The sequence below is a fragment of the Pseudoalteromonas sp. NZS100_1 genome (assembly GCF_015864285.1).
GTDB lineage: Bacteria > Pseudomonadota > Gammaproteobacteria > Enterobacterales > Alteromonadaceae > Pseudoalteromonas > Pseudoalteromonas arctica.
Genome location: NZ_JADYXN010000002.1, coordinates 115,343 through 230,685 on the forward strand (window position 1 = coordinate 115,343; position 115,343 = coordinate 230,685).

Annotated in this window: 85 protein-coding genes, 1 tRNA gene and 2 pseudogenes (2 of these 88 running past the window's edge); 67 read left to right on the plus strand and 21 right to left on the minus strand. The window is 38.5% G+C overall.

Features of this window, described 5'->3' with window-relative positions; genetic code table 11:
• The 9 genes from infC to I6F66_RS01915 form a co-directional block, all read left to right on the plus strand.
• A protein-coding gene (gene infC, locus I6F66_RS01875) for a translation initiation factor IF-3 (RefSeq protein WP_197208582.1) crosses the window boundary here: on the plus strand, nucleotides 1–416 show its 3' portion. It extends 145 nt beyond the left edge of the window; the window shows 416 of its 561 coding nt (coding positions 146–561); its start codon lies off the left edge, out of view; its stop codon occupies nucleotides 414–416.
• A gap of 212 nt (nucleotides 417–628) precedes the next feature.
• Nucleotides 629–829: a 50S ribosomal protein L35 gene (rpmI, locus tag I6F66_RS01880; protein WP_002960713.1), complete on the plus strand. Its 201-nt coding sequence runs from the start codon at nucleotides 629–631 to the stop codon at nucleotides 827–829.
• Nucleotides 830–844: 15 nt separating this feature from the next.
• On the plus strand, nucleotides 845–1,204 hold the full coding sequence (gene rplT / locus I6F66_RS01885) for a 50S ribosomal protein L20 (protein ID WP_002960711.1): 360 nt from the start codon (nucleotides 845–847) through the stop codon (nucleotides 1,202–1,204).
• A 487-nt stretch (nucleotides 1,205–1,691) separates the two neighbouring features.
• A complete protein-coding gene (locus I6F66_RS01890) occupies nucleotides 1,692–3,509 on the plus strand; it encodes a M14 family metallopeptidase (RefSeq protein WP_165727445.1) in 1,818 nt (605 codons plus the stop codon).
• A 1-nt stretch (nucleotide 3,510) separates the two neighbouring features.
• Complete coding sequence (locus I6F66_RS01895; protein ID WP_024592375.1) at nucleotides 3,511–4,152, plus strand: MBL fold metallo-hydrolase; 642 nt, start codon at nucleotides 3,511–3,513, stop codon at nucleotides 4,150–4,152.
• Nucleotides 4,153–4,259: 107 nt separating this feature from the next.
• Nucleotides 4,260–4,718 carry an Lrp/AsnC family transcriptional regulator gene (locus tag I6F66_RS01900; protein WP_007375323.1) on the plus strand — a complete coding sequence of 153 codons (459 nt, stop codon included), beginning with the start codon at nucleotides 4,260–4,262 and terminating at the stop codon, nucleotides 4,716–4,718.
• A gap of 128 nt (nucleotides 4,719–4,846) precedes the next feature.
• The gene (locus tag I6F66_RS01905) at nucleotides 4,847–6,403 is read left to right on the plus strand and encodes a SulP family inorganic anion transporter (protein ID WP_010554472.1); all 1,557 of its coding nucleotides are present in this window, start codon (nucleotides 4,847–4,849) and stop codon (nucleotides 6,401–6,403) included.
• Nucleotides 6,404–6,654: 251 nt separating this feature from the next.
• Nucleotides 6,655–7,731 carry a sensor histidine kinase gene (locus I6F66_RS01910; RefSeq protein WP_007582687.1) on the plus strand — a complete coding sequence of 359 codons (1,077 nt, stop codon included), beginning with the start codon at nucleotides 6,655–6,657 and terminating at the stop codon, nucleotides 7,729–7,731.
• On the plus strand, nucleotides 7,724–8,548 hold the full coding sequence (locus tag I6F66_RS01915) for a LytTR family DNA-binding domain-containing protein (RefSeq protein ID WP_007582688.1): 825 nt from the start codon (nucleotides 7,724–7,726) through the stop codon (nucleotides 8,546–8,548). The genes I6F66_RS01910 and I6F66_RS01915 overlap by 8 nt, the downstream gene beginning before the upstream one ends.
• Nucleotides 8,549–8,616: 68 nt before the next feature.
• Here I6F66_RS01915 and pyk read toward each other — a convergent pair whose 3' ends face one another.
• Nucleotides 8,617–10,053, minus strand: a complete 1,437-nt coding sequence (gene pyk / locus I6F66_RS01920) for a pyruvate kinase (RefSeq protein ID WP_007582689.1) — start codon at nucleotides 10,051–10,053, stop codon at nucleotides 8,617–8,619.
• 377 nt (nucleotides 10,054–10,430) lie between these two features.
• Here pyk and gndA point away from each other — a divergent pair, with 377 nt between their 5' ends.
• Entirely contained in the window at nucleotides 10,431–11,804 is a 1,374-nt protein-coding gene (gene gndA / locus I6F66_RS01925; protein WP_165740831.1) for an NADP-dependent phosphogluconate dehydrogenase, read from the plus strand.
• Between the two features lie 69 nt (nucleotides 11,805–11,873).
• Here the strand turns inward: gndA and ansA are convergent, their stop codons facing one another.
• Both ansA and sppA read right to left on the minus strand, forming a co-directional pair.
• A complete protein-coding gene (gene ansA, locus I6F66_RS01930) occupies nucleotides 11,874–12,884 on the minus strand; it encodes an asparaginase (protein ID WP_007582693.1) in 1,011 nt (336 codons plus the stop codon).
• A gap of 82 nt (nucleotides 12,885–12,966) precedes the next feature.
• Nucleotides 12,967–14,832 carry a signal peptide peptidase SppA gene (sppA, locus tag I6F66_RS01935; RefSeq protein WP_024590136.1) on the minus strand — a complete coding sequence of 622 codons (1,866 nt, stop codon included), beginning with the start codon at nucleotides 14,830–14,832 and terminating at the stop codon, nucleotides 12,967–12,969.
• Between the two features lie 219 nt (nucleotides 14,833–15,051).
• Between sppA and I6F66_RS01940 the strand changes: the two genes are divergently transcribed.
• From I6F66_RS01940 to I6F66_RS01970, 7 genes are all read left to right on the plus strand, one after another.
• Nucleotides 15,052–17,013: an FAD-dependent oxidoreductase gene (locus tag I6F66_RS01940; protein ID WP_197119180.1), complete on the plus strand. Its 1,962-nt coding sequence runs from the start codon at nucleotides 15,052–15,054 to the stop codon at nucleotides 17,011–17,013.
• A 93-nt stretch (nucleotides 17,014–17,106) separates the two neighbouring features.
• The gene (locus I6F66_RS01945; protein WP_007582701.1) at nucleotides 17,107–17,790 is read left to right on the plus strand and encodes a DoxX family protein; all 684 of its coding nucleotides are present in this window, start codon (nucleotides 17,107–17,109) and stop codon (nucleotides 17,788–17,790) included.
• 130 nt (nucleotides 17,791–17,920) lie between these two features.
• The gene (locus I6F66_RS01950) at nucleotides 17,921–18,469 is read left to right on the plus strand and encodes an NAD(P)H nitroreductase (RefSeq protein WP_007582703.1); all 549 of its coding nucleotides are present in this window, start codon (nucleotides 17,921–17,923) and stop codon (nucleotides 18,467–18,469) included.
• A 203-nt stretch (nucleotides 18,470–18,672) separates the two neighbouring features.
• Nucleotides 18,673–19,050 carry a hypothetical protein gene (locus I6F66_RS01955; protein ID WP_007582705.1) on the plus strand — a complete coding sequence of 126 codons (378 nt, stop codon included), beginning with the start codon at nucleotides 18,673–18,675 and terminating at the stop codon, nucleotides 19,048–19,050.
• 158 nt (nucleotides 19,051–19,208) lie between these two features.
• Nucleotides 19,209–19,299: transfer RNA gene (locus I6F66_RS01960), tRNA-Ser, on the plus strand.
• Between the two features lie 53 nt (nucleotides 19,300–19,352).
• Nucleotides 19,353–19,739, plus strand: a complete 387-nt coding sequence (locus tag I6F66_RS01965) for a hypothetical protein (protein WP_024590139.1) — start codon at nucleotides 19,353–19,355, stop codon at nucleotides 19,737–19,739.
• A gap of 69 nt (nucleotides 19,740–19,808) precedes the next feature.
• Nucleotides 19,809–20,429, plus strand: coding sequence for an FKBP-type peptidyl-prolyl cis-trans isomerase (locus I6F66_RS01970; protein ID WP_165727452.1), 621 nt, complete (start codon nucleotides 19,809–19,811; stop codon nucleotides 20,427–20,429).
• A gap of 368 nt (nucleotides 20,430–20,797) precedes the next feature.
• On the opposite strand, the gene I6F66_RS01975 is transcribed toward I6F66_RS01970, so the two are convergent.
• Nucleotides 20,798–23,167 (minus strand): TonB-dependent receptor, encoded by a 2,370-nt coding sequence (locus I6F66_RS01975; RefSeq protein ID WP_165727453.1) that lies wholly within the window; start codon nucleotides 23,165–23,167, stop codon nucleotides 20,798–20,800.
• Between the two features lie 439 nt (nucleotides 23,168–23,606).
• Between I6F66_RS01975 and I6F66_RS01980 the strand changes: the two genes are divergently transcribed.
• The 6 genes from I6F66_RS01980 to I6F66_RS02005 all read left to right on the plus strand — a co-directional run bounded on the left by I6F66_RS01980 (nucleotide 23,607) and on the right by I6F66_RS02005 (nucleotide 31,608).
• Nucleotides 23,607–25,934 (plus strand): beta-galactosidase, encoded by a 2,328-nt coding sequence (locus tag I6F66_RS01980; protein ID WP_166113094.1) that lies wholly within the window; start codon nucleotides 23,607–23,609, stop codon nucleotides 25,932–25,934.
• The gene (locus I6F66_RS01985) at nucleotides 25,921–26,898 is read left to right on the plus strand and encodes an SMP-30/gluconolactonase/LRE family protein (RefSeq protein ID WP_165741465.1); all 978 of its coding nucleotides are present in this window, start codon (nucleotides 25,921–25,923) and stop codon (nucleotides 26,896–26,898) included. Before I6F66_RS01980 ends, I6F66_RS01985 begins: the two co-directional genes overlap by 14 nt.
• 316 nt (nucleotides 26,899–27,214) lie before the next feature.
• Entirely contained in the window at nucleotides 27,215–28,324 is a 1,110-nt protein-coding gene (locus tag I6F66_RS01990; protein ID WP_165741463.1) for a mandelate racemase/muconate lactonizing enzyme family protein, read from the plus strand.
• Nucleotides 28,325–28,772: 448 nt separating this feature from the next.
• Nucleotides 28,773–29,945 (plus strand): cytochrome P450, encoded by a 1,173-nt coding sequence (locus tag I6F66_RS01995; RefSeq protein ID WP_197208584.1) that lies wholly within the window; start codon nucleotides 28,773–28,775, stop codon nucleotides 29,943–29,945.
• Between the two features lie 60 nt (nucleotides 29,946–30,005).
• Entirely contained in the window at nucleotides 30,006–30,314 is a 309-nt protein-coding gene (locus tag I6F66_RS02000; RefSeq protein ID WP_165741151.1) for a 2Fe-2S iron-sulfur cluster-binding protein, read from the plus strand.
• A gap of 16 nt (nucleotides 30,315–30,330) precedes the next feature.
• Nucleotides 30,331–31,608, plus strand: a complete 1,278-nt coding sequence (locus I6F66_RS02005) for an NAD(P)/FAD-dependent oxidoreductase (protein ID WP_197208586.1) — start codon at nucleotides 30,331–30,333, stop codon at nucleotides 31,606–31,608.
• Here the strand turns inward: I6F66_RS02005 and I6F66_RS02010 are convergent.
• Nucleotides 31,594–32,448 carry a helix-turn-helix transcriptional regulator gene (locus tag I6F66_RS02010; RefSeq protein ID WP_231611814.1) on the minus strand — a complete coding sequence of 285 codons (855 nt, stop codon included), beginning with the start codon at nucleotides 32,446–32,448 and terminating at the stop codon, nucleotides 31,594–31,596. The genes I6F66_RS02005 and I6F66_RS02010 overlap by 15 nt on opposite strands.
• A gap of 36 nt (nucleotides 32,449–32,484) precedes the next feature.
• On the opposite strand from I6F66_RS02010, the gene I6F66_RS02015 reads away from it, so the two are divergent.
• From I6F66_RS02015 to I6F66_RS02030, 4 genes are all read left to right on the plus strand, one after another.
• Complete coding sequence (locus tag I6F66_RS02015; protein WP_197119176.1) at nucleotides 32,485–33,594, plus strand: Zn-dependent alcohol dehydrogenase; 1,110 nt, start codon at nucleotides 32,485–32,487, stop codon at nucleotides 33,592–33,594.
• An 11-nt stretch (nucleotides 33,595–33,605) separates the two neighbouring features.
• On the plus strand, nucleotides 33,606–34,424 hold the full coding sequence (locus I6F66_RS02020) for an alpha/beta hydrolase family protein (RefSeq protein WP_197119175.1): 819 nt from the start codon (nucleotides 33,606–33,608) through the stop codon (nucleotides 34,422–34,424).
• An 11-nt stretch (nucleotides 34,425–34,435) separates the two neighbouring features.
• Nucleotides 34,436–36,358 carry a beta-agarase gene (locus tag I6F66_RS02025; RefSeq protein WP_166113100.1) on the plus strand — a complete coding sequence of 641 codons (1,923 nt, stop codon included), beginning with the start codon at nucleotides 34,436–34,438 and terminating at the stop codon, nucleotides 36,356–36,358.
• A gap of 225 nt (nucleotides 36,359–36,583) precedes the next feature.
• Entirely contained in the window at nucleotides 36,584–36,898 is a 315-nt protein-coding gene (locus tag I6F66_RS02030) for a hypothetical protein (RefSeq protein ID WP_165727321.1), read from the plus strand.
• Here I6F66_RS02030 and I6F66_RS02035 read toward each other — a convergent pair.
• Nucleotides 36,869–37,255, minus strand: a complete 387-nt coding sequence (locus tag I6F66_RS02035; protein WP_197119174.1) for a YkgJ family cysteine cluster protein — start codon at nucleotides 37,253–37,255, stop codon at nucleotides 36,869–36,871. The genes I6F66_RS02030 and I6F66_RS02035 overlap by 30 nt on opposite strands.
• Nucleotides 37,256–37,465: 210 nt before the next feature.
• Between I6F66_RS02035 and I6F66_RS02040 the strand changes: the two genes are divergently transcribed.
• Complete coding sequence (locus tag I6F66_RS02040; protein ID WP_197119173.1) at nucleotides 37,466–37,639, plus strand: hypothetical protein; 174 nt, start codon at nucleotides 37,466–37,468, stop codon at nucleotides 37,637–37,639.
• A gap of 225 nt (nucleotides 37,640–37,864) precedes the next feature.
• A complete protein-coding gene (locus I6F66_RS02045; RefSeq protein WP_149592459.1) occupies nucleotides 37,865–38,293 on the plus strand; it encodes a tetratricopeptide repeat protein in 429 nt (142 codons plus the stop codon).
• A gap of 107 nt (nucleotides 38,294–38,400) precedes the next feature.
• On the opposite strand, the gene I6F66_RS02050 is transcribed toward I6F66_RS02045, so the two are convergent.
• Nucleotides 38,401–39,411, minus strand: coding sequence for an alpha/beta fold hydrolase (locus tag I6F66_RS02050; protein ID WP_166376295.1), 1,011 nt, complete (start codon nucleotides 39,409–39,411; stop codon nucleotides 38,401–38,403).
• A 500-nt stretch (nucleotides 39,412–39,911) separates the two neighbouring features.
• Between I6F66_RS02050 and I6F66_RS02055 the strand changes: the two genes are divergently transcribed.
• Nucleotides 39,912–42,377, plus strand: coding sequence for an agarase (locus tag I6F66_RS02055; RefSeq protein WP_197119172.1), 2,466 nt, complete (start codon nucleotides 39,912–39,914; stop codon nucleotides 42,375–42,377).
• A 240-nt stretch (nucleotides 42,378–42,617) separates the two neighbouring features.
• Here I6F66_RS02055 and I6F66_RS02060 read toward each other — a convergent pair whose 3' ends face one another.
• Complete coding sequence (locus I6F66_RS02060; RefSeq protein WP_197208588.1) at nucleotides 42,618–43,721, minus strand: 6-bladed beta-propeller; 1,104 nt, start codon at nucleotides 43,719–43,721, stop codon at nucleotides 42,618–42,620.
• Nucleotides 43,722–43,798: 77 nt separating this feature from the next.
• Entirely contained in the window at nucleotides 43,799–44,572 is a 774-nt protein-coding gene (locus I6F66_RS02065; protein WP_007378079.1) for a phytanoyl-CoA dioxygenase family protein, read from the minus strand.
• 235 nt (nucleotides 44,573–44,807) lie between these two features.
• Here I6F66_RS02065 and I6F66_RS02070 point away from each other — a divergent pair, with 235 nt between their 5' ends.
• The 8 genes from I6F66_RS02070 (at nucleotide 44,808) to pbpC (ending at nucleotide 60,660) form a co-directional block, all read left to right on the plus strand.
• Complete coding sequence (locus I6F66_RS02070) at nucleotides 44,808–45,575, plus strand: IclR family transcriptional regulator (RefSeq protein ID WP_165727465.1); 768 nt, start codon at nucleotides 44,808–44,810, stop codon at nucleotides 45,573–45,575.
• A 251-nt stretch (nucleotides 45,576–45,826) separates the two neighbouring features.
• Nucleotides 45,827–48,598: a TonB-dependent receptor gene (locus I6F66_RS02075; protein WP_197208590.1), complete on the plus strand. Its 2,772-nt coding sequence runs from the start codon at nucleotides 45,827–45,829 to the stop codon at nucleotides 48,596–48,598.
• Between the two features lie 80 nt (nucleotides 48,599–48,678).
• Complete coding sequence (locus I6F66_RS02080; protein ID WP_197208592.1) at nucleotides 48,679–50,232, plus strand: tryptophan halogenase family protein; 1,554 nt, start codon at nucleotides 48,679–48,681, stop codon at nucleotides 50,230–50,232.
• A gap of 23 nt (nucleotides 50,233–50,255) precedes the next feature.
• On the plus strand, nucleotides 50,256–50,978 hold the full coding sequence (locus tag I6F66_RS02085; protein WP_197208594.1) for a SapC family protein: 723 nt from the start codon (nucleotides 50,256–50,258) through the stop codon (nucleotides 50,976–50,978).
• Nucleotides 50,979–51,199: 221 nt separating this feature from the next.
• Complete coding sequence (locus I6F66_RS02090; protein WP_197208664.1) at nucleotides 51,200–51,679, plus strand: hypothetical protein; 480 nt, start codon at nucleotides 51,200–51,202, stop codon at nucleotides 51,677–51,679.
• Between the two features lie 27 nt (nucleotides 51,680–51,706).
• Entirely contained in the window at nucleotides 51,707–52,300 is a 594-nt protein-coding gene (locus I6F66_RS02095) for a DUF1287 domain-containing protein (RefSeq protein WP_007586160.1), read from the plus strand.
• Between the two features lie 64 nt (nucleotides 52,301–52,364).
• Nucleotides 52,365–58,289 (plus strand): alpha-2-macroglobulin, encoded by a 5,925-nt coding sequence (locus I6F66_RS02100; RefSeq protein WP_197208595.1) that lies wholly within the window; start codon nucleotides 52,365–52,367, stop codon nucleotides 58,287–58,289.
• On the plus strand, nucleotides 58,270–60,660 hold the full coding sequence (gene pbpC / locus I6F66_RS02105; RefSeq protein WP_197208597.1) for a penicillin-binding protein 1C: 2,391 nt from the start codon (nucleotides 58,270–58,272) through the stop codon (nucleotides 60,658–60,660). The genes I6F66_RS02100 and pbpC overlap by 20 nt, the downstream gene beginning before the upstream one ends.
• Before the next feature lie 291 nt (nucleotides 60,661–60,951).
• Here pbpC and I6F66_RS02110 read toward each other — a convergent pair whose 3' ends face one another.
• Nucleotides 60,952–61,566, minus strand: a complete 615-nt coding sequence (locus tag I6F66_RS02110; protein WP_149605600.1) for a GntR family transcriptional regulator — start codon at nucleotides 61,564–61,566, stop codon at nucleotides 60,952–60,954.
• 171 nt (nucleotides 61,567–61,737) lie between these two features.
• A complete protein-coding gene (locus tag I6F66_RS02115) occupies nucleotides 61,738–64,077 on the minus strand; it encodes an agarase (RefSeq protein WP_197208599.1) in 2,340 nt (779 codons plus the stop codon).
• 326 nt (nucleotides 64,078–64,403) lie between these two features.
• Here I6F66_RS02115 and I6F66_RS02120 point away from each other — a divergent pair, with 326 nt between their 5' ends.
• The 11 genes and pseudogenes from I6F66_RS02120 to I6F66_RS02170 all read left to right on the plus strand — a co-directional run bounded on the left by I6F66_RS02120 (nucleotide 64,404) and on the right by I6F66_RS02170 (nucleotide 81,176).
• Entirely contained in the window at nucleotides 64,404–65,999 is a 1,596-nt protein-coding gene (locus tag I6F66_RS02120) for an MFS transporter (protein WP_197112174.1), read from the plus strand.
• Complete coding sequence (locus I6F66_RS02125; protein WP_197208601.1) at nucleotides 65,996–66,934, plus strand: sugar kinase; 939 nt, start codon at nucleotides 65,996–65,998, stop codon at nucleotides 66,932–66,934. The genes I6F66_RS02120 and I6F66_RS02125 overlap by 4 nt, the downstream gene beginning before the upstream one ends.
• A gap of 9 nt (nucleotides 66,935–66,943) precedes the next feature.
• Nucleotides 66,944–68,026, plus strand: coding sequence for a glycosyl hydrolase (locus I6F66_RS02130; protein ID WP_165727475.1), 1,083 nt, complete (start codon nucleotides 66,944–66,946; stop codon nucleotides 68,024–68,026).
• A gap of 12 nt (nucleotides 68,027–68,038) precedes the next feature.
• Nucleotides 68,039–69,094 carry a UDP-glucose--hexose-1-phosphate uridylyltransferase gene (locus I6F66_RS02135; protein WP_165740989.1) on the plus strand — a complete coding sequence of 352 codons (1,056 nt, stop codon included), beginning with the start codon at nucleotides 68,039–68,041 and terminating at the stop codon, nucleotides 69,092–69,094.
• On the plus strand, nucleotides 69,091–70,245 hold the full coding sequence (gene galK / locus I6F66_RS02140; RefSeq protein ID WP_165727477.1) for a galactokinase: 1,155 nt from the start codon (nucleotides 69,091–69,093) through the stop codon (nucleotides 70,243–70,245). The genes I6F66_RS02135 and galK overlap by 4 nt, the downstream gene beginning before the upstream one ends.
• Nucleotides 70,246–70,255: 10 nt before the next feature.
• Nucleotides 70,256–71,284 carry a UDP-glucose 4-epimerase GalE gene (galE, locus tag I6F66_RS02145; protein WP_197208603.1) on the plus strand — a complete coding sequence of 343 codons (1,029 nt, stop codon included), beginning with the start codon at nucleotides 70,256–70,258 and terminating at the stop codon, nucleotides 71,282–71,284.
• Nucleotides 71,285–71,351: 67 nt separating this feature from the next.
• A complete protein-coding gene (locus I6F66_RS02150; protein ID WP_197208605.1) occupies nucleotides 71,352–73,691 on the plus strand; it encodes an alkaline phosphatase D family protein in 2,340 nt (779 codons plus the stop codon).
• 512 nt (nucleotides 73,692–74,203) lie between these two features.
• The gene (locus I6F66_RS02155) at nucleotides 74,204–77,671 is read left to right on the plus strand and encodes a TonB-dependent receptor (RefSeq protein ID WP_166376309.1); all 3,468 of its coding nucleotides are present in this window, start codon (nucleotides 74,204–74,206) and stop codon (nucleotides 77,669–77,671) included.
• Nucleotides 77,672–77,769: 98 nt separating this feature from the next.
• A pseudogene (locus I6F66_RS02160) lies at nucleotides 77,770–77,895 on the plus strand (IS3 family transposase); the annotation flags it as partial.
• 305 nt (nucleotides 77,896–78,200) lie between these two features.
• Nucleotides 78,201–80,564 (plus strand): alkaline phosphatase D family protein, encoded by a 2,364-nt coding sequence (locus I6F66_RS02165; RefSeq protein ID WP_197208607.1) that lies wholly within the window; start codon nucleotides 78,201–78,203, stop codon nucleotides 80,562–80,564.
• 115 nt (nucleotides 80,565–80,679) lie between these two features.
• A pseudogene (locus I6F66_RS02170) lies at nucleotides 80,680–81,176 on the plus strand (helix-turn-helix domain-containing protein).
• 70 nt (nucleotides 81,177–81,246) lie between these two features.
• Here I6F66_RS02170 and I6F66_RS02175 read toward each other — a convergent pair.
• Nucleotides 81,247–83,202 (minus strand): CRTAC1 family protein, encoded by a 1,956-nt coding sequence (locus I6F66_RS02175; protein WP_197178679.1) that lies wholly within the window; start codon nucleotides 83,200–83,202, stop codon nucleotides 81,247–81,249.
• Between the two features lie 290 nt (nucleotides 83,203–83,492).
• Here I6F66_RS02175 and I6F66_RS02180 point away from each other — a divergent pair, with 290 nt between their 5' ends.
• From I6F66_RS02180 to aldA, 3 genes are read left to right on the plus strand one after another with little or no spacing between them, the layout of a single operon-like run.
• The gene (locus I6F66_RS02180; RefSeq protein WP_197208609.1) at nucleotides 83,493–84,515 is read left to right on the plus strand and encodes a zinc-binding dehydrogenase; all 1,023 of its coding nucleotides are present in this window, start codon (nucleotides 83,493–83,495) and stop codon (nucleotides 84,513–84,515) included.
• A 31-nt stretch (nucleotides 84,516–84,546) separates the two neighbouring features.
• Entirely contained in the window at nucleotides 84,547–85,311 is a 765-nt protein-coding gene (locus I6F66_RS02185; RefSeq protein ID WP_033016439.1) for a 2,5-didehydro-3-deoxy-L-galactonate 5-reductase, read from the plus strand.
• Between the two features lie 4 nt (nucleotides 85,312–85,315).
• Nucleotides 85,316–86,764 (plus strand): aldehyde dehydrogenase, encoded by a 1,449-nt coding sequence (aldA, locus tag I6F66_RS02190; RefSeq protein ID WP_197208611.1) that lies wholly within the window; start codon nucleotides 85,316–85,318, stop codon nucleotides 86,762–86,764.
• Nucleotides 86,765–86,852: 88 nt separating this feature from the next.
• On the opposite strand, the gene yfaE is transcribed toward aldA, so the two are convergent.
• The 5 genes from yfaE to ubiG form a co-directional block, all read right to left on the minus strand.
• Nucleotides 86,853–87,125 carry a class I ribonucleotide reductase maintenance protein YfaE gene (yfaE, locus tag I6F66_RS02195; RefSeq protein WP_197208613.1) on the minus strand — a complete coding sequence of 91 codons (273 nt, stop codon included), beginning with the start codon at nucleotides 87,123–87,125 and terminating at the stop codon, nucleotides 86,853–86,855.
• Complete coding sequence (gene nrdB / locus I6F66_RS02200; protein ID WP_165727486.1) at nucleotides 87,125–88,255, minus strand: class Ia ribonucleoside-diphosphate reductase subunit beta; 1,131 nt, start codon at nucleotides 88,253–88,255, stop codon at nucleotides 87,125–87,127. The genes yfaE and nrdB overlap by 1 nt, the downstream gene beginning before the upstream one ends.
• Before the next feature lie 65 nt (nucleotides 88,256–88,320).
• The gene (gene nrdA, locus I6F66_RS02205) at nucleotides 88,321–90,603 is read right to left on the minus strand and encodes a class 1a ribonucleoside-diphosphate reductase subunit alpha (RefSeq protein ID WP_165739716.1); all 2,283 of its coding nucleotides are present in this window, start codon (nucleotides 90,601–90,603) and stop codon (nucleotides 88,321–88,323) included.
• A gap of 1,065 nt (nucleotides 90,604–91,668) precedes the next feature.
• On the minus strand, nucleotides 91,669–92,349 hold the full coding sequence (locus I6F66_RS02210) for an HAD family hydrolase (protein WP_197181116.1): 681 nt from the start codon (nucleotides 92,347–92,349) through the stop codon (nucleotides 91,669–91,671).
• Complete coding sequence (gene ubiG / locus I6F66_RS02215; protein ID WP_197208614.1) at nucleotides 92,349–93,059, minus strand: bifunctional 2-polyprenyl-6-hydroxyphenol methylase/3-demethylubiquinol 3-O-methyltransferase UbiG; 711 nt, start codon at nucleotides 93,057–93,059, stop codon at nucleotides 92,349–92,351. The genes I6F66_RS02210 and ubiG overlap by 1 nt, the downstream gene beginning before the upstream one ends.
• Nucleotides 93,060–93,236: 177 nt before the next feature.
• Here ubiG and gyrA point away from each other — a divergent pair, with 177 nt between their 5' ends.
• The 10 genes from gyrA to I6F66_RS02265 all read left to right on the plus strand — a co-directional run bounded on the left by gyrA (nucleotide 93,237) and on the right by I6F66_RS02265 (nucleotide 104,041).
• The gene (gyrA, locus tag I6F66_RS02220; protein ID WP_197175224.1) at nucleotides 93,237–95,936 is read left to right on the plus strand and encodes a DNA topoisomerase (ATP-hydrolyzing) subunit A; all 2,700 of its coding nucleotides are present in this window, start codon (nucleotides 93,237–93,239) and stop codon (nucleotides 95,934–95,936) included.
• A 151-nt stretch (nucleotides 95,937–96,087) separates the two neighbouring features.
• Complete coding sequence (gene serC / locus I6F66_RS02225) at nucleotides 96,088–97,170, plus strand: 3-phosphoserine/phosphohydroxythreonine transaminase (RefSeq protein ID WP_197208616.1); 1,083 nt, start codon at nucleotides 96,088–96,090, stop codon at nucleotides 97,168–97,170.
• On the plus strand, nucleotides 97,170–98,447 hold the full coding sequence (gene aroA, locus I6F66_RS02230; RefSeq protein ID WP_197208617.1) for a 3-phosphoshikimate 1-carboxyvinyltransferase: 1,278 nt from the start codon (nucleotides 97,170–97,172) through the stop codon (nucleotides 98,445–98,447). The genes serC and aroA overlap by 1 nt, the downstream gene beginning before the upstream one ends.
• A gap of 106 nt (nucleotides 98,448–98,553) precedes the next feature.
• On the plus strand, nucleotides 98,554–99,264 hold the full coding sequence (cmk, locus tag I6F66_RS02235; protein ID WP_197208619.1) for a (d)CMP kinase: 711 nt from the start codon (nucleotides 98,554–98,556) through the stop codon (nucleotides 99,262–99,264).
• 96 nt (nucleotides 99,265–99,360) lie between these two features.
• A complete protein-coding gene (rpsA, locus tag I6F66_RS02240) occupies nucleotides 99,361–101,028 on the plus strand; it encodes a 30S ribosomal protein S1 (RefSeq protein ID WP_002961176.1) in 1,668 nt (555 codons plus the stop codon).
• A gap of 67 nt (nucleotides 101,029–101,095) precedes the next feature.
• Nucleotides 101,096–101,383, plus strand: coding sequence for an integration host factor subunit beta (ihfB, locus tag I6F66_RS02245; RefSeq protein ID WP_007583054.1), 288 nt, complete (start codon nucleotides 101,096–101,098; stop codon nucleotides 101,381–101,383).
• A gap of 21 nt (nucleotides 101,384–101,404) precedes the next feature.
• The gene (locus I6F66_RS02250; RefSeq protein ID WP_197208621.1) at nucleotides 101,405–101,686 is read left to right on the plus strand and encodes a lipopolysaccharide assembly protein LapA domain-containing protein; all 282 of its coding nucleotides are present in this window, start codon (nucleotides 101,405–101,407) and stop codon (nucleotides 101,684–101,686) included.
• 2 nt (nucleotides 101,687–101,688) lie between these two features.
• A complete protein-coding gene (gene lapB, locus I6F66_RS02255) occupies nucleotides 101,689–102,825 on the plus strand; it encodes a lipopolysaccharide assembly protein LapB (RefSeq protein ID WP_197208623.1) in 1,137 nt (378 codons plus the stop codon).
• Between the two features lie 43 nt (nucleotides 102,826–102,868).
• Entirely contained in the window at nucleotides 102,869–103,573 is a 705-nt protein-coding gene (gene pyrF, locus I6F66_RS02260) for an orotidine-5'-phosphate decarboxylase (RefSeq protein WP_010552857.1), read from the plus strand.
• 93 nt (nucleotides 103,574–103,666) lie between these two features.
• A complete protein-coding gene (locus I6F66_RS02265; RefSeq protein ID WP_007583062.1) occupies nucleotides 103,667–104,041 on the plus strand; it encodes a hypothetical protein in 375 nt (124 codons plus the stop codon).
• A 43-nt stretch (nucleotides 104,042–104,084) separates the two neighbouring features.
• Here the strand turns inward: I6F66_RS02265 and I6F66_RS02270 are convergent, their stop codons facing one another.
• Both I6F66_RS02270 and I6F66_RS02275 read right to left on the minus strand, forming a co-directional pair.
• Nucleotides 104,085–104,918, minus strand: a complete 834-nt coding sequence (locus I6F66_RS02270) for a S1 RNA-binding domain-containing protein (RefSeq protein WP_024590152.1) — start codon at nucleotides 104,916–104,918, stop codon at nucleotides 104,085–104,087.
• Nucleotides 104,919–104,920: 2 nt separating this feature from the next.
• On the minus strand, nucleotides 104,921–106,249 hold the full coding sequence (locus tag I6F66_RS02275; protein ID WP_197208625.1) for a DEAD/DEAH box helicase: 1,329 nt from the start codon (nucleotides 106,247–106,249) through the stop codon (nucleotides 104,921–104,923).
• Between the two features lie 208 nt (nucleotides 106,250–106,457).
• On the opposite strand from I6F66_RS02275, the gene I6F66_RS02280 reads away from it, so the two are divergent.
• The 3 genes from I6F66_RS02280 (at nucleotide 106,458) to I6F66_RS02290 (ending at nucleotide 110,222) form a co-directional block, all read left to right on the plus strand.
• Nucleotides 106,458–107,465 (plus strand): rhodanese-related sulfurtransferase, encoded by a 1,008-nt coding sequence (locus I6F66_RS02280; RefSeq protein WP_197208627.1) that lies wholly within the window; start codon nucleotides 106,458–106,460, stop codon nucleotides 107,463–107,465.
• Between the two features lie 147 nt (nucleotides 107,466–107,612).
• Complete coding sequence (locus I6F66_RS02285) at nucleotides 107,613–109,508, plus strand: DUF294 nucleotidyltransferase-like domain-containing protein (RefSeq protein WP_197208629.1); 1,896 nt, start codon at nucleotides 107,613–107,615, stop codon at nucleotides 109,506–109,508.
• Nucleotides 109,509–109,511: 3 nt separating this feature from the next.
• Nucleotides 109,512–110,222 carry a 3'-5' exonuclease gene (locus I6F66_RS02290; RefSeq protein WP_197208631.1) on the plus strand — a complete coding sequence of 237 codons (711 nt, stop codon included), beginning with the start codon at nucleotides 109,512–109,514 and terminating at the stop codon, nucleotides 110,220–110,222.
• Nucleotides 110,223–110,321: 99 nt separating this feature from the next.
• Here the strand turns inward: I6F66_RS02290 and I6F66_RS02295 are convergent, their stop codons facing one another.
• Nucleotides 110,322–111,917, minus strand: coding sequence for a BCCT family transporter (locus tag I6F66_RS02295; protein WP_197208633.1), 1,596 nt, complete (start codon nucleotides 111,915–111,917; stop codon nucleotides 110,322–110,324).
• A 462-nt stretch (nucleotides 111,918–112,379) separates the two neighbouring features.
• Between I6F66_RS02295 and egtB the strand changes: the two genes are divergently transcribed.
• On the plus strand, nucleotides 112,380–113,651 hold the full coding sequence (gene egtB / locus I6F66_RS02300) for an ergothioneine biosynthesis protein EgtB (protein WP_197208635.1): 1,272 nt from the start codon (nucleotides 112,380–112,382) through the stop codon (nucleotides 113,649–113,651).
• Nucleotides 113,648–114,622, plus strand: a complete 975-nt coding sequence (egtD, locus tag I6F66_RS02305) for an L-histidine N(alpha)-methyltransferase (protein WP_197208637.1) — start codon at nucleotides 113,648–113,650, stop codon at nucleotides 114,620–114,622. Before egtB ends, egtD begins: the two co-directional genes overlap by 4 nt.
• 20 nt (nucleotides 114,623–114,642) lie before the next feature.
• On the opposite strand, the gene I6F66_RS02310 is transcribed toward egtD, so the two are convergent.
• A protein-coding gene (locus I6F66_RS02310) for a PhzF family phenazine biosynthesis protein (protein ID WP_197208639.1) crosses the window boundary here: on the minus strand, nucleotides 114,643–115,343 show its 3' portion. It continues 190 nt past the right edge of the window; 701 of the gene's 891 nt are visible here — the last part of the coding sequence; its start codon lies off the right edge, out of view; it ends in the stop codon at nucleotides 114,643–114,645.

Genomic DNA, 115,343 nt, shown 5'->3' on the forward strand with positions numbered 1-115,343 from the left:
AAACTATGGCCGATGCAGCGGGTGTTGATCTTGTTGAGATCAGTCCAAACGCTGAGCCGCCTGTTTGTAGAATCATGGATTACGGTAAGTTCATCTTTGAAAAAAGCAAAGAACTAAAAGAGCAGAAGAAGAAGCAAAAGCAGATCCAGATAAAAGAAATCAAATTCCGTCCTGGTACGGATGAAGGTGATTATCAGGTTAAGCTTCGCAACTTACGTAAGTTCTTAGAAGCTGGCGATAAAGCTAAGATTACTATCCGCTTCCGTGGTCGTGAAATGGCTCACCAAGAAATTGGTATAGAATTATTAAACCGTATCAAAACCGATTTAGAAGAACTTACAGTAGTTGAGTCTTTCCCAAATCGTGTTGAAGGTCGCCAAATGGTTATGATGATGGCGCCTGTTGCTAAAAAATAATTTTTAAGCGATAATACGCACCGAAATTAGCTCAGGTCTGCAAGTAATATGCGAATATTCACCTGAGTTAACCGGTTTTAAAGTAAGATTGCGGCATTTATGCTGGGTCTTCACCGGAACATGGCAGTAAGTTAGGCCTAAAAGTGGAGCTATAGAAATATATCTCACGCCTGCTTACTAATTTAAAAGCAATACAATTTGGAGTTATTGCAATGGCTTATAAGCTAAAAAGTCACAGTGGCGCTGCTAAGCGTTTCAAAAAGACTGCTTCTGGCGGTTTCAAGCGTAAACAAGCGCATCTTCGTCATATTCTGACTAAGAAAACTTCTAAGCGTAAGTTACACCTACGTCCTAAGATGATGGTTCATAAAAATGACCATGGTCTAGTTTCACGTATGTTACCGTTCGCTTAATAGGGGTTTTTAGAAATGGCAAGAGTTAAACGCGGCGTTGTCGCACGTGCACGTCACAAAAAAGTTTTAAAACAAGCAAAAGGTTACTACGGAGCACGTTCACGTGTTTACCGCGTAGCTTTCCAGGCTGTTACTAAAGCGGGTCAATACGCTTACCGTGACCGTCGTGCGAAGAAACGTACTTTCCGTCAATTATGGATTGCACGTATCAATGCTGCTTCACGTCAAAATGGTCTGTCTTACAGCCGTTTTATCAATGGTCTTAAAAAGACATCTGTAGAAATCGATCGTAAGATCCTTGCAGATATCGCTGTTTACGACCAAGTTGCATTCGCAGCGCTTGTAGAAAAAGCAAAAGAAGGCCTAGCCGCTTAAGCTTTTTCATATAAGTATTAAAAAAGGAGCCTATGGCTCCTTTTTTTGTGCCTGTAATTTAATAACTTATACTTTTTTATAGCTGAGCTAAATTGGCTTTTTCAAATTAATACCCATCTACTTATATGAGCTCTATTTACCGATAAAAAATTACGTTAGAGCAGGGCGAAATTCACTATTTAGTTGTTCTTGGCAATTGCTCCATCATTACTCACTCTCCTGGATCCATGCAGACGTATATCAGACATTTTTGACGCTGTTAGCGTCAGATGTAATCCCTTAAATTGATTAAGTATTTTTACGAGTTGGTATAAATAGTTATGTAATGAATTACTGTACATTAATAATGTTATATAGCCTTAAAAGACAGGTGTGAATGAGTGAGATGTAGTTGGCTGCATTTTTTTGTTGAATCACCGCAGTTTCCTCATTATAAAAAATTTAGTTGATATAATTTATATAATTAAGGCGTTTGTTAGAGAATTTTATGTTTGCAAGTTTACTATTTTTATCTGCAAGTGTGGCGTATGACGCACACTTACCTCCATTAATTGAGTGGCAGGGGAAAAGCGTAGAGCTTTTACAAAAACAAGGGCCGCTAACTACTGATTTTGAGCTGTCAGCAGGTGAAGCGTCGCCAGATTATGCAAATACAATGGCATTTGTTGATAGGTTAGTTGCTGCAAACCCTACTCAGTTTCAATCTCAAACCATTGGCTATAGTAATAGCAAGCGTGCAATAAAAATGTTGATTGCCAGTGAGCAAGGCTTTTTTGAAGCAAGGCAAATGGCTAATAGCACTAAGCCAACTATTTTTATCCAGGCAGGAATACATTCTGGTGAAATAGACGGTAAAGATGCCATGTTTATGTTACTCAGAGATATAGCGACGGGTAAGCGCCGTGACATTTTAAAAAAGGTAAACATATTATTTATTCCTATTTTAAATGTAGATGGACACGAACGTAGCAGTGCATTCAATCGCATCAATCAACGGGGCCCTACAAAAATGGGCTTTAGAACAAATGCTAATAACCTTAATTTAAATCGTGATTTTACTAAATTAGATACCCCAGAAGTTAGAAGTGTTCTAAAGGTTATTAACGACTACAACCCAAATTTATACATTGATGTACACGTAACCGATGGCGCAGATTACCAATACGATGTGACTTATGGCTACAATCCGGTATTTTCAAGCGAGTCGCCTGCGGTATCTGATGCACTAAACCAGTTTTTTAAACCTCTGATTGACGATACGCTAGCTAAGCAAGGGCACATGCCAGGGCCACTTGTTTTTGTTATGGACAAGCGCGACTTTAAAAAAGGATTAGCGGGATGGGTTGCTACGCCGCGCTTTTCAAATGGTTGGGGTGATTTAAAGTCATTACCGACTATTTTAGTTGAAAATCATTCATTGAAGCCTTACAAGCAACGTGTATTAGGAACTTACGTATTTTTAGATGGTGCTATTACTGCGCTATCAAAGCACAGTCATGAATTAGCTAATGCAGTAAAAAAAGAACAGGAATTTGTTCCTAAACAGTTAATAGTAAAGCGTGGCTATTCCAAGCAAGCTGATACGATTGCGCAGTTTAAAGGTATTGAGTATTCATCAAGCATGAATGCGCTCTCAGGCCAAAATGAAGTGAAGTATTTGGGTAAAGCACATACATATACCGACTTACCTATTTATTGGCAAAAAGATGTACAACATACAGTTGAAGTACCTAAAGCTTTTTTTATTCCGCCTGTATATCGCAATATTATTAAGAAACTAAAGTTACATGGTGTCTCTATTAATAAACTTGAAGGGGCAAACACACAGCCTTTAAAAGTAGCAAAGGTGGCAGACTACACGTTTGATAAAGCACCATTTGAAGGCCGTTTTAGAGTGTCAGCAAGTTTTGATTATGTCCCTGCTATAAATGTAGATTTAGATGGTTGGTATCAAGTCAATACTCAACAAAAAGCAGGTGAGCTTGCTGTGCATTTATTGCATCCTGAAGCACCAGATTCGTTTTTTGCATGGGGGGAATTTAATACTATTTTTCAGCGTACTGAGTATATGGAAAACTATGCACTAATTCCGTTTGCACGCCAAATGCTAAAAGACAATCCAAAGCTAGCGCTTAAGTTTGATGAAAAGCTTAAAGATAAATCGTTCGCAAGCGACGCTGATGCGAGACTAAACTGGTTATATGAGCAAAGTCCATTTTATGATCAAGCGTACTTAAAGTACCCAATATTGATGTCATTTGAAGAAGAAGTTGTTATTCCAGATCAAAAAAGTAAAGAAATCTAATATGCAAATTATAACCATACCCGTCACTGCATTTGCACAAAATAGTCGTATTATTTGGTGTAGTGAAACTAAACAAGCCGTAGTCATAGACCCAGGTGGCGACCCTGATAAAATAGTAGCTGCCCTTAATGAGCATAAACTAGAATTAAGTGCTATTTGGTTAACGCACGGGCATTTAGATCATGTGGGTGGGGCTGATATTTTACGTAATCAATTTAACGTACAAATTATTGGCCCACAAAAAGATGAGTACTTCTGGTTTGAAAACTTACCTATGCAAGCACAAATGTTCGGGTTTAAACCCATTGAGCCTTTTTACCCGGATATTTGGCTAAACCATAACGACACCGTTAGCGTAGGTAAACTTAGCTTTTTAGTGAAGCATTGCCCAGGGCATACACCTGGTCATATTGTGTTTTATCAACAAGACAATGAATGCGTTATTGTAGGTGATGTTATTTTTAAAGGCTCAGTAGGGCGAACTGATTTCCCTAAGGGGAATAGCGAACAACTTATAGAGTCGATTAAGACGCATATTCTAACCTTACCTGATAATACTAAAATATTGGCAGGGCATGGGAGCGACACTACGGTTGGATTTGAAAAACAAACAAATCCTTTTGTGAGTGGTAAGTTTGGTTAAGTTACTTATTTGAAGTTTGGTAAACTGCATAAAAATTAAAAATAAGCAGACTGAGTTTTAAAATGGTTGTATAATTTAACCAGTTTATTTGATAAATAAGAAATAAAATGTCTCTAAATCACGTAGATCGCCAAATATTGGCACTTTTACAACAAGATGCTAGTTTATCAACCGCAGAAATTGCTGATAAAGTAGGCTTGTCTCAATCTCCATGCTGGCGTCGAATTGCCAAGCTAGAGCAAGATGGTTATATAAAAAGCAAAGTGGCTCTTTTAGATGAGAAAAAACTTGGCTTTGATATGCTTGTATATGCACATGTGCGTTTATCAAATCACGGTAAAAAGAACCTTGCTGAATTTGAAAAACTTATAATGAGTTATGATCAAGTAACAGAGTGTTACACCATGGCTGGAACAATGGACTTTATGCTACGCATAATTTCACAAGGCATAGAAGGTTATGAGCACTTTGTACGCGATAATTTACTAAGCTTAGAATATGTACAAGAAGTACATTCTAATGTAACAATGACATGTGTAAAACGTAGTACTTCCCTCCCTTTATAAAAGCACTTCTTTTAAAAGCTAAACCTCTTTTAGTTTAGTTTAACCACATAATGACAATTGTTAACTGAGCGCTAATTTGGTAGAATTTAGCGCTTTTTTGATACCCATTACACCATTTGAGGAACTCAATGTTTAACTTACTCAGTAGGGCGCCTAGCTCTGCTAAAAACGATATTTTATCTGGATTAACTGTGGCGCTAGCCTTAGTTCCAGAAGCTGTTGCGTTTGCCTTTGTTGCAAATGTAGAACCTTTAGTTGGTCTATATGCCGCGTTTATCGTTGGTTTAATTACGGCTATATTTGGTGGCCGCCCTGGTATGATTTCAGGTGCAACCGGTGCACTAGCTGTTGTTATGGTAAGTTTAGTGCTTGATCATGGTGTTGAGTATTTATTTGCGACCGTATTGCTCATGGGCATACTGCAGATACTCGCGGGTGTATTTAAACTCGGTAAGTTTATCCGCATGGTTCCTCATCCGGTAATGCTTGGTTTTGTAAACGGCTTAGCTATTGTTATTTTTCTCGCTCAGTTAGGACAATTTAAAGTGCCTGATGGTATGGGCGGACAAGAATGGATGACGGGTAACCCGTTATATATTATGCTTGGTTTAGTGGCTTTAACGATGGCTATTATTCAGTTTTTACCTAAACTAACAACGGCTGTACCCTCTACATTAGTCGCTATTATTACAGTGACCGCTTTAGTTATTGGTTTGGATTTAGAAGCGCATACTGTAGTTGATTTCTTAAAAGGAATGACAGGCGACGAAGCTGCAACAATTGCAGGCGGTTTACCTCAGTTTCATATTCCTATGGTGCCGTTTACTTTCGAAACGCTACAAATTATTTTTCCTTATGCACTTATTTTAGCGGCTATTGGTTTAATTGAATCATTATTAACGCTTAGCTTAATTGACGAGATTACAGAAACTCGCGGTCATAGTAATAAAGAGTGTATAGGCCAAGGCGCTGCAAATATTACTTGTGGTATGTTTGGTGCTATGGGTGGTTGTGCAATGATTGGTCAATCAATGATCAACATTAACTCAGGTGGTCGTTCTCGCTTATCGGGTATAAGTGCTGCATTGATGTTGCTTGCGTTCATCATATTCGCTTCAAGCTTAATTGAGATGATCCCACTAGCTGCACTTGTTGGTGTTATGTTTATGGTTGTATTAGGTACGTTTGAATGGGCCAGCTTTAAAATGATGAAGCGTGTGCCTCTATCAGACGCTTTCGTAATAGTACTTGTATCGGGTGTGACTGTTATTACCGATTTAGCGATTGCAGTATGTGTAGGTGTTATTGTATCTGCATTAGTATTTGCTTGGCAGCATGCTAAGCACATATACACAACTAACTATATTGATGAAGAAGGCGCTAAAGTATATGAGTTACATGGCCCGCTTTTCTTTGGTTCAGTTAAAAACTTTGCAGAGTTATTTGATGTTAAAAATGACCCTAAAAATGTAATTGTTGAATTTAAGCATAGCCGCGTATCTGATCACAGTGCAATAGAAGCAATTGACACACTTGCTGATAAGTACACAAAAGCAGGTAAACAACTTCACTTACGTCACTTAAGTAAAGACTGTACGCAGTTGTTGCATAAAGCACGCGATTTGGTTGAAGTGAATGTGATTGAAGATCCAACATACAAAGTAGCATCAGACAAACTAGCTTAATTTACACAAAGCTATTTATATTTAAAAAGCGAAAGGTGAATAACCTTTCGCTTTTTTAGTGTATCTACTATTTGTTTGCGGTAAGACTATTAAAAAGCAAGGTAGGCTGTAGTGCTATGCAAACTCATAAATCTATATAATAAGACTATCTAATTTTATTAAAATTAGCCCTACATAGGTAAAAATAATAAAGAATAACAAGCGCCTATTTTATGGAATTAGTCTTTAACTATACGGAGTAAACATCTATTTTGAACTGGCAATCTTTAGTCGATAACAGACAGCGCTTTTTTTGGCTTTTGCAAATTGCAGGCTGGATTGGTTATGCGTTAGTAAATTATATTGGCTCTAAAGTATTTGAAATGCGTGATATATACGTATTTGTTATTTTATTAAATGCTTACGCTGGTTGCTTAATGACAGTACCGCTTAGGTATATTTACCGTAAAATTTGGAATGCCTCGCCTTGGGTATTAATGATTGTGGTATTTGGTGCCTCTTATGTAACAGGTACTTTATGGGCTGTCGTTCAAAAATTTAATTTGTGGGAAATATACCGCCATGGTTATAGACCAGAGGAGTGGTTTTATTACCTGCAGCAAGGTTTAGATTCGGTTTATATTATTTTATGTTGGAGTGGTCTGTACTTTGGCGTTAAATATTATCAGTTATTACAAAGTGAGCGACAAAAAGCACTAAAAGCCACAACTATGGCACACGAAGCGCAATTAAAAATGCTTAGGTATCAGCTTAATCCCCATTTTTTATTCAATACACTTAACGCTATTTCTACTTTAATTTTGGTTAAAGAAAACAAAGATGCTAACTTAATGGTAGCAAGGCTAAGTGACTTTCTACGTTATACATTAAATACCGATCCAATAAAGAAAGTACCGCTAGAGCAAGAGTTACATGCGCTCATGCTTTACTTAGAAATAGAACGTGTACGTTTTGATGAGCGATTAAAGGTAAATGTAGATATAAGCGAGCAAGCTAAAGAGGCTTTAGTACCGAGCTTAATTTTGCAACCTATTATAGAAAACGCGATTAAATATGCTATTGCCCATCTAACAGAAGGTGGAGTAATTGATATAAAAGCACAGGTATTTGCGAATGAGTTATTACTAGAAGTGGGCGACAACGGCCCAGGTACTGACATACTCGATGGCCAATTAGTTAACGCTCAAGGCGTAGGTGTCGCTAATACCAAAGATAGATTAAAAACGTTGTATGAAAATAATTATTCGTTTGTATTATCACATAATACGCCAAGTGGATTAAAAGTTAATCTGCGAGTACCTTTTGAGAAGGCTGTGAAAAATGACTAAAATAAAAACACTCATTGTTGATGATGAACCGTTAGCACGAAAAGGTTTAGCGGTAAGGCTCGAAGAATACTCTGATATTGAAGTAATTAAATTGTGTAGTTCAGGCGCTGATGCAATTGAAATGTGTCAAAGCGAGAAAATTGATTTGGTTTTTTTAGATATTCAAATGCCAGGTATGAATGGCTTTGAAGTAGCAAGAGCCCTTAGCGAAAGCTCAAAAGCATTACCAGCGATCGTATTTGTAACGGCCTTTGACCAGTTTGCTGTAAAAGCGTTTGAAATTCATGCTCTCGATTACATTTTAAAACCCGTTGATGATAACAGACTAAAACAGGCGGTAGAAAAAGTGCATACTTACTTAAAAACGCAGCAAGACAACGCCCATAAGAAAAAGCTAGCGAGTTTTGTAGCCGGTATTACTGGTAACAATTGCGAAGAAATACTTAAAAAATTAGCCACTGGCGATATGCTAACAGACAGACGTTACCCAGAATCGCTTGCTGTAAAAGAGCAGGGTGAAATTATACGGGTACCTGTAGCGACTATCCAATGGGTTGATGCAGCAGGTGACTATATGTGTTTACACTGTGAAGACGGACAAACGCATATTCTACGTAAAACAATGAAAGAGCTTGAGCAAGAGCTCGACCCTCAGTTATTTGTGCGTGTGCACCGCAGCGCAATAGTAAATACAAAACAAATTAGTAAACTGGTTACACAAGTAAGTGGTGAGTATTTATTAGTACTTGAAAATGGCCAAGAATTAAAAGTGAGCCGTAGCTACCGAGATAAGGTTAAAGCGGCATTAGCAAGTTAAAGCCAACGCTTTTATTACAGACACAAAAAATGCGAGCTAAGCTCGCATTTTTTATATTCGGCGTTTAATTACGCAACAGTTACAATTTTCATTGTGTTAGTTGCGCCCACAGTTTCCATTGAGTCACCGTGAGTAATGATTACTGTATCGCCAGACTGTAAAGACCCTTGAGAAACTAAAGTATCAAGCGCGGCTTTTACCATACCGTCTTTTTCAGTTTTTGTAGAATCAAAAAATACTGGGTAAACACCACGATAAAGTGCTGTTTGACCTAATGTACTGGCATGACGTGAAAGCGAGTAGATTGGTAAGCCTGAGCTGATACGCGACATTAATTTAGCCGTACTACCAGATTCAGTAAGTGTGATAATTGCTTTAACAGAATCTAAGTGATTAGCTGCATACATAGCAGAAAGCGCAATTGATTCAGCATTGTTAGAAAAGCGACTATCTAAACGGTGTTTAGAAACGTGCGTTTCTTTTTGCGATTCAGCGCCTAAACAAACGCGTGCCATAGTCGCAACTGTTTCTTCAGGATAATCACCTGCAGCTGTTTCAGCTGAAAGCATTACAGCATCTGTTCCATCAAGAACAGCATTTGCAACATCCATAACTTCTGCACGTGTAGGCATAGGGTTATCGATCATCGATTCCATCATTTGCGTTGCTGTAACTACAGTACGGTTTAATGAACGAGCACGACGAATAATTAGTTTTTGCTTGCCCATAAGAGCAGCATCACCAATTTCAACACCTAAATCACCACGAGCAACCATTACTGCGTCAGACGCTAAAATGATGTCATCAACAGCTTCTTGGGTTTCAACGGCTTCAGCACGTTCAATTTTAGCAAGTAACTGTGCTTTTGAACCAGCAGCTTCAGCAAGTGAGCGTACGTAGCGCATATCGTCGCCACTACGTGGGAATGATACGGCAATGTAATCTACGTCAATTTCAGCGGCAGTTATTAAATCTTCTTTGTCTTTTTCAGTAAATGCTGGAGCAGTTAAGCCACCACCTAAACGGTTAATACCTTTATTGTTAGATAAAACACCGCCAACAGTGACTGTACAATGCACTAAATGCCCAGCTACTTCATCAACACTTAATTGAATAAGGCCGTCATTTAGAAGTAGTAAATCGTTAGGGCTTACATCGTTAGGTAATTCTTTATAATCAATACCTACAGAGTTTATGTCGCCTTCGCCTTTTTCCATTTTTGCATCAAGGGTAAATTTTGCACCCACAGCAAGCGTTACTTTACCTTCTTTAAAAGTAGAAACGCGGATTTTAGGGCCTTGAAGGTCAGCAAGGATAGCAATATGCTTGCCTAATCTTTTTGCAATATCGCGTACAGCTTGTGCACGGTCTTTATGATCTTGGGCAACACCATGTGAGAAGTTTAAACGTACTACATTAGCCCCAGCGATAATAATTTTTTCTAAGTTGTTATCTCTATCGGTAGCAGGTCCAAGGGTAGCGACTATTTTTGTGCGTCTTAGCATCAATTTCTCCTGTTTGCTTGGTGAAAGCATGTTGACGTTATTTTGTTGACTTAAAATATCTATATTAGAATAAAATATTTTAGTTATGTGCAAACTTCAAAGGTTTGCCACTATTTTATACAAAACTATTGTGTCATCATTATGACACCGGTGTCAGAATGCGTCAATGATCTTAATTTCAATTAGCTTTGCTTTTAGTCACCCCGAGACCATTGATGTTTGATATAATTACGTAGCTTATTTATCTGTAATAAAAAAGCATGTTGTATTGACTCATAATTAGTATTTTATGACTGCATGAGTATAATGCACGCGGTATTATTTAATTTATACACTGAATTTTCTAACCAAATAGTTGTTACCGAGGAGGACACTAGATGCAAGTTGCATTAGTAGGGTTAGGCGTTATGGGAAAAAATCTTGCCCTAAACTTGATTGAAAAAGGGATAACGCTAGTCGCTTATGACAAAAACCCACATGCGGGTGAAGAGTTACTAAGTTGTGCTAAATCTCAAGGCATGGCTGATAGGCTTCACATTGTCTCTGATTTAAGAGACATGGTAAGGCGTTTAGAGGCACCTCGTTCTATTTTATTACTTGTTCCTGCTGGTGAGTTAGTTGATACAGTTTGTAATGAACTTGTAGAGGCCGGCGTTAACTGTGACGATATGATTGTCGATTGCGGTAATAGTAATTATAAAGACGGTATAACGCGTAAACTTAAATACCAAAATAAATTTGAATTTGCCACTATGGGAATTTCTGGCGGTGCAGAAGGCGCTCGCCATGGTCCTGCAATGATGGCAAGTGGTTCTGAGGGTGGTTGGGAACGTATTGAGCCATGGTTTGAAAAAGTAGCTGCTAGCTATAATGGCGACTCGTGTTTTGCACGTGTTGGTCAATCAGCAAGTGGTCATTTTGTAAAAATGGTTCACAACGGTATTGAATACGCACTTATGCAACTTATTGCAGAAGTGTACCAATTACTTCGTTTAGGCACTAATCGTTCTCCAAAAGAAGTGGCTGAGATATTTAATGACTGGTCAGAAGGTCAATTAAATAGCTATTTACTGTCTATTTCTAGCCACATATTGTCACTTGAAAATCATAATAATGTACCGCTTGCGGACTTAATTGATAATAAAGTTGGCGCTAAAGGTACTGGTCTTTGGACTGCGCAAAATGCACTAGAACTTGGTATCGCAGTTCCTTCACTTGTTGCTGCTGTACAAGCTCGTCATTTAACTAATGCATGTAATACAACGGCTGCACAAGAGATGACGTATGCATCTAAATCAACTAACAATGTTGAAATTGATTTAGAAGAGCTAAAAGAAGCGTTCTTACTTGCAAGCTTACTAGCGTATCGCCAAGGTTTAGCGTTAATTAAAGGTGCATCACGTACTCATCAGTGGAAAGTTGATTTATCTAAAACGCTTCAAACGTGGCGTTCTGGTTGTATTATTCGTGCTGACTACCTTGATAGCGTTGCACAAGGTGTTGAATTTATTGATACCCTTGAGAAAGAGTCTAACTCTTTGCGCAAAATTACCGGACAAGCAATAATGACTGGTTTAGCATTCCCTGTATTGGGTGCTACACAAACGTATTTAGCAACATTAACCACACCGAGTAATGGGCATTTAGTTCAAGCCCAGCGTGATTACTTTGGTGAGCACGGCGTTAAAACCCATAGCGGTGAAACATGCCATTTAACTGACTTAGTAGATATCGACGCTAAAGTTAGGTAATAAACAGTTGTTTAAAACGATAAAGGCACGCTATTTAGCGTGCCTTTTGTATTTTAGGCGCGGTGAGATTTAACGGCTTAATTCACCACGTAAATTGTCTTGCATTAAATGACGAATCGTCTCTACTTCTAGCTTTTGGCTAAATAAATAATGTAATTTAGTTAAACACGCTTCAAGGGTCATATCGTATCCACTAATAACACCAATATTTAACAGTGCATTACCCGTTGCATAGCCGCCCATATTTACATGGCCTTTTAAGCACTGGGTTAAATTAACAATAACGACGCCACGTTTACTTGCTTCTTCAAGTATTGATAAAAAGTTAGGATCTTGCGGTGCATTACCTACACCAAAACTAAGCAACACCAAGGCTTTAATATTGCCATTAACTAAGCTTTTAACCACTTCTTGACTAATACCAGGGTATAAATAAAGCACACCAATGGGTTGAGGTGTAATAGGAGTAACTTGCAGCTCATTTTCAACATAAGGACTAAGTTGGCCTTTAATAAGTTGAATACTAATACCCGATAACGCTAAGGGATCAAGATTAGGCGACGCAAATGCATTAAATCCATCGGCGTGGGCTTTAGTTGCTCTGTTACCTCTAAACAGTTGGTTATTAAAAAATAGACTTACTTCTGCAATTGGATAATTTGCCGCTAAATACATTGCATTCAGAAGGTTTACTTGACCATCTGAGCGTAATTGAGAAAGCGGAATTTGTGAGCCAGTTACAATCACAGGTTTAGTTAGGTTTTCGAACATAAACGATAGTGCTGAGGCTGTATACGCCATTGTATCGGTGCCATGAAGCACAACAAAACCATCATAATCTTGGTATTTATCTTTAATGTCATCAGCAATAAGTTGCCAATGCTCAGGAGACATATCTGAAGAATCTATAAGAGGGCAGTATTCGTGAATATCAAACAAAGGCATTTCATCACGGTTAAACTCTGCGTTGTTCACTACGGTTTCTGTTAAAAAACCTTCAGCAGGAATATAACCTCGACTCGATTTTTTCATACCTATAGTACCGCCAGTATAAGCGATATAAATGCGTTTACGTTTCATAAAAAAAGCCCAGTAAAAAAACTGGGCTTAGTATAACGTTAAGTAACTTTAAATACAGCTGATTAGGTAAAGCTATGCACTTTTATTGTGCAACATTACACACTAAACAACGTGCATATACACCTTGTGGATCGTTGTAATCTTTAAGGTTTTCAACTTCAGTACTTAATTGGTTAATAACGCTTTGCAAGTTAGCTTGCGTTGCTAACACAGATGTTTTTTGTGTTTGTAAACCAAGCATCGATTTAATAGACGCGTTACCAAAAATATTTTGAATCATTTTTTCTTGCGAGCTTAAATCTTGTTTAATGGTTTTAACTTCATAGTGATTAAGTTTTGCAAGTGCTGCAGCTGCTTTTATAGCATCTTGTTTATCACCAAGTTTGTCTACTAAACCTAGTTCAAGTGCTTGAGATGCAATCCATACGCGGCCTTGGGCAATTTTATCAACTTGCTCAGGCGTCATATTACGGGCATCAGCGACAACGTTTAAAAAGCGACCGTATGCTTCTTCAACGCTCATCTGAATTACTTGACCCATTTTTTCGTTTAGGGGACGAGTGATAGAAAAACCAGCCATTTCGGTTGTTGCAACGCCATCTGAATAAACACCAATTTTAGATAAGGTTTTTTCAAATGTCATAAACGTACCAAACACACCAATCGACCCTGTAATAGTACTCGGTGCTGCCCAGATTTCGTTTGCAGCAGAGGCAATCCAATAACCACCTGATGCAGCTACAGAGCTCATAGAGGCAATAACAGGCTTACCAGCAGCTTTAAGCGCTAATACTTCTGCACGAATAACTTCAGAGGCAAACATACTACCGCCACCTGAATCAATGCGCAGTACAACCGCTTTAACTTTGTCATCAAGGCGTGCTTTACGAAGTAGGGCTGCTGTAGAGTCGCCACCAATTTCGCCAGCTTTACGCTCACCATCCACAATTGTACCTTTAGCAACTACAACGGCGACTTTTTCGGTAATAGGGTTATCAAATTCAATCGGTGGTTTAACCAAGCTTAAGTATTCACGAAATGAAACTTGCTTAAATGTTTTGCCATCTTCTTGTGCGCCAACTAAATCAATTAATTGTTTGCGAACTTGTTGATTTGTTTTTAAAGAATCAACCCACTGGTGGTCAAGTGCATATTTACCTGCATCGCCATCTGCAGCTTTCATTTTTTCAAGATATACGTCCATTGTCTCGTCGAAATTTGACTCATCAAATGGGCGAACCGCAGCAACATCTTGTTTGTATTCACTCCAAAGAGCGCCCAACCAAACACGGTTAGCTTCTTTGGCTGCTTCAGACATGTCGTTCCGAATGAAAGGTTCTACTGCTGACTTAAATGTACCAACACGGAAAATATGCTGCGTTACTTCAAGCTTTTCAAGTGCATCTTTAAAGTAAAGCGGATACATGCCGTAACCTTCAATACCTACGCTACCGTATGGGTGCATAGCTATTTCATCAGCATGTGATGCAATATAGTATTGTGCTTGGGTATAGTAATAACCCGATGCAATCACTTTTTTGCCAGCTTGTTTAAATGCATCAATAGCATTGGTAATTTGCTTAAGTTTGTTTAAATGTGCTTTAGGCATTTCTTGTAAATCAAGCAGCATCACCGTAATGCGATCGTCTTTAGTCGCTTCGTTTATTACTTCAACAATATCGTCGAGTAATATTTCGCTTGGCGCTTCAGAACCAGAAGTTGCATCACTAATTGCAGCTTCGACCGGATCTATGTATGTTTTTTCTTCAACAATAGGGCCATTTAGGTTAAGCCTAAGCACAGAGCCATTTTCAACTATTATTTTATCGTCGTCACTTGAGAGTGACACTAAGAAAACAATTACCAGTAATAAAAACAGAATGTTGAGTATTAAACGACGAGAAAAGTTAATTCCAGCCCAAATACCTTTAAATACCTTTGCTATCAAAATAGCTCCTTAATTTGGTACAGTTAATACATTAGTTCCATCTTAGCCTAGAATAAAAATAAATTTAACTGCTAAATCGTAACGAAGTGTTTATGAGGTGCTATTAATACATGTTTTTATGGCTTTTTTTAATTAAATGAAGGCACATATTGCTTATTACTTGCCATTAAAGCAGAATTAGCTAATGTATACAGGTTAGACCAGTTGACGGGGCACAAGATGTTAGAACAACAATTACAACTAAAACACACACAATTACGTAACCGCTTAGTGATGGGCTCAATGCATACAGGCCTTGAAGAGGGATGGCATAACCGCAAACGCTTACGTGCATTTTACGAAGCACGTGCAAAAGGCGGCACTGCAATGTTAATTACGGGCGGATACAGCCCAAATTTACGTGGCAAATTAACACCTATTTCATCTTCATTTAATAGTTATTACGATGTATTTAAGCACCGCGCTTACACAGATGCTGTGCATAAACACGGCGGAAAAATTTGTTTGCAATTATTACATGCTGGACGTTATGCGTACCATCCATTCAATCAGGCACCAAGTGCAATAAAAGCACCTATTAATCCTTATAAACCTAAAGCTATGACGCTTGGCTCGATTAAAAAAACAATTAAAGACTTTGCGCACTCTGCCTATATGGCTGAAAAAGCCGGCTACGATGGCGTTGAAGTTATGGGTTCTGAAGGGTATTTGATTAATGAGTTTATGGCGCCACACACCAATAAACGTGAAGATGAATTTGGTGGCAGCCTAGAAAATAGAATGCGACTTGCGCTTGAAATAGTTAAAGCTGTAAGAGCAAAAGTATCTGAGCAATTCTTAATTATTTTTAGATTGTCGGTCATTGATTTAATCCCAAACGGTTCAACACCAGAGGAAGTTGTCATACAAGCTACCGAGCTTGAAAAAGCGGGTGTTGATATATTTAACACAGGTATTGGTTGGCACGAAGCGCGTGTACCAACTATTGCGAGTATGGTGCCGCCAGGTGCATTTAAAGAAGCATCAAAACGTTTAAAAGACGTGGTGAGCGTGCCAGTGATTGCTGTTAACCGAATTAATACTCCAGAAATTGCTAACGATATTTTAAATGCAGGCGAGGCTGATTTAATTTCGATGGCAAGGCCGCTACTTGCCGATCCAGAGTTTTTTAATAAATACGCAAATAATCAATCTAAGCAAATTAATATTTGTATAGGGTGTAACCAAGGTTGTCTAGATCACGTATTTAAAAATAAACGTGCTACGTGTTTAGTTAATCCACAAGCTGCATTTGAGCTAGATTACCCGTTAGAGCAAGCAACCAAAGCTAAAAACGTATTAGTAGTCGGTGCAGGCCCCGCTGGTTTATCGGCAAGTTGTTACTTGGCTCAAAAAGGGCATAACGTCACGTTAATTGATCAAAAACCGCAAATGGGTGGCCAATTTAATTTAGCTATGCAAATACCAGGTAAAGAAGACTTTAACCATACTCTTACTTACTTCACTAATGAGCTTGAGCGATTAAAAGTAACTGTAGAGCTTGGTAAAGCTTATGACGATTCAATGCTTAAAAACTATGATGACATCGTATTTGCAACTGGCGTTAGGCCGCGTGAAGCCTCTATTAAGTGTAGCGATGATAAGCGTGTATTTGCTTATGACGAAGTTATACGCGGCGAAGTAGAGCTGGGTAAATCAATTGCTATTTTAGGTGCCGGTGGTATAGGTTTTGATATGGTTGCGTTTTTAAGCGAACATAAATCGCAAACTATTAGCGAGTTTAAAACGCAATGGGGGATTGAGTGTGAAGCCCAACCTCATAAAGACGAACGTCAATTGTATATGTTAAAACGCAGTACGGGTCGTTTTGGTAGCGAGCTTGGTAAAACAACGGGTTGGATACATCGCCAAGTTGCTAAGCAGCATGGCGTTAAGCAAATTGCTGATTGCCAATACCAAAGCTTTGATAAAAGCGGACTAACTATTAATGTTGCTGGTGAAACTCTAGTACTGCCAGTAGACACTGTTATTGCCTGTATTGGCCAGGTTTCTAATAACGAAGTGCTAGAAAATTACACAGATAACGCAAAGGTACATGTTATAGGCGGAGCTAAACTAGCTGCAGCTATTGATGCTAAACGCGCTATTTTTGAAGCACTTCAGGTCGCTAGAAGTATTTAACCTTTGTAAATAAATTGAAATAGTTTATCAATTCATGCGGTCTTTGCTGTTTATAGTCTATAACTTAATAAACAGTGAACACACAGGATACGCATGAATAAACTAACCAATCTTTATGATGCAATATTGGGTAAACTATCATTTTTAGATGGTTTACCTGCATTGCTATTTCGCTTGATTTTAGCCCCTGTTATGATCATTGCAGGTTATAACAAACTTGCTATAAGCGGTGAGACAGAAGGTTTCTTTGATAACTTTTTAGCATCTCCAGATGTAGTTCAATGGTTTGGTAATAATGAATGGGGTTTAGGATTACCGTTTCCTGACTTACTAGCTTTTTTAGCTGGCTGGAGTGAATTTTTAGGAGGTTGGTTTTTATTACTTGGCCTTTTAACTCGCTTGGTCAGTATCCCACTTATGTTCACAATGGTTGTCGCTGCAACCTCAGTGCATTGGCATAATGGTTGGTTTGCAATAGCACCAACTAATCCAGAAACAAGTGCTGCGCAAGTGCTCGATTGGTTATCAATTCCGGGCGCTAAAGAAAGCCTTGAAAACTCACTAGAAGTACAAGACCGAATAGGTAAAATTCGTGGCTTAGTTGAAGAACACGGGTTTCCTGATTATCTATACGAAAAGGGCAAGCCGTCTATTTTAAACAACGGTATAGAATTTTCGGCAATTTATTTTGCTATGCTTCTTAGCTTGTTTTTTATGGGCGGTGGGCGTTTTGTTAGTATAGATTACTGGTTAAGGCGAAATATTGTAAAAGAATAACGTATTTAATCTACTTTACTAACGGCCGCATAGCTTAACCCTTTGCGGCCGTTTTGCATTTTAATTTCTCGGTATTTATTTTTTAAGGGTTTAAATGTTACTCTAGCGTTTTGAATTTTGAGGAATCGTTATGAACGCTATCGAGCTTTTACTTACCCGCCAATCAGACTCTAAACTAACAGAGCCGGGCCCTACGCCTGAGCAGCTCGACATAATTAAGCAAGCAGCATTACGTGTTCCTGATCATGGCTGTATAGCACCGTGGCAGTTCATTGTTGCTCAAGGTGATGCACGCAATAAACTGGGTGAAATTTACCATCAAAGTGCAGTGGCAGAGCAACAAGAAGAAAAAGTAATTAACCGTGCTAAAGAGCTTCCCCTTCGTGCGCCTATGATTGTAATAGCAATTGCTAAATATCAAGAACACCCAAAAGTTCCTCGAATAGAACAAGTACAAAGCGCAGGCTGTAGTGTATTAGCGATGCAACAAGCTGCATTTGCCCAAGGGTTAGGCGGTGTTTGGCGCACAGGCTACTTTGCACAAAGTAGCGCGGTTAAAAAAGCGCTTAACTTACATGAGCAAGATGAAATAGTAGGGTATTTATATATAGGTACACCCGAAGTCGATTGTAAAAAGTCGCCTCGCCATAAGCCAGAAAACTATTTTAGTAATTTGTGAAATAGTATGAACTTTGCGCAACTTACATAGTCATAATTCATTAAGGTTACAAAGAGTATTATTTAAAAGTTAATGACTTGGCTGTAAGAAGCGCTTGGAAGCACTAAATTTACTAAATCTTCTTCAGTTTGTTTTTTAATCGGTTGTTTTTTGATACATTATGGAAAGTCTTAATAAAAATAACGATAAAGAAGACGAAAACTATGGGAAATTTATTTTTACGTGAAAAAGAGAATTGGCTAGCATGGTCAATTTGGGGAATCATTGGTGCTTTTGTAACACTGTATGTTGCAATGAGCACAAATGCATCACACTTTATAGCCGGTTCAGCGATGGGTATGCTTGTGTTGTTAACATGGTGGATGCACCAGTCCAAACGTTTCGACTTTGGGCGTGCATTTAAAGTATGTTGCTACGTTTTATCGCTTAGTGTGCTACCTGCTTTTATGTTTGTTGTAGTACCAAGTGATGATTTAAATCGATTCGATTTAATTTTTCAAGGCGTTACCTTTACCGCACTGAGTATATTGGCTTGTTTAATCTGCTCTTGGATTGCACGTAGACCTAAACAGTATTATTAATGTGTTTAACTTTAGTCCATTAACTACACTTTTATTAAAGTGAAGAGCTTAACAAAAGAACAAAGTGGGTCTATTTTATCCAATATGTTAATATTTTATATTAATTTCTATTTAGCTCTTTACAAGTTATGTATTTAGCCATATTATTCGCGCCGTGCGGAGAGATGGCAGAGTGGTCGAATGCACCGGTCTTGAAAACCGGCATGGGTTTATAGCCCATCTAGGGTTCAAATCCCTATCTCTCCACCATTATTTAAAAAAAACCGCCTTATGGGCGGTTTTTTGCTTTGTGGAGTTTCTAAATGACTAAAGCAACAAACCTACCAACCTCGCAGAAATTAATAAAACATCTTTTATTATGGACGGTATTTGGTTACTGCTATCAAAGTGCTATTAGCTTATTAGTAAAAATGGCTATAGACGCTCAACCAGAGTATCCATTAATTACCGGTTTAATTTATGGTGTTGGTTTTAATGTTTTAGCTGCCCATCTTATTACCAAATACGATAAGCATTGGCCAGTTATTGGCTCTGTTTTTATTGGTTGTATAGGGCTGCTTGTAGTGCCATTTTTACTGTTTGGCGAATCAGGATTACTAACAATGCCTCTACTTGTTGGAATTTTATTCAGTTTGCCGCTTTGTAGTTATATTGTTGGCCTAATTAAGCTAAAACTCAGCAAAAACTAGCCCCAAACGCGGTTTATTTTGTGATAGCATAGTCGCGTCTTTTAACTAACAAAACGTGAAAAACACATTATGTCAGATAATTTTACTACAGATGCTGAAAAAGCAAGTTACGGTATTGGCTTACAAATGGGTGAGCAACTTAAGTCTAATCCTTTTGAAGGCTTAAACCTAAATTCAGTATTTGAAGGCATGAAAGATGCGTACGCTGGTAGCGCATTTCAAGTTGAGATCCCTGAGATCCAAGCTGCATTTGAAAAAATAAACGAAGAGATTCAAGCTCGTCGTGAAGAAGAGTCACAAGTACTTTCTGCAGAAGGTATTTCATTCTTAGAAGAAAACGCAAAACGTCCTGAAATCACAGTAACTGAGTCTGGTCTTCAATACGAAGTACTAGCAACTGGCGAAGGCGAAAAGCCAACAGCTGAGTCTACAGTACGTGTTGATTACCACGGTACACTTATTAACGGTACTGTGTTTGATAGCTCATACGAGCGCGGTCAACCAGCTGAATTTCCAGTTGGTGGCGTGATCAAAGGCTGGACTGAAGCATTACAAATGATGCCTGTAGGTACTAAATGGCGTATCTACGTTCCTCATGAGCTTGCTTATGGTGAACGTGGCGCAGGTGCTGCAATCGCACCTTTCTCAACGCTTGTATTTGATGTTGAGCTACACGAAATCATTTCTTAAATTAAATACATTTTAATTTAAAAGTGTAAAAAGCCGTATTCAATTTGAATACGGCTTTTTTGTGTTTGTAATTTAAGAGTTTTATACCAATTAGCTTAATTAAGTGATCTATTTTTCGCTAAGAAAATTGTGTCGATAACAAGGCAAAAATTTCGTTGTTTAGTTGTTACCACTAATTGCTTTTGCATTGCTCTACCTCCTGCATCCATGCAGTCGTATATCAGAAATTCTTAACGCAGTTAGCGTCAGGTTTAATCCTTCAAATCGATTAAGTATTACTGCGTGTTGATATTATATATTCTAAAAATAAAAAACCGCCTTAATAAAATGCGGTTTTTAAATATATAAACTAAAGAGCTTGTCAGCTATTAAAAGTAGCCACGGATACCAAAGCGGAAGTTTCTGCCAGGTAGTGGGGCTTTATCTTTAATAAATGAGCTATGCACAAAGCCTAACTCATCAGTAATGTTATCCACGTTTATATAAAGCTGTGCATCTACACTGCCTAAACCTAATTGGTAATTAGCTTGTGCATCAAATAACGTATAGCCGTCCGTTTTTGTTTCAAATGCAGTTACATCGTTTTGATCAAAGTAATGAGTACCTGTAAGCGTTAGTTGTAAGTCACCTAAATCGTACTGTAACTCAGAGCCTAATTTATTGGCAGGGATACGCGGTAAGTTGCCTTCGTCGTCTTTTAGTTTTGCACGAGTTGAGTCACCAAATACTTTAACCATAGCGCTTGGGGTTACTTGGTAATGTGCGTCAAACTCAATTCCATAAAGCTCTGCGTCTTTACTTGTAAACTGATAAACCGCAACAGCATCGTCATGTGCACCAATAGCTGATTCTAAACCATCTTCTTCATCGTAAACTAAACCTGTATTTTCTTGGAAATAAAAGTTCTTAATATCGTTATAGAAAAAGTTAACGGTGTAACCAAAATCACCGCTAAAACGTCTAAAGCTTAAATCTAGGTTTGTTGAGGTTTCTTGCTTGATATTCTCTGGCTCAAAATGTGCTTCATTACCCTCAATGTTATAACCAAGGCCAAGCTCATACGTACCTGTTGCAATGTGTAAACCATTTGATAAAAGCTCTGCAGAAAGCGGAGCTCTTTCTGAGTGAGAAATACTTGTCGCAATACTATGACCCGGCTTGTACTGCCAAATGGCACCGGCAGAGGCGCTTAAATTGGTAAAGCTTTTATTGTATCCAATAGCTTCTTCGTCGCTATGATCTATTTCTACTTCATCGTGGCTATGTTCGTGTGCCGTGATTTGGCTTTCAATTTTGTAATCTTCTACACGTGCACCAAGCTCTATTGTCACGTCGCCAAATTCACGCTCTTCTAGTAAATATAATGCGTTAGTTGTAGTTACACTCGCGGGTGTAAATGCTTCTTCACCAATTGCATCGTAGTCAGAATCGCTGTAGTGATAGCCCATCATTCCGTGCCAATCAGCAAACTTATGCTCTACATTTAAACGTGCTTCAGTCGTTTTATTTTTAAAAGTAGTACCAATTTCGCCATCTTCAATTTCGCTGTGTGAATAATCTGTATAGCCAACACGTAGGTTGATGGTTTCAATCCAGTTATTATGAAGAGCGTAACTTACAAGCCCTTGCCAGCGGTCTTGCTCTAAATGTGCGTAAACTGGCTCTTCAGCAGCTTCATCTTCATGTTCTGCATGCTCTTCTTCAGTTTCACCTTCGTGATCGTGATGATGCTCATGCCCAGGAATACCGTAATCAGTATCAATGCTACCGTAAGAAAAACCAATCGTTAAGTGATCGCCAACATAGCTGGTACCAAAGTTGAGTGTTTCGCTATCAATAAAAGTATTTTCTACCGAGCTTTCGGTTTCAACATCGCCATCATCGTCGGCAATAGTAAAGGTCGGTGTTTGGTAATCATCGCCGCTGCGCTTAGTACCATCAAAATGAAAGTTAAAGCCTTCATTACCTGTTTCAAGTTTTGCAGCTACGGTGTTTGAATTTGACACCGTATCGTGGCTGTATTCAGCAGCGCCTGTAAGCTCGTCGATATTGCTAGTAGGAATACGGTTATCAACCACGTTTACAACGCCACCAATTGCACCAGAGCCATAAAGTAGGGTACTTGGACCGCGCAACACTTCAATTTGCTCTGCCGCTAGGCTGTCGCTTGATGTCGCGTGGTCTGGGCCAATTCGCGACGCATCGCTGGCATCTAATCCATTTTGTGTGATTTTAACGCGAGGGCCATCTAAACCACGAATAATTGGGCTTGATGATACAGGGCCAAAGTAACTTGCATTTACGCCTGGTAAACCTTTAAGAGTTTCGCCAAGTGTTGGTTTAGATTTATTTCTTAATTCATCACCAGATAGCACACTTACAGGAGAAATCATTTCTAGGCTGTTCTTATGAAGTGCAGAGGCATAAACAACCACTGTTTCAACCGATGTTGGTTTAAGTGACACAGACAGATTATTTGAAGATTCGGTAACAGTAATACGAGAGTCTATGTAGTTGTCTTTACTAATATGTAATTGGCTGTTTGCATCTATATCGATAGCAAACTCGCCTAAATCATTACTTTTAACGCTTTGGTTTTTGCCATGGACATGGATAGAGGCATTTTTAATTGGTTGATTTTTATCATCCATTACTTTACCGGTAACGGTTGCAGCCAAAGCTGATTGAGAACATAAAACAGAAAAAATAGCAGAGGAGATTAATGTTAACTTTGTCATGGATATATTGGTTCGTGGTTATTATGTTGTGATATAATATAACACCACAAAATTAACGAATCAACAATGTTATAGTATAACCTTGTGTTTTGCGTTCAAACCACTAAAAGTGCCGATAAACTGTTTGCTTTACAATAGAAGTTAATCTGGCATTAACTCTACTTTACTGTAACAAATCTACTCGTAGTACCCTCAAAGAATATCTGCTAATGATTATGGAGAGTAGTGTTTAAAGTATTGAATTTTATGTTTTTTACCTATAATTTATATTTTTTAATAGCTCCCTCTATTATAAAACACTTCTAAAATCCATTGCATTGTTAACAGTTAATTGTTTTATATCGTCGTTTGTGTAATTATCTTGTGTAGTTTTAACGCTTTTTAGCTATCAATTATTGCTCAAAAGTACACATTTAAACACGCACAATAGTAGGCCAACATGTTTCTCAATCCTTATAGTGTAAAATTAGCATCCTCGTTTTTTTGTTTATCGGTACTTGCAGGGTGTCACAATGCGAAAGCTTCAGATCAAAATTCAACTAAAGGAGCCACTCCATTAAAAAAAGAGCATATAATTTTTGATTTTGAACAGGATAATTACAGCCAATATATAAATACAATTAATGGCTTTAGTACATTAATAAAGGAAGGTGGAAACCATAAACTAGCGGTTACATTAAAATCTAAATCTAATGTAGAAAGTGACTTTGAATTTATAAACCCAAAAGGATGGGATTGGCAAGCAACAGGAAACTTTGCCCTTGCACTTGATATACAAAACCCTGATGAGGCTTCTACTCACCTATACATAAAGACAATAGACAAGTCGGGACAATTTCAAACTCGAAGTGTTGTTGTGCCAGCAAAGTCTCAAAATACGTATTACATAGAATTAAAAGGCGCAAATTTAAATGTTAATTCAGGTATTCGCTCAAACCCACCAAGTTGGAAAAGCAGTTATACGCCAATAATCTATAGAGGCGGACAAAAAAATATCGACGTTAGCAGCATTGTAAAAATATCATTTGGAGTAAAAGGGCTACTTGACGATAAACGAATTTTAATAGACAACTTACGCCTTATAAAGCCAACTAATTTTGATACTAACTATCTAAAAGGGTTAGTTGATAAATTTGGGCAAAATGCAAAATTAGACTTTACCAATAAAGTATCTTCAACAGAGCAGCTACAAGTTATTTCTCAAAAAGAGCAAATTAACTTACAAAACTCACCAATGAAAGGACGTTCTAAATATAGTGGCTGGAAAAACGGCCCACAATTAAAGGCAACGGGATATTTTAGAACCGAAAAATACAAAGGGAAATGGAGTTTAGTCGACCCAGAAGGTTATCTGTTTTTTTCAACCGGCATTGATAACGTTCGTATGGCAAATACTTCAACTATTACCGGTTACGATTTTGACCAAAGCTATATTAAGCAGCGCGAAGCTAATGATTTAACACCAGAGGATTCATTAGGATTAAATCCAGCTCCAAAAACTGCGTGGTCAACACGTTATAAAAGCTCAACACTAAGATCTGATATGTTTAATTGGCTACCCGAGCAAAATAACCCTTTAGCAGATAATTACGGCTACAGACGCGAAGTTCACAGTGGTGCAATTAAAAAAGGTGAAACGTTTAGCTTTTATCGCGCTAATTTAGAGCGAAAATATCAAACCCATAACAACAACGACTTAATGAAACAGTGGCAAAATACCACTGTAAAACGCATGCTTTCATGGGGCTTTACTTCTTTTGGCAATTGGATAGAAGAAGACTATTACCATACTAACCAATTACCTTACTTTGCTAATGCGTGGATCATTGGTAATTTCAAAACGGTAAGCAGTGGTAACGACTACTGGAGCCCATTACCTGACCCATTTGATCCATTATTCGTTGAGCGCGCAGATGTAACGCTTGCAAAAGTAGCCCAGCAAGTTAAAAACAGTCCTTGGTGTGTTGGTGTATTTATTGATAACGAAAAAAGCTGGGGCATGATGAATTCTGACGCCTCACGTTATGGTATTGCTATTAATACACTTAAAAATAACGCCCAAAATAGCCCGACTAAAGCACAATTTGTTACCTTAATGAAAAATAAGTACAGCCAAATTAGCAAACTTAATAAAGCATGGAATACACGTATTGCCTCATGGGATGAGTTTGCTGCAGGCGTCGCACTCACGCAGTTTAACGAGCAAACTAATATCGATTTATCAGCGATGTTATTTCATTATGCTAATCAGTATTTTGCAGTGGTTGACGCGGCTATAGCTAAACACCTTCCAAATCAGCTGAATATGGGAGCACGTTTTGCTGACTGGGGTATGACGCCTGAAATAAGAGCCGCCGCTGCCGCGCATGTAGATGTGATGAGCTACAACTATTACCGAGAGGGATTAAATGAAGATTTTTGGGCATTTTTATCTGATATAGACATGCCAAGCATAATAGGTGAATTTCATAATGGTGCGCTTGATTCTGGGCTATTAAACCCAGGCCTTATACACACTCAATCTCAGCAAGAGCGTGGTACTAAATACAAAAAATATATGAATAGCGTTATAGATAACCCATATTTTGTTGGTGCGCATTGGTTTCAATACATAGACTCTCCACTAACTGGGCGAGCATACGATGGTGAAAACTACAATGTAGGCTTTGTAAATGTAACGGACATTCCTTACAAACCGCTTGTAGATGCAGCTAAAAGCGTGAATAAATCGTTGTATGAACGCAGGTATAATAATGCAAAAAATTAAATATATACTAAGCGCTGTGTGTGTTTTCTGTTTGGGTGTATCTGCTAAGCAAAGTAACACACTTTTATTCGAGCAAGGCCCCTACAAAATATTTAATGAGCAAGCGCTTGAAGTGCTTAACTTAAATAGCCATGTTAAAACCCTCGCTTCGGGTTATGACTGGCTAGAGGGGCCGGTTTGGGTTAATCAAGGAGGATATTTATTATATTCTGATATACCTAATCATCAGGTTTATAAATATACACCAGGTAAAGGTGCAAGTTTGTACTTAGCGCATAGTGGCTATTCAAATGGTTTAATTGTAAATAAACAAAATGAGCTTGTGCTTTTGCAATCGCGCTCACGTGTTATATCAAAAATGAAGACGCCATTAAGCACGCCTAAACCACAATACCTACAAATTGTAAGTCATTATAATGGACAAAAGTTTAACAGCCCAAACGATGGCGTTTTTAACGACCAAGGCATGCTTTATTTTAGTGATCCACCCTATGGTTTACCTAATCAATTAGATGATGAAGGCAAAGAGCTTAAGTTTCAGGGGGTATATTCACTTAAAAATACAGGGGAGCTTACCTTGCTAGATCGTGATCTTATTTATCCTAATGGGGTCGCATTATCAGCTGATAATAAAACGTTATATGTGGCGGCATCTAATGCTAATAAACCTGCGTGGTATCAGTATGATTTAAATGACAGCGGTGCAGTGATAAGTAAATCTTTATTTTATGAATTACCACCAGCAATTAAGCATGACCAAGGCTTACCAGATGGTTTAAAGGTACATAAAAGTGGGATTATATTTGCTACAGGTCCCAATGGGTTATGGTTATTTAATAAAAATGCTGAGCTACTAGCTCAAATTGAAATGCCAAATATTAGTGCTAATCTAACGTTTAACCAATCACAAAACCGCGTTTATATAACAGCGCATACACAGCTATTGGCACTTGATTTAAAATAGTCTTGTTATTCTATTGTTAAATTAAAGCCCCTATAAGCACGCTTGATAGGGGCTATTTACTCTTTGTTGCCTACATGAATGAAGGTAAGGGGCGTGAGCAGGACGCGGAAGCTTTGCTCGGTTTTTACTTAGCCCACTAGGTTACAAATCTCACGCTGCGATTAAATAGCCTCGAGTTTGAACAAATTTTAATTCTCAAAGATAAACAGACCTTCGGATAATTTCGCTTAATTAAACAGATAACCTTTACAACAACAAATACCTGTTGTAAATTGTTAACAATGAACAGTGTCATGTTAACTAATTCGGTGGCTTAATGAAAGTATCATCACAAACAATCAAAAGTGTAAAAGTCGAGTATTACCAAATTCCGCTAGCAGAAGTGTTAAGTGATGCAAAGCATGGCGATCACACTCACTTTGAAGTTATTACAGTGCATATTATGACTCACGACGGGTATGAAGGGATGGGATATACCTACACTGGCGGCAAAGGTGGTCGCGCAATTTATTCACTCCTTAACGATGAAATAAAGCCCGGTCTAATTGGACAAAATTCAATGTCTATCATGGCAATTTGGGACAAATTGCAGTGGGATCTTCATTATGTTGGCCGAGGTGGACTACTTAGCTTTGCGATTTCAGCAGTTGATATAGCGCTGTGGGATATTAAGTGTAAGCGCTTAAATGCACCATTATGGCAAGTTGCGGGTGGTAGCAGTGACCAAACAAAATGCTATGCAGGCGGAATAGATTTAAACTTTAGCCAAGAAAAACTGCTTAGTAATATAGATGGTTATTTAAATCGTGGCTTTAATGCAGTAAAAATTAAAGTCGGTAAACCCAACTTTAAAGAAGATATAGAACGTGTAGCCGCAGTAAGAGAGCTAATAGGTAAAGATAAAATACTTATGGTAGATGCCAATTACTCAATGACTGTTGAGCAAGCTATTCGTTTTGCTAAATCAATTGAAAAATACGACATAACCTGGTTTGAAGAACCGACTATACCTGATGATTACAAAGGCTTTGCTCGCATAGCACAAGCGACTTCAATACCGCTTGCAATGGGTGAAAATTTGCATACATTGCACGAATTTGGCTATGCGATTAGTCAAGCTAAATTAGGTTTTTTACAACCAGATGCATCAAATATTGGTGGCATAACAGGGTGGTTACATGTAGCGAGTATGGCATATACCCATAATTTACCTATTTGTAGCCATGGCATGCATGAACTACATGTATCACTGTTGGCATCTCAGCCTCACGCTGGTTTTTTAGAAGTTCATTCATTCCCTATAGATGAATATACAACACGTCCTTTAAAGCTTGAAAATGGGCAAGCGTGCGCGCCAGATATAATTGGGACGGGTGTAGAATTTGACCCTCAACTAATGAGAACACATTTAATTAAACAGTCGTAACTAGAAAAATTAGTAATAAAAGAAAAGAGTTGTTGTGTGTCCACAAATTCAGTGTAGAAATTATTTATCAAGGAATGAATGATAATCTCTTTGTCATAAGTTTTAATTTATGAGTACTGATTTTGTGGACGCTTTTATAAAGGTAAATAGTTATTGCCATTGCAAATATTGATTGTTTTACACAAACCCAAATTGCTTAGTCTGCTGTAAAACTGTTGGTTGCAATTCACACCGAGAATAGCTTCATTACCTAGATTTTAAATTAATTAGTTAGGGGCTCTCACAACTCCGTCAAAAGCCAGCTTTAATTGCTGGCTTTTTTATATTTAAAATAGCAATAAAGAGCATCAAATTACCATTTTTAAGCAAAATCAGTGTATTTGTATAATAAGGTTGCGATTAAAATGGTGTAACAAAAATAGATTAATAATAGAAATTAGGTTTCATTATGACGTCAAAAGTAACTGGTATTAGCGAGTTTCCCGATGCGTTTGCACAGCAACGAAAAGTAACAGGAATGGGTCAAATGGATGACCAAAACGATCCTATAAATATGATCTTAGGCTTAAAAGATGTACGAAAAGCAGCGCATAATTGTGCTGTTTTTCAATCGGGTGCTAAACCTGGACGTATTGTAATTCCATCAGAAGTGGCAATACGTGAAACACGCCAAATTCCGTTTGAAGTAGACCCTCCTCAGCACGGTGGCTTTCGTGAATTATTAAACCCTTGGTTTAAACGCCCATTAGATGAATGTTACCAAGCGCGTTTACAAACCATTATTGATGAAACTATTGAAAACGCCTTTAAAGCAGAGTCGTTTGATGTGGTGTCACAATTTGCTTTACCACTTCAATCTAAAGCGTTAACGCTGTTACTTAATACCTCAATGGATAAAGCACAAACATGGATAGATTGGGGTACTCATGTATTTAGAAGTGAAGACAGTGACCTTGATGGCGATAAAGCCAATATTCTATACAACTACATTGATGAGCAAATAGAAAACGCCATTGCAATCCCGGGTGATGATTTATATTCAGTGCTTTTAAATTCACAGGCGAACGGTAAAAAGCTGAGTAAAGAAGAAGTAAAAGGTGTGATGATCCTCACCTTTGCAGGGGGGCGCGACACCGTTATAAACGCGATCACAAACTCTATTGCCTACTTTAGCGAAAACATCAGCGATTTAAAGCGTATTGATGATGAGCCTGAAATATTAAACAGGGCCGTAGAAGAACTAATTCGCTATTTTTCGCCGCTTACGCAAATGGGCCGTGTCGCTACGCAAGACACAAGTGTATGTGAGCACGCTATAAAAGCCGACACACGAGTTTCGTTATGTTGGGCGTCGGCTAATCGCGATGAAAAGGTATTCAAAAACCCTAACAATGTCGACTTCGATCGAAAAGTTAACCCGCATATTAGTTTTGGTTTTAGCCATCACAATTGTTTGGGCGCAACGCATGCCCGCCAAATTTTACGTCAACTAGTGTTATCGCTTGCTAATAAAGTTGCTCAAATAGAGGCAATAAAAGCAGATGAAAATATTGAAAAACTCGGTGAGTTTTCAAGAAAGGTTGGCTTTAACAGTCTGCACGTTAGCTTTAAATCAAAATAAAAACACCGTAGAAAATAGTTAAATAAATACAGTAACAAGTAAAAGTAGAGGATTAATACGATGGCGAAAGTAATATTTATAACCCAAAAAAACGATGCAATTGAAGTAGAGGGCGACAGTGGCTCGCTAATGGAACTGGCATCAGCAAATGGTGTTGCTGGTATTGATGGTGATTGTGGCGGTGTATGTTCGTGTGCAACGTGTCATATTTACTTAACACCGGATGACTTTAAAAAAGTAGGTAAACCCGATGAGATAGAAAGCGACATGCTAGAGCTGGACGATAACGTAACGCAATACAGCCGTTTATGTTGCCAAATTGAGGTGTCTGAAAATATTGATGGCATGACCTTCAGAGTAGCCAATTAAAAGCGGGTACAGCATTATGCAAAACACACAATTAGAGCCAAACTCACTGCAGCAAAGCGTTGTTATTATTGGTGCAAGCCATGGAGGCGTTAACTTTGCATTTAACTTACGCCAGCAAGGTTGGCTGGGTAAAATTACGTTACTCGATAGCGATCCTGAACTGCCATATCACAGGCCACCGCTGTCTAAAAAAACGCTGCAATCGTTAGAGGTAAAATCAATACCTTTAAAGGTGCAAAAATCCTACACAGATAGCCATATAGATTTATGTTTAGGTGAGCGTGTTACTGCAATTAATAAAGATAACAAAATAGTTACTATTGAAAATAATAAGCATCTAGCATTTGATAAATTAGTAATCGCAACCGGTTGCTCAGCTTTTATTCCTCCAATTACAGGCCTTAGTGAAACTGTAGATGAATATGGCACCTCTCAATATTTCGCAATGCGAACACATAGTGATGCCGTAGCAATAAAAAAAGCGCTAAGTGCAAGCACTAACAAAGAAGTGGTGATTATTGGTGGAGGTTATATCGGCCTTGAATCGGCGTCATCCTTTATTGCACTTGGCGCTAAAGTAACGGTTATCGAAAAACAAGAAAAAATACTATCGCGAGTCACATCATCTGCTATGTCTAACTTTTTAACTGATTTACACAAAACGAAGGGGGTAGACCTGCAAACAGCAAAAGATATTGTACAAATTAAGCACACAAACAATAAACATTATGTGCAATGTAGTGATGGCAGTGAGTATCCCGCCGATTTTATTTTAATTGGCGTAGGTGTAAGGCTAAATACACAACTTGCAACAGATGCTGAGCTGGTGGTTGAGCAAGGCATAAAAGTAAATGACGTATGCCAAACATCACACCCTGATATCTACTCAATTGGTGATTGCACTATTCATTTTAATAAAATTTATAATCGTTGGATCAGACTTGAGTCGGTACAAAACGCAGTTGACCAAGCTAAAGTTGCTGCGCAGTTTTTAGCTAAAAATAATACGTCAGCTCCTGCACTCCCTTGGTTTTGGTCAGATCAATACGAATATAAATTACAAATAGTAGGTTTATCACAAGGCTATAACGAGATTATTAAGCGCCAAGAAGCTCCCGGTCAATTTTCACTTTGGTACTTTAATAACGACACACTGCTTTGTGTGGAAGCTGTTAATTATGCAAAGGCCTATGTACTTGGCACACAGGCTATTAAGCAAGGTTTAAAGGTAAACAAACAGGTATTGAACAATTTGACTATAGCACTTGCAAAACCTCAGTTATTTCAGGCGTAACTGCTGTCGATACTGATGCGGAGTCACTTTAAAGTGATGTTTAAACTGCTTAATAAAATACGACGGGCTAGAAAAGCTTAAATCGTAAGATATATCAGTCACCGAAACATCACTTTGCCCGAGTAACCGTGCGGCATTATATAACTTGTGCTGAATCAGGTAGTCGGAATAAGGCACTCTAAAGTGCTTTTTAAATACCCTTGAAAAATACGAAGGTGATAAATGGCAAAGGGCTGCGGCTTGCTCAAGTGACAGGTTAAGGCCGTTATTTGTTTTAAGCTCATTAATTACCGGAGCAAGCTTTTTAAAACTTGCTGAGCTACTTAATGACGTTTGCTGCTTAGATAAACTGCTTTTACCATATTCGCACACCATAGTGATTAAGCTATCAAACAGTTGAGCACAGGTTTTACTTTTAGGATTTTCGTTAAATTCGCTAAGCATCCAAGCGAGCAACTTATGAATCCTTTTTTGTATTTCAATGCTAAAGCTTAAATGCAAACCAGTTTTTAGTAATTCTATAAATTCTTGTAAGGCCTGATTATTAAGGCGTTCAGGCATAAATTGCACAATATACCAAGATTTAGGGCGCGGATTTAAAGCAAAGTCGTGGGTTTCCATAGCGGGTGTAAAAACGGCCTCAAAATCAGAAAGAATCGATTCACCTTGATGATAAAAATAAGTGCCGTCAATTTGTTCAAAAAATATAAATTCATGCACCTGATGAAAGTGCATAAAACATGAATAGCTATCGTGCTGAAGATAACTTACATGATGAATTTCGAAATCGTAACCGTCTTTTATACAAAACGGTTCACAGTAAATTGTCGGTTGCTTCATAACATAATACTTATATTTAGAGACTTAGGAGTCTACATGTACAAGGCAAAAGCTGCAATTGCAGATGGAAAAGGCGGTTTTTTCTTCGATATCGTTAATGTCGGAAAACCAAGTGCTGGCGAAGTAAAAATTAAAATAAAAGCCTCAGGTATTTGTCATACAGATTGGGATTCAATTAAAACGTGGAATAAAAAATTTATCATTGGTCATGAAGGCGCAGGAACCGTTGTTGAGTTGGGCGAAGGTATAACGGAATTTACTATCGGCGATAAAGTAATACTAAATTGGGCGATTCCGTGTGGTGAGTGTTTCCAGTGCCAAGAGGGTAATTTACACATTTGTGAAGTAAATAGCCCCGTAACTGGCAATGGTTTATGCGGACACGCAGGTAAACAAGCGTGTGAGCATAATGGCAATAGCTTAGAGCGCTCATTTCATTTAGGTACGATGAGCGAATACACCGTCGTTAAGGCTGCTGCAGTTATAAAAATACACAGTGACATTCCTTTTCCAAGTGCAAGTATTGTTGGTTGCGGCGTAATGACCGGTTACGGATCAGTAGTTAATGCAGCTAAAGTAAAAGCAGGTTCTTCAGTGGCCGTATTAGGCTGTGGAGGCGTAGGACTAAATGCAATACAAGGGGCTGCAGTTTCAGGCGCCGCTAAAATAATAGCAATTGATTTGTCACCGGAGCGATTAACACAAGCTAAAGCATTTGGTGCTACACATACCGTACTTGCTAAAAAGTATGACCCTGATTTAGTTCACATGATAAACGAAGTTAAAGCGCTAACAAATAGTCGCGGAGCCGATTATGCCTTTGAGTGTACAGCAGTGCCGGCACTTGGTTCAGCGCCATTAGCATTAATACGCAGCGCGGGAGTTGCGGTACAAGTGAGTGGCATTGAGCAAAAAATAGATTTTGATTGCGAACTATTTGAGTGGGATAAAATTTATATAAATCCGCTCTACGGGCAATGTAATCCTAAGCGCGACTTTGCTCAAATACTAGACCTTTATGACGCAAAAAAGCTCAAGCTCGATGAGCTAGTCACAAAAACTTACTCGTTAGATGAGTTACAAACAGGCTTTGACGACATGCTAGCAGGGCGTATCGCTAAAGGTGTCGTCGTGTTTGATGATTAAAGGAGTATAAAATGGCAATTCATCGTTTAGAAATATCAAATAGCAGCTACACCGCTGATAACTTTGTAACGCTAACCGCGTATAGCAGCCACTTAAAAGGGCGAGGTGATATAAGCATTTACCAAGAAGCAACCAGTAATAAAAATGTACCTATAATTGTATTACTGCATGGTGTGTATGGTAGCCACTGGGTGTGGAGCCAGCTAGGGGGCGTACATAAAGTGTATCAGCAGCTTCGTAGCAGTGGCCTTAACGAGTTTGTATTAGTGATGCCATCAGATGGCGCGCACGCCGAGGGCAGCGGGTATTTGCCACTTAAAAATGCAGATTATGAAGCATGGATTGCTGATGATGTGATTAGCGCTGTTATTCAAACTCAACCAATGTGCTCAAACTCATCAAATATTTATATTACGGGGCTTTCAATGGGCGGCTATGGCGCTTTGTGTTTAGGCGCAAAACATTCAACTATTTTTAGCGGTATATCAGCGCACTCATCAATTACCAAGCTTGACGACTTTACTCATTTTGTTGATGAACTCACTCTAACGCCCCTAAAACAGACCAGTGACAAGTACGGCGGTGATGTGTTTAAAACACTTAGTGCTAATAAAAAAACACTACCGCCGCTTAGATTTGATTGCGGCAAAGACGATGTACTTTTTAGTGCTAATTCTGCATTAGCTCAAAAGCTAGCTGATGAAAATATTCCTCACACGTTCAATATTTTTGCAGGCACCCATTGCTGGGAGTATTGGCACGAACATGTAGCTAAAACTATGATCTTTTTTGCTCAATTAGAAAGCAAAACTCACACACAATTAAAATAAGGAAATAACCCATGAAAGTCATTAGCTCACTTTTAATTGCATTTGCATGTACTGCATCAAGCAATTTAGTCGCACAGCCAGAAGTATCCGTAAATTTAAACGTAAAGCGAAGTATTGACGGCCTATCAACCTTTGATAGAAGCAAATATATTGTTATGCACTCGATGCTAACAACAACCGATTGGAAGGGGGAAGAAGATAAGCTCGACTACTTACTTAACGACCTTGATGTGTACTTTGGTCGTGATAACGGTTCTATGCCGTATTACGCGACTCAAGTTGAGCAAAACCCAAATAATCTAGGGTACGCAAGCCCTGAGAGTATCGCTGCTTATGGCAAAACTGCTCGCGAAGATTATTATGGTAAAACGTTGTCGAAGCTTCATAAATACGACAATAGAGCCCATGTAATGATAGGCGGGCAAATTAATCAGTTTTGGATTGGTAATCATAAAGGCAAAGGCGAATGGAGCTTTGCTAATACCGATGCCGTGGGTCAATACATGGGACATTTTGTAAATGAATTTTATCGAAATGACAACCAAGGACCGAACAAAGGCCCAGCACGCCCACAATACCTTGAAATACTTAATGAGCCACTTTACGAACTTGTTGATGTACATCACGGTAAGCCTATCGATACATTTATTTTTCATAACGAAGTAGCCCAAGGCATACGAAAAGTTAATACAAGTATTAAGATTGGTGGGTACACCACTGCCTTTCCATGGTTTGACGATAACAATTTCAATCGTTGGGATGAGCGAATGAAGCTATTTTTAGATACCAGCGGTGAATACATGGATTATTTTTCGATTCACCTTTATGACTTTGGCTACTTAAACCGCGATAAAGGCGTTGCTAACTTTAAAGGAGCCCGTATAGAAGCCACTATGGATATGATGGAGCAATACGAAAAGCTTAAACTAGGTAAGGTAAAACCTTTCATGATTTCGGAATACGGCGGGCGTGACCATAAAACAGAAGCAACGCCATGGACTGCAATAAATGACTGGCAAACTATGAAATCGTTTAGCCCTATGATGATGCAATTTATGGCTAAACCGAATCTCATACTTAAAGCCATTCCATTTAGTTTAGCAAAAGCAGAGTGGAGTGGTAATGAGGGACGCGATTATGCTTGGCGCTTACTACGCCACAATGACGAAAAAACAGGTGAAACAGGCGATGAATATGTATTCACCGACATTATTAAATTTTATCAATTGTGGTCAGATGTAAATGGCACACGTGTTAATACTGAATCAAACGAAGCCGACTTACTAGTAGATAGTTATGTAAACAATAACAAAGCATATGTAATTATCAGTAATTTAGAAACAAGTGCTAATAGCGCCTTGCTAAATTTAACAGAGCTACCAAGCAATCCGATTAATAACATTAAAATTAAGCACTTGCACTTTGCTAATGGTGAGCCAACACTTACAACAACATCACAAAATATTGGTGTAAAAAATGAGTTACCAAAAAGCATTAACATAGGCGCAGAAGCCACAGTAATTATTGAATATACGTTCAGCGACAATATAAAAATTATTGCTGAGTCTGACGAGCATAAATACTATGCAACAACCTACAAACAGGCAATTAAAGCCAATACAGCGCTTAAATTTAACATTAACGATGTAAAAATAAGTGAATATGGTAAAGGTATATTGCGTTTAAGTTTTGGTAGAGAGCATGATTTAGCTCAACAACCTATCGTTAAAGTAAATGACACTTTAGTTACTGTACCAACCGATTATGCCGGTGATGAGCAAGTATTTCGCCCACAAGTATTTAGTATGCTAGAAATCGAAGTACCAAACGAGCTGTTAAAAACCAATAATACAATATTAGTTACATATCCTGATGATGGCGGATTTGTTAGCAGCGTGACGCTCCAAGCGTTTGAGTACAGTGATGATATTTAATTTAAAAAACTAACTATTTGTTATGATATAAAAAGCAAGGTCACTAATTATTAGTGGCCTTAGTTGTTATTCGTCCGCTTTTTAAATTCATAGACAATCTTTAATTATCACAGAAGTCTTATTAAATTTTAAAAATAGATGGCATAATTCGTATGCATTAGTGATTGATCTTTATGTGTATTATATTTACTTGTGCTATTGGCCGAAAAGAAAACAGATGCCTTAATGGTTGGCGGAAGCTTATTTTATGTTTATCCCGCACTACTTGTTTATGGGGTACCAATATCAATTTTATTAAAAAAATTTAATGTTTTTAATTTACCTATGGTTCTTTTAGCGAGTGTAACTCCATTTATTATAATTATTCCAATGGGATGGAATGAGCCTATAATACCCTTATTTGTAATTTGCTTTGGCTCTATTGTTGTGGCTATAGGTTGTTGGTATACACGTTTACTCTTATTTAAAAATAAAAAAATAACCAATAACCTGTTGCAGTTTAAAAGAGAGTTACCGACTATCAATCATAAGTATATCTAGTTTATGTTGAGCCCTGGTTTGATTTTTTATGTCGATAGGTTCAATCATCTCGCATTCATCTCTGATCATTTCAGGTATTAGGCTAGGATAGTGTCGGCAATCCTCTGGTCGGTCGAGGTAGATACTGCAGGTATACATATTTTTAGCGAGAGGGTCTTTTTTAGGGACAATTTCTAAAAATGGGCAAGCATTTAGCCTTAATCCTGTTTCAGGATCGAACCAAATCTCATTGTTTTTAACGTATTCATAAATTTCGGGATTAAAAAGCTCCCATAAATCTATTTCTTCTTTTGATGCGCTTAAATCGCCGCCGCCGTATTTAATACAGCATTTACCACACTGGTTACATTCTTTCATAATTTAGTTGGCTGTTAACGAGTTTAAGTTAGTCGCTAGTGTAGCACCGAATTTATTTATAGCTGTTCTAAAAGATTCGCGTTTTTGATAATAAACAAATCATACATACTAAAATTACTGATGACACACCTTGTTACCCTTTATAGCGTGCACATCAATATGAATAGTTTAGGCTCAATGTTTATAGAAATAAATTAGCAGGGAGTAACCATGAAAGACGCTTTAGATAATTTTAAGACAGAATTTAATGCAAAACGCTTGTATTGGAAAAATCTGAAAAGCTACAAAGCAAAAGTGTTCTTTATCCTCTTATTTGTAGCTGTTATTGCGCTAAAATTATTTACGACGGTTTTTACCTTCGATTGGATAGTGGGTTTGTTTTAGTACCTTTTTCTGTTTTTACCTGAGCACGTTAAGTTCTAGCCCTAATTTAAATAAAATTTTAACCACAACGCGTTTAACGCCTACGCTATGTTCATTATTAATGTATTATTACGCCATACAGCTAATTCAATAAATCAGTGGTTAAAATAAGCTTTTAACGACTGAAAATACTATTTTTACTAAAGTAAAAGCATTTAGTTTAGTAACTCTAAAGGATACCTCGCGATGATGAACACAAAAGTATATAAAGCGGTACATGACCTTGCAGAAGATTTAATGGCGGCAGCTAATAAAAATAACCGTGAAAAGTTTGAATCGTTATTTGCAGAGCTAAAAGCTATTTGTATAGAAAATGAAAACACATCAAAAGATCACCCTGTACAATGGGAAACGCTAGCTGATTTTACCGAAGAGCTAGAGGAGGCAATCACTACTTATGAAAAAGCATTAGAGAAGTCGGTTGCGATTAATAACAAAGATCACATGTCGTCGGTTGCTTTTTCAATGGCTACGTTACAACTAGAGCTTGGTCAAAAAGACGAGGCCATTAAAAATCTTCAAAATGCTAAAGTTAGCGCTAATAAAATTGAAGACAAAGAGCTTAAAGCTGAAATACATGACCTACTAGAGTCACTTATTGAAGAAGAAGGTTAAGCTGATTTAGTGAGTATTATTTAACGTTTTATTTAGCTTTATATTTAACAAGAAAGCGCTGGTGGGTTATTTCATACCTTCAGCGCTTTTTTGTATTACAAAGTAAATTAGTTTTGTTTGTTTTTAATCGCTAATTTATCCATAAAGTCCACAATGTACTTTGCTATTTCAACTGGTTTTTCTTCAACACTAAAGTGCCCAGAATCGAGTAAATGCAGTTCTGCGTTTGGTACATCTTTTAAATACGCTTTAGCGCCTGCAGCTATAAATGCTGGATCGTTTTTACCCCATACAATTAATGTAGGTGGCTGATGCTCTCTTAAATATGCTTGCCATTTGGGGTAGTCGAGTAGGTTGTTGTAGTAATCTTGTAGTAGCTGTACTTGAATTGATCGATCAGTTTTAGTTTGTAAAAAATGAAGGTCGTGAGTCCAGCTATCAGGGTTCATTATTTGAGTATTATTTTGCACATCGCGTAAGTACTGTTTATTAGTAATGGCTTGCTCTGAAGTAAATGAATACAGCTTAGCTTGTTGTGCTTTGGATTTATCTTGATTAGCTGTTTTAAAAAATGTTTGCCTTGCAGGAGTTAAACCTTCTAAATATGCATTACCATTTTGCACGATTAATGCCTCGAGTTTATTTGGGTTACTTAACAGCATTCTAAAGCCTACAGGTGCTCCAAAATCTTGAATGTAGAGGCTGTAGCGCTTTACTTTAAGCGTTGTCAGTAGTCCTTCAACATATCTAGCCAGTAACTCAAATGTATATTTTTGATCCCCAAGGTTTGGGCGGTCGCTATAACCTGAGCCTAAATAATCAGGTGCTATCACATGATAACGCCCAGATAAAAGCGGAATAAGCTCACGGTAGCTATGTGATGACGACGGATAACCATGTAAAAGTACAATGGTTTGCTCATGTTGCTTGCCTGCTTCTCGATAAAATATTTTTTTACCATTTACGTTTGCATATTTGTAAGTGGTTTTTGAAGGCCATACAGCATCTGTGGCGTACACTTTGGCGGTAAGTGTAGACATAGATACTAATAAAAACACAATAAATGAGGCGATGTGAGCAGGTCTTATTTTAAGATTGTTTTGTATATCTGGGTGCATAACTAAACTCGTTAATGTTTTGGTAATACTGCTTTATTAACAAATTAGACCAGCCATCTTAATAATTACATTCATTAAAACTTCCAATTTACTTAAATGTCTAAGTATAAAATATAATAATTGTTAACAGTTTAACCTCTAAAATATCAATTCGAATCTGTCGTAAAAAAATATATTCTTAAAAAACTAAGTGCATATATAAAAATTTAATTCTTGTACTTATTTCATGCCGATAAATTAAAAAGTATTTAGTAACATATGCTTACGGTTGTTTTTTGTCGTGTGTGTTATAAGTGACTATTATTTGTAACTATAAATATTGTGTTCATGTTGTTCATTTAAACTTTAAATTCACGTGCCTATTTATGGTACTAAAGTGTGAAATTTGAACAAGTCATTAATTTATTGTTGCATACAGTTAATTGTTAACATTATATTGATTGTGAATTCGATGCCTTTACACAAAGGATTAATTTTCACACCAAGATAGGTAACAAAAAATGAAAAAAAGCTCATTGTATTGCGCGATTTCGAGCGCGCTATTACTTTCAAGCGTTTTTAATGCACACGCTGGCACTGTTATTAAACAAACGTCTTCACAAATGTGTTTTAGAACCGCTGATAATGCAGTAAATGGTACTCAAGTAGTATTAAACAATAACTGTAGCGGTGATGCAGCAGGGTTTAGCTGGACATCTGGTGGGAGTATAAAGCACGTTAAGTCGGGTTTATGCGTCCACCCTGGCGGCTTAGCAAACCCCGTCGATGGACAGCAACTTGTTTTGTGGTCGGGTTGTGACTTTGATAACCGAGTGAAGTTTACTAAAACGTCGGCTAATGCTATTAAGCATGTATCAGGAGGTAAATGTGTTCAACCAACTAACACATCAGACGGTAGTAATTTAGTTGTTAAATCGCAGTGTGGTGCAAATCAAAGTAAGTTTGTTGTTGAGCAACAAGCAAGCAGCGGTGCAAGCGTTAGTAACGATAAAGTTAAGGTACAATTTAATATTGATACAAAACATGCTGTAGGACAGTTTGATAGCTTCGACCGTCGTAAGTTTATTACATTGCACTCATCTAATACCGAAAGTGACTGGTTTGGAAATAATGCTCAAAGTTTAAATGCGCCTAATGCTGATCTTAATTTAATGACGAACTTTTTAGAAAATTATGATGTATATTTTGGCCGCGATACCGGCAGCATGAAATATCAATTAACACAGTTACCAGAAGATTCGGCTAAACCAGGTTATGCAAGTGCGGTAACGGCTACAACTAATGGTGGCGGTGTTAAATGGAATTACTCCAATATTACCACAGATGAAGCTAAAGCAATGCGAAAGCATGAAGGGCGTAACAGTGATTTAATTGTCGCAGCACAGCAGCACCCTTATTACCCAGATGGTACTAAAATTGGTAACCAAAACTGGTCTTTTTCGCAAACTGATACTGCCGGCGAACCACTAGGCACCGCGCTTGGTGATTATATGGCGCAGTTTTTACAAAAGTACTTTAAAGCTGGCGCATCAGATACTCTAGGTCAAAAGCGCCCAACATACCTTGAAGTTATGAACGAGCCACTATTTGAACTACACGACTTTCCTCATAAAGGTTATGACAAAGAAAGTCTATATGACATCTTTAGGCTACATAACTCAGTTGCAGATGTAGTTCATAATAATTCAGCATTGAACGATGTAAAAGTAGGCGGTTTTACAGTGGCATTTCCTGATTATGAAAAAGGGGCAAACTATTTTGATAATTGGAAGCAACGCGACAAGGCATTTCTAGATATTGCAGGAGATAAAATGGATTTTATTTCGATGCACTTATACGATTTTCCAAACTTTCCAGGCGGCCCTGGTGGTCAACATCAAGAGCAATACCGTAAAGGTAGTAACATGGAAGCGACTCTTGATATGGTTGAGCAATACATGGCTTATAAATGGGGGAGTATTAAACCAATAGTCATTTCGGAATATGGATCGCAACTGCAAGGGTCTTTTGGCACTAAATGGACACCGCAACGTGATTGGCTATGTTTAAAAGCAATGAGCTCTATGCTTATGAGCTTTATGGAAAGGCCTAACCGTATTGATAAAGCCATACCGTTTATTCCATTAAAAGCAGAGTGGGGCCGTATAAGCGATACCATTCCGTATTACTGGCGTTTACTACGTCAAGCTAAAGAGGGAGAAGGTGAAACCGGCGAGCAGTGGGTTTACACCGAAATGGTTAAGTTTTACCAGCTTTGGTCAGATATTAAAGGGACGCGAATCGATAGCTGGGCGAGTGATTTGGATATACAAGCAGATGCTTATGTTGATGGCAAAGATGTTTATTTGGTATTAAACAGCCTTGAAAATTCACCAACCAATATTGATTTAAGTGTTTTAGGCGGTGGTTCTAATAGCGTTACTGGCGTAAACATTAAGCATTTACATCCTGATGCTCAAGGTAAACCAGTCCTTGATGATAACGATAGTACAGTATTACCTGATTTAGTTAATTTGGGCACAGAGTCAACGATGATCATTAAAATTAGTCATCAAAGTAATGTGATAATTAATAATATTAATCAAGAAACTAAGCACTACGCAAGTGCTGTGGTTAAAGATATTGTTGCTAACTCAACTCAGTTTTTTACAATTAATAACGTTGATAAAGGAACTAATGGCGAGGCAGTATTACGCTTAGGTGTTGGTCGTCCTCATGGTAAGTCGCTTACACCTACGGTTACTGTTAATGGTAATAAAGTCGCTGTACCTACTGATTTTAGAGGGTACGACCAGGTTAATGGAGGGTTAGGACGCGAACGTTTCTTTGGTGTACTTGAAATACCGGTACCTTATAGCGACCTTGCAAAAACGAATAGTATTGAAGTGACATTTCCAGACACTGGCGGCGCTGTTAGTTCACTTACATTACAAAACTTTAAAATGAGTAAACGTATTACTCGCTAAAAACGTGTAATAAAGGTTAAGTAATAAACAAACTGCGGGTTTATCTATATAATAGATTCGCAGTTTTTTATTTTTATTAGTGTGGCTACAACTGCCTAACACGATACAAATAAACTAATACTAAATATGCGAGGAATGGCTTTAGGTGTATTTTTGCTGTTAAGCCTGTGAGTTTTATGCTTTATAATGAGTACAAGGTACTCATTATTAAAAATAAACACTATTCTCAGAGCGTTAAACTTAGCATGGTTGTTTTATTAATTTAATGGGGTATGTTTTAGAGGAGTTCCACTGGCCAACATACAAGTTATCGTCTTGATCTACGCAAATACAATGCACGTGATTAAAAATGTCCCCGTTACTTTGCATCGGTTGTAGTTCAGCGTTTATGTACTGGGGTTGCGGTGCTCCTAAATTAGCTATGAGCGTGTTATTTTTATCAAATATACTAATAAAGCCAGAGTCGTCAGCATTTTTATTGTCAATATGCGACCAGCAAACAGGTGCATAAAATAGTTCGCCTTTGAACACGGGACCGCCAATATATGCCCCATTAGCGCTAATTCTATCAAGGTACTTACCATCAAACGAAAATACTTTTAAACATTGCTCAAAACGAGAGCTTACTATTAATGTGGGATTTGATGGATCGCGTAAGTCTACTTCAATACCGTGGGTGTTGTGTAAATTGTAATTTTCGTCATCATTATGGTGACCGCCCCAATGGTTTATATAGCGGCCTTGTTTATCATAATGCAGTAAAAAGTCGCTACCATAACCGTCGGTTACGTATAAGTCCCCATTGGGGGCAATGGCAATATCAGTAGGGCGAAAAGGTTGCTCGGGTTTATAAGCACCGCACGTTTGTGGATGGCCAATACTGTAAATCAGTTTGCCATCTAAGGTCATTTTGGAAATAAAGCCAGCCTGTGGAATGACATTGTTAGTAGGGCTATCCCATTGCTCTGTGCTGTGACCATCCCAGTGGCGATTAACAATCCAGCCACTATCTACAACGTATAAAAATTCTTGCTCGCCTTCTTTTACAATTTTTATAGCGTGTCCACCAGGAAAAGAGCTTCCAAAAGCGTCAAGTAATTCACCGTTTTGGCTATAAACTAAAATATTATTAGTCGTGTTATCGGTGATCATAAATATTCTCCCTTGTGAGTCCATCACCATCGCATGACAATTTTCTATAGGGTATTTATTTGGGTTTAACTTCCCCCAGTGGGCGTCTATTTTGTATTTAAATTGACCTTGGCCAATTATTTTCCCGTGCGGGTCTTCGTCATTTTTAGGAGTAGCGTGAGGTATAAGGTGTTTTTGCTCTGAGGTTAACATACAGAATTTTCCATATAAAAAAACCAGCTTATGCATTGGGCTATAATGCATAAGCTGGTTTAGGCTAGAAGGTTACTTTAAGTGCGTTCTTTTGCTTTAAAATTTAAAATAGCATCATCGTTAACGCGATTTAAAGGGTAATAAACAGCTTCGTTTTCTTTAAATGGTTGGTTGCTAATCGCATTGTAAGCACTGATCATTGACCAGCGAGGTTCTGCAGCACGGTTTTGATTTGATTTATGCAGTAAATTACAGTGGAAAAACAGTACATCACCTGGTTCAAGTTCTACATTGATAAGTTCATGGTACTTCATTGCTTCTTCTACAAACTCTAAACAGGCGCCTTTTTGGTCACCCGTTTTACTGTGATCTAATCGTCCCAAATGATGTGAGCCTTTAAGTACTTGCAAGCAACCATTTTCTTGCGTCGCTTTATTAATGGCGACCATACAGCTAATTGATTTTGGATAAAGCATGTAGTTATCACGATGCCAGTAGCCAAAATCTTGATGCCATTCCCAGGCGCCACCTACAAATGGTTCTTTCATCATAATTTTAGTGCTGGTGTGGTACACCTCTTCGCCAATAAGTGTTTCGCATACTTCAATTAAACGACGACCGCGAGAAAACATACTGTATAAATCGTCGCCTGTTTTTTGCCATAAACAGACTTTACTTACAGCGCCGTCGGCGTCTTTTTTGTCCCATGCTCGCTCATAGAGTGTATCGTCATTAAAAGCAGTTTGTTGTAATAGCTCAATTTCATCAGCGCTGTAGTAATTTTTGACAATAATATAACCATCACGGTGAAAATCAGCTATTTGTTGTGGTGTTAAATAAGTGTGTGACATAAATATATTTCCATTTTCTCTTACAGTTGTATATTGTTAACAATGATTGCTCGGTTAAGCATTTAGGTCAAGCGTAATTTATATAAAAATATAGAATTCATATATGAATGGGTTTTGTTTTATTAAGTTATTGATTTTAAATTATTATTGAAAATTTCAAACTAAAAAAAAGTTTTAAATTTATATATAAACAAACGTATTGTTTATCAATTTTAAAAGGCATAAATAAGTACAAATGAACGATAAATCAAAAACTAAATATGCAGTTCCTGCTTTAGATAAGGGGTTGGATATATTAGAATTTTTAGCAAAAAATAAAAGGCCTTGTACACAAAGTGAGATAGCGGCTGGTATTTTAAAAACACCTAACGAAGTCTATAGAGTACTTGTTGGGCTTGAAAAGCGCGGTTATCTAATTCGCTCTGAAACCTCTGGTCGATATCATTTGTCATTAAAGTTGTATAATTTATCGCGAAGTATTTCACCAATGGATAATGTACTAAAATCGGCCTTGCCACATATGGAAGATCTAGCTGTAAATATTGAACAGTCATGTCATCTAAGTATGCTTTATCAAAGCCAAGCTATGGTGGTAGTGCAAGCGCGTAGCAAAAGCCCTATGCATTTGAGTATTGCAGAGGGGGCTTTATTTCCACTTAGTAGCTCAAGCGCGGGTAAACTGCTTTTAGCCAACAGTAATGACGAAGTGCGGCAAATGCTTATCGAACACGATGAAATTTACAGTGCTAGTAAAGACGCCTATAAAGCATTATTAAATGAGCTAAACACAATCAAAGTGCAAGGGCACATAATGCAAAGCAATCCACTTATCGCCGGAGTACACGATTTTAGTGTCTTAATTGGCAAGCCTAATGCAAATTTAATAGCTGCATTGACCATTTCTTCTTTTGACTCAACCCTAAACACTCACGCTAATAAACACAGTGTAATTAGCGAGCTTAAAAATACCGCCAAAAAAATAACCTCGTTATTAGAGCGCTAATACCAACTGGCGCTTTTGTAGGAAGCAACCCGCTCAACAATCATGCATAAGTCTCAGTACTTTACTGCTTGCTTACAATATCGAATAAAAAACCAACGCTAACTGTAAAATAAATGGTCAATTTGTTTGACTTAGTTAGTTAAACTAATTTATTGTAAAGTTAATTGTTAACAATATTATGGTAACAATAAGCATCCCGTAAATAATCCGTCAACGATTACACGTAATAAACACAATATTTAGGTGCAAAAATGACTAACACACAATTTAAATTAAATGCGATTTGCGCAGCAATGCTGATAACTTCTCCTGTAAGTTATGCCGCACAGGAAAACGAGACAACTGTACAAAGTGATGTTGAAGTTATCCAAGTAACTGGTATTAGAAGCGCATTAAGTAAATCTGCGTCAATAAAACAAGACTCATCGGGCGTGGTAGATGCTATTTCAGCTGAAGATATTGGTAAGTTACCAGATACTAACCTAGCTGAATCGCTGCAACGTATTAGTGGTGTATCAATCGACCGTGCAAACAATGAAGGCAACCAAGTTAGTGTCCGTGGTTTTGGTCCAGGTTTTAACCTTGTTACCTTAAATGGCCGCCAAATGCCTAACTCTTCTGTATTGCAAGAAGCGGGGGTTTCGCGCAGCTTTAACTTTAGAGAAATAGCAGCAGAAAGTGTATCGGGTGTGTCTGTTTATAAAACAGGTAAAGCGAATATAGCCTCTGGAGGGATTGGCGCAACCATTAATATAAATACAGCAAAGCCGTTTGATTTTGATGGCTTTAAAGCCTTTGCTAATGCAAAAGGAATATTAGATACCAGCTCTGAAGATTCTAATTTAACACCTGAAATTTCGGGAATGGTTAGCCAAACATTTGCAGACGATACATTTGGTGTTTTACTTGCGCTGTCGCATTCAGAGCGAGAAAGTGGCCGAGAGCGCGTAGGTACATCGCAAGGCTGGGTACGTAATCGCGCTAACCCCACAGGAGTAGATAGCAGTGCAATTGATACAACAGCTAATCCAACTGGTACTTATTGGGTACCTTGGACGCCAGAAATGGAGCGATTTGAAACTAAGCGCGAGCGTCAAAATGCGCAGCTGGTTTTACAGTATGCTCCAAGTGATAACTTAACGGCTACGCTTGATTACACTTTATCGCGCTTTGAAGAAACTAGTAACACAAATAAAATGGCATTTTGGTTCGATAATCCAACCGGTACAACTGATGCCAACGGTACGTTAGTTGATATTAAAAATGCAAATGATGAGTTGAATTTTTGGGCGTGGGAACTCTACGAAAAAAAAGAAAATGATTCACTAGGCCTTAACTTAGCGTGGCAAGCCAGCGATTCATTGAAACTTACGTTTGACGCTCATAACTCTACATCGCACTCAAACCCTGATGGAGATACTGCCGAAACGATTGCTAACTTAAAAAATGTACCGGGTTCTGTTAAATCAATTGGTGCTAACTTTTCGGGTGATATTCCGAGTATTACTGTCGATGACTCTACATTGCCAGGCGGTGCATACGATCCTGCTAATATCGTATCTGATTTATATCAGCGCCGTGGCTATGAAATGAAAAATACCATTAAGCAGTATCATGCAAGTGGACAATGGGAGAATTTGAAGAGTGGGGCACTCAGCGCTATTAATTTTGGTGTAATGTATACCGATTACCAAATTGATACTTATCTTTCTGAGCAGTTTTCATTTGTCGATATTCCCCTAGACAACCTAGGGCTAACCTTTGATGAACAAGGTGACTTTGCTGATGAGTTTTCAGGTTCGGATCAGCTATTTCCATTTATTCCACGTTACAGTGCCAACGATTTTGTAGATATTGTCAGAGATGAAGGATTATTTATTGAGCCAAATATTTCTACAAATGGGGTTGAGGAGCAAACGCTCGCGATATATGTATCATTTGATCTTAAAACCGAATTTAACGATATTCCAATTGATATGAATGTCGGTGTGCGCTACGAAGACACCGATGTAACAGGTTATTCAGTCAAGCCTGGGGTTGTTGCTTTTAACTATCGTCATGCTGAAGAACTTCGCCCTGTATTTGCTGCAACAGCAACACCGCAGGAGCTTGAAGGTGGTTATACACGTATATTACCAAACTTTGATATAAGCGCCGACTTAGATGACGGCTTTAAAACTCGTTTTTCATATAGTCGTACATTAGCCCGTGCAGGTATTGGTGGTATGTTCCCATCAACTACCATTAATGCCCGTCCTGAAGGACCGTTTAATGCATCGCAAGGTAACCCTAACTTATTGCCAATTACGTCAGATAACTTTGATTTTTCAGTTGAGTGGTATGGAGACGACGGAAGCTATGCATCGGTTGGTTACTTTAAAAAGTTTGTTGAAAACTTCATTGGTGCAGGCGTAGTGCAAGGTACGCTAAATGATGTAAATGGCGAGCCGTTACGCGATCCAAGTGTTAACCCCCGCCCTGGTTGTCCTGATAGTTCAGATACACCTAACCCAGCATGTTTAAGCCAAGCGTCAGACCCGATTGTTAAATTTGATATTGCAACGCCAGATAATCTTCAAAATCGTGAAGTAGATGGTTGGGAATTAAATGCGCAGTACATGGTGCCTGATACAGGCTTTGGCGTCGTTGCTAATTATACGATAGTTAATAGCGATGAATCGTTTAAACCGTATGATTTTGACCAAACAATTGCACTAGCAGGACTAAGCGACTCAGGCAATTTGGTCGGCTTTTACGAAAACGATGATTACCAAGTTCGTTTAGCCTATAACTGGCGCGATGATTTCTTACTGTCTTTGGGAACTGAGCCTACATTTACAGAGGCGTACGGTCAGCTAGATTTTAGTTTTAATTACACTATTAACGACACCTTGGGTGTTAGCTTTGATGCACTTAATTTAACTAATGAAACAACACGCCGCCATGGTCGTTTTGCAGAGCAATTAGTATCTGCTGAGCAATATGGTCCGCGCTTTAGCATTGGCTTAAGTGCTAAATGGTAAATGATAAGTTAGTTTTTGACAAATAATACAAAACGACAGCTCAGCGCTGTCGTTTTTGCCTTTTAACTAACGAGGTTGCTATGAACGATGATATTAAATCAATAGTAATAGTTGGCGGTGGAACAGCAGGATGGCTAAGTGCAGGAATAATTGCAGCTTATTTACAAAAGCATCACAGTAAAAAAATAAATATTACGCTGTTAGAGTCATCTGATATTCCAACAGTGGGAGTAGGTGAGGGGACGTGGCCTACTATGCGAAGAACCCTTAAAGATATGGGAATACGTGAGAGTGAGTTTATTCAAAAGTGTAATGTGTCGTTTAAACAAGGCGCCAAGTTTGCCAAATGGATTACAGGTGAAGAAGACGACTATTACTATCACCCGCTTGAACTACCAACAGGGATGTATGAACATAACTTAGCTACTAGTTGGCTAACTAAAAACGAGCCAAAACTTCCTTTTGCCCAGTATGTAAGTGCGCAGCAATCAATATGCGAAAGCGGATTAGCTCCCAAACAAATCACCACACCCGAATTTAGTGCAATAGCAAATTATGCTTATCACTTGGATGCAGGCTTATTCGCTACATTCTTAAAAAACCACTGCATTAATAATCTTAAAGTTAAACACATTGTAGGCACTGTCGTCGGTATAAACAATTGCACAAATGGCGATATTAAAAGCGTTAGCCTTAATAATAAAATAGAGATAGCTGGGGATCTATTTATTGATTGCAGTGGCTTTAAATCGTTATTACTAGGTGAGAACTTAGGGGTGGGGTTTAAATCTTGTAAAGATGTATTATTTGCTGATAGTGCGCTAGCCATACACATGCCATACAAAGATGACGAACCAATATGCTCGCATACTTTATCTACAGCACAAACATCTGGCTGGATTTGGGATATAGGGTTACAAACACGCCGTGGAGTAGGGCATGTGTACTCTAGTAAACACATTAGTGATGAAGATGCTAAGCAGCAATTATTTGATTACTTAAATATTAATAAAGATCAGCAAAGCGAATACAAAGTTAAAAAGCTTAGTTTCGAACCAGGACATCGTGAAAAATTTTGGCATAAAAACTGTGTCGCAGTAGGCCTCTCAGCTGGTTTTTTGGAGCCACTGGAAGCCTCTGCTTTATTATTGGTAGAAATATCAGCCAATTTTGTTGCCCAGCAATTTCCGGCCAATAGGCATGTAATGAATATAACAGCGCAGCGTTTTAACCGCACATTTAGTTATCGGTGGGAGCGAATAATCGACTTTTTAAAGTTGCATTATATGTTGAGTAAACGAACCGACAGCCCATTTTGGCAAGCACATTGTAGCCAAAATACTATTCCACAAAGCTTAAAAGATAACTTATCACTTTGGGAATTTCATACACCAAGCGATAACCACTTTGATCATTCACAAGAAGTGTTTCCAGCAGCAAGCTATCAATATGTGATGTATGGCATGGGGTTTACAGGCTCAAGCGAACTGTATGGCAACTCAGAAAGTTATTTTAAAAAGGCCATTGCGCTTGTTAATAACAACCAGCAAGTCACCCAAAAATTACTTAATAAATTACCTACAAATAAAGAATTATTAGTGCAAATTAATCAATTTGGTATGCAGCAAATATAGTTAAAACATAAGAGCGACACACTATGACAAACTCAGTATTACTCGATAAAAATACACATAAGTACACTCGCATTAAAACTGAGCGAGGTGCACAGTACGGTGAGGCAATAAACTACATTCCGGTTGTTGCCGATGAGCTTTCTCAACTTGCATTAGACTACCCAGTCTATTTTATGAAAAATAATCAGACTGGGCAATTTGAGCTGTTTGCTTTAACCGGTTTTGATGAGGGACAAAATCTATTTTTACAAAAGGATATCTGGCAAGCTACTTACGTGCCATTACACATTCAGCGACAACCATTTAAGCTAGGCGTAGGTAATAGGCTTTCAAATAATAGTGAGCAAACCCAGTTAGCCGTTACAATTAACGAGCAGCACCCAAGAGTAAGTAATAGCGAAGGGGTACAATTATTTGATGAAAATTCAGAGCCAACTGCTTATCTAACTAATGTGAGTGAGCAGCTAATTAAGCTTATGAACGGCGGCGAACGCACAACCGCGTTTATTAATACCTTACTAAAACACGATTTAATTGAAGCAGTGCAGCTAAACATCACTAAACCAAATGGCAAAACACAAGGCTACAATGGCTTGTATTCTATTGCCGCAGATACACTACAACAACTATCTGCAGAAACACTAAACGTTCTGCACTCAATGGGTTACATACAAGCTTGTCATCTAATTCTATGTTCGAGCGGGCATGTTCAAAAATTAGTAAAATGGTTACACGATTTAAAATAAGTTTTTTATTAATTAGCGTTACTTACACCCACTGATTGTTCGTGTGAATTAGTTAATGCTCATAGCTATGAAATAAGGAATGAACTACAACTCGAGACTATTATGTGTTCACTTCTTAGGTTTTGGAGTTCGATTATTTGCCTTGGTTTTGGTATCATTTAACTTATCGGCTTGTATCGCAATGGGAAATGTCTAGCCAGTAAACATTGATGATTAAGAGAATGGACATGCTCGAACAAATAGAACAATGGATTGATGCAACAAATATTAAATATAAAACCCAAAGAATTAGCTGTGAAAAATTTGCCAGTGAGTTTGCAGGGTTTTATCCTGTCGAATTTTTAAAAAATGCCTTTTACGTTATTGTCGATGAAATACCCAAACCTAACTTTCCTTTTTTGCGTGAAATGGGGCTAGGCGATTTTATTGACATGGATGCGGCTGGTACTACATACAAAAACACTTACTACATGCTTCCTTACGTGGCTGATAATTTAGCTGTGCATTTTCATGAACTTGTTCACGTAGCCCAATGGAGTGAACTTGGGGCCGAGGCTTTTATGTTGCGTTACATAACCGAAATTCAGCAGGTTGGTTATGATGCTGCACCACTTGAAGTCATGGCGTACGGTCTTGATAAGCACTTTACAAATAATGGCAAGAAAATAAACGTGCCTGAACACGTGGTTCAAGCGTTGTAGTCAATTAACATTTTCAAAGGATTGCATATGACACGCTTTACTGTTTTTTTACTGAGCTTACTTAGTGTAAATGCCTATGCGGCATCGTTTGATGACGATATTGTGGCTGCGTTACTTGAAAGAACAACACATAACGTTACCTACGATGGGTCTTATCGCTCTATTGCTTATCCGGGTGGCGATGTGCCCGCTAATGTAGGAGTGTGTACCGATGTAGTTATTCGATCATATCGACTTTTAGGTATTGATTTGCAAAAGCTTGTGCATGAGGACATGTTAAAAAGCTTTGAGCTATATCCCTCTAAGCGTATTTGGGGTTTAACCAAACCGGATAAAAATATAGACCACCGCCGTGTGCCAAACTTACAGGCTTACTTTAAAAATCATGGCCAAGTGCTCGCTAAATCAAGTAACGTGAACGACTATAAAACGGGTGACATTGTAACGTGGATGCTGCCAGGTAATTTGCCGCACATTGGGATGGTTGTGAATGAGTTAGCAAAAGACACAGGGAATCCATTAATTGTTCATAATATTGGTCGAGGACCTGAAAAAAGCGACATGCTTTTCGATTTTAAAATTACGGGGCATTACCGTTTCGTCCCACAAGAATATAAATAATCAGATTATAAGTATGAGTTCTCTCATTTATTGATATGCAGTATAAAGAAAAAGGATTTTGAACGTGAATACAAAAACCGATTCAAAAGAGGCTAACCCAAAAGAGGTTAATCTTAAACAAAGTAAACTCGCTCCCAAAATAGCGAGCTTATTTATGAGTATTGTTTTTTCAGCCATAGGAACGGGCTTGTTTGGTTTGGTTGCAAGCTTATTTGGCAACGTAAATGTAACCGAAAAAACAGTTGGCAGTGTGTGGATTTTACTGACCACGTTTTTTGTTATTTTAAATGTATTTGGTGTCATTATTTGGCACAAGCCAAAGTGGTTAATTACTGCTATAAATAATGTGCTTAGATTTGCTAAAGAGCGTAAAACAGCATTTTTTAGCGCCGTGCTAATGCTGATATTAATTATAGCAGGCTATTGTTTTTTTCTTTCCTTACCACAGCCAATTAGTTACAAAGCAACTCACTCTACACCTGCTGTTACCACTTTATCTGATGTTTTAAACCCTGAACCGCTTTATATTGATTTTACTCCCGCTTTAGATGATGTAGAGAACACGGATGCAGTGTCTTACTCTGTGGCCAAGCTTGCGCTTGTTGGTAAAGTGATCCCCAAAGGTATTAAAGTCACGCCAGAGCTCATTGGACAGTGGTCTTGGAATAGTGAAAGCCAGCTTAAATTTATCCCAAAACAAGATTGGTCAGCAGGGCAAGAATATACAGTACGTTTTGATTCGTCTATTTTTAAAAGCGATATACACCTAAGCGATAATGAGCATGTATTTAAAACTCCCAACTTTGAACTAACGCTTAGCTCGCTCGCTTTTTATCAAGACCCTAACGTTAAAAAAAGTCACAAGGTGGTTGCAACATTAAAAGCGACTCACCCAACAGATATAAGCACCATAAAAAATAATTTAAAGCTGACTCAATCACTTGATCAAGATGGCAAGAACGAACTCGCGCAATATAAATTTGATGTTACTTACGACAAACATCAACGAGAGATTTACATTACTTCAGAGCAAATACGTATTCAAGATACCGAAAGCTATCTGTATTTTGTGCTTAATAGCGGTGTAAAGCCGGTTATGGGTCCTTCTAAAACAACAGTAGAGATTAAAGACGCTGTGTTGATCCCAAGTGTAAATAGCTTTTTTAGAGTAAATACTGCCAATGTGTTGATGGTAAAAAATACGCAAGGGGAGCCCGAACAAACACTTGTTTTAGACTTCACAGACGATATTTCATCGCAAGATGTGATTAGTAAAACGATTGCTTACGTATTACCGACTAAAGATTCAAAAGGTAATTATAAGTACTTCGGTAGTCCACGAGAGGTTACTGATGCAGTGCTTAAGCAATCTCAAAAAGTTAAGTTAAATGCGATTCCTACCGCGCAAGATACAACTAAGTTACACAGTTTTACGTTTGACGCCCCTCAAAACCAGCAAGTTTATATCGCGATTGATAAGGGATTAAAGTCGACGGGTGAATTTACAATGGTGAATAAATACGACACTATTTTAGATACGCCGGCGTATCCGACACAAGTAAATATTATGTCTAAAGGGTCTATATTATCAAAAAATGGTGACCATAAATTGTCATTTTTGACCCGTGGTGTAAACGCACTTCAAGTTAAAGTAGGTAGGGTAGAAGCCAATCAAATTAACCACCTTATAAGTCAAACCAGTGGTGATATTTCTAATCCAGAATTTAATAATTATTACTTTACAGAAGAAAACATAAGTTCAATTTTTACCAGACAAGTTAATTTAAAATCGGAGCACCCTAAAAAAGCGGTCTATTCATCTATTGATTTGAGTAGTAAGTATAATGAGTCAGTTGGTTTAGGCTTATTTTTTATAAATGCTCAAGCGTTAAATACAAAAGATAATTACGTATATGGACCCCAAGAAAAACGACTTATCCTTATTACTGATTTAGGTATTTTGGTAAAAAATAATGCAGATGGATCTCGCGATATATTTGTCCAATCTATTGAAACAGGAAAACCGGTAGCAAAAGCGAAGGTGTCGTTATTGGGTAAAAACGGATTAGTTATTTTAAATACTAAAACAGATTCTGAGGGGCACGCATTTTTCGACAACACAACGTGGTTTACTGATGATCAAACTCCCGTTGCTTTTGTAGTAGAAACTAAAAGTGACATGTCTTTTATTCCTTATAATCGCTATGCCCGAATGGTTAACTACTCTCGGTTTGATACCGGCGGTGTAAGTTCGGGGCTCAGTGGCAGTAATAAAATAGATGCGTTTGTTTTTTCTGACCGTGGAATTTATCGACCAGGGGATAGCGTTAAACTTGCCACGATTGTTAAGCAACAAAACTTTGCAAAACTGGGCGATATACCGCTTGAACTTATAATTACCGATCCTAAAGGGGCAACTGTTTATAATAAACGTGTGAGTTTGGATAAGTATGGGTTGCTTGATTTTGACTTTAAAACACAAAGTAGCGCCAACACAGGAACGTATTATGTATCGGTGCAACTTATTAAAAATAATAATAGCCGTGACCAATTAGGCAGTACTGAGTTTAAAGTTGAAGAGTTTGTGCCCGATAGATTGAAAATCAGCAGTCAATTTTCTCAGTCATCTGCAAAGGGGTGGGTAAACAGCTCAAAATTTAAAGCATTGGTGAGCCTTCAAAATTTATTTGGTACACCTGCTCAAAATAGACGTGTTACCGCTGATTTACGTTTATCGCCAGCTGGTTTTTACTTTAATGAATACAAAGACTATGTGTTTTCTGATCCCCACAGTGAAGGCAAAAATATTAGACACAGTATTGAATCATTAACCGAAACCAAAACTGATGAACAAGGCAAGGCAGAGTTTGATATTGACTTAACCCGCTATGAGGCAGGTACTTATCAGTTAAATTTTGCAGTACAAGGGTATGAAGAAGGCGGTGGTAAAAGTGTTCGTGCAAGCAGCTCGGTGCTTGTTTCACCCGTTGAGCAATTAGTTGGTTATAAAGCCGATGGCGATTTAAGCTACATATCAAAAGAGTCAAAACGTGTTGTAAAATTTATTAATATTAATTCAGAAACTGAGCTAGTTGCTCGTGATGATTTATCGCTAAATTTAATAGAACAACAATATGTATCTACGTTGGTGCAACAAAATAACGGCACTTATAAGTACCAATCGGTTAGAAAAAACAAACAGGTATCAAGCAACCCGTTTTACATTAAAGAAGATGGCGCAGACTACGAATTACCCACTGCTGAGCCAGGTGATTACTTAGTAGAACTCGTTGATGGCGAAGGAAATACCGTCAGTAGAGTATCGTTTACGGTAACCGGTACGGGTAACTTAGCGGGTAAGCTTGAAAAAAATGCTGAACTGCAAGTGCAATTAAATAAACCGGATTATAAACCTGGCGAAACAATTGAAATAAGTATTGTAGCGCCTTATGTTGGCTCGGGTTTAATTACAATTGAAACCAATAAAGTACACGCATTTAAATGGTTTGAGAGTAAAACAACAAGTAGCATACAAACAATAACGCTACCTAAAGGAATAGAAGGCAATGCGTATGTTAATGTTTCATTTGTTCGAAGCCTTGAATCGAAAGAAATATTCACAAGCCCACTGAGCTACGCAGTTAAACCATTTGCGATTGATCGTAGTAAACGTGCAATAGATTTTGACGTAAACATACCTGATAAAGTAAAACCAGGTGACGATTTAGTCATTTCATATAGTGCTAAATCACCGTCACGTGTTCTTTTATTTGCTGTAGATGAAGGTATTTTACAAGTGGCGAATTATCGGACGCCAAAGCCGTTAAATCACTTCTTACAAAAACGTGCTTTAGAAGTTAGCACTATGCAAATTGTTGATCTTATTTTACCTGAATTTAAACTAGTGCAAGAGCTTGCTGCCGCCGGTGGTGGTTATGCTGAATCAATGGCAATGAACCGCAAGAGCAAGCAACTTAACCCGTTTTCTCGTAAGGTACAAAAACCAGTCGCATTTTGGTCTGGTATTTTATCGGCTGATGCTAAAACGAAAAAGCATACGTTCACTATTCCAGATACTTTTGCAGGTCAGGTACGTGTAATTGCTATTGCCGTAAATGACGAGGGTGTTGGTGTTAAAGAAAGTACAACACTTGTAAAAGGGCCTTTTGTATTAAGCCCTAATGTATTAACGACAGCGGCACCAGGCGATGAGTTTGATATTGTACTTGGTATTGCCAATGGCGTTGAGGATTCAGGTAAACAACTGCCAATTACGGTAGAAGCGCTTGCTTCAAGCAACATTGAAATAATAAGTGATAAAAAATTAACGCTAAATATTGATGAAAAATCAGAAGACACATTAACGTTTAGAGTGAAAGTGCTTGATAAGCTTGGCGCTGCATCAATTACATTTACTGCGCTGTCGGGTGACAATGTTAGCCAACGCACGGCAACGTTAAGTGTGCGCCCTGCGGTTGCATTTTTTAGTAGCTTTGAAAGTGGCTTTAGTGAATCAGGTAAAAAAGAAATAGCGGTCTCGAGACAGCTATATCCTAACTTATCACAAAATAATATTACCGCTTCACAAAGCCCGTTAGCGCTTGTTGATGGTCTTATTAGTTATTTAGATAACTTTCCTCATATGTGTACCGAGCAAGTGGTGAGTAGTGTGTTTCCGGTGCTGAGTTATTTAGAACACCCAAGTTATATGGGCGATGTATCTTATAAACATGAGCGTATAAACAACTTAATAGACACCCTTCGTCAACGTCAATTACCTAATGGCAGATTTATGTTATGGCCGGGTAATTCTAGTGCATCTATTTATTCTTCTCTTTATGTTATGCATTTTTTATTAGATGCAAAAGAAGCGGGCGTAGCAATACCTTATGATATGTGGAGCAGTGGTTTTGAAGGTGTGCGCAGTATAGCGAACGGATCTTTAGAGACGAATGACAGAAACCGCGCTTATGCTATTTATTTGCTAACACGACAAGGTGAGGTGACAACTAATTACTTATCTGATTTAGAAAAAAGCGTAAATGCGAGTAATAGCAAAGTATGGCAGCAAGATATAACGTCCGCGTTTATGGGCGCAACTTATCAGCTATTACGTGCAAGCGATAAAGCGCAAGCACTGATCAATAGCTATAAAATTGGGCAAAATACGCAACACGATAATTGGGGCGCTTACGACTCACGTTTAGCTCACGACGGACAGTATATTTATTTGTTATCAAAACATTTTCCGGTTCGCTTAAAGCAGTTAACTAAAGATGATTTGTTTACTGTAGTTGACCCTATTTTTAAAGGAGACTACAACACGTTGTCGTCTGCTTGGTCGGTACTTGCTATGACGGCATATTCAAAAGTTGCGTTATCACAAGCCCAGCCTGAAGATGTAAAAATAATGGCAACAACGACAAAGGCAGATAAAAAGGCATTAGACGTAACTTATGCACCTTATCCTAAAGCCTCGTTTTTAAATGACGTTAAAACGCTTGATGTATTAGCGCCACCTCGCTCATTTTACATGATGAGCCAAGCTGGTTTTGATACAAACGTGCCACAAAAGTCATTAAGTAATGGTTTAGAAGTTGTCAGAGAATACCAAGACGATAAAGGTAATATTGTAACCACCGCTGTTCAAGGTCAAGAGCTAAACGTTGTATTACGAGTGCGTAGTACAACGGGTAAAAATATTTCGGATGTTGCTGTTATTGATTTGCTACCTGGTGGCTTTGAAGTGCTCAGAGACAGCGTTCGCAATAGCTATAACCGCTGGACCTCTGACTATAAAGATATACGAGAGGATCGCGTTATATTGTATGGCAGCTTTGGCGATAGCATGACTGAGCTGACTTACAAAGTTAAGGCTACTGCATCTGGCAGCTTTGTAGTGCCATCGGCTTATGCTGAATCTATGTATGATTTAAGTATTAAAGCGCACTCAAAATCGGGTCGTTTTGATGTTACCGCCGCTAAATAAAAAGTTTAGTTTTATAATAAAAACGGCTTTTTTTACAACAGCACTGCTTGCAGTGCTGTTGTATTTATTTACTCCAAAGCCTGATATTACCCAGCCTAATGCTTACTCAACGGCTTTTTACGATAGCAGTGGTAAATTACTTCGTTTAAATTTAGCCGCAGACGATAGATATAGATTATGGACGCCAATAGATAAAATCCCTTTGAGCGTTCAACAAGCGACTTTATTGTATGAAGACCAAGACTTTTATGAGCATACTGGTGTCGATTTTATTGCTTTAATAAATGCGTTTTATACTAGCTATATTAAAAGAAGTCACCGAGTTGGTGCCTCAACAATAACAATGCAAGTAGCCCGGTTGCACTTTGGGATGAACACGCATGTTATTTTTGGAAAAGTAGAACAAATACTTCGAGCGTTACAAATTGAGCGACACTACAGTAAAAACCAAATACTCGAGGCGTATTTTAATTTAGCGCCTTATGGATCAAATATTGAAGGTGTTGGTGCAGCCAGTTTAATTTACTTTAAGAAACCAGCCATTGATCTTAATTTACCTGAGTCATTATTACTTAGCTTAATTCCGCAAAACCCAACCAAACGAAATCCCATTAAAAAGTCGGCTAAATTGGTATTGCTAGAAACAAGAAAAAAACTGTTTACTCGTTGGCTTGAAAAATATCCAGAGGATAAACATTGGCTAGCAGCTATGCAATTACCGATAAAGGTATATGCCTCTTCAGACTTACCTTTTGAAGCCCCACATTTTATTAATAATTTACAAAGCGAGTACCCGCACCTAAAGCCGGGAGAATATAAAACGTCGATAGACCTTAATTTACAAAACTTACTTCAGCGCCATGCAAAAAATTATATTAATCGTAGGCAAAGAGACGGGCTTAGTAATACGTCTGCTATTTTACTAAATTATAAAACTATGGAAGTAGTTGCTGAATTAGGCTCTGTGGATTTTTTTAATAATGACATTAGCGGTCAAGTAAATGGTGTAAGAGCTAAACGGTCGCCAGGTTCAACCCTTAAACCATTTATTTATGCGCTTGCTATAGACGAAGGGTTAATTCATCCATTAACGCTTGTAAAAGATGCCCCCAAACGCTTTGGAGGATATACACCAGAGAACTACGATCAACAGTTTTTAGGCCCTATATCAGCTACTGAATCGCTCGTGTTGAGCCGTAATGTGCCTGCCGTTAATTTGATGTATCGCTTACAAAAAGTGGGGTTATACGATTTACTCGTTGCTGCCGATGTTAAAAAGCTTCAGCCTAAAGAGTTTTATGGTTTAGCGCTTGCGCTGGGCGGCAGTGAAGTAACGATGCTAGAGCTCGTTAAGTTATACGCCATGTTAGCTAATTTAGGGGTGTATAAGGATGAAGTTATATTAAAAAAAGACGCCGCTGTTATTAACCAAAACAACCCAAACAGCCCAAACAACCCAAACAAACATATCAAGCAACTCATCAGCCCAGAGGCAGCCTACCTGACTTTACAAATGCTAAGTAAAAATAGTGCAGTTGATGAGATCTCATTTCAAAAAGAAAGAAGGCAATCATATCCTGTATATTGGAAAACCGGTACTTCATTTGCTTTTCGTGATGCATGGTCAGTAGGTATTGTTGGCCCGTATGTTTTAGCTACATGGGTTGGTAATTTTTCAGGAGAAGGGCACCCATCTTTTATTGGGCGACAAGCAGCCGCGCCTTTATTTTTTGAAATAATACGTTCATTAGATAGTTACGGCTTAATCAAAGGCAATATAAAACCAGGTGGTTTAAATATTACAGAAGTAGATATTTGTTCAACAACAGGTGATTTACCTAATGTGCATTGCCCTAAAACAGAAAAAGGGCTTTTTATCCCAGGTAAGTCGCCAATTAAAGTGTCCGATGTACATCGTGAAATTTATATTGATAAAGCGTCGGGATTACGTGCTTGTCAGTATGATGAATTTACAACGACAAAAGCAGTTTATGAATTTTGGCCATCTGACTTAGTCAGATTATTTAAGCAAGCAGGCATTGTTAAACGCCAGCCTCCACCTTATTTAGATTCATGCTTAATTAATAACACGAGTACACAAGGCTCAGCACCGACTATTACATCTCCGAGTAACTTAATTAGCTACACGATAAGAGCCAGTAAATTAAAGCAAGAAAGCCTGCCTTTTAGTGCAACCACAGATACAGATTCACGTATTTTATACTGGTTTGTAGATAACAGTTTTGTAGGTAAAGTAGAGCGAGATACGCCTTTTTTCTGGCACCCGCAAGTAGGCGAATTTGACGTAAGAGTGGTTGATAATTTAGGGCGTAGCGCATCAGTTTCAATGCGTGTAAAGCTCGTTCAGTGATATTGAGTGTTCATGCATTTAATGTAATAAATAAAGGGTAGTTTTTTATAACTGAAATTTATATAAACGAGAGCGATTTACTCTTTCTTACCTACATGGATGTGGATGATGGTAAGGGCGTGAGCTGGACGCGGAGCTTTTGCTCGGTAGCCCACTAGACTACAAATCTCGGGCCGCGATTAAATCGGCTCCTAGATTGAAAAAATTTCAATCTACAAAGATCAACACGCCCTTATGACTTCATAGCCGCTAGTTCACATAGCGGAGTATCAAAATGACTTCGAAAGTACGTTACTTAATATTATGTTTTACTGCTTTAACTGCTGCGGCGCTATCTTGTGCTTTTAGTGCTTCTAGAATAGCGCGGTGCTCGTTTACACATTCAGAACTTGAAGTAATTCGCTTATAGTTTAAGCGCATACGCATTACGTACGGATACCAAATATTAACAAGTTCTTCGCCACCAGCTTGGTATATTAAATACTGATGAAACGAAATATCAATTTTAGTTACTTCGGTATAATCTTCTCTATCGAGCGCGTCTTCTAAAGATGCTAAAATGCCTTCTAGTTCAGCAATGTTTTGATCAGTTAAATTACCGTTTAATTCAGTGATTGCGTACTCTTCAATACTACGGCGAAGTTTTATCATTAAGCGTTGTAATTTAGGCTCTAAAACACTATTTACAGACGCACCACAGTTATTGCGAGAAATAAGTAAACCTTCTTTTGTAAGCTGTAATATAACATCGCGAATAGGGCCGCGAGAAAGACCAAATCGCTCTGCCAGCTCTTTTTCATTTAACTTAGTTTGTGGTGGCATTTCACCAGAGATTATATCTGAGCGTAATTGCTCAGCTATTTGATCTTTTACAGATAAAATTTTAGTTGCTCTGTTACCAGCCATATTTATTCCTAAATTTGATTAACTTTATCTGACCCTAACATTAATTAATAAGCTTTGTTAATTTAGTCAAGATCATGTACTTATCTCAGTGTATATAAAAAAAGTGGAATGGTCTATTGTCAACACATTACAATAGACCAATAAATGTACAATTAATGGCTGTATTTACGATTATTTTTTAAAACGTCGTTCATACATAGACTCATTCATTGCTTTAGCTGCTTCAACCATTTCAGTATAGGGGCGATCTGTAACGCTAATAAAGCCAACATTATAGTTTTCGCCATCGTAGGCTCTACCAGTAATTGGCGAGTCGATATATTGAAACCAATGTGCGCCAATAAAGTAAGGGTTGTCGATGACTGAGTTCATGTAATCTGTATACATTTTTGCTCTGTCTTGCTGGTTAGCTGCATGTATTAACCCAGGGTGAAACAAACCCGAGTCAGATGCGCCAATATGAAATTCGCCAATAATTGCTGGTTTATCAAATTGTGATAAAAATGCCCATTTATCTTCTCTTAAGCCTTCTTTGTATGCATTAAAGCTTATTACATCTACATACTTAGCAGATGCTTTAACCACTTCGATTGGCATGCCCCAATCCGGAAAACGTGCACCTAAATACATATGATTTGGCAGGTATTTATCCATAGCAGCATCTACAACACTAAAATACTTGTCGGCATAGGCTGTAAGTAAAATAGCAAAATCACTCAGTTGTTCTTCATTTTTTATATCAACCGTTACACCTTTGTCAAACTCAACCCATGAGGCTAAGTTTAAGTGCCATACCTTATTAAGTTTAGCGACATCAGTATATTTTTCTTTCATTAAGCGAGAAAATTCAGCTTTAGTAGGCACTGTTTTAGCATCACGGCCTAAGGTATTAATAACAATACCATAATGGCTTTTAACGGAATCAGGGCGGCCAAAGCTTTTTTCGTTATCAATAAATACGCCTACTGCCCAAGGCGAATTTTTAACTTCTTTTGCAACAACACTAACGGTTTCGTTAGCACGCACTGTAAATTCAGGGTCGAATACATCCGGCATGGCTCCCCAAAAATCGCTTCCGCTTGATACGGTTTTAAAATCACCTATAATCCAACCATTGGCAAAGTAGGGCACTTTTTGATTATCGTAATAACTCGGATCAGTCCAATTACCCAGTGAGCTAAAGCCCCATGTGATCATTCTATCAAGAGTCACTTCTCGCCATTTTTGCATATAATCTGTATTATTTTGTCCGTACTTACGCTCTAAATTAGCTGCATAAAAGCTATATGTTTCGCCGTGTTCTAACGGACCCGAATGCGCACTTTTACGATAGCCAAAATGTTTACCTAGAGGCTCATTATAATCAGGTAGCCATTCAAATAAATTTTTACGCACTTGTGACGCTACAAAGCGGCTTTTAAGCGCTTCTTTATTTACTTGGTTTAACCCTTTTGAATCCTCAGGTGTTACCCCTGCATCCGCTGGTTTTGCCAATAATGCTTGATCAAAATCGTAACCAGTTAGTGTGGTTGAGTTTGCAAGACGAATGATATCAATACCGGTTGCAAGGTATAAATAGCCATCAGGGTCGACTAATGACCATTTATCATTATATTTAGCCGTTCTAAAATAACCAGTAGCTTCTAATTTTGGACCTTCTGCCCAGCCACCAAAGCGTGAGCGATTAGTAGGGCGTTTAGAAAGTAACTGTGCTGCTTCTTGTTTTTTGTCGCTCAATAGCTCGGCTTCTGAATGTACCTTCCCTGAAAATTCTTGTTTGGCATTTTGGCCAAATTCATCAACAATTTTGGTTAAAAAAGCAGTATTAAATTGAGGGTTTTTACGAAGTGAAATAGATTTTATTGCCAGCTCTTTGTCATGCAATGTACTTTGCACGCTAATTGCTATTTTAGCGATGCCTTTTAAGTTAAGATTTTTTTTACCCCACATAGAAATAAACTGTACCTCATCAGACTCCCACGTATCGGGGTTTGAACGAAGTCCTGAGGTAAAGTTAAGTTCTACATTTTCTTTGCCATCGGGCGTTGCAAGGTCGTGGCCGTCAAGTTTTGCGTAATACGTGTTGTATCCACCTACTGGCACATTAACGCTACGCGTATAGTTAGCACCGTCAATATCGGAGATATCTAAATAAATTTGTACAGAGTGTGTTCCTGGGTTTGCCAATTCAAAGGCAAGATTAAAATCACTAAATTCACTCCAATCCCAAGGTTTTTCCGGTGAAAAAACAATACTGGCGTACGAATTTTTCTTAGATTGAAATGTCACATCTAATACAGAGTTTTCTGCCTTTACAGTGGCTGCATTACTTTTGTATTGAACTGGGGTTAGCTGTGTGTGTGCAGCATCAGCAAATAAATACATTAATGTATCTGCTGAATTAACCTCTGTAGGCTCATTGGTTGGTTTTTCAACCTTGATTTCTTGTTGGTTACAGGCACTTAGCGCAAGCAAGAGCGATGTGAGTAGTATGTTCTTTTTATATTTCATTGCTGTTCAACCTTTAATTACAATTTAACATACCATACAACAAAAAAACAAAATTGAATATTGTTGACAATGTGCAATTTGTGTTTTTGTGTGTCATTTATAATAAACTTTTGATTTTGTTTAACTAATTTTTAATGTTAATTGTAAAAGAATTTAAGTTAAAGCATGATTTCTTAAAATAGATGTTGCAAGTGCGTTAATTTTGAAATAGTCTCGAAGTCATTACTCATGGTTAATTGTTAACAATGTTGGGTTTTGACACTAGCACTCGCTTTATTCTCTATATAAAGCAACACACAATGATAACAACAAAGTTGGATAGAAGTATGAATGGTAGTAAACGTAATGTGTTTTTCTTTGCATTTATTGTCGCCTTTGGCGGCTTTATATTTGGATTAGACGCTGCTCTTATTTCAGGTACGGTTCGTTTTGTATCGGCAGAATTCAATTTATCAGACATTCAAATAGGCACTGTAGTGAGTGCGCCTGGTTTTGGTGTGCTATTTGCTTTAGTCATTACCGGTTACATATGCAATATGTTTGGCCGAAAAAATACTTTAATAGGCATTGCGTTTATATACATACTGTCGGCAATTGCATCGGTTTTCGCGCCAAGTTACGAGCTATTAGTTGCTGCTCGTTTTATAGGTGGATTAGCATTCACGTCTTTATCGGTCGCTGCTATGTATATAGGCGAAGTTGCACCGTCTAAGTACCGTGGTAAATTAGTGTCTATGATTCAAATAAATATTGTTGTCGGATTATCCGCAGCGTATTTTGCTAACTACTTACTTGTTGATTTAGCTCACAGTAATTTTGAGTGGGTAACACAGTGGAATGTACAAGATAATTTATGGCGCTGGATGCTAGGCGTTGAGATTATTCCTGCTATTTTATGGTTTTTATTATTATTTACTATTCCCCAAAGCCCGCGTTGGTTAGTTATGAAAGGCAACGAAACACGCGCTATAACTATCTTGCATCGTTTAAATAAAAATACTGAATTGGCCCAAGAGCAACTTAAGAGTATTAAAGAGAGCTTGGTTGATTACAGCGAAACAGGTGGGTATTTTTCTTCATTTAAACAACTACTCGAAAGTCGTGTTCGCACAGCTGTCATTATTGCTTTTACTATTGCTATTGTGCAGCAAGTGACGGGGATTAACGCCATAATGTTTTATGCTCCAACGGTGTTTGAACAACTGGGAGTCGGCACTGATGCTGCTTTTTTTAACGCTGTTTTAATTGGTTTAGTCAGTATTGTATTTACTGTGGTAGCTATTGCTTTGATAGATAAGTTAGGGCGCAGACCCCTTGTTATTTGGGGATTAGCAGCTGCAACAATTAGTTTGTTTATGTGTTATTTAGGCTTTAGCCAGGCAGAATATAGTTTGTCGGCTGAAGATATAACCTCGTTTTCAGCGTTAAACTCTATTACAGGACTGGAGCACATAATTGGTACCGTGTATCACAGTGATATTGAATTTAAGCAGGCTTTAGCGAGCGTACTTACAGCTTCGCAACAGCAATTATTTGAAAGCGATTTAATTTCACGCGCAGCAACTATAAACGCGCCACTTATATCATTTGGTATAGCGGGCTTTATTGCAGCCTTTCACTTTTCGATTGGGCCAATTATGTGGGTGATATTTTCTGAAATATTCCCGACTCGTATTCGAGGTGTGGCCATTCCTACCTTTGCATTTATTGCCAGTGTAATTAGCTATTTTGTTCAGCAGTTTTTCCCATGGCAGCTAAGTAATTTAGGCGCTGCAAACATCTTTTTACTTTATACCGTATCGGGTGTAGCCGGCTTTGCATTGTTATTTAAGTTTATGCCAGAGACTAAAAATAAATCGATAGAAGAAATTGAAGTCTACCTAGAAGGCCTACACACTAAAAAAGTACAGGAGGGTGTGTGAGTACTTTACTCGCTATAGGCGAATGTATGGTTGAGCTAGTACCAACAGGTATTAGCGAATGCAAGCAGTCATTTGCGGGCGATACTTACAATGCTCTTGTGTATGCAAAGCGTTTTGCTAACACACTAAATTGCGCGCTATTTACAGCTGTAGGTAGCGACGTCCTGAGTGCCAATATGCTCAAATGTTGGCAACAAGAAGGTATTAATACACAAAACGTGATTACAACAGCAGACTATAACGTGGGTATTTACGCTATTTCAACGGATGCTGATGGTGAGCGAAGCTTTGATTATTGGCGTAATCAATCAGCAGCGAAGCATATGATGAGTTTATATACTCAAAAGCCATTTAATTTAGGTTTGAAAGAATCAGACTGGGTGTTTTTCAGTGGCATTAGTTTAGGTATTTTAGATGATGAATCTAAACAAGGTTTACTCACATTATTAGTTGCTCTTAAAAAACAAGGCTGCACAATTGCGTTCGACCCTAATTATCGCGCGCGTATGTGGCAATCAAAAAGCCACGCTATTGAATGGCTAGAGCGTGCTTATGCGCTTAGTAATGTAGTTTTACCAGGTCTTGATGATCACCGTGTGTTATTCGGTCATTCAAGCATTGAAGAGATTGTTCAGTACTGTACACAATTTGATATCGACGAAATTGTTATTAAAGCTGGTAGTGCCGGGATGCAGGTTTATTGCAAAGATGATCTTAAAGCGTCATGTCCGTTTACACCCGCTGCAAAGCAAGTTGATAGTACAGCGGCAGGTGACTCATTTGCCGGAACCTACTTAGCCGCCAGAATGTGTGCACAAAACCCTCAAAATGCATTAGAAATGGCTGACAGTGTTGCCTCACAAGTTGTGCAGCATCAAGGCGCGATTTTACCTCTTGACGTATACCAGTCGCTAAATATAAGCCTAGGTAAGTAAGGAATTAACATGTCTGATAAAAAATTAAGTTTAGCAAGTAAGCGTGCAATAGAGCGTGGCTACGATAAATATGGCCCGCAGTGGCTTACAGAATTTGATATAGAACCGTTGCTGGGTGATTTTGCCTATGAAGAAGGGGTTATACGTCGCGATCCTTCATCTGTTTTATACATTGATGGTGTTTACCATTGTTGGTACACCAAAGGTGAGGGGGAAACGGTTGGTTTTAACTCTACTAATCCGAATGACAAAGTATTTCCATGGGATTTAACGCAAGTTTGGCATGCCACCTCAAAAGACAGTATTACATGGCAAGAACAAGGCTTAGCTGTAAGCCCAGGTAAACCAGGTGATTACGACGACAGAGCAATTTTTACGCCTGAAGTGTTTGAACACCAAGGTCATTATTATTTGGTTTATCAAACAGTACAAACACCTTATACAAATCGTCAGTACGAACATATTGCAATAGCTCACTCTGAATCTGCATTTGGGCCGTGGATAAAATCACCAAAACCGATTGTAAGCCCAAGCAAAGATGGTAAATGGCTTGGTGATGAAGACAGTCGTTTTGCAGTAACAGCTAAAGGTAGTTTTGATAGTCATAAAGTACACGACCCATGTTTAGTATTTTTTAATAATAAATTTTACTTGTACTACAAAGGCGAAACCCAAGGTGAAGGAATGAACTTTGGTGGTCGTGAAATAAAACACGGTGTTGCTATTGCTGATGATGTATTAGGTCCTTATGTTAAATCGCCTTATAACCCTATTTCAAATAGCGGTCATGAGGTCGTTGTTTGGAATTATAAAGGGGGTATTGCTAGTTTGCTAACAACCGATGGCCCTGAAAAAAACACCATTCAATTTGCTCAGGACGGTATTAATTTTGAAATTATGGCGCATATAAAAGGCGGTCCAGAAGCGATAGGCTTATATCGACCAGCGCAAGGGTTTGAGCAAAATCCAGCACCTGGAATTAGCTGGGGGTTGTGCCATAAATACGATGCCAGTTGGAACTGGAACTATATTTGTCGTTTTACTCCTCGTAAGCAAGTGCTCGACGCCGGTACCTTTCAAAACAGTAACTAGGGAAAGTAAAGAATGAGTGAGCAACAAAATCAATTTGACCCGACAGAGCATCCACACCGGCGTTTAAACCCATTATTAAATGAATATGTGTTGGTGTCGCCACACCGGGCTAAACGCCCATGGCAAGGTCAAGAAGAAAGTGTAGATATTGAGGTTAAACCAGAATACGACGAAAGCTGCTTTTTATGTAAAGGCAATACGCGTATTAACGGTGAAGTAAATCCAGATTACAAAAACACCTTTGTGTTTACTAATGACTTTGCCGCCTTGCGTGAAGGTGTGCCTGATGTGGAGCAAACCGATCCCCTATTTAGTATGCATACAGAGCGTGGCACTGCGCGTGTTATTTGTTTTTCGCCTAATCATGCAAAAACACTACCAGAGCTTAGTGTTTCGCAAGTTACAAATGTAGTAAGCACATGGCAAGAGCAATGCATAGAGTTATCAAAAACTTACAAATGGGTTCAGGTATTTGAAAATAAAGGCGCTGTAATGGGGTGCTCTAACCCACATCCACATGGTCAAATTTGGGCACAAAATAAATTACCTAGTTTGGTTGCGCGTAAACACGAAAACCTCAAACGATATTACGAAAAGTATAAAAGTAATTTACTGCTTGATTACGCAAAACGTGAAATTGAAAAGCAAGAACGCGTGGTTTGTGTAAACGATGATTGGCTGGTGGTTGTGCCTTATTGGGCTGCATGGCCATTTGAAACACTGCTATTGCCTCGGTTTGCGATTACTCAAATGATACAGCTGACAGACGCTCAACAAAGTAGTCTAGCTGAAATTATTAAAAATATAACAACTCGTTACGATAACTTATTTCAATGTTCATTTCCGTACTCTATGGGCTGGCATGGCGCGCCTTATGATGGTCAAAGCCACTTATTTTGGCAATTACATGCGCAGTTTTTACCGCCATTACTACGATCAGCCAGTGTTAAAAAATTTATGGTTGGTTACGAGATGATGGCCGAAGCACAGCGTGATATTACACCCGAGCAAGCTGCCACTATTTTGAAGAAACAATCACTAACGCATTATAAAGAGAACACTAAATGAATGTTGAACAAAGCGCACGGTTAGCTTTTTCAAACCACTTTGGACGCGATGCCGACTTTGTTGTCAAAGCCCCAGGGCGTGTTAATTTAATTGGTGAGCACACCGATTACAATGATGGTTTTGTACTGCCTTGTGCCATTGAATACGCTACTTACATTGCGGTGTCCCCTCGAACTGATGATGTAGTAAATGTACTTGCACTTGATTGCGATAACCAAACCGACAACTTTTTAGTAAATAAACCGCTTAATAGCCACAGTACGCAAACGTGGAGTAATTATGTTCGCGGCGTAGTTGATGAACTGCAAAAACGAAATCATAAACTCAGTGGCTGCGATATATGCATCACAGGTAATGTCCCGCAAGGAGCTGGTCTTAGTTCATCGGCTGCACTTGAGGTAGGTATTGCTTATGCATTTAATCATTTATGTGAATTGTTTATTGAGCGAAAAGACATAGCTCAAATTGCACAAGCCGCTGAAAACAATTTTGTGGGCTGCAACTGTGGAATTATGGATCAGCTTATATCGGCGTGTGGTCAGCAAGGACAAGCATTGGGTATAGATTGCCGCTCACTTGATTTAATTGAAGTGAGCATTGACCCAAAGATGACTATTTTAATGGTTAACTCAAACGTTAAACGAGGCTTGCTTGATAGCGAATATAACTTACGCCGAGAGCAATGTTATGCAGGGGCAGAAGCTTTGTCTAAACCGAGCTTGCGCGATGTAAGTATTGATGAGTTTGAGGCAAAAAAACATACATTAAGCGTTGAAGTAGCCAAGCGTGTAGAGCACATTGTGTATGAAAATGCGCGAACATTAGAAGCCATGCAAGCCTTTAGTAATAACGATATAACCAAACTAAGTACACTAATGGCACAAAGCCATGCCTCTATGCGTGATTTGTTCGAAATAACCACCTCCCAAATTGACACTCTTGTGAATATTATCGCAAAAGTAATTAATGAACACGGCGGCGTAAGAATGACGGGCGGTGGCTTTGGTGGTTGTGTAGTGGCGTTTGTTCCTAATTTTTTGGTAGAGAATGTAATTAGTGCTATTGAAACGCAGTACGAGCAACAAACAGGATTAAAAGAAACGATTTACACAAGCGTACCTTCAGCTGGTGTATCACTTATAAGAGCATAAGGACAATCTAATGAAAAAAGTACTGGTAACAGGAGGCGCGGGATATATTGGCAGCCACACTGTTTTAAGCTTATTAAAAGATGGTTTTGACGTAGTAGTAATAGACGATTTAAGTAACTCGAGTCGTGAATCGCTAACTCGCGTAGAAGCGTTATCAAAGCGAAAAGTTGAATTTATTCACGCCAGTTTACTTGATAACGATAAGTTGTCTGCCACGTTTAGCGAGCATAAATTTGATTCGGTTATTCACTTTGCAGGTTTAAAAGCGGTAGGCGAATCCATAGAAAAACCACTTGAGTATTATTATACCAACTTGGTGTCTACCTTAAATTTATGCCAATGCATGCTTAAATATAATGTTGATAAACTCGTGTTTAGCTCATCAGCTACAGTTTATGGACAAGGCGCATCGGTGCCTTATACCGAAAGTTTACCTCTAGGGCGTGCAGCAAGCCCGTATGGGCAAACAAAGGTAATGATTGAGCAAATACTACAAGAAATAGTCGCCTCAAATACTGGTTTACAAGTAGCCAGCCTGCGTTACTTTAATCCTATTGGCGCAGATATTAGCGGCCAAATAGGAGAAGACCCATTAGGTATTCCTAACAATTTAATGCCCTTTATTGCTCAAGTTGCTGTAGGTAAACGTGACAAATTAGCCATTTATGGAGGCGATTACCCTACTGAAGACGGTACATGTGAGCGGGACTATATACACGTTAGTGATTTAGCTAATGGTCATATTAAAGCCCTTAAATGGCTTGGCGAGCAACACCACAGTCTATATGAAGCATTTAACCTAGGCACTGGTACTCCTTATTCTGTGCTTGGCATAGTAAAAGCATTTATTGAGTATACCGGAGTTGATATTAACTTTGACATTGTAAAGCGCCGAGATGGCGACTTAGCTGCCTTTTGGGCCGATTCATCTAAAGCCCAGTCTGTTTTAGGCTGGCAATGTCAATATACCCTCGCAGACATGATGAAAGACACATGGCGCTGGCAAAGTAATAACCCTAATGGCTATCCAAATGTATAACTTCCTTATGTAAAGCACTGTCTACACAAGGCGCCCTAATCCACACACAATAATAAAGGTGATTAAAATGAAACGGAGAAGTTTTTTAAAACTCAGCGCTGGTCTACTAAGTTCAAGCCTGTTAAGTGGTTGCAGCGGATTATTTGCATCATACCGAGGTGACTTAACCTCAACTGCGCCATTAGATAATACGAATTTTAGTAAGCAGGTGTGGCTTGGTAAGCATTTTTGGGGCAACAGACTACAAGATTGGCAGCGTATAGGTAATGAGCTTTTATGTACCCGAGAAGGAAAAGATTTTGAAGCGCGTACTGTATCGTTACTCTCTAGGCAGCTTAATGGCTCATTACAAAGTGGGCGTATAAAAGCCACCGTACGCAATTTAACACCGAATGAAGAGGGCTTTTGTGGATTTTTATTAGGAATTGGCAAAGGTGAGCTATCAGCTAAAGGTGCTGCTTTAGCACAGCGAGCTGGTGGCGAAAATGGCGGAATAATTGCCGCCTTTGACAGTTTAGGTAAATTATCATTTAGACAGTTTGATGATGAAAGCAAAGCGCTTGATTTTACTATTATTAATCGTGCTCCATTTAATATACAACAATATAAAAGCGGCGATAAAATAACACTCGATTGCCATTTAGACCCAATAGATACACACCATTTTGATATTCGTCTTGTGGCAAGTAACACAAATACAGCCCAGGAGTTAGGATTTGCTTTACTTCACAAAGTACCCGCAGATCAACTGCAAGGGGGGATTTCGTTATTAAGCTCCTCAGAGCCTTTTGTAGCAGGCGCACGTTGGGGGTTTAGTGATATTGAAACCGGTGGCGGTAAAATAACTCTAAATAATGCCAATACCTTAGGCCCGGTTATGGGGTGTATGTATAGCGTTAATAAACAGGTCCTCAAGTTATCTTGTCAGTTAATGCCTATTAATATTAAAGAATTTTCACGCGTAGAGCTGCAATATAAGTTTGAAAACCAATTGGATTGGCAGCATGCAGGCACAGCAAAAATTGAAGATGGGTTTGTAGCAAGGTTTAGGTTAAGTAATTGGAACTATTTAAAACAAGCTCAATACAGAATTGTTAACCCACAAAAGCCTGAAGACACTTTATACTTTGGCACTATTGCTAAGGACCCACAAAATACTAAAGAATTCACGATTGCATTGTACTCTTGTATTATTCCTACCTCCAAAAGCTTAGACAACACACATTACACGCGCCTTATTAGCAGCGAGCGCGATTTAGGGCGTTACACCAAAGATAATATTTTATTCCCTCACACTGAGCTTGTTGAAAATGCCAATTATCATAACCCTGATATGTATGTTTTTTGTGGCGATCAGTACTATGAAACATACCCAACTCGTTATGGTCGGCACACAAAAGATGCCAAACTAGATACCTTATATAAATGGTACTTATGGTACTGGGCATTTGCCGATAGTATAAAAGATAAGCCTACACTTGTTTTGGTTGATGATCATGATGTACTGCAAGGTAACTTGTGGGGCGATGGAGCCGAGCACTCCGATATGCCAAAAGAAGAAGACGGTGGTTATAAGTGGGATAAAGACTTAGTTAGAATGATTTACCGTATGCAAAACGGTCACAATCCAGACCCTTACGATCCCACACCGATAAAATATGATATTCCGGTTAGTTATGCTGCATTTGAATATGGCGGTATTAGTTTTGCGATGGTTGAGGATCGTAAATTTAAAACGCCACCTGACTACAAAGCTAATAAGCTTGCCACAACGGGTGAGTTATTAGGTAAACGCCAAGAAGCCTTTTTAAAAGACTGGCAAACTATGCACCCGGGTAAACCTAAAATATGTATTACAGCTTCCATGTGGGGGTCGCCTCAAACCGATGAAAATGGCAAAGCATTAATAGATTACGATGCACATGGCTACCCGGCTGATGGGCGTACACGCGCAGTAAAACTAGTAAGTGACGCTAACGCATTAGTAATTGCGGGAGATCAACACCTCGGGTTGCTTGCCTACCAAGGAATAAATACTTTTGATGATGGCAGTTTGTTTTTTGCAGGCCCAGCTAGTGCGGCGTTTTGGCAGCGTTGGTTTGAACCCCACGCACCTTTACCCAATCAGCGAAACAACGACAAAAATACCGGTGATTTTACCGACACGTTTGGTAATAAAATGCGTGTACTGGCCGCAGCTAATCCAAAAGTAACGCATAAGCTTTTTGCTAAACAAAATACAACGTGGGGTAAATTTTTAGCAGACCGAAACTTAAAAAGCGAAGGTTACGGAATTATTAAAATAAATCACGCTAAAAAATATTATCAGTTAGAGTGTTGGGAATGGAATACCGATCCTTCTATAGGCAAACAGTTTGCTGGTTGGCCGTATATAAAAGAATTTTGATTAGGCTAGGGCGTGTTGATCTTTGGTGGGTGAATTTGCAGCAGACTGTTTGGTTTTTAGGCAAGGCGGAGCCTATGTAGTGTGGTTATTCCCCATGAATAGGCGATAACGTAGCATTAATGCCAAACAGGCGCTGCCCAAAGGGTTCTTCCTAGGGGCTACTTACTCTTTGTTGCCTACATGGATGTAGGTAAGGGGCGTGAGCAGGACGCGGAAGCTTTGCTCGGTTTTTACTTAGCCCACTAGGTTACAAACCTCGCGCCGCGATTTAATCGCCCCTAGATTGAACAAATTTCAATCTACAAAGATCAACACGCCCTAGATAAACTCTGTGTAAATATTTACTTTAACACTGTTAATTAAGAGCAATTTAATGCTTACGCATTAAGTTGCTTTTTTATAATTAAGTAAAGATTGTTAACAAAATACAGTTGACAATCGTTTGGTTATTATATTATTGTTTACAAAAGATTAACCTGACAACATAATAATACCTTAGAAAGGGAACACACATGACAATCATCAACAAAGCGTTCAAGTTGAGCGCGATTACAGCTGCAGTACTTGCAACACAATTGGTTTACGCCAAGCAAGACGAAAGCACACAAGAAAAATCGAAAGTAGAAGCCGATATTGAAATAATTGAAGTCAGCGGGTTAGCCGCCAGTCTTAAAAAATCTATTAATGATAAGCGTTTTGCTGAAAACGTTGTTGACTCCATAAACGCTGAAGACATTGGTAAGTCTACCGATCAAAATATTGCTGATGCGCTTTCTCGTGTAACTGGTGTGTCGGTGCAATCTGTTGATGGTGAAGGCGCACGGGTGACTGTTCGTGGCGCTAATTCACAACAAAATAACATCAGTATGAATGGTGTCCAGCTTGGCTCAACAGGTTATAGTCAAGGTGTCGATTTATCGCAGTATTCTTCAGATATCTTATCTAAAATAGAAGTGGTTAAAACCCCAAGTGCCGATCATGAAGAGGGGGCATTAGGTGCCAATATAAATTTAACAACAACTAAGCCGTTAGATTTAAACTACGAAATAAACACCATGACGCTCGAAGGTCGTTACAATGACTTATCAGAAGAAGATAATTACAAAGTGTCGGGTACATTTTCAAGAAAGTTTTTTGATGATACGTTTGGCGTGGTTGTAACAGCAGTTAAAGAAACCAATGCGTATCGTAAAGATCAATACTCGGCAACAGATTGGTATGCCTTAGAATCCCCTTTAGCGAAAGATACTAACGGTAATGTTATTGAAAATGCTGTAGGTATTACACCTCGAGCCGTACAGTATCAATATCAAGAAAGTCAAAATGATCGTGTGAATTTCAGTCTAGGTTTACAATGGCGCGCAACAGAAAATACTGAATTTAACTTTAATGCTATTGTTGGTAAGCAAGATATAAATAATTCTATGCATGGAATTAACACCCGCTCAGTAGAAACTAAAAACTTGGTTGAAGGTGAAGACCCTGGTTTGGCTGGTGTAACTGCTGAATATACAGATCCTGAACAAGACTGGCGTACCATTGATTTAGAAACGAATACATTTACTAAATTTGTTAACCGCTTTGGCAGTGGTGGCTTGGTGCAATCTGAAGGGGATTTTGAAAATAACAATCAAATATTTTCTTTAGATATGAACCATAATTTTAGTGATTCATTAACGATGGATGCGGGAGTTGGTTACTCTAAAACTGAGCAAATACCCAATAATTCTGTATATGTAGCATTACAAAATTTTGCAAACATTAGTGCATGGAGTTTAAAAAATGTTCCGCCTGAAGATATGGAACCTGTGGGTTATGACTGTATTAGTGGGAAGTGTAATTTAGTAACCGGTACGGGCTTAATTGACTATGGCGAAAATAATACCTTTGGTGATCCAGAAAGCCTGTGGGATAACTATAGCACTACCGGGTTTAACCCTGACGAATTAGATGCTCAGCATTTATCTTACATGGGCAGAACTTTAAATAGGGTAGAAGATGAACAAAAGTCATTATTTGTCGACTTTGACTACGTTCTAGATTCAAATAACTTTCGTTCAATCGAATTTGGTGCTAAATGGTCTAAACGTTCTAAGTATGTTGATGCACAGCAAGGGTCTTTTAACAGTGTAGGTGAAGGCGTTGTAATTACAAACCCAAATACTGGATTACCTGCGGTTTTAGGCAGTGGCTTACGTGATATCACCGGGGCAATGGTTACAGACGGCAATGAATTCCCAGTAGATGATTTTATGGCAGGCCTTGGTTATGGTCGCGATAATGTAACTGATGGTTGGAATAGCTTTTCAGCTTTCAAAGCGTTTGAAGTTGCGTTAGGTAGCCCAGAAGTGGCATTTAATACTGATAATTCAAATACAAGAAATACAGAATTCGATAACCTAGCATTTTACACAAAGCTCAACTTTGAGTTATTAGATGGACGCATTAGTGGTGATGTCGGTGTTCGTTATGTTAAAACAACGGTTGAAGTTCAAGGTGCATCAGGTGTGCAGTTTGCTTATGACCCATCAAATAATGCCCGTTTAATGGATCCATTCAAGCTTGCAGAACTGCGTGACCCAAGTTTACCGCTTTGTGCAGCGACTCCGTTTTATGGCACTAATTATAATGAAGAAATTCGTTGGTCTAGAACGGATGGTTTGGGTTATGACACCTTAGGAACCAATGATAAGACTGATGATGTTAGGATACCAGATCAAGGCCCGTGTCATGATCCTAACGCGATACAAGGTAGCGAGTTTGAATCTGAGTGGTATTTATGGCGTCATTCTGATGTTTCGACAGAAAAACATTGGATTTACGGTGAACGAGTTTATGATGAAGCAGGAAATTTATTACCAACGGAAGACAGAAGTTTACGCTCTTTTGCCGTTACGGATGAGCATGAATATGATTTATTTTTACCGAGTTTAAATCTAAATTACTTATACAGTGAAGATACCATTATTCGTTTCGCAGCATCAAAAACAATGGCACGCCCGCAAATTGACTCGCTTCGCCCTGGTTTTAAAGTGAGAGAAACGCAATGGGGTGGCGAAAATCGTAATAACTCAATTACACTGACTAATCCTAAATTAGACCCTCTTGAATCATTTAATTTAGATTTATCTTATGAATGGTACTTTAATGATTCCGGCTTATTAGCCGCGACGTTATTCTATAAAGATATGACTAACTTTGAAGAATCAGAAACAATCGTTACTTACATGGATGATTTACGTGACGTAGGTTTAACAGAAGGCGAAACCTATGATCCAAATGATTTAGTACTGATTGCTGGCCAAGATAGCTTAGAAGGGTGTATGCCTAAACGGTTCCAAGGTGGCCAGGATTATCAAAAAGAGTGGATGTATTCAGGTGACTTAGAGCAAATGTGTGCCAAATTTAACACTACCCGTATTAAAAATGGTAAAGGGGCAAGTATTAAAGGGTTAGAGCTTCAATACATGCAAACCTACGATAACTTACCGGGTATTTGGTCCGGCCTTGGCTTACAGGCTAACTATACATATCAAGACAGTAAGTACGATCAAGAAGTATCATCGATTGATAATAATGTAAAAATTCCTTCATTGGCGGTTGCCTATACGCCAGAGCATAGCTACAACGTAACGGGTTTTTGGGAAAAAGATGGTCATCAATTACGTCTATCTTACCAAGGGACAACCGATCAGCTTGTACAACGCTCATGGGAAAACGGATCGCTGTGGGAAGAGGGACGTAAAACGCTCGACTTTTCTGCAAGTTATAAAGTAAATAACTACATGACGGTATCACTACAAGTTGCCAATGTAACCGACGAAGGCGTACGCCAATACTTTACGAGTCGTTTCTTAAATGCTGGTGGTCAAACGTTCTCCGAAGGCAGCCCACTAGAAGGGGATGCAACTAAGTCACGCACGGTCTACCAGTATCATACCGGACGTACATTTAGACTTAATACCCGTATTAATTTCTAAATTTTTAATCTAATAAAAAGCCCGCAGCATTGCTGCGGGCTTTTTGGCTTTTGTTACTTGTCTCGTCCTGAAATGTGTTTACACATTTAGGGCTTATTATGACCAAGTCAAATAATACACCGATTAAAAGAACACAACGAGATTATTCATTAGGCTTTAAATTGCAAGTTGTCGACGCTGTAGAAAAAGGCGATATGACTTATAAACAAGCCCAAAAAATTTATTAACTGAAAGTGGAGAATCTATCTCATTTTAGAAATTGTTACTGTAGTTTTCTCATAGTGGGAAGCTCTAATCGGTTATCTAAACAAAGCTTTATATAGGGCGGGTTAAGAAAACTATCAGCAATAATACCTTTTTATAACAAGCTAGGTAAAATATTTAGTGTCTAGGTAAACATCACTGATAATACTTGCAATTAACTTTTATCAATTTGTAACCGTTTTTAGAAAAAAAATGCTGATCTTTAGTAAAAAATCAAATATAGTTTGTTTACTGTTAACAATATTTGATTTGTGAGATTAAAACTATGAACAAAAACATATCTCGTCGTTCAGTCCTCAAAATACTAGCTGCTGGTGTTGCTGCTACAGGAATTTCTGGTTGCACTAGCAGTTTTGGGACAGTGGCTTCAACAACTACCCGCGGTACTAAATCTCATCATGATAATTGGTATAAAACGTATGATAGAGTATGGCTTGGAAAACAATATTGGGCTAATCCAATGGAGGATTGGCGCGTAGTTAATGGTGCTGCTGAATGTAGAAGTAGAGGTGGTAATCGTAGTGTTCATTCACTCACTCACCAAATAGCGCATCTTGACCAAGCTTTTACAATGTCGGTGCAAGTGTCTCGCTTAGAGCAAAACAGCAACGATGGTGGCGCGGGTATTCGTCTTGGTGCTAAAAGTGAATTAAATGAATACCGTAGTAATTGTTTTGTACAGCAGGGTTATGACCTTGGTATTAAAAACAACGATTTAGTGTTAGGCAATAACACCGTGCCTATATCGATTCCGATAGAGGATCAAGCTGTTACTTTAACGCTGACTGGAACACCTCAATCAGGTGCCATGGCTTTAGAGTTAACGGCTAGTTTAACGTCGTCAGGAAAAGTGATAGGTACTCTCACTCATTTGGCTGCAGCCACTGAATTATTAGGCAATGTGGCGTTGGTGAGTAACTTTTCGATTCCATCCGTCACATATGAAAATGCACCTGAAGACAAGTTGGGCGCACGATATAAATTTAGTAATTGGACCATGCAAGGTGAAGCATTTTCAGTAATAGATGAACAAGCGTTTGGTCCGATACTTTGGACTATGTATTCGTTAAACGATACATTGAGTGATGAAGGCTTTGTGATGAAGTTGAGTGCTTACACAGGGCCTATAGGTGAACAAGATAATCAGCAAATAGAACTACAAATACAGCGTGATGATCAGTGGCTCGCTATTGATTCGCAAGTCATAGACCATGATGGCTGGTTGGCGACCTTTCGTATTGCTAATTGGGATGAAACACGCGATACGCCTTTTCGGGTTGTATACCGTGAAAAACACACAGATGGTACACAAACCCCAGATATATATTCAGGGATTATAAAAGCGAACCCAGCGAGTGAAAAATTACGAATGGCCGCGCTCACGTGTCAAAATGATTATGGTTTTCCGTACCAACCTGTTGCTCAAAATGTCGAAAAACTAAACCCCGATTTGGTGTTCTTTTCTGGTGATCAAATTTATGAAAGTCATGGCGGATTTGGTGTAATTCGTACTCCAGATAATTTAGCGATTTTAAATTACTTACGCAAATTCTATCAGTTTGGCTTGGCTTTCAAAGAGGTAATGCGTAATCAACCGACAATTTGTTTGCCCGATGATCATGATGTACTCCAAGGTAATTTGTGGGGGGAAGGTGGTGCAAGGATGGAAAACATTTCCAAAGACCCTTCAGCAAGTGCATTAGGTGGTTACATTGATTCTGCACGCGTGGTAAATATGATACATAAAACCACTCTCAACCATAATCCAGATCCTTATGATCCAACGCCAACTAATGGTATTAGCTCGTATTATGGCACTATGCTATATGGCGGTGTCGGTTTTGCGATTCTTGCCGACAGACAATGGAAAAGTGGCCCAGAGCGTATTAATGTTGCGGTTGGCGAAACGGGACAAGATGAAGACCCACTTTTTTATAATCCTATATTCAATCCCCCCGGCTTAGACCTGTTAGGAAACCACCAAGAGAACTTTCTTATAAAGTGGGGTAATGATTGGCGTGGGCATAAATTAAAAGCGGTATTAAGTCAAACGGTGTTTGCTGCTATTTCTACTCATCAGCCCTTGCCTGATCGCTTCTTGAAATATGATTTTGATTCGAGTGGTTGGCCTGCATCTGCACGTAACCGTGCAATTGACGCAATGCGTGACTCTATGGCGTTACATATTTGTGGAGATACCCATTTAGGTTCTTTATCGCAATATGGCGTAAACCAGCAAAGAGATAGCAATTGGGCTTTTTGTACGCCAGCTATTTCTGCCGGTTGGCCAAGATGGTGGAAACCTGATTCGATGAGCATGCCTTACCAAAACCGGCCAGCACACGGCCTTGGCGAAACTGGCGAATATAATGACACTTTCGGTAATAAGATTTATGTCTATGCGGTAGGAAATCCACAGGTTGGTAAATCCAGTAATCGTTATGTAAAGGCACATGAGAAAGGGAGTGGTTTTGGCTTTATTACATTTGATTCTGAAAAGCTGACATACACAATGGAAGCATATAAGTTTTTAATAGATATAGCTGATGGTAAAGCAAGTAATCAGTATCCAGGATGGCCAGTAACTATTCATCAACAAGAGAATAAAGGCAAAAATATATTAAGTTAACTTATATGTATTAGTTCAGACAATATCTGACAATTCAACTTGAAAAAAGTGAGAGTTACCCGTTTTGATAAAGGTGTCGAATCTTTAAATCAAAACAAACAAAAAGGTAACTCTCATGTTGCATACTAACAACCCAACCATAAAACACAAAGCTGGTTTACTTAACCTCGCTGAAGAACTAGGTAATGTATCAAGAGCCTGTAAAGTCATGGGCGTATCACGAGATACATTTTATCGTTATCAAGAACTCGTTAATGAGGGGGGATTGATGCATTAATCGAAAAGAACCGCCGTACACCAAATATAAAGAATCGCGTTGACGAAGAAACAGAGCAAGCCGTCATTAAATATGCAGTTGACTATCCTGCTCACGGCCATCATAGAAGCAGCAATGAGCTTCGTAAATTAGGCGTGTTTGTTTTAGGTAGTGGTGTTCGTTCAATTGTTAGCTATACGCTTAAGGAAGAACTATAAAAAGATCTGGACGAATGGATGGATTACTACAACAATGATCGGAATCATCAAGGGAAAGTATGTTGCGGTCGAACACCACTTAAAACATTACTGGATGGAAAAACGGTTTGGGCAGAAAAGAATTTAGCTCAAATCTAAACTAACAGTCATCATTAGAAAAATGGGTAACTGTCAGATCAAGCCTGAGCTAGTACATATTAAACAGGACTTACTTAAATTCTCCCACTTTTATAAGTGAGTCTACCTTAACATTAGTGAGCGTTTTTTGGCTGCCATCTCGCCATGTAATTACAACTGATGAAAGCGTATCAGCTTGTGCTAATCCAAAATGCACAATATTAAGTAAGCTTTGCGAGTGAGATGCGCTTTGCGAACCAATAACTTGATATTGGGCTGCACTTGGCGTTTTAATTTGTACTTTTGCACCATACGGATCAATACCACTTTTTGAGTAGCCAACTCTTATAAGGGTATAATGAGCGTCGCTTAACTCAGTGGTATTTTTATACAAATGCCACTGGCCGTTGTCTGTATCACCGCTGAGTAGGTCCAATTTACCATCTTGGTCATAATCAAAGGCAGCCCCCATATCACCATGAGAATCTTGGCCTATTTCAGTATTGGCATTATGCACTGTTGTTGCTTCAAACTTGTAATCGCCTTGATTTATTAAGAGTACATCAGAAATACGCTCTTTTAACTTACCAAAGCGATAAACCATAAAGTCTATTTTAGTGTCATTATTAAAATCTCCTGGTACAACACCCCAGTTATTACTGTTTGTTAATGCTGGTAATTTAGATGAAATATCAACTAGCTTACCGTTATCGTTACGTAGTAATACATCGGTAAGGACTTGATTTTGTGGCTGCCAATCACTTTGGTATTCAGCTACATTTTTGAACGATGCACGTATATCCCATGCAAGGTTATCTGTAAGTACCCATTCAACACGCCATTTATTATTACCTAAATAACCAATGTACCAGCCGGTTTTATCAAGCTTAGTTGGAAAACCGAGCGCTTTTTGTTGGCTAATAGTTGTATTTTTATTAGGTGTATTAATTAATTTTTTTTGCTCTCCGATATATACATCCATTTGGCTTAATAGTTTGGCGCGTGGGAAGTGATAAAAGTCACTTAATATAAGGCTTCCTGAGTTTGTGTTGTCTGTAATGAGTGTTATACCGTCGTGACTCTTGTTACCTTCATCGCGCAAATCTAACCGCTTATTTTCTTTGTTATACGAGATACTATTATTAGCTATTTGGTAATTTGGTTTACCGCGAGCTAGGTAGTAATCCATATCACCATCGTTATCAATATCAGCTTGAGCAATAACTAACGTGTTTTTATATTCTTTGTTATTTGTAATAACGTTGTTAGTTTCATCAGTAAATGAAAAGTCGTTATTTCCTTTGTATATACTTAAATTATTATAAGCATCGAAGCCAAAAATATCGAGTATGTTGTCGTTATTATAATCGGTTAATAATACGCGCTCGGCTTTTATATTTTCAAAAGAAGGTGAGGGGTGATGAGCAAATTTTCCGTTACCAATATTTTCAAAAATTATATTACGTGGCGAGTTTTCGTGAATTAATTTTTCGGCGTTTATCTGTATAAAGTCCAGATCGCCATCGCCATCTACATCAATCCAACGCACAGAGCGCCCGCGAGCTCCCATTTTAGATAAGCCAGCTTCAACAGTTTTATCTTCAAATTTGCCATTATTGTTTTTAAGTAATCGTTGTGGTTTAGGCTTGGTGCCATTTCCGCCACCTAGGGCAATAAGTACGTCGAGATCGCCATCGTTGTCGTAATCACCGGCCGACATCCCATGAAGATCTGCTCGTGGAAAAATATTATCTTGTAGTGTGTATGTATTATCGCCATTTGCCATAAATAACCGAATAGGAGTGGTGTCGTGATTTGTTAGTAGTAGGTCATAGTGACCATCACTGTTTATATCTGCAATGGTAGGGCCGCCATACTTCCAATTTTTTTGTGTTATTAAACCTGCTTGTTCAGATACGTCAGAAAAGACTACGTTGTTATTTGTTTTACTACTGGGCGTGTGTGTTTGTATGTTTTGACTGCATCCCGCTAAGTTTAGAGCGCTGATAATCACTACGCTAAGCGCAGATTTTTTGTTTTTAATCATTATTGTCCCTCTTTATACCGTGTTAATTGTTAACAATATATGTTGATATTAAAACATACAAGTAAATTTTAATAACTATTCTTAATGCTTTTTAACGTATTGGCTTTTGCGCTCTAAAGTTATATTAAATTTTGATAGTGGCTTTACAAACAACATACCTAGGTGTAAATTGTTAACAATAAACCATATTGAGGTGTGATAGTTCACTTTGATATTCCTCGTATCGGCATTGTTTTAATGATGCTTTACTTGGTTACTATTTAATTAAACATTCTTGAAGGTATAAAAATATGCAAGCTGCACAATATATAGGTAACAAGTCATTTAACATTGTTGAAGGCACATCTATTAAACCTAATGCGGGTGAGATTAGATTGAGTGTTGGATACGTTGGGATTTGCGGTACAGATATGCACATATACCACGGCGTAATGGATCAACGAGTGTCTATTCCGCAAACAATTGGCCATGAAATATCAGGTGTTGTTGCAGAAATAGGTGAAGGCGTTGAAGGCTTTGCTGTAGGCGAAAACGTGGTAGTACGTCCATTAGATTGGTGTGGCGATTGTCCTACGTGTAATGCAGGGCATACGCATATTTGTCAAAACTTAAAGTTTATGGGAATAGATACGCCAGGTGCTTTTCAGTCAAGCTGGACAGTTAAAGCGCGTACTTTACATAAATTACCAGCAGGCGTTGATTTAAAACAAGGCGCATTAATAGAGCCGTTATCGGTTGCGTGCCATGATGTACGACGCTCGCGCTTACAAGCGGGTGAGAAAGTGGTTGTGCTTGGTGGCGGGCCAATTGGTCAATTAGTTGCTGCGGTTGCTAAAAGTGTTGGTGCAGAAGTGCTCGTGTCTGAGCCTAACGAAAGCCGCCGTGCTTTTGCCAATGAGCTAGGTGTTAAATCGGTTAATCCCATTGAAGAAGATTTAGCTGCCTATGTAGATAGCTGGACGCAAACAAAAGGCGCAGACGTAGTTTTTGAAGTATCAGGCGTAAAACCCGCAATAGAGGCTATGACCGAAATAGCAGGGCGTCGGGGTCGTATAGTCATGGTGGCTATTCACAGTGTTAAACCTGAAATCGATTTATTTCAATTCTTTTGGAAAGAGTTGGAGTTATTAGGTGCGCGCGTATACGAAGCGGCAGATTTTGATTGGGCAATAGAGTTAATTTCATCGGGCCAAATAGATCTTAAACCTTTTATTAGTTCGGTTAGTTCGTTAACTGATATTGGTAGTGCATTTGCGAGTATGGATGGAAATCCAGAAGGCATGAAAGCGCTTGTTGAATGTAATCCACAATAATAAAAATTATAAAGGTATTAAAATGAATAATATGTTAGAAAAATTTAGCTTAGAAGGCAAAGTAGCCCTTGTTACAGGTTGTAAGCGCGGTATTGGTAAAGGTATTGCACTAGGTTTAGCACAGGCTGGCGCTGATATTATTGGTGTGTCTGCAAGCTTAGAGCTTGAAGGCTCAGAAGTAGAAAAAGAAGTTAAAGCCCTTGGCCGAAACTTTAAAGCCTATCAATGTGACTTTGGTGATCGTGATGCGCTTTATTCTTTTATTAATGATGTTAAAAGCGATTTTCCTAAAATTGATATTTTAGTCAATAATGCAGGTACAATCTTACGTGCACCAGCGGCTGAGCATGGAGATGATTTATGGGATAAAGTGATTGAAGTTAACTTAAATGCTCAATTTATTTTAAGCCGCGAAATAGGCAAACAAATGATAGAGCATGGCGAGGGTAAAGTTATTTTCACGGCTTCTTTGCTCACTTTTCAAGGTGGTATTACAGTACCAGGTTACGCAGCTAGTAAAGGTGCTATTGGGCAATTGGTTATGGCGCTTTCTAACGAATGGGCAGGTAAAGGCATTAATGTAAATGCCATTGCGCCAGGTTACATTGATACCGATAACACTGAAGCATTACGCAATGACAAAGAGCGTAATGCAGCCATCTTAGCGCGCATTCCACAAGGTCGATGGGGAAATCCTGAAGACTTTAAAGGGCCCGCAGTGTTCTTGGCTTCTGAGGCTGCTAGTTATGTAAACGGCGCTATTTTATTGGTTGATGGCGGATGGATGGGGAGATAGTTCAATGAACTTCCATAATAATGTAAATTTTATAAACGGTGAATATGTTGCGTCTAAAGCGAGCGGCATCATTGAAATACTAAGCCCCTCTACGGGTAAAAAAATTGGTGAAATACCAAAAGGCTGTATAGAAGATGCGCAGTATGCACTTGAGTCAGCGAATGTAGGCCAGAAAAAGTGGGCTAAATTGACAGCTCGCACACGTCAAAATATATTGCGCGTGTTTGCTAATAAAATTCGTGAAAATAAAGATATTCTTGCACCAATGCTTGTTGCAGAGCAAGGTAAATTGCTATCAGTTGCACAAATGGAAGTCGACGTAACAGCGACTTTTATTGACTATGCATGCGACCATGCACTTACTATTGAAGGCGATATTTTACCTTCAGATAACGAAGATGAAAAAATATACATTCATAAAGTGCCACGTGGCGTAGTTGTTGGTATTACTGCGTGGAATTTTCCGCTGGCATTGGCTGGTCGTAAAATTGGACCTGCGTTGATTACAGGTAACTCTATTGTATTAAAACCTACCCAAGAAACACCTTTAGCAACCACCGAGCTGGGTCGTTTAGCAAACGAAGCGGGGATTCCTGCTGGCGTGCTAAACGTTATTAATGGATCAGGGTCTGTTGTTGGCCAAGCATTGTGTGAAAGTCCAATAACTAAAATGATCACCATGACAGGCTCTACTGCGGCAGGTAAGCAAATTTATAAAACTAGCGCAGAATACATGACACCTGTAATGCTTGAACTTGGCGGTAAAGCCCCGATGGTTGTTATGGCAGATGCCGACCTTGATGAGGCTGTTGAAGGTGCGCTTTGGGGTCGCTTTGCTAACTGCGGGCAAGTATGTACCTGTGTTGAGCGTTTATATATTCAAGAGTCTGTGTACGATGCATTTATGGCTAAATTTATACCAGCTGTAAAAGCACTTCGTGTTGGGGATCCTATGAACCCAGATACACAAATGGGTCCTAAATGTAATCAACGTGAAATAGACAACATTGATCACATTGTTCAACAAAGTATTAAGCAAGGTGCAAGCATTGCCACTGGTGGTAAAGTTGCGTCTGTTGAGGGTTTCGAAGGTGGTTGTTGGTACGAACCAACGTTACTTGTAGACGTTAAGCAAGATAACATTGCAGTACACGAAGAAACTTTTGGGCCAGTACTCCCTATTGTAAAAGTTAAAGATATGGATCAAGCAATACAGTACTGTAACGACAGTATTTATGGCTTAAGCGCTTATATATTTACGCAAAACTTTTCAGATATTAATAAAGCTATTAACGAATTAGAAGTGGGTGAGGTATATATTAACCGTGGTATGGGTGAGCAGCATCAAGGTTTTCATAATGGCTGGAAACAAAGTGGCTTTGGCGGTGAAGACGGTAAGTTTGGTTTAGAGCAATATCTAGAAAAGAAAACCGTTTACTTAAAAGAAAAATAATATAATTAAACAACAATCTCCCTGGGTCGTTGATTTATAAATAACAAAGCCGATAATAAATTATCGGCTTTTTATTTTTGCTCATAAATTACTTTAAATTAATACTTATATTGCCATTAGGCTTGCAGCAGCACAGGAGTATTTCGCCTTCGCGCACAAACGCCAGTGGCTCTTCGTTATACTCAACACTACCTGACACTAACGTTGCCCTGCAGGCGCCGCAGTAACCTTCGCGGCATTGGAATGCAACGTCTATTTTCATGGATTCTAAGCACTGTAAAACAGAAGGGCAGCCAGTGGTAAATTCTATACACTGGCTGTTTTCTGCAAGCGTTATGCTTGCAGCAGACTTGTCACTCATTATAAATCAAAGTCACCAAATTCAGAGGCATCTACTTGCGAGTCGATTTGACCAACAAGGTATGAGCTAATTTCAGCTTCTTGTGGTGCTACTTGCACGTTATCAGACACTAACCATGAATTGATCCATGGGATAGGGTTACTGTTATTTTCAAACTGTGCTGGTAAGCCAATAGCGGTCATACGTGCGTTAGTAATGTACTCAACGTACTGACATAAAATATGCTTGTTTAGACCAATCATAGAACCATCTTTAAATAGGTACTCTGCCCATTCTTTTTCTTGCTCTGCGGCTTCTACAAACATTTTAATCGCTTCGTCGCGGCACTGAGCTGCAACAATTGCCATTTCTGGGTCGTCTTTACCGTCTTGCATAATATTTAAAATATGCTGAGTACCCGAAAGATGAAGTGCTTCATCACGCGCAATAAGCTTAATGATTTTAGCGTTACCTTCCATTAATTCACGCTCAGCAAACGCAAACGAACACGCAAAGCTTACATAAAAACGAATGGCTTCAAGAATATTTACCGACATCATGGCAAGGTAAAGTTTCTTTTTAAGTTCGAACAAATTAACGATCACTGTTTTGCCGTTAATTTCGTGTTTGCCTTCACCGTAAAGGTTGTAAAGCGACACTGAATTAATTAAGTCATCGTAGTATGTGGTTACAGCATCGGCACGTTCGCTTATTTTATCGTTGCTAACTATGTCATCAAAAATAAGTTCAGGGGCTTGCGTAACATTACGAATAATATGCGTGTACGAGCGGCTGTGAATCGTTTCACTAAATGCCCACGTTTCTATCCATGTTTCAAGCTCTGGTAACGATACAATAGGAAGTAGGGCAACGTTAGGTGAACGACCTTGTACGCTATCAAGCAAAGTTTGATATTTTAAGTTACTTAAAAATATATGCTTTTCGTGATCGGGTAATGCTTGAAAGTCTAAACGGTCTTTGCTTACATCTACTTCTTCAGGACGCCAAAAGAAAGACAGTTGCTTTTCGATTAACTTTTCAAAAATTGGGTATTTTTGTTGGTCATAACGAGATACGTTAACAGTTTGGCCAAAAAACATTGGCTCTAGCATTTGGTTATTATGGTTTCGGCTAAATGTAGTATAAGACATGTTTATCACTCAAAAAACTATCAGAAAAAGCGGGCTAAATGCCCGCTTAAAATAAAAATTAATAACTATATTTTACACGCGCCGCCTTCACAATCATCATCTTCCACTTCTGGAGTATCTTCTTGCATATCTGAGGCACCATCGCGAGTGTTGTGGTAGTACAAGGTTTTAACACCCAGTTTGTACGCAGTTAGTAAGTCTTTTAATAAGACTTGCATAGGTACTTTACCGCCTTCGAATTTATTTGGATCATAATTTGTGTTTGCCGATATAGTTTGGTCAACAAATTTCTGCATTATGCCCACAAGTTGTAGGTAACCATCGTTTGATGGAATATCCCATAATAACTCGTAGTTATTCTTTAAACGTTCGTACTCAGGCACTACTTGTTTCAAAATACCGTCTTTACTTGCTTTAACGCTAATGTGACCACGTGGTGGCTCAATACCATTTGTTGCGTTAGAGATTTGCGACGATGTTTCTGAAGGCATTAACGCACTTAGTGTTGAGTTACGCATGCCGTGCTCTTTAATGCTGGCACGTAATGTATCCCAATCAAGGTGAAGTGGTTCATCACAAATTTTATCTAAGTCACGTTTGTACGTATCTGTTGGCATAATGCCCTGTGAATACGTTGTTTCGTTAAACTTAGGACATGCACCACGTTCTTTAGCAAGCTCGTTTGATGCTTTCATTAGGTAGTATTGAATCGCTTCAAACGTTTTGTGAGTCAGTGCATTTGCGCTGCCATCTGAGTAACGCTTACCGTTTTTAGCTAAGTAGTATGCGTAGTTAATTACGCCTATGCCTAGTGTACGACGACCCATAGTCGCATTTTTTGCAGCCGGTACAGGGTAGTCTTGGAAATCAAGTAAGTTATCAAGTGCGCGCACTGCAAGTTCAGCTAGCTCTTCAAGCTCATCTAGTGACTCAATGGCGCCTAAGTTAAACGCAGACAGTGTACAAAGGGCAATTTCGCCTTCTTCGTCGTTTACGTTGCTTAGTGGCTTAGTTGGCAATGCAATTTCTAAACATAAGTTAGATTGGCGAATAGGCGCAACTTTAGCAATGAACGGGCTGTGTGTATTACAGTGGTCCACATTTTGTAAATAAATACGACCTGTACTTGCACGCTCTTGTGCAAACATAGAGAAAAGCTCAATGGCTTTAATACGCTTTTTACGAATAGATTCGTCTTGCTCATATTTTACGTAAAGCGCATCAAACTCTTCTTGGTCTTCAAAAAATGCGTCGTAAAGGCCTGGCACGTCTGATGGGCTAAATAACGTAATGTAATCGTCTTTAATTAAACGAGAGTACATTAATTTATTAAACTGTACGCCGTAATCAAGGTGGCGAACACGGTTGTCATCTACACCACGGTTATTTTTAAGCACAAGTAGGTTTTCTACTTCTAGGTGCCAAAGCGGGTAAAACAATGTTGCTGCGCCGCCACGTACACCACCTTGCGAACAACTTTTAACAGCTGTTTGAAAGTGCTTATAAAAAGGAATACAACCTGTGTGGTACGCTTCGCCATTACGGATGTGGCTACCTAACGCACGAATACGACCTGCGTTAATACCAATGCCCGCACGTTGTGATACGTATTTAACAATCGCAGACGATGTAGCATTAATTGAATCAAGGCTGTCGCCACACTCAATTAATACACATGAGCTAAACTGGCGAGTAGGCGTACGTACACCTGCCATAATAGGCGTAGGTAATGATATTTTAAATAACGAGACTGCATCATAAAAACGCTTAATGTAAGAAACGCGTGTTTCACGTGGGTAGTCAGAGAATAAGCTCGCAGCTACTAAAATATATAAAAACTGTGCACTTTCGTAAATCTCGCCCGATACACGGTTTTGAACAAGGTATTTACCTTCAAGCTGTTTTACAGCCGCGTAGCTAAAATTAAGATCGCGAGAATGATCGAGGTATGCATCAAGCTCGTCTAACTCTTGCTCAGTGTAATCTACAAGTAAGTGAGCGTCGTAGCGTTTATCTTCAACCATTTTTGTTACATGGTTAAATAAACGTGGTGGCTCAAATTGACCATACGCTTTTTTACGTAAATGGAATACAGCTAAACGTGCCGCTAGGTATTGGTAATCAGGCGATTCTTTTGAAATTTGATCTGCAGCAGCTTTAATAATGGTTTCGTGTATGTCTTTAGTACGAATACCGTCGTAAAACTGAATGTGTGATTTTAATTCAACTTGCGAAACCGATACGTTTTTTAAACCTTCGGCGGCCCATTCAATAACGCGATGGATCTTATCAAGATCAAGAGGCTCTTTACGCCCGTCACGTTTGCTTACAGATAACTGTTGGTTCATTTGCCTGTATTCCTTGGGAATTATGTATTTTGACCAATGGGTCATACCTCGCAATAGCAAGGTAAGTACTCATTTATTATAAGTTTCACCGTAATGGCGAATTTAATTGAATAACATTTGGCCACAATATCTGGTGTTGTTCAATTTAGAGATCACAAGATAGTGTGGTCTGAGTTGTTTTGCAAGGGACATAATTGCCCCTATATGTGGATAACTTTGGGATAACGCATTTGTGTTAGTAGACACTCACCTTCGAACAATCATTTAAGTTAGAATATGCAAAAATCAACTAATGATCTGCTAAATTTACGCATTTTAAAAATAAATTTTGACTGCTTTTTTTATCGACAAGCTTTGTGTGAAAACTAACACAATCACAATATATAGTGTTTAATAATTAACATGGCACTATATATGGTTTCAGTGCACTATCTAAGTGAGTTGTTTAGTGTTCATGGTTGAACGCTTTTATAAATAAAAAGCATAATTAGAGGGAAGATATAGAAATGGGCTAAAAGATAGCCCATTTAAATTTATACAAAGAGCATGCTGCTCAGTGTAATAATTTTAAAAATACCTATTATTACACTTTCTGATATTTCTATAGATAAACTGAACTTCAATTTTAGTTATCCTAAATCTGAGTTAGTCACTTGCTGAGAATATAAGAATAAGTTACGCTCAAACTTCCAAACTTGGGCACTTTCTTAAAACTCGAGCAAGTGTCTTTGCTAACATCATATTCAAAATTTGAGTATGGTGTTAGCCCCTCCACTTAATTGAAATATCAATCCCATCAAAGTGTTAATAAAACTCTAATGTGGTCTGAGTTGTTTTGCAAGGGACATAATTGCCCCTATTTGTGGATAACTTCGGTATAGCGTATTTGTGTTAGTAGACGCTCACACTTAAACGACCACTCAACCAAAGGCGTTTAAAAAGTAAACTAATGATCTGCTAAATTTACGCATTTTAAAAATAAATTCTGACTGCTTTTTTTATCAGCAAGCTTTGTGTGAAAACTAACACAATCACAATATATAGTGTTTAATAATTAACATAGCACTATATATGGTTAAAACCATCAATTGGGCTTAGCCAGTTAAAATTGGCTTCCCAAGCTATCGCTTCATCTTTACTTGGGATGTAACCCCAAAGTGCCGTTGCGGTATGCATACCTGCCGCTTTGCCTGCTTGTATGTCACGTTGTGCATCACCAATGTATAAACAACGGCTTGGTTCTACCTGCATAAGCTTTGCACAATGTAGCAGTGGTAGAGGTGATGGCTTCGCTTCAGCTAATGTGTCGCCACTTATTATCACACTGGCATTTTTTAATGCGGGAATAGCTGCCACTAAAGGATCGGTTAAAAACCCTGGTTTATTAGTCATGATCCCCCATTTGATCTTTTTCTGATCAAGGGCGATAAGTAACGATTCAACACCAGAGAAGCAATGCGTGTGCTTTGCTATGTTTGCAGCGTACTCGTCAACTAATTGCTTTATAAGCTCGCTTTGGGGTTGTTTAGCCCATAATTCTTTAAAACCAGCCTCTAATAATGCGCCTGCGCCGTTAGATGCTGCAGGGCGGTATACATCACTACTAACAGGTGTGATTTTATTACTAATAAGCACTGCGTTTAAAGCAGCGCCTAAATCATCAGCGGTATCGAGTAGGGTGCCGTCTAAATCAAATAAAAATGCATCGTACTCAATAAGAGGCTGTGGGGATTGAGAGCTAGCCATTAAGCTAACTTCTCAAAATAAAGTATGTAATTTACGCTAACGTCGTTATTAAGCGTATATTGCTTTGATAGTGGGTTATAAGAAAGCCCTGTACTTGCACGTACTTTTAAACCCGCTTGCTCTGCCCATGCAATAAGTTGCGCAGGTTTTATAAACTTTTTATGGTCATGTGTACCTTCAGGTACCATTTTTAATAGCTTTTCGGCGCCAACAATCGCGTATAAATATGCTTTAGGCGTTTTGTTCAGCGTTGAAAAAAACACATCTGCACCTGGCTTTGCAAGTGCTGCTACTGCATGAATGATAGAAGCTGGGTCGGGTACGTGCTCAAGCATTTCCATACACGTTATTACATCGAAACGTTCTGGGTTTTGTGATGCATACTCTTCGGCAGGTACTTTTATGTAATCTACATTTATGCCTGTCTCTAAACTATGCAATTTAGCAACAGTTAAAGGCTCTTGTCCCATATCGATACCGGTTACTTTAGCACCCATACGCGCCATGCTTTGGCTTAAAATGCCGCCGCCACAGCCAACATCGAGTGTTTCTTTATCGAATAAGCCTTGCGTTTTGTTTGCTATAAAATCTAAACGTAACGGGTTAATTTCGTGAAGAGGTTTGAATTCTCCGTCTAGGTCCCACCAACGCTCTGCGATGGCTTCAAATTTTGCTATTTCTGCGTGATCTACATTTTGATGTTCGGTCATAAAATACTTCCTCGTCAATCTGAGGCCATTATATAGGGCTAAATTGATAAATCGCAAAGTTTTGCGCCTGTAAATTGAAATTAATTGTGATAGCATGGCTGTTAGTAATAATAACAAATACTCTTAATACCCAATACCGGGTTGTTGAGAGCTGATACTGAAGGAATGTGATATCAAATGACTGATCTCGCCAATGAAATTCTGCCAGTCAATATTGAAGACGAGTTAAAAAACTCCTACTTAGATTACGCAATGAGCGTAATAGTAGGACGTGCATTACCAGACGTACGTGACGGCTTAAAACCTGTTCACCGCCGCGTTTTGTTTGCAATGAACGAGCTTAGTAATGACTGGAACAAGCCTTACAAAAAATCGGCCCGTGTGGTCGGTGACGTAATCGGTAAATACCACCCACACGGCGACAGTGCAGTTTATGACACGATAGTTCGTATGGCTCAGCCATTCTCACTACGTTATATGCTTGTAGATGGCCAAGGTAACTTCGGTTCGGTTGATGGTGATTCAGCAGCGGCAATGCGTTATACAGAAGTACGTATGGCAAAAATGTCGCATGAGTTATTAGCCGATCTTGAAAAAGAAACGGTTGATTTCGTTCCTAACTACGATGGCACAGAGTTCATCCCTGATGTTTTACCAACGAAAGTTCCTAATTTATTAGTGAATGGTTCGTCGGGTATTGCAGTAGGCATGGCTACAAACATTCCACCACATAACTTAACTGAAGTTGTGAACGGGTGCTTGGCACTTATTCAAAATCCTGATTTAACTATTTTAGAGTTAATGGATTATATCCCTGGTCCTGATTTCCCAACGGCTGCAATTATCAACGGTAAGAAGGGCATCGAACAAGCCTACTTAACTGGCCGTGGTAAAGTGTACATGCGTGCACGCGCCGACGTCGAAACCGATGAAAAAACAGGCCGTGAAACAATCATCGTTCACGAAATTCCTTATCAAGTTAACAAAGCTCGCCTAATTGAAAAAATTGCTGAGCTAGTTAAAGATAAGAAAATTGAAGGTATTAGTGCGCTACGTGATGAATCAGACAAAGACGGTATGCGTATCGTTATTGAGATCAAACGTGGTGACGTAGGCGAAGTTATTCTAAATAACTTATATTCACAAACTCAGTTACAAACTGTGTTTGGTATGAATATGGTTGCTTTAATTAATAACCAACCTAAGTGTTTTAATTTAAAAGAAATGCTTGAAGAGTTTATTATTCACCGTCGTGAAGTAGTAACTCGTCGTACCGTATTTGATTTACGCAAAGCTCGCGACCGTGCTCACACGCTAGAAGGCTTAGCGATTGCACTTGCAAACATTGACCCAATTATCGAGCTTATTCGTAAATCTCCTACACCTGCTGAAGCTAAGATTGCTTTAACAGCACGTCCGTGGGAACTAGGTCATGTACAAGGCATGCTTGAAAAAGCAGGCGAAGATAATGTTGCCCGCCCAGACTGGCTTGCTGATGATTTAGGTATTCGTGATGGTCAATATTATATTTCTGAGCAACAAGCTCAAGCAATATTAGATTTACGTTTACACAAGTTGACTGGTCTTGAACACGAAAAGATTATAAGTGAATACCAAACCTTATTAGATTTAATTGCTGATCTTTTATATATTTTGGCTACGCCTGAGCGTTTAATGGAAGTTATTCGTGACGAACTAGTAGAAATTAAAGAGCAATATGGCGATGAGCGTCGTACAGAAATTAACGCCGCAGCTCACGATATAAGCTTAGAAGATTTAATTACTGAAGAAAACGTTGTAGTAACGCTTTCTCACGAAGGTTATGTGAAGTATCAGGCATTGTCTGATTACGAAGCGCAGCGTCGTGGTGGTAAAGGTAAGTCAGCAACGAAGATGAAAGATGAAGATTTCATCGAGCGTCTGTTAGTTGCAAATACACACGATACTATATTGTGTTTCTCTACGGCCGGTCGTTTATATTGGCTTAAAGTGTATCAGTTACCATTAGCAAGTCGTGCAGCGCGCGGTAAGCCAATCGTTAACTTGTTACCACTTGAAGCTGATGAGCGCATTACTGCTATATTGCCAGTACGCGAGTACGCAGAAGATAAATATATCTTTATGGCAACTGCATTCGGTACAGTTAAGAAAACACCATTAACGGCTTATAGTCGTCAACGTGCAAGCGGTATTATTGCTGTTAACTTAAATGATGGCGATAGCTTGATTGGTGTTGATATTACCGATGGTAGCAACGAAATTATGTTGTTCACTGATGCAGGTAAAGTTGTACGCTTCAAAGAAGCTGAAGAAACTACCGTTGTTGATGAAAACGGTAACCCAGTATTAGACGAAGAAGGTAACCCTGAGATTCGCTTCAAAGGTGTTCGCCCAATGGGTCGTACTGCTACAGGTGTTCGTGGTATTAAAATGCCAGACGAGCAACGTGTTGTCTCGTTAATTGTTCCAAAAACTGACGGTGCTATTTTAACGGTAACTGAAAATGGTTACGGTAAGCGTACACAGCTTGAAGATTACCCATCTAAGAGTCGTGCAACACAAGGTGTTGTATCAATCAAGGTGAGTGAACGCAACGGTGCTGTTGTTGGTGCTGTTCAAGTTGACGACAACGATGAAATAATGATTATTTCTAATCGTGGTACCTTAGTACGAACTCGCGTTAATGAAGTTTCTACGGTTGGACGTAACACGCAAGGTGTTATTTTGATCAGAACTATTGACGGAGAGCAAGTAGTTGGTTTACAACGTATAGAAGAGATTGAAGTTACAGAAAGTGACTTAATTGATATCGATGACGTTGAAACAGTTGATACGGTTATTGAAGAAGTAGTGGATGACAATCCTCCTTCTGAATAATTGAAATTGAAAAAGCGGCTAAGGCCGCTTTTTTTAATCTTGTTGAAAAAAATTAATAGGGTGTGAAATTATATTCATTCATTAAAGGTTTAGTGAGTTGGTATTATACGTTCATGCTTAGTAGTTAAATTACTGGAATGAGGCAAAGGTAATGAGTAAATATAATTTTTGTGCGGGGCCCGCTATGCTTCCGCAAGCGGTGATGAAAAAAGCGCAAAAAGAGTTCCTAGATTGGCAAGATCTAGGTGTTTCTGTGATGGAAATAAGCCATCGTAGTAAAGAGTTTTTAGCGCTTACTGCCAAATGTGAAGCAAGCTTACGCCGCCTAATGAATATTAGTGATGAGTTTGAAGTGCTGTTTATGCATGGTGGTGGTCGTGGTCAGTTTAGTGCTGTGCCTTTAAATTTACACCAAGAAGGTAAAACCGCTTTTTATTGCGAAAATGGCGTATGGTCAAAAAGCGCGAGAGATGAAGCGAGTAAATTCACTCAAACGACTTTTACTGATGTACGTAATGATGCTGATGGCGAGTTTTCTATTAAAGCGGTAGCTGACTGGGATTTACCAGCAGATGCAGCGTACATCCACTATTGCCCTAACGAAACCGTTGATGGCTTAGAGATTTTTGATGTACCTAGCCACCCAACAGCACCAATTGTTGCCGATATGTCGTCAACTATTTTATCGCGCGAAATAGACGTTAATAAATTTGATTTAATTTATGCCGGCGCACAAAAGAATATTGGTCCATCGGGTATATCAATCGTTATTGTGCGTAAAACATTATTAGAGCGTGAAGGCTTACCAAAACCCGGTATTTTAGATTACGCACTTGAAGCAAAGCAGGGCAGTATGTTTAATACCCCACCTACCTTTGCTTGGTATTTAGCGGCTGAAGTATTTGAATGGCTTGAAAGCAATGGTGGGGTAAAAGCCATGGAAGCACAAAATATTGCTAAAGCAAATTTACTGTATGATTTTATCGATAACTCAGATTTTTATTCAAATATAGTCGCTAAACACTGCCGCTCACGCATGAATGTTCCATTTTGGTTAAACGATGAAAGCTTAAATAGCAAATTTGTTGCTCAATCAAACGAGGCCGGTTTACTTGCACTTGAAGGTCACAGAATTGTGGGCGGTATGCGCGCAAGTATTTATAACGCTATGCCTCTTGAAGGTGTTCAAGCACTTGTAGATTTTATGGATGCATTTGCAAAGGAGCACAGCTAATGGAGCAGCTCCGTTTAGAACCTATTTCTAAAGTAAATGGCACGGTAACCCTACCAGGTTCAAAGAGTCTATCGAACAGAATTTTATTATTAGCAGCACTGGCAAACGGTACCACCGTTGTAGAAAACTTACTTGATAGTGACGATATACGCCATATGCTGGGTGCTTTAAAGTTATTAGGTGTAAATGTAACTTTAAATGATGAACACACTGTAGCGACCGTAGAGGGAGTTGGTGGTGTGTTTAATACACCTACTGAGCCCTTGTTTTTAGGTAATGCAGGTACTGCTTACAGACCTTTAACGGCTGTACTTGCTGCCGTTAAAGGTGAGTACGAGCTAATAGGCGAGCCGCGTATGGAAGAGCGCCCAATAGGGCACTTAGTTGATGCTCTACAAACGCTGGGTGGCGATGTTACCTATACAAAACATAAAGATTATCCACCTTTAAAAATCGTAGGCGGCCAAATCAACGGCGGTGAAGTTGAAATTGACGGCAGTATTTCAAGCCAATTTTTAACGGCTCTATTAATGGCAGCGCCATTATTTAGCGGTGATACAACGATAACGATTAAGGGGACTTTAGTATCTAAACCTTATATTGATATTACGCTTAATGTAATGGCACGTTTTGGTGTTAATGTTGAACACAGTGATTATGCAACTTTCAAAGTTAAAGGTGGTCAACAGTATCAATCACTCGATCGAATTATGGTTGAAGGCGATGCATCTTCTGCTTCTTACTTTGTTGCTGCGGCTGCAATTGCTGGCGGCGAGATTGAAATTAAAGGTGTTGGCGCTAAATCGGTTCAAGGTGATATAGGCTTTGCTAAAGTAATGGAGCAAGTAGGCGCTAAAATTGATTGGTATGATGAGCGTTTAGTTGTTCGTAAAGGCGAGCTTAATGGCGTAGATATAGATGCGAATGCAATTCCTGATGCAGCAATGACACTGGCAACAGTTGCTTTGTTTGCTAAAGGTAAAACCGCTATTCGTAATATTTATAACTGGCGCGTTAAAGAAACAGACCGTTTGTACGCAATGGCAACTGAGCTTAGAAAAGTAGGCGCTGAAGTTGTAGAAGGGCATGACTTTATAGAAATTACACCGCCTAAACACTTCAACGATGTAGCAATAGACACTTACGACGATCACCGTATAGCTATGTGTTTTGCTATGGTTGCCGTAGGCGGAAAGCCAATAACGATTAATGATCCAAAGTGTACTTATAAAACATTTCCTACATTTTTCAATGTTTTAGCATCAGTCAGTGAATAAGTTATTTAGAAGTAATTACAAAAGTTACACACTAATAGCAGATATATTTTAATAACTGACGTATAATGTCGCGGTTTATTTAGGTGTGCATTGCAGGAGGTTTTAAATGCAGGCGTTATTAATGCCCGTGATCACCGTTGATGGCCCAAGTGGTTCAGGTAAAGGAACTGTTTGTCGCTTGTTAGCCGACAAGTTGGGGTGGGATGTACTAGATAGTGGTGCGATTTATCGCGTTTTATCTTTAGCTGCACTTCATCACCAAATTGCATTAGACAATGAAGAAGGGCTTGTCCCTCTTGCTGCAAATTTAGATGTGCAGTTTTTGGTAGATAGCCAAACTAATGCAGGAAAAGTTATTTTAGAAGGCGAAGATGTAACGACTACTATTCGTAATGAAGAAGTAGGCGCTGCAGCGTCAAAGGTTGCAGCATTACCTCGCGTTCGTGAAGCATTATTACGCCGCCAGCGTGCATTTCGCACTGAAAATGGCTTAATCGCCGATGGTCGTGATATGGGCACTGTGATTTTTCAAGATGCACCGTTAAAAATATATTTAACAGCAAGCGCAGAAGAGCGAGCTCGCAGACGTTTTGTTGAGTTGAATACGCGCGGTCTTGATGTTACACTAAGTGGTCTATTACAGGACATTCAAGCTCGAGATGAGCGCGATATGAATCGTGCCGTTGCTCCGCTTGTACCTGCAGAGGATGCTATTGAGATCGATACTAGCGAACTTAATGCACAGCAAGTGTTTGATAAAGTAATAACTTTATTAGATATTGCTATCTCTGAAGGTAAGCTTCCTAAACGAAGCTAAAACACATTTTATGCGCCAGCAGGATGCCAGTGCTATTTTAACAACCCCATGCAGCATGGTTGCTTATTGGTATAATATATAGAGACGTATATTCGTATGTCAGAAAATTTTGCGCAGTTATTTGAAGAAAGCTTAAAGGGTTTTGAAGCAGAGCAAGGCTCTATCGTTAAAGGTACAGTAATCTCAATCGAGAACAACATTGTACTTGTAGATGCTGGTCTTAAATCAGAAAGTGCTATCCCTGCTGAGCAGTTCAAAAATGCTGCTGGTGAACTTGAAGTTGCTGTTGGCGACGAAGTAGATGTTGCACTAGATGCAATTGAAGACGGTTTCGGTGAAACTATTCTTTCTCGTGAGAAAGCTAAGCGTCACGAAGCATGGATCCGTCTTGAGAAAGCATGTGAAGAGCAAGAAACTGTTACTGGTGTTATTAACGGTAAAGTTAAAGGCGGTTTCACAGTTGAAGTTGATTCAATCCGTGCTTTCCTACCTGGTTCACTTGTTGATGTTCGTCCAGTACGTGACACAACTCACCTTGAAGGCAAAGAGCTTGAATTTAAAGTAATCAAGCTTGACCAAAAACGTAACAACGTTGTTGTTTCACGTCGTGCAGTTATCGAATCTGAAAACTCACAAGAACGTGAAGAGCTTCTTGCTAACCTTGTTGAAGGTCAAGAAGTTAAAGGTATCGTTAAGAACCTTACTGACTACGGTGCATTCGTTGACCTTGGTGGTGTTGATGGTCTACTACACATTACTGATATGGCTTGGAAGCGTGTTAAGCACCCTTCAGAAATCGTTAATGTTGGCGACGAAATCGCAGTTAAAGTTCTTAAATTCGACAAAGATAAAACTCGTGTATCTCTAGGCCTTAAACAGCTTGGTGAAGATCCATGGGCAGCTATCGCTGGTCGTTACCCAGAAGGTTCTAAACTTTCTGGTCGTGTTACTAACCTTACAGATTACGGCTGTTTCGTGGAAATCGAAGAAGGCGTTGAAGGTTTAGTACACGTTTCTGAAATGGATTGGACTAACAAAAATATCCATCCTTCAAAAGTTGTTAGCTTAGGCGACACTGTTGAAGTTATGGTTTTAGAAATTGACGAAGAACGTCGTCGTATTTCTCTTGGTCTTAAGCAATGTATTGCTAATCCTTGGCAGGAATTTGCTCGTCTACAGAACAAAGGCGATCAAGTTACTGGTAAGATCAAATCAATCACTGACTTCGGTATCTTTATCGGTCTTGACGGTGGTATTGACGGTCTTGTACACCTTTCAGACATTTCTTGGAATACACCTGGCGAAGAAGCTGTACGTGAATTCAAGAAAGGCGACGAAATCACTGCTATCGTATTGCAAGTTGACCCAGAGCGTGAACGTATCTCTCTAGGTGTTAAGCAAATCGAAGCTGACCCATTCAATAACTACCTTGATGCAAACAAAAAAGGTGCTATTGTTAAAGGTAAAGTGACTGAAGTTGATGCGAAAGGCGCAACTGTTGAACTTATCGAAGGCGTTGAAGGTTACATACGTGTAGCTGATATCGCTCAAGAGCGCGTTGAAGATGCAACTACTGTTGTTTCTGTAGGCGACGAGATTGAAGTTAAATACGTTGGTGTTGATCGTAAGAACCGCACTTTAAGCTTATCTGTAAAAGCTCTTTTCGAAGCAGAAGAGAAAGAAGTACTAGAGAAGCTTAAGAAAGAAGAGCCAGTGTTTGAAAACGCAATGGCAGCTGCTTTCGCAAATGCACAAAAAGACTAATATATAATTAGTTTTTAGTTGGAAGGGCATTTTTTGCCCTTCCTATATCTCTTTTTAAGGAAACGCTATGACTAAGTCAGAACTGATAGAAACACTTGCGGAACAACACGCACACGTTCCAGTGAAAGATGTTGAGAATGCTGTAAAAGAAATTCTTGAACAAATGGCCGGCTCATTATCTACTTCAGATCGTATTGAGATCAGAGGTTTTGGTAGTTTCTCTTTGCATTTCCGCGCTCCTCGCACAGGTCGTAATCCTAAGACTGGCGATACAGTTGAGCTTGAAGGAAAGCATGTACCTCATTTTAAACCAGGCAAAGAATTACGCGACCGCGTAAATGAAAGCATTGCCTAGTTAACTTAGTGGAGTAGTTACTTGTTCAAGGTATTAAAAATTATTCTGGTTGCGCTATGCCTTATCAATGCATTTGTATTAGGGTCACAAAACCCACAGTTAGTACAAATAAATTATATTATAGCCAGTAATAAACTACCTTTAGCTGTAATAATAAGTATCTGCTTTTTATTAGGTGTTTTAGTGGGTTGTTTTATTAGCTTTAAATTGTTTTCACAATTAAAGTGGCAAAACTACCGCTTAAAAAAGCAATTAGCGCCTGAAAAAGATAAAAAAAAGCTTGCCGCGAATAAAGACACCTAACTATGATTGAGCTTTTGTTTTTACTATTACCTGTTGCCGCCGGTTACGGCTGGATTATGGGTAAAAACAGTGCTAAAAACCAAGCTCATCAACTAAATCGTCAGATCACTTCTGAATACAGCAAAGGCTTAAAGTTTCTACTCGACAGAGAAGAAGACCAAGGCTTAGAGCACTTGATTAATTTGCTTGAAGTTTCAGCTGACTCTGTTGAACACTATTCTACACTTGCCACCATGTTTCGCCGTAGAGGTGAATTAGACCGCGCAATTAAAATTCATGAACTTCTATTAAAACACCCAGGCTTAAATGAACAACAAGCTGCAACTAGCCGTTTAGAACTTGCCGAAGATTATATAATGGCTGGTCTACTAGATAGTGCAGAAGAGCACTTAGTTTGGTTAGTTAAGGCTGGCCATGTAGAAGCGCTAGACCCTATTATTACTTTATATTCGCAAACCCGTGAATGGGAAAAAGGCATCAACATGTTTGAAGCCCACAGCGAACTATTTTCAAAAGAACAACAATTTAAAGCGATTGCTAATTTTTATTGTGAATCAGCTTTAAGTGATAACACACCCCAACTAATGAGAAAAGCGATTAGCTTAAATTATAAAGCCGTACGTCCGCTTTACGAGTTAGGATTAGTTGCTTACGCGAAAGAAGATTACGTTAAAGCTATTTATTACTGGCGTGAGCTTGTATCACAATTCACTTTGTTTGCGCCGTTGTTTATTGATGAGCTTGCTCACAGCTATAAACAATTAAATTTAACGCATCAATTTCATGAATTAGTCAGTGACTTGTTAGAAAAGGGCGGTGTATTAATTAAAATAAAACATTGCCAAGCACTGCTTGAGCAAGGACACACTAAACAAGCCTTTGAATTTCTAACTGATAGCTTAAAACGTCAACCTACTATTCGTGGTTTCAGTTTTTTACTGCAATTAATGGGTGACCAAAATAAAAATTCTAAAGAAGTACTTAATGAAATTGATAAGCTTGTAACCTCTTATATTGCTACAAAGCCTGACTTTCAATGTCAGCATTGTGGTTTTACAAGTTACACAATATATTGGAATTGCCCCTCTTGTAAGCATTGGGAAACCATTGTTCCAAGTCGAGGCTTAGACGGATTTTAATAACCCCATATTAATAATTTTACTGCCATACATTAGGATAGTCATGTCTTTCGAACACTCAAAAAAAATTCTTATAGCATTAGATTACGATGATCAAGAGGTTGCTTTAAACTTTGTTAAACAACTTTCTCCTGATACATGTCGTCTTAAAGTAGGCAAAGAGATGTTTACTTATTTTGGACCTGCATTTGTTAAAGAGTTAATTGATTTAGGTTTTGATGTTTTTCTAGATTTAAAATTTCATGACATCCCTAATACAGTAGCTAAAGCTGTTACTGCAGCTGCGAAAATGGGTGTGTGGATGGTAAACGTTCATGCTTCTGGTGGTTTTGAAATGATGAGCAAAGCTAAATCGGCTCTAGAACAATTTGGCGATAAAGCGCCATTACTTATCGCGGTTACTGTATTAACAAGCATGGATGAAACAGAACTAAAGCGTTTAGGCGTTGATAAATCTGCTCAAGAGCAAGTTATATATTTAGCTAAGCTTGCAAAGGAAGCAGGGCTTGATGGCGTTGTGTGTTCTGCACAAGAAGCAAAAGCTTTAAAAGCAGAGTTAGGTGAGAACTTTAAACTTGTAACACCAGGTATACGTCCTGAAGGCAGTGATGCTGGCGATCAAAAGCGTATTATGACTCCTAAGCAAGCAATAGATGCAGGAAGTGATTATTTAGTTATAGGACGACCTATTACTCAGGCGGATGATCCCGTAAAAGTGCTTAGTGATGTTAATAGATCTATAGCATAATTTAACAAAAAGCAGCAATATAGTGCTAAAAGCCCTTACCTCATGTGTATTTTATGTTACATTATTAGGATTGAAATGTAGTAGGGGTTTGTTTTGAAGTTATTATTAGGTTTTATAATTATTATTGTTGCGGGTTTTTCAGTAAATAAAAATCTTTTTTCTAATAAAGCATATGATGATGTTACATCAGTAACAGATATAATCACGAATTACCCTGTCAATATGTTCGATTTTAAACAAACAATGCAAGATTATGCACACCACCTGTGTTACAAAAATGAGGATACACTTACATCTCAGCATATAACAGTAACTGATTGCATATCTAAGCTTGATGATAAAAAAATAGAATGCGAAAAGAAGGTTTTTCGTTTGGCACCGCTTAACCTAGAGTCAAAAGGTGAAGTGCTTGATTATTCAAGGCAATATACGCAATGTACATTGCCTTATAAGTATATTTTAGGTTAATTACAAACAGATAATATTAGTAATTACAGCCTATTATTTATAATTAAGATCTTAAGCGAATGGATTTCGCTTCAATATCTATCAACTCTTGTTTAAACAATCCACCAATCGCTTTTTTATAATTAGCTTTACTAGTAGAAAACATCTTTTTAATCGCTTCAGGTTCAGACTTATCGCCTAATGGAATAACTCCACCTTCATTTTTTAGTTTTTGCATAATAGTTTCACCAAGGTCACTTACTTTTCCCATACCTGGTTTTTCTAATACAACATCAATTTTTCCATCTTCACGTACTTTCTGAATGAAGCCTTTAAGCTTTTGACCCACAAATAAGCTTTTAAATACCATATTATAAAAAACAACACCGAAATGCGATTCTTCAATTAATACCTTGTAGCCAATATCTGTTTTGCCAGCAACAATTAAATCCACTTCTTGTAAGTGAGTATATTGCGGCTCATCTTTAGATAGGAAGCGATTAAAGTTGTTTGATGCACAAATACGTTGGCTTGCATTATCAAGGTACAAACGAACTAAATATGAGTGACCTTCTTGCATGCGTGGTTTTTGTTCGTTAAAAGGGGTTAGTACATCTTTCTCAAGACCCCAATCTAAAAATGCACCAATACTATTAATTTCTTTAACGCGAAGCAGGGCATATTCACCTACTTGTGCGTGTGGCTTTTTAGTGGTGGCAGTTGCTAAGTTAGCGTTGTCTAAAAAGATAAATACACTAATGCTATCGCCCGCTTCAAGCTCATGTTTAATTTCTTGTTTTGGTAAAAACACTTCACCTAAATCATGACCGTCTAAGTAAGCACCTTCGTTACTCACTTCTTTTACAAATAATGTTTGTGTGGTTCCTAGGTAACTCATAATTATTCCTGCTCAGTCTTTTTTTTACGGCGCATTGGTGTATCGCCATCAATGTTCATTGGTGCTTTAATAGGTGCTGTTGGCTTTTTAGCTTTGGCTTTGCGTTTAAATACAGGCTTTTTAACAGCGGCGGATTTTTCTTTAGATTTATCCCACGTTGCCTCAGGCTTTTTCTCTTTTAAGCCTTTAAACTTAGCTTTTAAGCCCTCTACGCTCGCAAATTTTAACTCATCATTTAAAAATGCTTTAATAGCTAAATAACTTGCCCAATCTTTTGGGCCAACTAATGAAATTGCGTTACCTTTAAAGCCTGCTCGTCCTGTACGACCTATGCGGTGTACATACTCTTCAGCGTGTTTTGGTAAATCAAAGTTAATAACATGCGTTACACTTAGTAAATCTAAACCACGAGATGCAACATCGGTGGTGATTAATATTTTAAAGTTTTCGCGACTAAACGAATCCATTATATCTAAACGTTTATTTTGTGTTAAATCACCAGCAAGCGCTACAGACTTGAAGCCTTTAGCATTAAGCGCTTCACTCAAGCGACTCGTGTCAGAACGTGTTGCTGTGAAGATAATGCATTGACCAACATCATCTTGATTCAAAAAGTGCTCTAATAGCGCTTCTTTATGATCAAGGTGATCGGCTAGATATAAAGTTTGTTTAATATCGCTATGTTGCTCGTTCGCTGCACTTAGCGTAATTTGCTTTGGTTTTTTTAATAGGTTACGTGATAGAGCATCTACTTGAGCATGGTCAAGTGTTGCAGAAAACAATAACGTTTGACGTAAACGGTGATTAGCTTGCTCGTTAATCATTTTTAACTGCTCGGTAAAGCCTAAATCTAAAATACGATCGGCTTCATCAAAAATAAGCAGTTCTAGTCCACTCAATTGTAATGAACGTTTTGTAATGTGATCAGCTAAACGCCCTGGTGTAGCAACTACGAATTGTGGGTCATTTCTAAGTGCTTTTATTTGGTCATTAAAGTTTTCGCCACCAAGTATTTTTACGGCCTTAATGGCTGTGCCTGCAATTAATAAACGCAGCTGAGTAAATACTTGCGTAGCAAGCTCACGAGTAGGAGCAACAATAAGTACACGAGGATCGCGTTTACTGAGTGCTTTTTGTTTCATAACCCTTTGTACAGCAGGTAATAAAAACGCCAAGGTTTTGCCCGACCCAGTTTTAGACTGAGCGAAAATATCATACCCCGCAAGTGCTGTAGGCACCGCATGAGCTTGAATGTCGGTGGGTTGGGTGATCCCTTGATGTGCTAATTGTGTTTCAAGGCGTGTATCAATCCCAAGATCAGTAAACTGCAATGTGTGTTTCTCCAAAATGAGCAAATTAAGTCTATAAATTTATCAGCGCATTATAGCTTACACAGATAGGTCGCTAACAGTAAAAACCAATCTATAGCGCTATTTTTTGCAATTAAATTAAAAAAGCGTAAAATACGCGCCCCATATGCGCCGGATTTACGATTCGGTAAACGCCAATACTGGCTAAAAAAGCAAAATAGGAAATAAAATGACGGCTGTCCATAAAGATAATGTAACAAATGAGCACTTTGTAGTGTGTGCGATGTATAAGTTTGTTGGTTTACCTGAATTTGAAGATATCCGTAAGCCATTGCTTGAAGTGATGGAAACGAATGAAGTACGCGGTACGTTATTACTTGCGGCTGAAGGAATAAACGGCACTGTTTCTGCAAAACGTGAAGGGATAGACAATTTACTAGCATGGCTTGATACGCAACCAAATTTAAAAAACATTGTAACAAAAGAATCTTACGATGATGAATGCCCGTTTTATCGCACTAAAGTAAAACTCAAAAAAGAAATTGTAACGATGGGCGTTGAGGGCATTGACCCTCTAAAAGTTGTGGGTAGCTATGTAAAACCAAAAGATTGGAATGCGCTTATTTCTGATCCGGAGGTTATTTTAATTGATACACGTAATGACTACGAAATTGAGATTGGTACTTTTCAAAATGCAGTCGATCCAAATACAACGACATTCCGTGAATTTCCACAGTGGGCAAAAGAAAACTTAGACCCTGAGAAACATAAAAAAGTAGCGATGTTTTGTACCGGCGGTATCCGCTGTGAAAAATCGACAGCCTACATGAAAGAGCAAGGTTTTGATGAAGTTTATCATCTTGAAGGCGGTATTTTAAAATACCTTGAAGAAGTGCCAAAAGAAGAAACCATGTGGGAAGGCGAATGTTTTGTATTTGATAATCGCGTTGCGGTTGATCACGACTTACAAAAAGGCTCTTATGATCAATGCCACGCGTGCCGTATGCCAATTACAGAAGACGAAAAGTTAAAGCCAGAATACATGGAAGGTGTATCTTGTCATCATTGTATTGAGGAAGTAACAGACGAACAACGCGCGCGTTTTGCTGAACGCCAAAAGCAAATAGAACTAGCACAAGCGCGTGGTGAAGGTCATATTGGCAATGAAGCGCAAGCCGTTTTACAGCAACGTAAAGAAGCTAAAAAAGCGCAAAAAGACGCTCAGCGCGGTAAATAAATTTTTACAATAAGTATTACATTTAAAGAGTCTATTTAGGCTCTTTTTTTGTGCCCAAAATTGTGCAGTAATTGTTTTCACACTCCGATGATAGTGTTAATCTGCAAACATATTTAGTCATTTTAATGCGCATACAGGAAGGGATTTATGCAAGCCGAACAAGTTGAAATCGCACAATTTTTAGCACAACATCCTCCTTTTGATGACTTACCTCAAAAAGCGCTTAATGAGCTGGCTCAACAAGTAGAAGTTGCTTATTTTAGAGCAAAAACAGACATTTTAAGTTTTGGACAAGACATATCTGATCTGTATGTGATTAGAAGTGGTTCTGTAGAAATGTATCGCCGGAATGGTGAGCTATACAATCGTTTGGCCATTGCAGGAATATTTGGTCAAATGGGTTTATTGATGAACCGTAAGGTCCGTTTTCCTGCAACTGCTCTTGAAGATACGTTAGTTTATTGTATAAATGTTGAACTATTTAACCGCTACTGTGATGAGTTTGATGCATTTGCTGATTACTTTGAAACAGATGGTAATGTGCGTTTACATCAAGCTATTGTTGAACAAGCTGATGGGAATGACCTTACAACTGCGAAGGTAAAATCATTAATTCACAGAGATGTAGTCACCGTAGATGCAACGTCTACAATACAAGATATTGCAAAATTGATGACCGAAGAAGCGGTATCGTCGGTTTTGGTAACTGATGTAAATAAACCTATAAATGATGACCCAGAAGAAGATGATGGACAAGTCGTTGGCATAATAACCGATAGGGATTTACGCTCAAAAGTAGTGGCTAAAGGGCTTGCTTTTAACACACAAGCAAAAGAGATTATGTCAACTAACTTAGTGCTTTTAGACGCTAATGACTATATTTTTGAAGCGGTACTGGCCATGCTCAGAGATAATCTCCATCATTTACCCGTAGTACAAAAAAGACGTCCTATAGGGGTTATATCTCTCTCTGATATTTTACGTTATGAATCGCAAAGCAGCTTATTACTTGTACGCGGCATACTTGCTCAACAAACAATTGAGGATTTAGCGCATTATGCACGCCAATTACCCAATGTATTTGTACGCATGGTTAATGAAGATGCAAATTCACACATGATTGGTACTGCGATGGCCGTTATCGGGCGTACATTTAAGCAAAGATTACTCGTATTAGCTGAAGAAAAATTTGGCCCACCTCCCGTCCCTTATTGCTTTATTGCACTGGGCTCAATGGCTCGCGACGAGCAACTTATTGTAACTGATCAAGATAACGCACTAATTTTAGATGACAGTTACGACGACGAAAAACATAACGAATATTTTCAGAATATCTCAGACTTTGTTTGTGATGGCCTAGCGCAATGTGGTTATACCTATTGTGATGGCGAAATAATGGCGTCGTTTAAAAAGTGGCGTAAAACCCGCTCCGAATGGTTTGATCAATTTGCTGATTGGATTGCTCAGCCAAAACCACAAGCGCTGCTTAATAGTTCTATATTTTTTGATTTAGACGGGGTGTGGGGTAAAACTAAGTGGGCTAATGAGCTTAAAATATTTATAGCGAAACAAAGTAAAGCGAATCGTATATTTCTAGCAAATATGGCTGCAAATGCTCGAAATAGAACACCACCGCTTGGCTTTTTTAAAGGCTTTGTTATGGAGCATAATGGCCAGCACAAACGTTCAATGAACTTAAAGCGAAGAGGTACAGCACCGCTTTCTGATGTTATACGTGTACATGCGTTAGCCATTGGTTCGCGTAAACAAAATTCGTTTGAGCGTTTAGAAGATATTATTGAAGCTAAGCTACTACCGCAGGGTAAAGCGCAAGATTTACGTGATGCACTTGAGTACATAGCCATGATGCGAATTCGTCATCAAGCGTGGCAAATAGAGAAGGGCGAAGAGCCTGATAATGACTTAGATCCACATTTATTGTCTCCGTTCGAGCAGCGAAATTTAAAAGAGGCGTTCGCTATTTTAGAAAAAGCACAAAGCTATTTAAAATTTAGCTACACAGCAAATTCTGGTGTGAAGTAGCCTATGAATCCACGTAATTATAAAGTACTTGATTGGCAAGCTAGATATAACGAGCTTGCCAGCAACACTGAAAATAAATTGTTAAAACACTTTTATGCAGGTGCTTATAACCAAGATAAAGCCGCAGTAGAAGATGTGCCTTTTGTAGCAATGGACTTTGAAACAACAGGTTTAAATAGCCAGAACGACGATATAGTGAGTGTTGGCTTAGTGCCATTTAATTTAAAGCGTATTTATTGCAAACACAGTCGGCATTGGGTTGTTCAACCAAGACGTAACCTACATGAAGAGTCTATTTTAATCCATGGAATAACACACTCTGAGGTAGACGATGCTCCTGACTTTAACCGAATTATTGAGCCTTTACTTGAAGCGCTAAGTGGCAAAGTTGTAGTGGTGCATTACGCTGCAATAGAGCGCCATTTTTTAAATAATGCGTTATTGCTAAGGCTTAAAGAAGGTATTGAGTTTGCACTTGTTGATACAATGGAGCTAGAAAAAAGAGCACTAAAAGCAAGGCAGGGAGTATTAGGCCGATTGTTTAACACAAAACTTGGCTCACTCAGATTAACAGATTGCCGTGCGCGTTATTCTTTGCCCGCGTATCAAAACCATAATGCATTAACAGATGCGCTTGCTACCGCTGAGCTATTACAAGCGCAGCTGAGTCATCATTACCGTGTAGACACTCCAATTTCAGAGTTGTGGGTATAATACCAATTTGATCACTTTATTAAGCGAATTGATAATCTTAAATAGTTAAACAAAAAAGCGCCGCAAAAAATTGCGGCGCTTTTTTACTAAGTAAAAGTGTTACTTATTAAAAGTATTTTTAATTGAGCGAGGCTCAGTTCGTAAACCTAGAACTAAGCTTAAACACATAAATAACAATACAATAGTGAAAGGTAATCCTGCTGATACAGAGCCAGCTTGAAGTGCTTGAATCGCTTCAGTCCCGCCTATCCAAAGTAATGCAGCGGCTACCGCACCTTGAGTCACAGCCCAAAAAATACGCTGTGGTACTGGAGCATCAATTTTGCCACCGGCAGTGATTGAATCAATTACCAAAGAACCAGAGTCCGATGACGTAATAAAAAATACTAATACTAGTACAATCGCAATAAACGATAAGATATTAGATAGAGGTAATGCATCAAACATCTGGAACATAGCTAGAGGTACTTCAGTTAAACCATTAGCACCTAATTCACCCACACCATTAACTACTTGATCAATGGCAATGCCGCCGTATATAGACATCCATAGAATAGTAACAGCAGTAGGGACAAGTAATACCGCAATTAAAAATTCACGAATTGTACGACCACGTGATACACGCGCGATAAACATACCTACGAATGGTGACCAAGAAATCCACCATGCCCAATAAGATACGGTCCAACCGTGCATCCAAGTTTCATCTTCACGACCATGAGGATTACTTAGTGGAATGATATTTTCTATATACCCCATAACAGTAGTCGGGATATTACCTACAGAAACAGCAAAGCCTACTAAAAAAACAAAGATAAGCAAAACTAAGGCAATTAGCATATTGGCATTACTAAGTACCTTAACGCCGCCATCAATCCCACGAACTACTGAAACAATAGCTAAAAGTGAAACACCTATAATGACTAAAATTTGTGAACCAACTCCGCCTGAGGTACCAAATACATGGTCTATACCTGCAGAAGCTTGCTGTGCCCCAAGCCCTAAAGAAGTAGCAAGACCAAACAGGGTTGCAAGCACGGCTAAAATGTCGATAAGGTGACCTGGCCAGCCCCATGCTCTATCACCTAAAATAGGATAAAAGATAGAACGAATAGAAAGCGGTAAGCCTTTATTATAAGTGAAAAATGCAAGCGAAAGTCCGACAACTGCATAAATAGCCCACGGGTGAAGGCCCCAGTGGAACATAGTCGCACCCATTGCTACTTTTGCTGCCTCGGGTGTATTAGGTGTTACGTTCAGTGGTGTTTCAAACCAGCCTGTATAATAAGCCAGTGGTTCAGCAACGCCCCAAAACATTAAGCCAATACCCATACCAGCAGCAAATAACATAGCTAGCCATGAAATACGTGAATGAGTCGGTTTAGCATCATCACCACCTAAACGAATGTTACCGTAAGGTGAAACAATAAGCGCTAAACAAAAAACAACGAAAAAATTAGCAGCCCACATAAATAAGGCGTCAAAGTTATTGATGATATCTGTTTTTATACCATCAAGCGCAGATTTAGCCGTTTGTGGATCGGTAACAAGAATGGCGATTAAAAAAATGACAATCAGTCCGGCACTTATGCCGAAAACAGAGTTATGTATATCAAGCCCCCATTTTTGTACGTTGTCTTGACCTACAGTGTAGTCTGTACTGTCAATACTATATTTGTCATGATTTTCCTTCATGCAATACCTCTTTAGTTGTCCTAACAAGCCAAAATAAATTCGGCGTCATATCGAATTACATTAGCCTTTAAATATTAAGTAAATGTAATACCATAATTATTTGAAGACTAACTAATTTGAAGAGTGATCATACAGCTAGTAGTGTATGAGTTAAATATTAAATGTAAATGAATTTGCATTTAAAACGCTGTTTATATAGCCAAATTCATGATTCTTTTATTTAAAAAGCCCTAAAATTATAAATTCAGTGAACGTTAAAATTTAGTTTGCTATTAAAAGTATTAATTTACTTGGTTAAGTAAAAAAAGATCACTTTTAACAACATATATTCAATGCTTAAGATTAGGGCTATTATAAATTTATAAGCTGATAAGCATCTTTAATCAAGTTGTAATATGAATATGATTTAACACAACACTAAGCTATATTTTATAAATAGATAGGCAAAGGATTAATACTATTATGCGTGAATGCGCTTTAAACAATACCAATCAAAACGAACTTGTTAAACGCTTTTGCAGCGTTAGAGGCGAAAGTCTGGCTATTATTGAACCACTCACTGTAGAAGATTGCCAACTACAAGCTATGGCAGATGCCAGTCCAAGCAAATGGCATTTAGCGCACACCACCTGGTTTTTTGAAACGTTTTTACTTAGTGTTTATTGCAAGCAGTACACTGTGTTTAACTCTCACTATAGAATGCTTTTTAATTCTTACTACAATGGTATTGGAGAGCAATTTAAGCGCGCCAACCGAGGTAGTTTATCCAGACCTGGTTTAGATGAAGTATTAGCTTATAGAAAGCATGTAGATAGCTGTATTATTGAATTGCTTAAGAGCGAAGTTAGTCCACAAATTAAAGATATTATTGATCTTGGATTAAACCACGAGCAACAGCATCAAGAGCTGATGCTTATGGACATCAAATATAACTTTTCAGTAAACCCATTATTTCCACAATATCAAACATCACTTTTAACTAATCAAAATAAACCAATTCATATTAAGCCTCTTAATTTTATAAACTTTGAGCAAGCCATTATTAATATAGGCACAAATGCCGACGACGAATTTGCATATGATAACGAGCTACCTAAGCACCAAGTATTAATTCATCCATTTAGCTTTGCTAACAGGTTAGTCACTAATGGTGAATATTTAGAGTTTATAAATACCGGTGGATATAGCGACCCACAGTATTGGCTGAGCGATGGTTGGGCAAACATTCAAAATAACAAATTAACACAGCCATTATATTGGCATTGCATAAATAACGAATGGTTTGAGTTTACACACTATGGGTTGCAGCCTCTTAATTTAAATGCACCCATCTGCCATGTTAGTTATTTTGAGGCCAGTGCCTATGCTAATTTTGTAAAAGCGCGTTTGCCTACCGAGTTCGAATGGGAATATGCGGCTAAGAACGATTATTTGGTTGAAGCAGAAGAGCGTTATCTCACACCTCAATTAGCAAAAGGTGATACTAAAATAAGTCAGTTAACTGATTCATGCTGGCAATGGACGAACAGTGCATATTTACCATACCCCGGTTTTAAACCTATTGAAGGCGTAGCAGGGGAATACAATGGTAAGTTTATGAATAACCAAATGGTATTACGCGGCGGGTGTGTGTTTACCCCTCAAAACCATTTACGACAAACATACCGTAATTTTTATTACCCGCACCAAGCGTGGATGTGCAGCGGAATTAGACTAGCTAAGGATATAGTATGAGCCAAATAACAGCGATTAAGCAAAGCAACATAACCGACACTGAATTTTTAAATGATGTGATAAGCGGATTAACTCAACAACAAAAAACGCTTCCGTGTAAATATTTTTATGATGATAAAGGTGCTGCATTATTTGAGCAAATAACAACACTGCAAGAATATTATGTAACACGCACAGAGCTTTCTATATTAGAGCAACATTCGAAGTCGATTGCTCAAATGCTACCTGAAAACCTCTCTATTATAGAGCCCGGCTGTGGCTCGGGTAAAAAGGTAGCCTATTTATTAGCGCATATGGCAAACGTTAAAACCTTTGTACCGTTTGAAATATCTGAGGAGATGCTCAGTTATTCACTTGCACATTTGTCACCGTTATTTCCAGATTTGGCAATTTCGCCATTATTAGGAGACTTTACACATAGCCAAATGGTCAAACAGCTAACCAAAGATACCGCTTTAGAGAGTCAAACTAACTTAGTGTATTTTCCGGGGTCAACTCTTGGTAATTTTGCTCCTGTAAAAGCGATTGAGATTATGAATAATTTCCATCGATTATGCGGTGTAAACGGGTATGTGTTAATTGGAATTGATTTAGTCAAAGAGCGCCAAGTACTACTTGATGCCTACAACGATAAAGCGGGAGTCACCGCCGCGTTTAATAAAAATTTACTGGAACGTATTAATAACGAGCTAAATGGCACATTTAACTTAGATAACTTTAGCCATGAGTCACGCTTTAACGAGCAACATAGTCGTATTGAAATGCATTTAGTAAGTAATTGTACTCAGAGTGTGATTATAAACGATCAGCAAATAGACTTTATAGAAGGTGAAAGCATTCATACAGAAAACTCTCATAAGTACACGCTTGAGTCGTTTAAGCAGCTTGCAGCGCAGGCTAATTTAAAGTTAGAGCAAACGTGGCAAGACGATAGTAACTATTTTGCTTTGTGCTTATTAAGGCCTCTTTAAACAGTTACTTACCATATGATTTAGTAAATCAAAACTTTAGCATTGTTAAATTCATAGTTTAGCAGTGCGCCATTATTCGATTGTTGGATTAGCTTGGCTTTATTTAAACCGAGCAGTCTAAATAGCAGTGGGGCAATAACCGATACAGCAGAGCCGGTAGCACTGTCTTCATTAACACCAAACTGAGGGGCAAAGTATCTAAACTGCACTATGGCAGTTTTTTCATTTATATTTTGTATATTAAGCGCAATAACTGCATTTTTATGGGCTTTACTCAAAGCTTTAAAATCAACGCGTAAGCTTTTTAAATCCTGCTTTTCATCGGGGTTTTTATTAAATTCTTTATCAAATTCTTCACTAAATTCCTTATTAAATAATACAACCGTATAACCGTTTTTATCACCTGTACTGTAGGCTGCTTTTATTGCTAATGAAAACACGTTTTGTAACTCATCTTTAGCTAATTTGCTTTTTTGTGGCTCTATGCTTTTTAGTAATAGCTGAGCGCGTTGTTTTTTTTCTTTTATAGTGAAACGCTCATAACTTGTTGAGATGAACGCTTTAGGGCAATAACCAAAATGATCTATTAAAAAATTAGCGGCTGCTAAAGTGCCATGCCCGCAGCGTTTAATTTCACTTGTTTGATTAAACCAACGAATTTTACAATGACGTTTAGTTATTTCATTTTGATTTAAAAATACGGTAGCAGGGTGAATTGATT

Coding starts and splice junctions, on each gene's coding strand:
- I6F66_RS02270 (WP_024590152.1), bottom strand. CDS start 104,918: ATGAGTTACCTAGGAACCACACAAACATTATTTGTAAAAGAAGTGAGT.
- I6F66_RS01895 (WP_024592375.1), top strand. CDS start 3,511: ATGCAAATTATAACCATACCCGTCACTGCATTTGCACAAAATAGTCGT.
- I6F66_RS02135 (WP_165740989.1), top strand. CDS start 68,039: ATGAGTGAGCAACAAAATCAATTTGACCCGACAGAGCATCCACACCGG.
- I6F66_RS02020 (WP_197119175.1), top strand. CDS start 33,606: ATGGCAATTCATCGTTTAGAAATATCAAATAGCAGCTACACCGCTGAT.
- pyrF (WP_010552857.1), top strand. CDS start 102,869: ATGTCTTTCGAACACTCAAAAAAAATTCTTATAGCATTAGATTACGAT.
- I6F66_RS01990 (WP_165741463.1), top strand. CDS start 27,215: ATGAAAGTATCATCACAAACAATCAAAAGTGTAAAAGTCGAGTATTAC.
- I6F66_RS02055 (WP_197119172.1), top strand. CDS start 39,912: ATGAAAAAAAGCTCATTGTATTGCGCGATTTCGAGCGCGCTATTACTT.
- I6F66_RS01985 (WP_165741465.1), top strand. CDS start 25,921: ATGCAAAAAATTAAATATATACTAAGCGCTGTGTGTGTTTTCTGTTTG.
- I6F66_RS02290 (WP_197208631.1), top strand. CDS start 109,512: ATGAATCCACGTAATTATAAAGTACTTGATTGGCAAGCTAGATATAAC.
- ubiG (WP_197208614.1), bottom strand. CDS start 93,059: ATGACCGAACATCAAAATGTAGATCACGCAGAAATAGCAAAATTTGAA.
- gyrA (WP_197175224.1), top strand. CDS start 93,237: ATGACTGATCTCGCCAATGAAATTCTGCCAGTCAATATTGAAGACGAG.
- I6F66_RS02210 (WP_197181116.1), bottom strand. CDS start 92,349: ATGGCTAGCTCTCAATCCCCACAGCCTCTTATTGAGTACGATGCATTT.
- I6F66_RS02165 (WP_197208607.1), top strand. CDS start 78,201: ATGAACAAAAACATATCTCGTCGTTCAGTCCTCAAAATACTAGCTGCT.
- serC (WP_197208616.1), top strand. CDS start 96,088: ATGAGTAAATATAATTTTTGTGCGGGGCCCGCTATGCTTCCGCAAGCG.
- egtD (WP_197208637.1), top strand. CDS start 113,648: ATGAGCCAAATAACAGCGATTAAGCAAAGCAACATAACCGACACTGAA.
- I6F66_RS02285 (WP_197208629.1), top strand. CDS start 107,613: ATGCAAGCCGAACAAGTTGAAATCGCACAATTTTTAGCACAACATCCT.
- I6F66_RS01915 (WP_007582688.1), top strand. CDS start 7,724: ATGACTAAAATAAAAACACTCATTGTTGATGATGAACCGTTAGCACGA.
- ansA (WP_007582693.1), bottom strand. CDS start 12,884: ATGAAACGTAAACGCATTTATATCGCTTATACTGGCGGTACTATAGGT.
- I6F66_RS02115 (WP_197208599.1), bottom strand. CDS start 64,077: ATGAAATATAAAAAGAACATACTACTCACATCGCTCTTGCTTGCGCTA.
- galE (WP_197208603.1), top strand. CDS start 70,256: ATGAAAAAAGTACTGGTAACAGGAGGCGCGGGATATATTGGCAGCCAC.
- I6F66_RS02130 (WP_165727475.1), top strand. CDS start 66,944: ATGTCTGATAAAAAATTAAGTTTAGCAAGTAAGCGTGCAATAGAGCGT.
- I6F66_RS02120 (WP_197112174.1), top strand. CDS start 64,404: ATGAATGGTAGTAAACGTAATGTGTTTTTCTTTGCATTTATTGTCGCC.
- I6F66_RS02110 (WP_149605600.1), bottom strand. CDS start 61,566: ATGGCTGGTAACAGAGCAACTAAAATTTTATCTGTAAAAGATCAAATA.
- lapB (WP_197208623.1), top strand. CDS start 101,689: ATGATTGAGCTTTTGTTTTTACTATTACCTGTTGCCGCCGGTTACGGC.
- I6F66_RS02090 (WP_197208664.1), top strand. CDS start 51,200: ATGGACATGCTCGAACAAATAGAACAATGGATTGATGCAACAAATATT.
- I6F66_RS02095 (WP_007586160.1), top strand. CDS start 51,707: ATGACACGCTTTACTGTTTTTTTACTGAGCTTACTTAGTGTAAATGCC.
- I6F66_RS02005 (WP_197208586.1), top strand. CDS start 30,331: ATGCAAAACACACAATTAGAGCCAAACTCACTGCAGCAAAGCGTTGTT.
- I6F66_RS02025 (WP_166113100.1), top strand. CDS start 34,436: ATGAAAGTCATTAGCTCACTTTTAATTGCATTTGCATGTACTGCATCA.
- ihfB (WP_007583054.1), top strand. CDS start 101,096: ATGACTAAGTCAGAACTGATAGAAACACTTGCGGAACAACACGCACAC.
- I6F66_RS02080 (WP_197208592.1), top strand. CDS start 48,679: ATGAACGATGATATTAAATCAATAGTAATAGTTGGCGGTGGAACAGCA.
- cmk (WP_197208619.1), top strand. CDS start 98,554: ATGCAGGCGTTATTAATGCCCGTGATCACCGTTGATGGCCCAAGTGGT.
- nrdB (WP_165727486.1), bottom strand. CDS start 88,255: ATGTCTTATACTACATTTAGCCGAAACCATAATAACCAAATGCTAGAG.
- I6F66_RS02295 (WP_197208633.1), bottom strand. CDS start 111,917: ATGAAGGAAAATCATGACAAATATAGTATTGACAGTACAGACTACACT.
- rpmI (WP_002960713.1), top strand. CDS start 629: ATGGCTTATAAGCTAAAAAGTCACAGTGGCGCTGCTAAGCGTTTCAAA.
- rpsA (WP_002961176.1), top strand. CDS start 99,361: ATGTCAGAAAATTTTGCGCAGTTATTTGAAGAAAGCTTAAAGGGTTTT.
- I6F66_RS01945 (WP_007582701.1), top strand. CDS start 17,107: ATGAATAAACTAACCAATCTTTATGATGCAATATTGGGTAAACTATCA.
- I6F66_RS01905 (WP_010554472.1), top strand. CDS start 4,847: ATGTTTAACTTACTCAGTAGGGCGCCTAGCTCTGCTAAAAACGATATT.
- aldA (WP_197208611.1), top strand. CDS start 85,316: ATGAACTTCCATAATAATGTAAATTTTATAAACGGTGAATATGTTGCG.
- I6F66_RS02050 (WP_166376295.1), bottom strand. CDS start 39,411: ATGCACCCAGATATACAAAACAATCTTAAAATAAGACCTGCTCACATC.
- I6F66_RS02000 (WP_165741151.1), top strand. CDS start 30,006: ATGGCGAAAGTAATATTTATAACCCAAAAAAACGATGCAATTGAAGTA.
- I6F66_RS01975 (WP_165727453.1), bottom strand. CDS start 23,167: ATGACAAAGTTAACATTAATCTCCTCTGCTATTTTTTCTGTTTTATGT.
- I6F66_RS02030 (WP_165727321.1), top strand. CDS start 36,584: ATGGTTGGCGGAAGCTTATTTTATGTTTATCCCGCACTACTTGTTTAT.
- I6F66_RS01955 (WP_007582705.1), top strand. CDS start 18,673: ATGGGAAATTTATTTTTACGTGAAAAAGAGAATTGGCTAGCATGGTCA.
- aroA (WP_197208617.1), top strand. CDS start 97,170: ATGGAGCAGCTCCGTTTAGAACCTATTTCTAAAGTAAATGGCACGGTA.
- I6F66_RS01995 (WP_197208584.1), top strand. CDS start 28,773: ATGACGTCAAAAGTAACTGGTATTAGCGAGTTTCCCGATGCGTTTGCA.
- I6F66_RS02035 (WP_197119174.1), bottom strand. CDS start 37,255: ATGAAAGAATGTAACCAGTGTGGTAAATGCTGTATTAAATACGGCGGC.
- pbpC (WP_197208597.1), top strand. CDS start 58,270: ATGTTACCGCCGCTAAATAAAAAGTTTAGTTTTATAATAAAAACGGCT.
- I6F66_RS02060 (WP_197208588.1), bottom strand. CDS start 43,721: ATGTTAACCTCAGAGCAAAAACACCTTATACCTCACGCTACTCCTAAA.
- I6F66_RS01900 (WP_007375323.1), top strand. CDS start 4,260: ATGTCTCTAAATCACGTAGATCGCCAAATATTGGCACTTTTACAACAA.
- yfaE (WP_197208613.1), bottom strand. CDS start 87,125: ATGAGTGACAAGTCTGCTGCAAGCATAACGCTTGCAGAAAACAGCCAG.
- I6F66_RS02085 (WP_197208594.1), top strand. CDS start 50,256: ATGACAAACTCAGTATTACTCGATAAAAATACACATAAGTACACTCGC.
- I6F66_RS02075 (WP_197208590.1), top strand. CDS start 45,827: ATGACTAACACACAATTTAAATTAAATGCGATTTGCGCAGCAATGCTG.
- I6F66_RS02010 (WP_231611814.1), bottom strand. CDS start 32,448: ATGAAGCAACCGACAATTTACTGTGAACCGTTTTGTATAAAAGACGGT.
- I6F66_RS02180 (WP_197208609.1), top strand. CDS start 83,493: ATGCAAGCTGCACAATATATAGGTAACAAGTCATTTAACATTGTTGAA.
- I6F66_RS02155 (WP_166376309.1), top strand. CDS start 74,204: ATGACAATCATCAACAAAGCGTTCAAGTTGAGCGCGATTACAGCTGCA.
- I6F66_RS02040 (WP_197119173.1), top strand. CDS start 37,466: ATGAAAGACGCTTTAGATAATTTTAAGACAGAATTTAATGCAAAACGC.
- pyk (WP_007582689.1), bottom strand. CDS start 10,053: ATGCTAAGACGCACAAAAATAGTCGCTACCCTTGGACCTGCTACCGAT.
- I6F66_RS01950 (WP_007582703.1), top strand. CDS start 17,921: ATGAACGCTATCGAGCTTTTACTTACCCGCCAATCAGACTCTAAACTA.
- I6F66_RS02065 (WP_007378079.1), bottom strand. CDS start 44,572: ATGTCACACACTTATTTAACACCACAACAAATAGCTGATTTTCACCGT.
- I6F66_RS01970 (WP_165727452.1), top strand. CDS start 19,809: ATGTCAGATAATTTTACTACAGATGCTGAAAAAGCAAGTTACGGTATT.
- nrdA (WP_165739716.1), bottom strand. CDS start 90,603: ATGAACCAACAGTTATCTGTAAGCAAACGTGACGGGCGTAAAGAGCCT.
- I6F66_RS01890 (WP_165727445.1), top strand. CDS start 1,692: ATGTTTGCAAGTTTACTATTTTTATCTGCAAGTGTGGCGTATGACGCA.
- I6F66_RS02070 (WP_165727465.1), top strand. CDS start 44,808: ATGAACGATAAATCAAAAACTAAATATGCAGTTCCTGCTTTAGATAAG.
- I6F66_RS02150 (WP_197208605.1), top strand. CDS start 71,352: ATGAAACGGAGAAGTTTTTTAAAACTCAGCGCTGGTCTACTAAGTTCA.
- I6F66_RS02045 (WP_149592459.1), top strand. CDS start 37,865: ATGATGAACACAAAAGTATATAAAGCGGTACATGACCTTGCAGAAGAT.
- I6F66_RS01940 (WP_197119180.1), top strand. CDS start 15,052: ATGTTAGAACAACAATTACAACTAAAACACACACAATTACGTAACCGC.
- rplT (WP_002960711.1), top strand. CDS start 845: ATGGCAAGAGTTAAACGCGGCGTTGTCGCACGTGCACGTCACAAAAAA.
- I6F66_RS02175 (WP_197178679.1), bottom strand. CDS start 83,202: ATGATTAAAAACAAAAAATCTGCGCTTAGCGTAGTGATTATCAGCGCT.
- I6F66_RS02185 (WP_033016439.1), top strand. CDS start 84,547: ATGTTAGAAAAATTTAGCTTAGAAGGCAAAGTAGCCCTTGTTACAGGT.
- I6F66_RS02015 (WP_197119176.1), top strand. CDS start 32,485: ATGTACAAGGCAAAAGCTGCAATTGCAGATGGAAAAGGCGGTTTTTTC.
- I6F66_RS01965 (WP_024590139.1), top strand. CDS start 19,353: ATGACTAAAGCAACAAACCTACCAACCTCGCAGAAATTAATAAAACAT.
- egtB (WP_197208635.1), top strand. CDS start 112,380: ATGCGTGAATGCGCTTTAAACAATACCAATCAAAACGAACTTGTTAAA.
- gndA (WP_165740831.1), top strand. CDS start 10,431: ATGCAAGTTGCATTAGTAGGGTTAGGCGTTATGGGAAAAAATCTTGCC.
- I6F66_RS01980 (WP_166113094.1), top strand. CDS start 23,607: ATGTTTCTCAATCCTTATAGTGTAAAATTAGCATCCTCGTTTTTTTGT.
- I6F66_RS02280 (WP_197208627.1), top strand. CDS start 106,458: ATGACGGCTGTCCATAAAGATAATGTAACAAATGAGCACTTTGTAGTG.
- galK (WP_165727477.1), top strand. CDS start 69,091: ATGAATGTTGAACAAAGCGCACGGTTAGCTTTTTCAAACCACTTTGGA.